The organism is Nostoc sp. FACHB-892 (assembly GCF_014698795.1).
Lineage (GTDB): Bacteria > Cyanobacteriota > Cyanobacteriia > Cyanobacteriales > Nostocaceae > Nostoc.
Window position 1 is genome coordinate 1 of the sequence record NZ_JACJTR010000010.1, and the last position, 115,343, is coordinate 115,343.

At 41.6% G+C, this 115,343-nt stretch carries 102 protein-coding genes, 2 tRNA genes and 2 pseudogenes (1 of these 106 running past the window's edge); 54 read left to right on the plus strand and 52 right to left on the minus strand.

What is annotated here, in order from left to right:
* A pseudogene (locus H6G96_RS15275) lies at positions 1-254 on the plus strand (photosystem II q(b) protein); the annotation flags it as partial.
* Between the two features lie 95 nt (positions 255-349).
* Here H6G96_RS15275 and H6G96_RS15280 read toward each other — a convergent pair.
* Positions 350-1,030 carry a RibD family protein gene (locus tag H6G96_RS15280; RefSeq protein WP_190912252.1) on the minus strand — a complete coding sequence of 227 codons (681 nt, stop codon included), beginning with the start codon at positions 1,028-1,030 and terminating at the stop codon, positions 350-352.
* 173 nt (positions 1,031-1,203) lie between these two features.
* On the opposite strand from H6G96_RS15280, the gene H6G96_RS15285 reads away from it, so the two are divergent.
* Positions 1,204-2,577, plus strand: a complete 1,374-nt coding sequence (locus tag H6G96_RS15285; RefSeq protein ID WP_190912253.1) for a DUF2252 domain-containing protein — start codon at positions 1,204-1,206, stop codon at positions 2,575-2,577.
* A gap of 149 nt (positions 2,578-2,726) precedes the next feature.
* The gene (locus tag H6G96_RS15290) at positions 2,727-3,218 is read left to right on the plus strand and encodes a DUF1499 domain-containing protein (RefSeq protein WP_190912254.1); all 492 of its coding nucleotides are present in this window, start codon (positions 2,727-2,729) and stop codon (positions 3,216-3,218) included.
* Positions 3,219-3,220: 2 nt separating this feature from the next.
* On the opposite strand, the gene H6G96_RS15295 is transcribed toward H6G96_RS15290, so the two are convergent.
* The 3 genes from H6G96_RS15295 to H6G96_RS15305 form a co-directional block, all read right to left on the minus strand.
* Positions 3,221-3,361 (minus strand): hypothetical protein, encoded by a 141-nt coding sequence (locus H6G96_RS15295; protein ID WP_190912255.1) that lies wholly within the window; start codon positions 3,359-3,361, stop codon positions 3,221-3,223.
* A gap of 30 nt (positions 3,362-3,391) precedes the next feature.
* Positions 3,392-4,291: a CoA-binding protein gene (locus H6G96_RS15300; RefSeq protein ID WP_190912256.1), complete on the minus strand. Its 900-nt coding sequence runs from the start codon at positions 4,289-4,291 to the stop codon at positions 3,392-3,394.
* Positions 4,292-4,558: 267 nt separating this feature from the next.
* Positions 4,559-5,785: a succinate--CoA ligase subunit beta gene (locus H6G96_RS15305; RefSeq protein WP_190912257.1), complete on the minus strand. Its 1,227-nt coding sequence runs from the start codon at positions 5,783-5,785 to the stop codon at positions 4,559-4,561.
* 669 nt (positions 5,786-6,454) lie between these two features.
* Between H6G96_RS15305 and H6G96_RS15310 the strand changes: the two genes are divergently transcribed.
* Positions 6,455-8,218 (plus strand): hypothetical protein, encoded by a 1,764-nt coding sequence (locus H6G96_RS15310; RefSeq protein WP_190912258.1) that lies wholly within the window; start codon positions 6,455-6,457, stop codon positions 8,216-8,218.
* A gap of 160 nt (positions 8,219-8,378) precedes the next feature.
* On the opposite strand, the gene fetB is transcribed toward H6G96_RS15310, so the two are convergent.
* Positions 8,379-9,155: an iron export ABC transporter permease subunit FetB gene (gene fetB / locus H6G96_RS15315; RefSeq protein ID WP_190912259.1), complete on the minus strand. Its 777-nt coding sequence runs from the start codon at positions 9,153-9,155 to the stop codon at positions 8,379-8,381.
* Between the two features lie 328 nt (positions 9,156-9,483).
* On the opposite strand from fetB, the gene H6G96_RS15320 reads away from it, so the two are divergent.
* Positions 9,484-10,632: a DegT/DnrJ/EryC1/StrS family aminotransferase gene (locus tag H6G96_RS15320; RefSeq protein ID WP_190912260.1), complete on the plus strand. Its 1,149-nt coding sequence runs from the start codon at positions 9,484-9,486 to the stop codon at positions 10,630-10,632.
* A gap of 112 nt (positions 10,633-10,744) precedes the next feature.
* On the opposite strand, the gene H6G96_RS15325 is transcribed toward H6G96_RS15320, so the two are convergent.
* Complete coding sequence (locus H6G96_RS15325) at positions 10,745-11,488, minus strand: DUF561 domain-containing protein (protein WP_190912261.1); 744 nt, start codon at positions 11,486-11,488, stop codon at positions 10,745-10,747.
* A gap of 265 nt (positions 11,489-11,753) precedes the next feature.
* On the opposite strand from H6G96_RS15325, the gene queG reads away from it, so the two are divergent.
* Positions 11,754-12,728 carry a tRNA epoxyqueuosine(34) reductase QueG gene (gene queG / locus H6G96_RS15330; protein ID WP_190912262.1) on the plus strand — a complete coding sequence of 325 codons (975 nt, stop codon included), beginning with the start codon at positions 11,754-11,756 and terminating at the stop codon, positions 12,726-12,728.
* Entirely contained in the window at positions 12,703-13,338 is a 636-nt protein-coding gene (locus H6G96_RS15335; protein WP_190912263.1) for an HAD-IA family hydrolase, read from the plus strand. Before queG ends, H6G96_RS15335 begins: the two co-directional genes overlap by 26 nt.
* Before the next feature lie 118 nt (positions 13,339-13,456).
* Here the strand turns inward: H6G96_RS15335 and H6G96_RS15340 are convergent, their stop codons facing one another.
* A complete protein-coding gene (locus H6G96_RS15340; RefSeq protein WP_190912264.1) occupies positions 13,457-13,831 on the minus strand; it encodes a hypothetical protein in 375 nt (124 codons plus the stop codon).
* Between the two features lie 221 nt (positions 13,832-14,052).
* On the opposite strand from H6G96_RS15340, the gene H6G96_RS15345 reads away from it, so the two are divergent.
* The gene (locus H6G96_RS15345) at positions 14,053-14,583 is read left to right on the plus strand and encodes an orange carotenoid protein N-terminal domain-containing protein (RefSeq protein WP_190729789.1); all 531 of its coding nucleotides are present in this window, start codon (positions 14,053-14,055) and stop codon (positions 14,581-14,583) included.
* An 86-nt stretch (positions 14,584-14,669) separates the two neighbouring features.
* Here the strand turns inward: H6G96_RS15345 and H6G96_RS15350 are convergent, their stop codons facing one another.
* From H6G96_RS15350 to glcD, 9 genes are all read right to left on the minus strand, one after another.
* Entirely contained in the window at positions 14,670-15,434 is a 765-nt protein-coding gene (locus H6G96_RS15350; protein ID WP_199326860.1) for an ABC transporter ATP-binding protein, read from the minus strand.
* Positions 15,435-15,519: 85 nt separating this feature from the next.
* Positions 15,520-16,737: an ABC transporter permease gene (locus H6G96_RS15355; RefSeq protein ID WP_190912265.1), complete on the minus strand. Its 1,218-nt coding sequence runs from the start codon at positions 16,735-16,737 to the stop codon at positions 15,520-15,522.
* A 15-nt stretch (positions 16,738-16,752) separates the two neighbouring features.
* The gene (locus tag H6G96_RS15360) at positions 16,753-18,222 is read right to left on the minus strand and encodes an efflux RND transporter periplasmic adaptor subunit (RefSeq protein WP_190912266.1); all 1,470 of its coding nucleotides are present in this window, start codon (positions 18,220-18,222) and stop codon (positions 16,753-16,755) included.
* Between the two features lie 688 nt (positions 18,223-18,910).
* Complete coding sequence (locus H6G96_RS42390) at positions 18,911-19,039, minus strand: hypothetical protein (RefSeq protein WP_277932924.1); 129 nt, start codon at positions 19,037-19,039, stop codon at positions 18,911-18,913.
* A 170-nt stretch (positions 19,040-19,209) separates the two neighbouring features.
* Positions 19,210-19,281, minus strand: a tRNA-Lys gene (locus H6G96_RS15365).
* A 62-nt stretch (positions 19,282-19,343) separates the two neighbouring features.
* A complete protein-coding gene (locus tag H6G96_RS15370) occupies positions 19,344-21,587 on the minus strand; it encodes a GAF domain-containing protein (RefSeq protein ID WP_190912267.1) in 2,244 nt (747 codons plus the stop codon).
* A gap of 595 nt (positions 21,588-22,182) precedes the next feature.
* Positions 22,183-22,746 carry a hypothetical protein gene (locus tag H6G96_RS15375; protein WP_190912268.1) on the minus strand — a complete coding sequence of 188 codons (564 nt, stop codon included), beginning with the start codon at positions 22,744-22,746 and terminating at the stop codon, positions 22,183-22,185.
* The gene (locus H6G96_RS15380; protein WP_190912269.1) at positions 22,746-23,984 is read right to left on the minus strand and encodes a glycoside hydrolase family 10 protein; all 1,239 of its coding nucleotides are present in this window, start codon (positions 23,982-23,984) and stop codon (positions 22,746-22,748) included. The genes H6G96_RS15375 and H6G96_RS15380 overlap by 1 nt, the downstream gene beginning before the upstream one ends.
* A gap of 333 nt (positions 23,985-24,317) precedes the next feature.
* On the minus strand, positions 24,318-25,790 hold the full coding sequence (glcD, locus tag H6G96_RS15385; RefSeq protein ID WP_190912270.1) for a glycolate oxidase subunit GlcD: 1,473 nt from the start codon (positions 25,788-25,790) through the stop codon (positions 24,318-24,320).
* A 302-nt stretch (positions 25,791-26,092) separates the two neighbouring features.
* Between glcD and H6G96_RS41385 the strand changes: the two genes are divergently transcribed.
* The 3 genes from H6G96_RS41385 (at position 26,093) to H6G96_RS15400 (ending at position 27,803) form a co-directional block, all read left to right on the plus strand.
* The gene (locus H6G96_RS41385; RefSeq protein ID WP_347242237.1) at positions 26,093-26,251 is read left to right on the plus strand and encodes a DUF2281 domain-containing protein; all 159 of its coding nucleotides are present in this window, start codon (positions 26,093-26,095) and stop codon (positions 26,249-26,251) included.
* A gap of 25 nt (positions 26,252-26,276) precedes the next feature.
* Positions 26,277-26,984 carry a class I SAM-dependent methyltransferase gene (locus H6G96_RS15395; RefSeq protein ID WP_190912271.1) on the plus strand — a complete coding sequence of 236 codons (708 nt, stop codon included), beginning with the start codon at positions 26,277-26,279 and terminating at the stop codon, positions 26,982-26,984.
* A gap of 90 nt (positions 26,985-27,074) precedes the next feature.
* A complete protein-coding gene (locus tag H6G96_RS15400; protein ID WP_190912272.1) occupies positions 27,075-27,803 on the plus strand; it encodes a Uma2 family endonuclease in 729 nt (242 codons plus the stop codon).
* Positions 27,804-27,858: 55 nt separating this feature from the next.
* Here the strand turns inward: H6G96_RS15400 and miaA are convergent, their stop codons facing one another.
* Positions 27,859-28,764: a tRNA (adenosine(37)-N6)-dimethylallyltransferase MiaA gene (gene miaA, locus H6G96_RS15405; protein WP_190912273.1), complete on the minus strand. Its 906-nt coding sequence runs from the start codon at positions 28,762-28,764 to the stop codon at positions 27,859-27,861.
* 240 nt (positions 28,765-29,004) lie between these two features.
* Between miaA and gyrB the strand changes: the two genes are divergently transcribed.
* The 3 genes from gyrB to rpoD all read left to right on the plus strand — a co-directional run bounded on the left by gyrB (position 29,005) and on the right by rpoD (position 34,474).
* Positions 29,005-30,942 carry a DNA topoisomerase (ATP-hydrolyzing) subunit B gene (gene gyrB / locus H6G96_RS15410; RefSeq protein ID WP_190912274.1) on the plus strand — a complete coding sequence of 646 codons (1,938 nt, stop codon included), beginning with the start codon at positions 29,005-29,007 and terminating at the stop codon, positions 30,940-30,942.
* Positions 30,943-31,193: 251 nt separating this feature from the next.
* A complete protein-coding gene (locus H6G96_RS15415; RefSeq protein WP_190912275.1) occupies positions 31,194-31,805 on the plus strand; it encodes a fasciclin domain-containing protein in 612 nt (203 codons plus the stop codon).
* A gap of 1,499 nt (positions 31,806-33,304) precedes the next feature.
* Positions 33,305-34,474: an RNA polymerase sigma factor RpoD gene (rpoD, locus tag H6G96_RS15420; RefSeq protein ID WP_100898539.1), complete on the plus strand. Its 1,170-nt coding sequence runs from the start codon at positions 33,305-33,307 to the stop codon at positions 34,472-34,474.
* Positions 34,475-34,618: 144 nt separating this feature from the next.
* On the opposite strand, the gene H6G96_RS15425 is transcribed toward rpoD, so the two are convergent.
* Positions 34,619-34,804 carry a chlorophyll a/b-binding protein gene (locus H6G96_RS15425; protein WP_100898540.1) on the minus strand — a complete coding sequence of 62 codons (186 nt, stop codon included), beginning with the start codon at positions 34,802-34,804 and terminating at the stop codon, positions 34,619-34,621.
* A 647-nt stretch (positions 34,805-35,451) separates the two neighbouring features.
* On the opposite strand from H6G96_RS15425, the gene H6G96_RS15430 reads away from it, so the two are divergent.
* Positions 35,452-36,330, plus strand: a complete 879-nt coding sequence (locus H6G96_RS15430; protein ID WP_190912276.1) for a class I SAM-dependent methyltransferase — start codon at positions 35,452-35,454, stop codon at positions 36,328-36,330.
* A 174-nt stretch (positions 36,331-36,504) separates the two neighbouring features.
* Here H6G96_RS15430 and gyrA read toward each other — a convergent pair whose 3' ends face one another.
* Positions 36,505-39,000, minus strand: coding sequence for a DNA gyrase subunit A (gyrA, locus tag H6G96_RS15435; protein ID WP_190912277.1), 2,496 nt, complete (start codon positions 38,998-39,000; stop codon positions 36,505-36,507).
* 325 nt (positions 39,001-39,325) lie between these two features.
* Here gyrA and H6G96_RS15440 point away from each other — a divergent pair, with 325 nt between their 5' ends.
* Positions 39,326-39,730, plus strand: a complete 405-nt coding sequence (locus H6G96_RS15440; RefSeq protein ID WP_190912278.1) for a response regulator — start codon at positions 39,326-39,328, stop codon at positions 39,728-39,730.
* A gap of 182 nt (positions 39,731-39,912) precedes the next feature.
* Here H6G96_RS15440 and H6G96_RS15445 read toward each other — a convergent pair whose 3' ends face one another.
* Positions 39,913-40,821, minus strand: coding sequence for a tetratricopeptide repeat protein (locus tag H6G96_RS15445; RefSeq protein WP_190912279.1), 909 nt, complete (start codon positions 40,819-40,821; stop codon positions 39,913-39,915).
* Positions 40,822-41,340: 519 nt separating this feature from the next.
* Between H6G96_RS15445 and H6G96_RS15450 the strand changes: the two genes are divergently transcribed.
* From H6G96_RS15450 to H6G96_RS15475, 6 genes and pseudogenes are all read left to right on the plus strand, one after another.
* The gene (locus H6G96_RS15450; RefSeq protein WP_190912280.1) at positions 41,341-42,918 is read left to right on the plus strand and encodes an efflux RND transporter periplasmic adaptor subunit; all 1,578 of its coding nucleotides are present in this window, start codon (positions 41,341-41,343) and stop codon (positions 42,916-42,918) included.
* A 37-nt stretch (positions 42,919-42,955) separates the two neighbouring features.
* Positions 42,956-44,227, plus strand: coding sequence for an ABC transporter permease (locus H6G96_RS15455; protein ID WP_190912418.1), 1,272 nt, complete (start codon positions 42,956-42,958; stop codon positions 44,225-44,227).
* A gap of 57 nt (positions 44,228-44,284) precedes the next feature.
* The gene (locus tag H6G96_RS15460) at positions 44,285-44,956 is read left to right on the plus strand and encodes an ABC transporter ATP-binding protein (RefSeq protein WP_277932925.1); all 672 of its coding nucleotides are present in this window, start codon (positions 44,285-44,287) and stop codon (positions 44,954-44,956) included.
* Positions 44,957-45,072: 116 nt separating this feature from the next.
* Positions 45,073-46,482, plus strand: a complete 1,410-nt coding sequence (locus H6G96_RS15465; RefSeq protein ID WP_190912281.1) for a TolC family protein — start codon at positions 45,073-45,075, stop codon at positions 46,480-46,482.
* A 133-nt stretch (positions 46,483-46,615) separates the two neighbouring features.
* Positions 46,616-47,383, plus strand: coding sequence for a class I SAM-dependent methyltransferase (locus tag H6G96_RS15470; RefSeq protein WP_190912282.1), 768 nt, complete (start codon positions 46,616-46,618; stop codon positions 47,381-47,383).
* Positions 47,384-47,577: 194 nt separating this feature from the next.
* A pseudogene (locus H6G96_RS15475) lies at positions 47,578-47,661 on the plus strand (Uma2 family endonuclease); the annotation flags it as partial.
* Positions 47,662-47,704: 43 nt separating this feature from the next.
* On the opposite strand, the gene H6G96_RS15480 reads toward H6G96_RS15475, so the two are convergent.
* A complete protein-coding gene (locus tag H6G96_RS15480) occupies positions 47,705-48,001 on the minus strand; it encodes a hypothetical protein (RefSeq protein WP_190912283.1) in 297 nt (98 codons plus the stop codon).
* 28 nt (positions 48,002-48,029) lie between these two features.
* Positions 48,030-48,497: a VOC family protein gene (locus H6G96_RS15485; RefSeq protein WP_190912284.1), complete on the minus strand. Its 468-nt coding sequence runs from the start codon at positions 48,495-48,497 to the stop codon at positions 48,030-48,032.
* 77 nt (positions 48,498-48,574) lie between these two features.
* On the opposite strand from H6G96_RS15485, the gene H6G96_RS15490 reads away from it, so the two are divergent.
* Positions 48,575-49,078: a DUF4385 domain-containing protein gene (locus tag H6G96_RS15490; protein WP_190912285.1), complete on the plus strand. Its 504-nt coding sequence runs from the start codon at positions 48,575-48,577 to the stop codon at positions 49,076-49,078.
* A 241-nt stretch (positions 49,079-49,319) separates the two neighbouring features.
* On the opposite strand, the gene H6G96_RS15495 is transcribed toward H6G96_RS15490, so the two are convergent.
* The 4 genes from H6G96_RS15495 to H6G96_RS15510 all read right to left on the minus strand — a co-directional run bounded on the left by H6G96_RS15495 (position 49,320) and on the right by H6G96_RS15510 (position 51,410).
* Positions 49,320-49,463, minus strand: coding sequence for a hypothetical protein (locus tag H6G96_RS15495; protein WP_190912286.1), 144 nt, complete (start codon positions 49,461-49,463; stop codon positions 49,320-49,322).
* A 104-nt stretch (positions 49,464-49,567) separates the two neighbouring features.
* Entirely contained in the window at positions 49,568-50,587 is a 1,020-nt protein-coding gene (locus tag H6G96_RS15500) for an aldo/keto reductase (protein WP_190912287.1), read from the minus strand.
* A gap of 210 nt (positions 50,588-50,797) precedes the next feature.
* Entirely contained in the window at positions 50,798-51,133 is a 336-nt protein-coding gene (gene petJ, locus H6G96_RS15505) for a cytochrome c6 PetJ (protein WP_190912288.1), read from the minus strand.
* 52 nt (positions 51,134-51,185) lie between these two features.
* On the minus strand, positions 51,186-51,410 hold the full coding sequence (locus tag H6G96_RS15510; RefSeq protein WP_190912289.1) for a hypothetical protein: 225 nt from the start codon (positions 51,408-51,410) through the stop codon (positions 51,186-51,188).
* Between the two features lie 191 nt (positions 51,411-51,601).
* Here H6G96_RS15510 and H6G96_RS15515 point away from each other — a divergent pair, with 191 nt between their 5' ends.
* Positions 51,602-52,402 (plus strand): histidine kinase, encoded by an 801-nt coding sequence (locus H6G96_RS15515; protein WP_190912290.1) that lies wholly within the window; start codon positions 51,602-51,604, stop codon positions 52,400-52,402.
* A 510-nt stretch (positions 52,403-52,912) separates the two neighbouring features.
* On the opposite strand, the gene H6G96_RS15520 is transcribed toward H6G96_RS15515, so the two are convergent.
* From H6G96_RS15520 to H6G96_RS15535, 4 genes are all read right to left on the minus strand, one after another.
* Positions 52,913-53,104: a YqaE/Pmp3 family membrane protein gene (locus H6G96_RS15520; protein ID WP_094353212.1), complete on the minus strand. Its 192-nt coding sequence runs from the start codon at positions 53,102-53,104 to the stop codon at positions 52,913-52,915.
* Positions 53,105-53,250: 146 nt separating this feature from the next.
* Positions 53,251-53,649, minus strand: coding sequence for a phage holin family protein (locus H6G96_RS15525; RefSeq protein WP_190729821.1), 399 nt, complete (start codon positions 53,647-53,649; stop codon positions 53,251-53,253).
* 415 nt (positions 53,650-54,064) lie between these two features.
* Positions 54,065-54,406: a 2Fe-2S iron-sulfur cluster-binding protein gene (locus tag H6G96_RS15530; protein ID WP_190912291.1), complete on the minus strand. Its 342-nt coding sequence runs from the start codon at positions 54,404-54,406 to the stop codon at positions 54,065-54,067.
* Between the two features lie 13 nt (positions 54,407-54,419).
* Positions 54,420-56,582: a Tex family protein gene (locus tag H6G96_RS15535; RefSeq protein ID WP_190912292.1), complete on the minus strand. Its 2,163-nt coding sequence runs from the start codon at positions 56,580-56,582 to the stop codon at positions 54,420-54,422.
* A 475-nt stretch (positions 56,583-57,057) separates the two neighbouring features.
* Here H6G96_RS15535 and H6G96_RS15540 point away from each other — a divergent pair, with 475 nt between their 5' ends.
* The 7 genes from H6G96_RS15540 to H6G96_RS15570 all read left to right on the plus strand — a co-directional run bounded on the left by H6G96_RS15540 (position 57,058) and on the right by H6G96_RS15570 (position 65,553).
* On the plus strand, positions 57,058-57,420 hold the full coding sequence (locus H6G96_RS15540) for a hypothetical protein (protein ID WP_347242238.1): 363 nt from the start codon (positions 57,058-57,060) through the stop codon (positions 57,418-57,420).
* 1,583 nt (positions 57,421-59,003) lie between these two features.
* The gene (locus H6G96_RS15545; RefSeq protein ID WP_190912293.1) at positions 59,004-59,387 is read left to right on the plus strand and encodes an EamA family transporter; all 384 of its coding nucleotides are present in this window, start codon (positions 59,004-59,006) and stop codon (positions 59,385-59,387) included.
* Between the two features lie 37 nt (positions 59,388-59,424).
* Entirely contained in the window at positions 59,425-59,781 is a 357-nt protein-coding gene (locus tag H6G96_RS15550; RefSeq protein ID WP_190912294.1) for an EamA family transporter, read from the plus strand.
* Between the two features lie 89 nt (positions 59,782-59,870).
* Positions 59,871-61,175, plus strand: a complete 1,305-nt coding sequence (locus tag H6G96_RS15555) for an NAD(P)/FAD-dependent oxidoreductase (RefSeq protein WP_190912295.1) — start codon at positions 59,871-59,873, stop codon at positions 61,173-61,175.
* Between the two features lie 39 nt (positions 61,176-61,214).
* Complete coding sequence (locus H6G96_RS15560; RefSeq protein WP_190912296.1) at positions 61,215-62,039, plus strand: glycosyltransferase family 2 protein; 825 nt, start codon at positions 61,215-61,217, stop codon at positions 62,037-62,039.
* Positions 62,040-62,566: 527 nt separating this feature from the next.
* Entirely contained in the window at positions 62,567-64,039 is a 1,473-nt protein-coding gene (locus H6G96_RS15565) for a TldD/PmbA family protein (protein WP_190912297.1), read from the plus strand.
* Positions 64,040-64,212: 173 nt separating this feature from the next.
* Complete coding sequence (locus H6G96_RS15570) at positions 64,213-65,553, plus strand: TldD/PmbA family protein (RefSeq protein ID WP_190912298.1); 1,341 nt, start codon at positions 64,213-64,215, stop codon at positions 65,551-65,553.
* Positions 65,554-65,623: 70 nt separating this feature from the next.
* Here the strand turns inward: H6G96_RS15570 and H6G96_RS15575 are convergent, their stop codons facing one another.
* From H6G96_RS15575 to H6G96_RS40920, 6 genes are all read right to left on the minus strand, one after another.
* Positions 65,624-66,064 carry a pentapeptide repeat-containing protein gene (locus H6G96_RS15575; RefSeq protein ID WP_190912299.1) on the minus strand — a complete coding sequence of 147 codons (441 nt, stop codon included), beginning with the start codon at positions 66,062-66,064 and terminating at the stop codon, positions 65,624-65,626.
* Between the two features lie 536 nt (positions 66,065-66,600).
* Positions 66,601-67,653 carry an aspartate carbamoyltransferase catalytic subunit gene (locus tag H6G96_RS15580; RefSeq protein ID WP_190912300.1) on the minus strand — a complete coding sequence of 351 codons (1,053 nt, stop codon included), beginning with the start codon at positions 67,651-67,653 and terminating at the stop codon, positions 66,601-66,603.
* 108 nt (positions 67,654-67,761) lie between these two features.
* Positions 67,762-69,114 carry a magnesium transporter gene (mgtE, locus tag H6G96_RS15585; RefSeq protein ID WP_190912301.1) on the minus strand — a complete coding sequence of 451 codons (1,353 nt, stop codon included), beginning with the start codon at positions 69,112-69,114 and terminating at the stop codon, positions 67,762-67,764.
* 378 nt (positions 69,115-69,492) lie between these two features.
* Entirely contained in the window at positions 69,493-69,675 is a 183-nt protein-coding gene (locus tag H6G96_RS15590) for a hypothetical protein (RefSeq protein WP_190912302.1), read from the minus strand.
* 54 nt (positions 69,676-69,729) lie between these two features.
* A complete protein-coding gene (locus H6G96_RS15595; protein WP_190912303.1) occupies positions 69,730-70,791 on the minus strand; it encodes a hypothetical protein in 1,062 nt (353 codons plus the stop codon).
* Positions 70,792-70,971: 180 nt separating this feature from the next.
* Positions 70,972-71,145 (minus strand): hypothetical protein, encoded by a 174-nt coding sequence (locus H6G96_RS40920; RefSeq protein ID WP_206757671.1) that lies wholly within the window; start codon positions 71,143-71,145, stop codon positions 70,972-70,974.
* A gap of 497 nt (positions 71,146-71,642) precedes the next feature.
* Between H6G96_RS40920 and H6G96_RS15600 the strand changes: the two genes are divergently transcribed.
* Entirely contained in the window at positions 71,643-74,849 is a 3,207-nt protein-coding gene (locus H6G96_RS15600; RefSeq protein ID WP_190912304.1) for a glycoside hydrolase family 15 protein, read from the plus strand.
* A gap of 41 nt (positions 74,850-74,890) precedes the next feature.
* Positions 74,891-75,268, plus strand: coding sequence for a GxxExxY protein (locus H6G96_RS15605; RefSeq protein ID WP_190912305.1), 378 nt, complete (start codon positions 74,891-74,893; stop codon positions 75,266-75,268).
* A gap of 96 nt (positions 75,269-75,364) precedes the next feature.
* Here H6G96_RS15605 and H6G96_RS15610 read toward each other — a convergent pair whose 3' ends face one another.
* On the minus strand, positions 75,365-75,679 hold the full coding sequence (locus H6G96_RS15610; protein WP_190912306.1) for a YkvA family protein: 315 nt from the start codon (positions 75,677-75,679) through the stop codon (positions 75,365-75,367).
* A 368-nt stretch (positions 75,680-76,047) separates the two neighbouring features.
* Between H6G96_RS15610 and H6G96_RS15615 the strand changes: the two genes are divergently transcribed.
* From H6G96_RS15615 to H6G96_RS15625, 3 genes are all read left to right on the plus strand, one after another.
* Entirely contained in the window at positions 76,048-76,776 is a 729-nt protein-coding gene (locus tag H6G96_RS15615; RefSeq protein WP_190912307.1) for a MotA/TolQ/ExbB proton channel family protein, read from the plus strand.
* 41 nt (positions 76,777-76,817) lie between these two features.
* Positions 76,818-77,516 carry a biopolymer transporter ExbD gene (locus H6G96_RS15620; protein WP_190912308.1) on the plus strand — a complete coding sequence of 233 codons (699 nt, stop codon included), beginning with the start codon at positions 76,818-76,820 and terminating at the stop codon, positions 77,514-77,516.
* Between the two features lie 258 nt (positions 77,517-77,774).
* Positions 77,775-78,137, plus strand: coding sequence for a phage holin family protein (locus tag H6G96_RS15625; RefSeq protein WP_190912309.1), 363 nt, complete (start codon positions 77,775-77,777; stop codon positions 78,135-78,137).
* A 119-nt stretch (positions 78,138-78,256) separates the two neighbouring features.
* Here the strand turns inward: H6G96_RS15625 and psb29 are convergent, their stop codons facing one another.
* On the minus strand, positions 78,257-78,964 hold the full coding sequence (gene psb29, locus H6G96_RS15630) for a photosystem II biogenesis protein Psp29 (RefSeq protein WP_190912310.1): 708 nt from the start codon (positions 78,962-78,964) through the stop codon (positions 78,257-78,259).
* A 204-nt stretch (positions 78,965-79,168) separates the two neighbouring features.
* Here psb29 and H6G96_RS15635 point away from each other — a divergent pair, with 204 nt between their 5' ends.
* Positions 79,169-79,774, plus strand: coding sequence for a chromophore lyase CpcT/CpeT (locus H6G96_RS15635; RefSeq protein WP_190912311.1), 606 nt, complete (start codon positions 79,169-79,171; stop codon positions 79,772-79,774).
* Between the two features lie 77 nt (positions 79,775-79,851).
* Here the strand turns inward: H6G96_RS15635 and H6G96_RS15640 are convergent, their stop codons facing one another.
* On the minus strand, positions 79,852-80,220 hold the full coding sequence (locus H6G96_RS15640; protein WP_190912312.1) for an anti-sigma factor antagonist: 369 nt from the start codon (positions 80,218-80,220) through the stop codon (positions 79,852-79,854).
* A 275-nt stretch (positions 80,221-80,495) separates the two neighbouring features.
* Positions 80,496-81,539, minus strand: coding sequence for an oxygen-dependent coproporphyrinogen oxidase (gene hemF / locus H6G96_RS15645; protein WP_190912313.1), 1,044 nt, complete (start codon positions 81,537-81,539; stop codon positions 80,496-80,498).
* A gap of 427 nt (positions 81,540-81,966) precedes the next feature.
* On the opposite strand from hemF, the gene H6G96_RS15650 reads away from it, so the two are divergent.
* From H6G96_RS15650 to H6G96_RS15685, 8 genes are all read left to right on the plus strand, one after another.
* Positions 81,967-82,491 (plus strand): SRPBCC family protein, encoded by a 525-nt coding sequence (locus H6G96_RS15650; protein WP_190912314.1) that lies wholly within the window; start codon positions 81,967-81,969, stop codon positions 82,489-82,491.
* Positions 82,492-82,744: 253 nt separating this feature from the next.
* Positions 82,745-83,815, plus strand: a complete 1,071-nt coding sequence (locus H6G96_RS15655; protein ID WP_190912315.1) for an Mrp/NBP35 family ATP-binding protein — start codon at positions 82,745-82,747, stop codon at positions 83,813-83,815.
* Between the two features lie 273 nt (positions 83,816-84,088).
* Complete coding sequence (gene rodA, locus H6G96_RS15660) at positions 84,089-85,402, plus strand: rod shape-determining protein RodA (RefSeq protein WP_190912316.1); 1,314 nt, start codon at positions 84,089-84,091, stop codon at positions 85,400-85,402.
* A 204-nt stretch (positions 85,403-85,606) separates the two neighbouring features.
* Positions 85,607-85,804, plus strand: a complete 198-nt coding sequence (locus tag H6G96_RS15665; protein WP_190729846.1) for an NAD(P)H dehydrogenase subunit NdhS — start codon at positions 85,607-85,609, stop codon at positions 85,802-85,804.
* 139 nt (positions 85,805-85,943) lie between these two features.
* Positions 85,944-86,600 (plus strand): HAS-barrel domain-containing protein, encoded by a 657-nt coding sequence (locus H6G96_RS15670; RefSeq protein ID WP_190912317.1) that lies wholly within the window; start codon positions 85,944-85,946, stop codon positions 86,598-86,600.
* Between the two features lie 145 nt (positions 86,601-86,745).
* Positions 86,746-88,884, plus strand: a complete 2,139-nt coding sequence (locus H6G96_RS15675) for a cation:proton antiporter (protein ID WP_190912318.1) — start codon at positions 86,746-86,748, stop codon at positions 88,882-88,884.
* Positions 88,885-89,459: 575 nt separating this feature from the next.
* Complete coding sequence (locus H6G96_RS15680) at positions 89,460-90,410, plus strand: UDP-glucuronic acid decarboxylase family protein (RefSeq protein WP_190912319.1); 951 nt, start codon at positions 89,460-89,462, stop codon at positions 90,408-90,410.
* Between the two features lie 147 nt (positions 90,411-90,557).
* Positions 90,558-91,949: a UDP-glucose/GDP-mannose dehydrogenase family protein gene (locus tag H6G96_RS15685; RefSeq protein WP_190912320.1), complete on the plus strand. Its 1,392-nt coding sequence runs from the start codon at positions 90,558-90,560 to the stop codon at positions 91,947-91,949.
* Positions 91,950-92,135: 186 nt separating this feature from the next.
* Here the strand turns inward: H6G96_RS15685 and H6G96_RS15690 are convergent, their stop codons facing one another.
* Positions 92,136-92,930: a DUF2993 domain-containing protein gene (locus H6G96_RS15690; protein WP_190912321.1), complete on the minus strand. Its 795-nt coding sequence runs from the start codon at positions 92,928-92,930 to the stop codon at positions 92,136-92,138.
* A 384-nt stretch (positions 92,931-93,314) separates the two neighbouring features.
* Between H6G96_RS15690 and H6G96_RS15695 the strand changes: the two genes are divergently transcribed.
* Complete coding sequence (locus H6G96_RS15695; RefSeq protein ID WP_190912322.1) at positions 93,315-95,297, plus strand: cytochrome c peroxidase; 1,983 nt, start codon at positions 93,315-93,317, stop codon at positions 95,295-95,297.
* An 83-nt stretch (positions 95,298-95,380) separates the two neighbouring features.
* On the opposite strand, the gene H6G96_RS15700 is transcribed toward H6G96_RS15695, so the two are convergent.
* From H6G96_RS15700 to glyA, 4 genes are all read right to left on the minus strand, one after another.
* Positions 95,381-95,518 (minus strand): type II toxin-antitoxin system HicB family antitoxin, encoded by a 138-nt coding sequence (locus tag H6G96_RS15700; RefSeq protein ID WP_242063291.1) that lies wholly within the window; start codon positions 95,516-95,518, stop codon positions 95,381-95,383.
* Positions 95,519-95,520: 2 nt separating this feature from the next.
* Positions 95,521-96,132, minus strand: coding sequence for a hypothetical protein (locus H6G96_RS15705; RefSeq protein ID WP_190912323.1), 612 nt, complete (start codon positions 96,130-96,132; stop codon positions 95,521-95,523).
* Positions 96,133-96,234: 102 nt separating this feature from the next.
* Positions 96,235-97,485, minus strand: a complete 1,251-nt coding sequence (locus H6G96_RS15710; RefSeq protein ID WP_190912324.1) for a competence/damage-inducible protein A — start codon at positions 97,483-97,485, stop codon at positions 96,235-96,237.
* A gap of 110 nt (positions 97,486-97,595) precedes the next feature.
* Positions 97,596-98,879 (minus strand): serine hydroxymethyltransferase, encoded by a 1,284-nt coding sequence (glyA, locus tag H6G96_RS15715; RefSeq protein ID WP_190912325.1) that lies wholly within the window; start codon positions 98,877-98,879, stop codon positions 97,596-97,598.
* A gap of 383 nt (positions 98,880-99,262) precedes the next feature.
* Between glyA and H6G96_RS15720 the strand changes: the two genes are divergently transcribed.
* The 3 genes from H6G96_RS15720 (at position 99,263) to H6G96_RS15730 (ending at position 101,922) form a co-directional block, all read left to right on the plus strand.
* A complete protein-coding gene (locus H6G96_RS15720; RefSeq protein ID WP_190912326.1) occupies positions 99,263-100,009 on the plus strand; it encodes a hypothetical protein in 747 nt (248 codons plus the stop codon).
* A 9-nt stretch (positions 100,010-100,018) separates the two neighbouring features.
* Positions 100,019-100,633, plus strand: a complete 615-nt coding sequence (locus tag H6G96_RS15725) for a DUF4231 domain-containing protein (protein ID WP_190912327.1) — start codon at positions 100,019-100,021, stop codon at positions 100,631-100,633.
* A 197-nt stretch (positions 100,634-100,830) separates the two neighbouring features.
* On the plus strand, positions 100,831-101,922 hold the full coding sequence (locus H6G96_RS15730; RefSeq protein WP_190912328.1) for an exostosin family protein: 1,092 nt from the start codon (positions 100,831-100,833) through the stop codon (positions 101,920-101,922).
* 236 nt (positions 101,923-102,158) lie between these two features.
* Here the strand turns inward: H6G96_RS15730 and H6G96_RS15735 are convergent, their stop codons facing one another.
* From H6G96_RS15735 to H6G96_RS15760, 6 genes are all read right to left on the minus strand, one after another.
* Positions 102,159-104,936: a pitrilysin family protein gene (locus H6G96_RS15735; RefSeq protein WP_190912329.1), complete on the minus strand. Its 2,778-nt coding sequence runs from the start codon at positions 104,934-104,936 to the stop codon at positions 102,159-102,161.
* Between the two features lie 413 nt (positions 104,937-105,349).
* On the minus strand, positions 105,350-106,453 hold the full coding sequence (gene ccsB / locus H6G96_RS15740; RefSeq protein WP_190912330.1) for a c-type cytochrome biogenesis protein CcsB: 1,104 nt from the start codon (positions 106,451-106,453) through the stop codon (positions 105,350-105,352).
* 207 nt (positions 106,454-106,660) lie between these two features.
* Positions 106,661-108,409, minus strand: a complete 1,749-nt coding sequence (locus H6G96_RS15745; RefSeq protein WP_190912331.1) for a DUF3352 domain-containing protein — start codon at positions 108,407-108,409, stop codon at positions 106,661-106,663.
* 451 nt (positions 108,410-108,860) lie between these two features.
* Positions 108,861-109,424, minus strand: coding sequence for a Uma2 family endonuclease (locus tag H6G96_RS15750; RefSeq protein ID WP_190912332.1), 564 nt, complete (start codon positions 109,422-109,424; stop codon positions 108,861-108,863).
* Between the two features lie 272 nt (positions 109,425-109,696).
* The gene (locus H6G96_RS15755) at positions 109,697-110,320 is read right to left on the minus strand and encodes a chorismate lyase (RefSeq protein ID WP_190912333.1); all 624 of its coding nucleotides are present in this window, start codon (positions 110,318-110,320) and stop codon (positions 109,697-109,699) included.
* A gap of 127 nt (positions 110,321-110,447) precedes the next feature.
* A tRNA-Leu gene (locus H6G96_RS15760) sits at positions 110,448-110,528 on the minus strand.
* Positions 110,529-110,963: 435 nt separating this feature from the next.
* On the opposite strand from H6G96_RS15760, the gene accC reads away from it, so the two are divergent.
* The gene (gene accC / locus H6G96_RS15765) at positions 110,964-112,307 is read left to right on the plus strand and encodes an acetyl-CoA carboxylase biotin carboxylase subunit (RefSeq protein ID WP_190912334.1); all 1,344 of its coding nucleotides are present in this window, start codon (positions 110,964-110,966) and stop codon (positions 112,305-112,307) included.
* A gap of 177 nt (positions 112,308-112,484) precedes the next feature.
* On the opposite strand, the gene H6G96_RS15770 is transcribed toward accC, so the two are convergent.
* The gene (locus tag H6G96_RS15770; RefSeq protein WP_190729864.1) at positions 112,485-112,778 is read right to left on the minus strand and encodes a YggT family protein; all 294 of its coding nucleotides are present in this window, start codon (positions 112,776-112,778) and stop codon (positions 112,485-112,487) included.
* A gap of 252 nt (positions 112,779-113,030) precedes the next feature.
* On the opposite strand from H6G96_RS15770, the gene H6G96_RS15775 reads away from it, so the two are divergent.
* The 4 genes from H6G96_RS15775 to H6G96_RS15790 all read left to right on the plus strand — a co-directional run.
* Complete coding sequence (locus H6G96_RS15775) at positions 113,031-113,150, plus strand: photosystem II reaction center X protein (RefSeq protein WP_174709687.1); 120 nt, start codon at positions 113,031-113,033, stop codon at positions 113,148-113,150.
* A 245-nt stretch (positions 113,151-113,395) separates the two neighbouring features.
* Positions 113,396-114,310 (plus strand): Ycf66 family protein, encoded by a 915-nt coding sequence (locus H6G96_RS15780; protein ID WP_190912335.1) that lies wholly within the window; start codon positions 113,396-113,398, stop codon positions 114,308-114,310.
* Between the two features lie 47 nt (positions 114,311-114,357).
* Positions 114,358-114,918: a PD40 domain-containing protein gene (locus tag H6G96_RS15785; RefSeq protein WP_190912336.1), complete on the plus strand. Its 561-nt coding sequence runs from the start codon at positions 114,358-114,360 to the stop codon at positions 114,916-114,918.
* A gap of 72 nt (positions 114,919-114,990) precedes the next feature.
* Positions 114,991-115,343 carry the 5' portion of a PD40 domain-containing protein gene (locus tag H6G96_RS15790; RefSeq protein WP_190912337.1) on the plus strand. The gene runs 172 nt beyond the window's last position, so the window shows 353 of its 525 coding nt (coding positions 1-353); its start codon is at positions 114,991-114,993; the stop codon falls past the right edge of the window.

Below are 115,343 nucleotides of genomic sequence, written 5' to 3' on the forward strand. Positions count from 1 at the left end.
CATGGCCTGTAATCGGAATCTGGTTCACCGCCTTGGGTGTAAGCACAATGGCGTTCAACTTGAACGGTTTCAACTTCAACCAATCAATTATTGATTCAAGCGGTCGCGTGATCAGCACTTGGGCTGACGTAATCAACCGGGCTAACCTGGGTATGGAAGTAATGCACGAGCGTAATGCTCACAACTTCCCCTTAGATTTAGCTGCTGGTGATGTTGCTCCTGTCGCTCTGAGCGCTCCTGCTATCAACGGTTAATTCTGAAGTTTCGCTCTTATTAAAAAGCGCTCTCCCCAAAAGGAGGGCGCTTTTTATTATTAATGATAATAGCGCGTAATTCTGACAGCGCCTTCTTACTTGATCGTGCGGTAGTGTAAAAACAACTGACTTCCAACCTGACGAGTTTCTACGAGTTGGAGATGAGGAGCAGCATTGGGAAGAAAACCCTCTCCCTCAACTGGGCTAGGGGCCTGCTTTCCTCCATAAATGACGGGCCAAATTGTCAACCACCAATCATCAATTCGCCCTGCTTTTACTAAAGCAGCTGTTAAAGAGCCGCCTCCCAAAACAATGACCTTGTGAATACCCCGCTCTGCCATTAAGCTATAGGCCCGATCCCAGTCCAGGTTTGTCTCTCCCAAATCGATTAATTCAGCCAGCTTTTCCAACGTTGTTGCATCAGGATTGCGCTCCACACCAGTCCGTGTCGTAAATATCCATCGCTCAATGTCTTGGCTCAAAAAAGCCAAGTCCAGGGATAGGTCAAGGGAACCTGAGACAACGCAGGTAATGGGCTGGGGAGACTGACCCCGAACCTTACGTGCTGCCAACAGTTCGGGATTGCGAATTGTATAGGTTATCCCCTCAGCCCGAATCGTCCCTGCTCCTACCAGGATTAAATCGGCAAAAGAGGCTTGATACTCTAGGTGTGCTTGATCAACTGGATCGGAATCACGAGGCGCTTTAGGATCTACGGCGCTAATTTTTCCATCGGCCGTCATCGCAAGAACCACAGTTGTTTGAATAGCTGACATGATTACATTCTGACGGTTCTTTATAATTTTACCTTTTTGAATTCTTTGCCATGAATAGTTGTTGTATTGTGCTTTAATTTACTTTCTAAGCTATGGTTCAAGGTGGTAAGAGAATTGTTGTTGGATCATTGCCTCTACACAAAAGTCTATTTTTTTAGACCTAAGCAACTGCCATGCTCAGAAACATATCTGCAATCGTACTTGTCTTAATTTTTATTTTGGGGTTTGCATCTCCAGTTCAAGCTGCAACTCCCCGTTCAACTTGGGTGGAGAATGAAATTTACCAATACAATCATCCCTTTGCTTCTCAATTGCCTCAAGAATTGGCAATAAAAATGCAAAAGATGAAGGCTAGCCCTTTTGCTTTTTATCGGGGAACAGATCACATTTTTTATCGTGATATGCAGACTTTGCCAAGTTCAGGATTTGTGAATTCTTCAACCTCAGCCATATGGTTAGAAGGAGATATGCATCTGCAAAATCTTGGAGCGATGAGAGATAGCAACGACAACAACGTCTTTGACACCACCGATTTTGATGAAGGCTATCTTGGCCCTTACGTTTGGGACTTACGACGGATGGCAGTGTCCATTTTGTTGGCAGCCAAAGAGAACGATCTTAGCTCAAGTGACGCTCAAGATATTGTCCGTAATTTTTTGGATACTTATCTAAACAAGATGAGCGACTTTAAGGGAACCAATAATGAACTCTCATACCGTTTGGAATCTAGCAATACGAATGGTGTGGTCAAAGATTTGATTCAAAAAACATCAAACAAGAACCGTTCTAGCTTGCTAAGTAAGTACACGCAGTTAAATAACAGTAAAAATCGAGTATTCAAGACGACCTCAAAACTTCAGCCTGTATCCAGCAGCACCTATTCTGACATTGCTGGGGCTATGAGCAGCTACATTGCCTCAATTCCTAGCAGTAAACGCTACAACAATAGTTATTATGCTCTTAAAGACATTCGGCTAAAATTAGGTTCAGGCATTGGTAGTCTTGGTAAGTACCGATATTACTTACTGATTGAGGGGCCAAGTTCAAGAACCGACGACGATCGCATTTTGGAGATGAAGCAGGAAGGTAATAGCGCAGTTGCTATCGCAGTTCCAGGTCTGCTGCCAACTTCAGTTTACGGGAACCAAGAAGGTGCGAGAGTTGCGATCGCTACTAAAGCAATGCTCTTCAATACTAACCCCTTGGTTGGCTACACTACCGTTAATGTTATCCCCTTTATGGTGCATGAAAAATCACCCTACCAAGTTGACTTTAACTATACATTGCTAACCACTAAGTCAAAATTCATGGATGCGATGGGGTATGCGGGGAAGGTCGTTGCCAAGAACCATGCAATCTCTGATAAAGACTATGATGCTGCGATTATTCCCGTAAGCGTTGACAAAGAAGTGACTGATATTGTTAGCGGTAACAAGGCTGTATTCAAAGACGAAATTATTAACTTTGCGATGGACTATGCAACTCAAGTTGAGTATGACTACACGAGTTTTGTAAATGCTTATAACCAAGGGGTGATACTCTACTAAAACACCGATTCAGGATTCAGAGATAACTCAGAATCTGGCTAGATGAATGATACTGTATAGGGCGAGGGCGAACTGGCAACTTGCAGCGCTCCCCCCGAAATGACCGAAAATAATTGAGTGCTATTCAAACCTTGAGGAGTGAATTTATAATGTCTCGTCTGCTAACAGCCTTCGCAAAGCGACTCCTGCGGAGTATCACTTTTGTAATCTTGCTAACTTTGATTAATACTTTAATACTTCCTGCCGCCACTTGGGCTGCCTCTTCTAGTTTGGGAGTTGATAATGGTCATCTTAGTTCTTGTCCGGCTTCAGACAATTGTGTTGTGAGTCAAGATGGTGATCCCAAACACGCCATTGACCCAATTCCCTATCATATAGATCGTGATGCAGCACGAAAAACCTTACTAAAAGTTCTCACCGTCGTTCCACGCACAGAAGTTATAGAACAGACAGATAATTACATCCATGCTCTTTCTAAAAGCCGCATCTTCAAATTTATTGATGATGTTGAGTTTTATTTCCCTGCCAATGAGCCAGTAATTCATCTGCGATCGGCAGCCCGCTTGGGAGAGTCGGATCTTGGTGTTAATCGCAGGCGTTTGGAGCAAATTCGTCTAGCTCTGCGTGATCTAAATATTTGATTTTAGCTTGAGCAGCAATATGAACAGCCGGATAAAAATGCTTCGTCCCCTGACAATTGTTTTGATAATACATTACGTCTAGGTGTGGCGATCGCTTCCTTTCCTCTAAGAAAATTTGCCCCTAAGCGATCGCTATTACTCATACATTAAAACTGGCAGAGGAAGCTCGATTATTACTTCGCTTTTTGTAATAAGCGAATCTCCTTTCTCAATAATTCTGGAATCTGAGAAGGGCGTTCAGCTACTGGAACCTCCGCTTCTTTTAAAGCAGCTAATTTACTTTGAGCTGTGCCAAAGTTAGGATCGCGTCCGATAATCGTTGCTAAAGTCCCAGTTTGACGCCAAGTTTTTCCTGGTGGTGCAAGTCTTCCTGCAATGTAGGCAATTACTGGTTTATCAATCGCCTCAGTAATGTACCGAGCTGCTGCTTCTTCACTACCACCACCAGGTTGACCAACTAAAACGATCGCCTCTGTGGTTTCATCTTCATCGAGAATTTGCAACCATTGGAGAAATGAGGAACCGACGATCGCATCGCTACCAATACTGACACTAATGGATTGCCCTAAACCCGCTTTTGTTAACTCGTAAGCAACTTCGTAGGTGAGGGTGCTACTACGACTAACGATCCCCACTGGACCAGGGGTATAAAATTCGTTAGGCTGAGTACCTAAGAGAATTTTCCCCGGCACAATGATCCCCGGACTATTTGGCCCGACTACCAAAGTTTCACAGGCTTCGGCTTTGCGGAGTAATTGCACCATATCCAAAGGCGGCACGCCAGCAGTGATAATAATGATTTGGCGAATATTAGATGCGATCGCTTCTAATGCCGCATCTAGCACGTCGTAAGGATCTACACAGATAATAGTCGTGTCAATTACCCCAAATTGTTCTATTACCTCTTCTACTAAATCAAATACTGGCAGTTCATGCATTTCCTCCCCACCACATCCAGGATTGACACCGGCTACCAAGTTCGTACCATAAGCTTTCATTTGAGCAACATGAGTGCCTGATATGAATTCACAAAAGCCTTGAATTAACACTTTGCTGTCTGGCGTTAGGTTCATAAAAAATTACCGTAAGTTTGACAACCCAGTGGTCTAAGACACTAGGCATAAAAACGACATATTTACATTGCCGTTTCAATTTTTACATTTCAAAAACTAGCCTTGAGGCTGAGTGTCCCAAAAGTAGGTCAACCCACATCTAGATAGAAATATTAGTTAGTCCCAAAAACTGGTAGTTCCTTATTTTGGGTGTTTAATTCAAAAATTTACGCTTTGCGGTAAAAGTTAATAATTTTTGATTTTTTAATTGGAACGAAGTCACAGTTACTACTTCTTTCTAACCATTGGTTTAGAAAGACGAATTGCTGCCGCTACTGCCTCATCTAAATTTTCTACCACAAGGAGCGCATCGCTGGGGGTCTTTAGTGTTGCTAAATACTTTCTAGCAGCATCAAATTCAGAACCAGCAAGACGGATAACTAAGGGTGAAAAATTCTGCTCTCGCCGACTTTTATTACCATTAGAATGTACAACCTGTGATTGAAGTTCACTGTTGTCTTGCTGCACAGTTCTGGCTATAACTTCAACCACTTCCTCAGTTTGAGGAATGTTACCCAGAAGATTAATTAATATTACTTGAATGCTGTTATCAGCCTCTAGGATTTTTAGACCTGTCTCTAGGCGATCGCAGAAAGTAGTTGGTGTAGTATCTGTAATAAAAGCATGACGTAGATTCAAACAAACACCTGGATTGCCACCAGCATTAGCGACTAAATCCAAAGTTGCCAACACTGAACCAGTACCATTACCTAAAATCCCGATTTTGCCGTGCATTTTCAGACTATCCCAGTTGCCTAACATACCATTGGCTTCAGTATTGGTATTACGGCTGATAATTTTTGCCGCCATTTCGGCGAGGTCAGGATGACGCTTGATTGCGCGTTGATTGACCCTGACTTTACCATTAAGAGCCATAACTTGACCAGTAGCACTGACTGCCAAGGGATTTATTTCGACTAAATCTAGGTCTTTTTGCACAAATAACTGGTACATCTTTTGGACAACGCTGCTTACCGACTGCATAAGCGTCCCCTGCAAACCCATTTTTAAAGCCAATCGTCGGGCATAAAATGGGGAGAATTCCTGTTCCACGACAACATAGTGCATTTTTTCCCCAGCAGATTCCCAATCGATGTTTGCTTCCTTGCAACCTAAAAGTACTGGTCGGCAAACAGCAGTATCTAAAACCACCGCTAGATAAAATTCCTGGTTAGCGTCATATTGCGATTCTGCCAGCACAACTTCTGGCAATTCGCCCCATATTGGTAAACTAAAGATATTTTGAGCAGCTGCGATCGCATCAATTGTCGTTTCCGCAAACCTGACTCCACCTGCTTTTGCCCGTTCCGCTCCATGTACTTGAGATTTCAGTACAATTGGAAAGCGAATTTTTAAACGTTTCAAATCTGTAGGATGGTCAATTCGTTGGGAAGGCAATACAGGAATGCCTATCTTCCCAAACCATTCTTTAACTTGATACTCTAATAGATCCATTGATACACCTTATATTTACACTTTCCTAGCCTTTGCTTAGTGCTGTCTTAATATTTTGCAGCACTTTTCTTTCAGAATTAAGCTTTTGGCAGCTATAAAAATTTATTTTTCACGGTTAATTTTATCTTATTCAGCAAATGAGGCACATTAATTTCGATATCTAATCTGTTGGTGCTAGAGCCACAACACATAATTAATCTCTTCAGTAAGTTTCCTAGCATAGAAGATAAGTACCATTTCTGTCAAAACCCTCTGACTTAGCATAGTTTCTTTAATTTTTGGATAAATTAGGCACAACTTCTTTGCAACTAGAATTTTGCAGCACATGAACTCATGTGTATTTTATTGTCCCCAAATAATCCAGTGAAAATACTCAATAAATCTATTATTCCCATTTTAAAGACTCTATTATTCCCATTTTTTATTTGTAATTTACATCTGAAGACAGATTATTTAATTTTGCATCTCCTACTGTAAAAATGTAGCAGTGCGAACATAATTGCTTTTTTATTTTTGGTGAAAAGTCAGAATATGTGTTAGAAAGTTGGTCGTTCAGATTTTCAGGCTGTGATTAGTTAAACTGTGTATTTGCATTCAACAAACTTAAAAAGTTCATTTCATCCTCTTAAGGATAATCAAAACAATATAGAAATTGAGCGGGAAAGCTCTATGAAAGTAGCAGTCCAGCAGGAAGATTTACAGCTTTTAGCCAAAACTTTGCAGGAACAATTACTTGTAGAAGTCTCATCGGCTGGAGTCTTCGAGGTTAAGTGTGCCGTCAATAAAGACGAGCTAATGATTTTAACGCAACACGAATCAGATGTAATAGTTGATGCTCAGATCATCTTTGCAGTAATTGAGGAGGTACTTCAGTCTTTAGCGCCCCACAGAGAGCAGCGAGTGCAATGTTTCCTTAGAGTTTTTGGTGAACAAGTTCCTTATGGCAAATGTTTCTTAGTTCTGAAACAGAGGGGAGGCTGGGGAAATGAGGAAGCAGGGGAAGCAAGAGGAGCAGAGGGGCAATACTTTTCTCCCATTTCTTCATCTGCTCTGACCTATTCTCCATCACTTGATAAGGCTGAAGAGGAGGAACTATTTGACCCATTTGCATATGCGCCGAATTTGCCGACTTCAAAGCCAGCATCTCAAATCAAACTCATCTTATTGGGTGCAGCTTTGGTGGGAATTATAATCTTGGGCGGCGGTGCTTACTTCTTGGCTCCCCCTTGTGTGATGTCTGAGTGTAAAGAAATACAAAACGCCGAGCAATTAAAAACAAAATCTCCGCAACTGATGCGCCGCGCCAAGTCTGAAAAAGAATTAGTAGCTCTACAACAGCAACTTGCAGCAGCCAGCGCAGCCCTGAATGTAATTCCTAGTTGGTCGCCCCGTTCTCAGTTATCAGAAGAGCTAAAAGCAAGTTTGTCTGGACGGTCAGAAAAAATCAACCAGGTGGTCAAGGCTTTGCAGACGGCATCCTTGGCGACACAAAAAACTCAAACTCCTGCATATAGCCTAGAGGAATTACAAGCTAGGCAACACTTATGGCGACAGGCTATAGCACCACTAGAAATTATAAGTCCTGATAGTGAACTCTATGGGCTAGTACAAGGGAAATTACTTAATTATCGTGTCCGTTTGCACGCTCTGAATCAGCAAATATTTGCTGAGGAAAAATGGCTGAAGAAATTAACAGCAGCAAAAGCTGTAGCTAATGCAGCCGAGAACCGACAAGCTACTGCTAAATCCTTGAATGACTGGCAAAAGGTGCAGTCTACTTGGCTGGTGGCGATTAATGCCTTGAATAGCATTCCCCGGACTAGCCCTGGATACCAAGAAGCCGAAAAGCTTTTGTCAGATTATAAACCTAAGTTCGTAGCAGCACGCGATCGCGCTACTAAAGAACGATTAGCTATTAAAGCCTACCAACAAACCATTAGCACTGCCAAGCAAGCCAAAGTATATGAGCAACAAAACCAATGGCTTGCAGCCGCGACATACTGGGATCAGGCTTTGCAAACAGCTAAACAGATTTCCCAAGATAGCCTGTACTACACTCAGGCTCAGTCCCTCATTAAACCTTATTCAGTAGCCCTCAAACAAGCACAAGAAAAAGTACAAGTTGTTAGTAGTTTGCAACAAACCCGTACCGACCTAGATAAAACCTGTATTAATGAAATTCGGATTTGCACATTTAGCATAGACAATGCAGGAATCATTGTCCGGTTAACCCCTGAATATGACCAAATCAGGCAAAATAACTTGGCTAATCCTTATTCTGAGAACTCAGGTTCAGATACTACTGTTGATGTTACCAATCACTTGCAAATCTTACGAGAAGCCTTAGCTGTAATTGGTGACAATGCTAACTTGTCCCTTTTTCTCTACGATTCTCAAGGTCAAGTAATTTATACACGAACTTTAGGCGGGTAAGTAGAAAGGTAAAAAGTTTTAAATCCATACGGGTTTTCATTGATACCGATCATCTGTGAGGGCATAGAACAATTTGCTCAAGTTGCTTATCTCCTCAAAGTTAATTTTGTACAACTTCAGAAAAAATTGGGATTACGATATCAATTTAGTCTATGAATATTTACCTAACTAACTGTGCTGCGGAATTGAAAAATTGACGACACAACCCTTTTGTTACTAACAGTGTTGTCAACAAGTTAGCGAAAGCAACCATAAATATAATCAAAATTTCATAAGATACAGCATCCAAGGGGTGGACACCAGCGAGTAACTGTCCGGTGGTAATTCCTGGTATTGCGACCATACCTATAAGTATCATTTGATTGAGAGTCGGAATCAATCCGGCTCTGATGGCATCTTTGCGATACTGGCTAACTGCTTGCTGGGGAGTTGCGCCTAAACTCAAATGGGTTTCTATTTCAATATGGCTGGAATTAATAGTACTGACAAGACGTTCGCCTGCGATCGCAGCCGCATTGGTAGCATTACCTAGAACTATCCCTGCTAAGGGAATTATATACTGTGGCTCATACCATCTGTCTGGTTGAACGATCAAAAAGTTGGTATAGAACACTGTCAGGACGGTACTAATTAAAATTGCACCCCACACCAAAGGCAACACATGAGGAATTTTTTGGCTGATGCGATTTCGTGCGACAATCGCCGTAATTGTCAGCATGACTGCTAATAACGCCAAAACTGCCCAAGCATTGTCTAAAGCCAAGATGAAATCTAAAATGTATCCCAATACAAGTAGTTGTAAGATGGTTCTCCCAGTACCAAGGGCTAAGTTTAACTCTAGCCCTAATTTTTCCCAGGCTGATAAACCAATGGCGATCGCCATCAATCCCACAGCAATAACTAAATCTACCAAATCCAGCTTGATCAGCTCCTGCATGGGTTCTCTATCTCCTGGTATTTTCCTCTCAAAGCAGCCCACATAAGAGGAACTTTGCTCCGATGTGTTGGATCTTGGTTGATATATATCACCTTTATCAATTCAAAATTCAGAAATGGTACAAATTTAACATGGGAAACACCTAGTATGCCTACTATCTGTAAATTAAATATGCGGTAGTTTCTCGCGCCACAATTTAAGTAAAAACCCTAATAGATGCGTATTTTGGGCGATAGTCTTTTAATAGCTCCTATTTGATTAATAATTCAATTAGCAAAAATTGACTCTCGAAGTGTATCCTTTGTATCTTCCAATAAAATAAGAACTCATGATCCAAAGTGTAAATCCTATCCCTGCCTTTGATATCAAACAGCAATACACCACCATTGAAGCAGAAGTAAGTGCAGCCGTCTTAGAGGTTCTGGCTTCTGGTCGTTATATTGGTGGCCCCTTAGTCCAAGGTTTTGAGCAACAGTTTGCTGCTTATAATACTGTTACTGAATGTGTAGCTTGTAATTCTGGTACTGATGCGCTCTACTTAGCTTTACGAGTCTTGGAAATTGGTGCAGGCGATGAAGTGATTACAACGCCTTTCACCTTTATTGCTACATCTGAAGTGATTAGCGCCGTCGGCGCAAAGCCTGTTTTCGTTGACATTGATACTACTACATTTAATTTGGATGTGGAGCAAGTAGCGGCGGCGATTACACCCAAAACCAAAGCGATTATCCCGGTTCACCTATTTGGACTACCTGTGGATATGACATCATTGATGGCGATCGCTCAATCTCACAATTTGTCAATAATTGAAGATTGCGCTCAGTCTACAGGCGCAAGTTGGGCTGATGAAAAAGTAGGAAGTATTGGACATATTGGTTGCTTTAGTTTCTACCCTACCAAAAATCTTGGTGGTTGCGGTGATGGCGGGGCAATAACGACTAACGACCCTGCGATCGCCACTAAACTGCGAATATTACGGGATCATGGTAGTAAAATTCGATATTTACACGAGGAAATCGGTGTAAATAGCCGCTTGGATGCTCTCCAAGCGGCTATTTTGCAGATTAAGCTACGTTATTTAGATATTTGGAATAATCGCCGACGAGATATCGCCAATTATTACTACCAGTTCCTATGTCAAATTCCGGGGATTGTCCCGCCCCAAGAATTACCTGAGGGTGTTGGGGTATGGAATCAATACACTATTCGCATATCAGGCGAAGGGCGAAATGGTTCTAGCGCCAAATATCGAGATTGGGTGCGTAGTCAATTGCAAGAGCAGGGTGTGAGTTCGATGATTTACTACCCCTACCCTTTACATTTGCAGCCAGTTTATCAAAATCTGGGTTATCAAATTGGGGATTTACCAATAGCAGAGCAAGCTTGCCATGAAGTTATATCTTTGCCTATGTACCCAGAATTGACACAACAGCAGCAAGACCAGGTGATTTATGCGTTGAAAGAAGTTATGAGTTAGGAGTTTGAAGTTAGGAGTTTGAAGTTAGGAGTTAGGAGTTTGAAGTTAGGAGTTAGGAATGAATAAGTTCATTTAACTCATCACTCCTAACTCATCACTCCTAACTCCTAACTCATTTCATTACTGCATTTGCAGTCGCTAAGGCTTCTACCAAGCCACGAACAGCCGCAATCATTGCTACTTCGCTATTGAGTTGGTTGATGGCGGAACCAACACCAACACCAGCAGCACCAGCAGCGATCGCTAATGGTGCGGTAACGTTAGAAATGCCAGAAGCACACAATACTGGTACTGAAACTACACGAGAAATTTCAAAAGCTGCTGCCAAAGTGGGAGCAGCTTTTTCAATTAATCCTAAAGTTCCAGGGTGAACTGGATTACTACTAGTACCGCCTTCGGTTTGGATAATATCTGCTCCAGCTTTCACCAGTTCTTCTGCTAACTGTACCTGTTGATCTAGTTCCAAAATGTGGGGAACGGTAACAGATAAAGTGATTTCGGGTAGAAGAGCGCGGGTTTGCTTAGTCAGCTTTAGCACTTCTGGAGCCTCAAAGCGTTGTCCTTGAGCATAAAAGGAATCGAAATTTCCGATTTCAATTAAATCAGCACCAGCTGCCACAGCTTGTACAAATTTCTCTGGCTCTACTGCTGACACGCAAATCGGTAAATTTGTCAAACTTTTAGCTAATTGTACCAAAGCGCGATCGGCGGCAATATCGACAAAAGTAGCACCACCAAATTCAGCAGCTTTAACGGTAGCGGCGACGCTAGCGACATCGAAGTTATTCAAACCGCTAATCACTTTTAGAACGCGGCGGTTATTAAATGCACGTTGGAGTGTGGAATGCATCGTCATGGTTAGGCTTTTGAAGCTATGAAGATTAGAAATTAGGTATATTCTACCGTCACTCAGTTAATGAGTAACTAAATCACTACGGCAATGCTGAATTTATTCAGCTATTCGCTTATATGCCCCGGCTGAAGTGCGGGGATATTACATATAAAGTCTCAATAAGTTGTCAATATACCAAAAAAGCTGATAAGCAACAAATATTTATAAAGTATTGACTACCTAATGTAAAATAAAAATGCCTTTATGTAGGCAAAATCCAGATAAAAAAATGAATCAGTATTCCGTAATAAGCAGCAATGTCGTAAAAGAAAAAGCCAGCGAGTTGGGCTTTCACAAAGTTAAAATTGCTGGTGTAGATAGGGTAGATGCCACAGAAGCACAGAGGTTAAAAGCATGGATTGAACTGGGTTATCACGCTGATATGGAATGGATGGCTAACCCAAAACGCCAGGATATTCGCTTAGTTATGCCAGAGGCGCGATCGCTAATATGTGTGGCGCTAAATTACTACACTCCACATCAACGTCCAGAAGGCGAGGAATACGCCAAAATTTCTCGTTATGGCTGGGGAAGGGATTACCACAAGGTGATGCATAAAAAACTCAAGCAGCTAGCCATATGGCTAGAATCACTTGATAAAGGTGTATTAGCTCGTTATTATGCAGACACTGGCCCGGTACAAGATAAGGTGTTGGCTCAACTTGCCGGAATTGGTTGGATTGCCAAAAATGGTAATGTGATTACACGAGAATATGGCTCTTGGGTATTTTTGGGAGAAGTGTTGACTAATTTGGAATTAGAGAGCGATCGCCCGCACACAGAACACTGCGGTAGCTGTACTCGTTGTCTTCAAGCTTGTCCTACAGGTGCAATTACTCAACCTTTTGTTGTGGACGCTAATCGCTGCATCGCTTATCATACAATTGAAAATCGGGCAGAGCAATTGCCACAGACAGTTACACCTCATTTACAAGGCTGGGTTGCTGGTTGTGATATTTGCCAAGATGTTTGTCCTTGGAATCAACGTTTTTCCCAAACAACCGATATTGAAGAGTTTCAGCCTTATTCTGGGAATATTGCTCCCAAACTGCTAGAATTAGCCCAAATCTCAGATCAGGAGTGGGACAAACGATTTCCAGCATCTGCCTTGCGGCGGATTAAGCCAGAAATGTTACGACGCAACGCCCTAGCTAATCTTGACGCATCCAGGCGAAATAATGACCCCGAAAGTAATTATTTTTGATTTTGATGGGACTATTGCTGATACAGTAGATGCCCTTGTAAGTATTGCCAATCGTCTAGCTGTAGACTTTGGTTATAGACAAATAAGCCCAGAGCAATTATCCTTTCTTAAAAACTTAACATCTAGGGAAATTATTAAGTACTCAGGAGTTTCTCTATTTAAGATACCTTTTTTAGTTAAAAAAGTTAAAGGAGAATTAAAAAACAAAATCCCAGAATTAAAACCAATTCCGGGAATTAAAGAAGCATTAACGGAACTCCAAAATGAAGGATATAAACTGGGAATTATCACTTCTAATTCTAAAGACAATGTGACACAATTTTTAACAATCAATGATTTAAATCACCTATTTGATTTTATTTACTCAGGAATTACGATTTTTGGTAAAACAACCATAATCAATAATGTATTAAGGCAAAATCAACTCCAACCTCAAGAAGTTATTTATGTTGGAGATGAAACCAGAGATATTGAAGCATCAAAGAAAGCAAATATTCAAGTAATTGCAGTAACTTGGGGCTTTAATTCACCGGAAGTACTAGCCAAGCAAAATCCAGATTATTTAATTCAGCGACCTAGTGAACTACTAGAAGTGATGAATAGTCATTAATTAATCAATAGTTAAAAGTTAATAGTGAAAATCTTAACTATTGGCGATTTGGCAAAACAGTAGGGTGGGCCATGTATATCAATCCCCACCCTACAAAATAGCAAGATATTAGGAAAACTTAATTCTTCCGTTCACCTTTTTCCAAAGCTTGTTTGACTAAATCATCACTGACATTAGTTACACCCTGAGTCTTAGAATTCCCAACTTCCTTTGCTAACTCAGCAAAATCATCAGGGTTACCAGTTGACTGCGCTTGAGTTGTTGTCTCTTCTGGTTGAGAGATTTTATATTTAGGTGCAGTAGCTGCTTCTGCTGCTGCTGCGCCTTCACCTGTGCGATCAACTTCACTAACGCTGAATTGTTGTGCAGTTGCATAATCAGCATCAAAATCGACCTTTGGTGCTTTTTCTTCACCACTAGCTATGTTTTCGGCAGCTAATTGAGCATCATGAGTGGGAGCTTCATTAACATTGGGCTTTACTTCATCAGGCATAATTAAAATCCTTAGGTTAAATTTTTATTGCTTACTTGAAAGAGCATAGCAAAGTAATTAAATCTTTCCATGCTCCTTTAGGAGAGACTTTACCTCTATTAAAAGATAGATTAAAGCTGTAATTTGCAATTAATATAACTCATTCTCTTGATAGTAGAATCTGATGCTCAAACTTTGGTAAGCCTTAGTTTGGCGTGTAAAATTCCCTTGGAAATAAAATTATGACTGCAAGTTACGATAAAAGTATTTCTCAAGCCCAGAGCAATGAATCCCAAAATTTGGTAGATGCATTTAACAATTTAGATACCGATGCAAAATTAGCCTGGTTCTATTTAGTTTATAAAAAAATGGGCGATTCTATCACACCAGCTGCTCCTGCTGCGGCCGAACCTGAGTTAGCACCACTTCTGCTAAAAGATTATTTTGAGTTATCAGATGAGCAACAACTAGATATTATGCGGGATATTGTTAACCGCAAAGACACAGAATATTCCCGTGCTTATGGGGCGATAAAAGAAAATAACCAGCTTTTAGTTTGGTATGCTTGGGCGGTAGCTATGGGCGATACGGTAGTTGACTTACCAGCTAGCTACGAGCCAACTAAGGCAATTAATGATCTGATTTCCCAAATTGAAGGACTAGATTTTGACGAGCAAATTTCGGTATTCCGAACAATAGCTGGTGAAGTGGGTTACACCGATGTTAAGCCGATTGAGACGCAAGCAGAAACTGGAAAAACGCCAAGTTTGTAATCCGCCGTGGCTTGGTTACATACACAACACAAAAAAAGTCCGCCTACCTTGCGGGAACGCTAAGGGTAATGCGGACTTTAAATAATTTATGAGACAGCCAGCTGACTCAAGTCAGATGCTGTCAGATTCGAGTGTACTACTTGGCCATCACGGAACCAAACAATGCGCTGGGTTTGACGAGCAACTTCTGGTTCATGAGTTACCATGACTACAGTAATTCCACTAGTATTGAGTTCGCCAAAAATATCCAATACTTCTTGGGTTGTGCGTGAATCAAGTGCGCCGGTGGGTTCATCGGCTAAGAGTACCACGGGACGATTGACAATGGCTCGTGCGATCGCTACTCTTTGTTGTTGTCCACCAGATAGTTGAGTTGGTTTGTTGTTGAGGCGATTTGCTAAACCCACTCGTGTCAATGCTTCGGTGGCGCGATCGCTTCTTTCTTTTGAATTCACACCAGCATACAACATTGGCAGCATCACATTTTCTAATGCTGTTAGTTGGGGCAATAAATGAAATTGTTGGAATACAAACCCCAGTTTTTTGTTGCGGATGTGTGCCAAGGATTTATCATCCATTTGCGCTACATCAATATTATCTAAATAATAATGTCCGCCTGTGGGTCTGTCTAGACAGCCGATAATATTCATAGCTGTAGATTTGCCTGAACCAGAAGGCCCCATAATTGAACAATATTCGCCCTTATGGATAGTCAAATTCACATCATCGAGTGCTTTAACTTCAGTTTCACCACTGCCATAAATTTTAAAAATATTCTCTAAACGAATAATTGTTGATTTAGGGATGGGATTGGGAACTAGAGAATCGGTAATTGAAATAGTGTTTGTCATAAGAATTTAGTTATTAGTGAATTATTTACCAAATATCTCTTTACCTCAACCTAATCAAGAAGATTGAGTTTCGCCATCCCCATTACTAAGCACTTCTTAAAGCCACAATGGGGTCGAGTTTAGCAGCGCGACGTGCGGGAACAACGCCAAAAAATAAACCAATCCCACCAGAGACACCAACTGCCATACTAATCGCTACAGGAGAAAGACTTGCTTCTAAAGGAGTCAACGCTCCCACTAATAGAATGCCACTGATACCAACCGCAGTCCCAACTAAACCGCCAGCTGCGGAAACTATCACTGCCTCAATAATGAACTGGAGCAAAATATCTTGTTCAGTTGCTCCGATCGCTTTTCTTAATCCAATTTCTTGGGTGCGTTCGGTGACGGAGACAAGCATAATATTCATAATGCCAATACCGCCAACAAACAGCGATATACCAGCGATCGCAGCTAACATAATTGTCAATGCACCTGTAATTTGACCGACAGTTTGCAAAGCATCCTTTTGAGAACGAATAGTAAAGTCATCTTCACCATTAATTTTGTGCCGTAGACGCAACAAATTAGTGATTTGGAATTCTGCTGCATCTACGCTCTCTGAATCACGAGCGGCTGCAACGAGGTAATCTAAGGCGATACCATAGGGAGAATTCTTTCCCACAAGTCGGTTTGCTGAAGTTGTAATTGGTATTAAAGCAGCATCATCATAATCTGCTCCCACACTGGAACCTTTGGCTATTAACGTCCCAATCACTTGAAAACTGGTATTTCCAACTCGCAATTGCTCACCTATTGGGTTACTACTACCGAATAGTTTTTCTGCCAAGTCTCCACCTAACACCACCACTTGGTTACTTCGCTTGATGTCTACATCGCTGAAAAACCTGCCTTTATCAGTTTCAAAATCCCGCACAGATATGAAACTGGGAGTTGTGCCAATGATGTTAACATCGGTGTTTCTATTACGATATGTAACTACCTGTCTTCTATTTAATTCTGGCGCAACTCCTACTACTGTTGGCACTTGAGAAGCGATCGCTTCCGCATCTTGTAACACCAAAGTTTTTGGCACTTCAAAGGAGATACGCTGAGTTTCTCGATTACCTGGTAGTACAAATAGCACATTTGGACCTAATGACTCCAGCTGCTTATTAACGTACTTTTGCCCACCTTCACCAATGCCAATCATGGCAATTACTGAAGCGTTGCCAATAACTATACCCAGCATTGTTAGGGCACTACGCAGTTTATTTGATAGCAGGGTTTTCCCCGCCATTTGGACACTTTCTAAAAAATTCATGTTTTAAATTATGAATTACGAATTATTCTGTTCTTTTGCCTTTTCAATTTTGTAATCTTTGGGTGGGTTCACAAAAACGCGATCGCCTTCTTTAACTCCCCCTAAAATCTGAGTTTGGTCTTGGATTTGTGCGCCAACTGTAACTTCGCGGAACTGGGGTTTATTGTTTGCATCTAGTACAAGTACGCCAGTTTGACCCTTTTCGGTGACGATTGAGACTGTTGGTAATACTAAGGCATTATTAACGCGATCGCCCAAAAAAGTCAGATCCACATTTAAGCCAGAACGCAGTTTATCTGTGCCAGTATCGAGAGCAACCCGCACCTGGAAGGATGTCACGCCTTGTTCCACCACTGCTTCGGGAGCAATCAGGCGCACATTACCTTTAAAAACTTGATCCGGATAGGCATCAGCAACAATTTCCACCTGCTGTCCCTGCTTAATTCTGCCAATATCGGCTTCAGGAACTTGAGCTAATACTTCTAAACCGCGTGCTACAGCGACAATTGAACTGGAAGTTGCCGATGCGCTAGTAGAAGCCGAGGTTGTGGGTGTCACAAAAGCGCCCACGTTAGCATACTTTTGCGTCACAATTCCCGAAAAAGGAGCGCGAATAATAGTCTCGTCCAACTGCACTTGCACGCCCTTTAATTGAGCTTCAGCGGCTGCAACTGCTGCTTGACGCTGGACAATTTCTTCAGAACGGGTGCCATCTTCTAGCAGGATCAATGCGGCTCGTGCTTCATTCACAGCGGCTTGGCGTTGGTCGATTTCCTCAGTTCGAGTCCCACTTTCGACTAACGAAAATCGTTTTCTAGCTTCTTCTAAATTGGCTTTAGCACTCTTGTCTTCGCTGATGGCTTGATCGAGTAATTGTTTTTTCTCTGCTCCCTCTTTATATAGATATTGATAACGCTTTACCTGTTCACTGGTGTAATTCACCTTTGCTTGAGCCGCATCCACTTGGGATTGAGCTTGAGCAATCTCTTGGGGACGATTACCAACCTTAGCTGCGGTGAGTTGGGCTTGAGCTTGTGCCAATCGCGCTCTAGCTTGAGCAATTTCTTGAGGACGGCTACCAGCAAGGGCTTCGGCTAACTGTGCTTGACTTTGGGCTAAGTTGGCACGATACTGGCTCCTTTGGGCCTCAATGCCGGCGCTATCCATACGACCGAGAATTTGCCCTTGTTGAATGCGATCGCCTTGTTCCACATATAATTGCGACAGCACTCCGGGGTTCTTCGGACTAATATTTACACTCTGAACTGGCACAACTTTGCCACTAGCTGTAATCCGCAAAGTGACATTTTGGGCTGCCACTGGCACAGTTAATTGAGCAATGTCTTCTTTGTTTGTTCCTTGATTTACCAGGGTGTAGGTTGTGAATGTACCAGCAACCAAGACACCCCCTGCTATCAGCCCCATCAGCCAGCGTGATGGATACTTAACTTTGCCAATAACAGGAATTTCTATGTGTGTAGCCATGTCTAAAAGCCTATGAATCTTGCTTTATTGGAGTAGCCTGTAGTTATACGATGATGTCCGTCGAATTGCCCATAGCAAAAGTACCCCAAAAAGCCAAAGCAGCCCCTTTGTCCCTTAAGAGCAAGGGAGGAGGCGTGAGGGTGCATTTTCGGGGAATTATGCTTAATTGAGCAAACATAAATACTAGAGGGCAATTGCAGGAATCGAGAGTTGTTAAAATTTTTAAATTAAATCTTTATTAATAAACTAACAACTAGACGCATAATTAGCTTCATAGTTGCTTAATCTTTCTTGATAATAGGTATTTAATGTCTGCATGCCTTCACCTGAAAGGGTGACTTTACCCACTAGTACTCCAACCCAAAAATGAGGTGTGATATCATGTCCGCCAAATTACCCATAAAAGAACTCCTCCCCGCCTGCGGGGAACTTGGGGTTCCCTCTGGGGATTAGGGGCAGGGAGATAAAGCACAGCTTTGGCGGGGTGGGGTTCTCAGGTTTAATAAGCAATCAAGCGGACATGATATCAGTTTGAAGAATCAGAGCTGGTAGGGGCATGGCATTGCCATGCCCCTACGAGAAATGTGTATATATCAGGATTTTTGTGAATTGGTATCAGTATGTAGATAGATTGCTAGCGAAAGATATTATTGCAACCGCCCAAACATAGCCTGCTGGAAGTATTGTTCTACCTAAAGTTGAACAATATGCGAACTTCTTGTTGCGTTTCCCGTTGACGACGTTTTTTCTCTATACCTAAATTTTCTGGTTCTCTTGTCCAGACCTGCTGTTCAATAATTCCTAATGGGAGTGCCATTAATTTCTCAAAGAGGGAATTAATCTGTAGACATCTCCAGAAATTAATTATGCGTTACCTGAAACCCTTGTAGAGACGTTGCTTTGCAACGTTTCTACATTCATTTTCGGAGATGTCTTGTTAACAGTGACAGCTAATTAGTTAACCTATATGTGAAAATACTTTAAAAGTGGGTGACGAGGGAATCGAACCCGCAACCAATAGATTAAGAGTCTACTGCTCTACCGTTGAGCTAGTCACCCACACGAATAACCATCATAGCAAACTTATAACCAATTAGCTAGTGCCACGCCCAAAAAACAAGTTAAAGGGGGAATTTGATGGTGAAGGTGGTTTGATCGGCTGCACTCTCTACATTAATTGAGCCACCTAAATGTCTGACCATTTTCTGCACTAATGCCAATTCCAGTCCAGTGCCGCTATGTTTCCAAGGATCATGTTTAGAAAGGTGATAGAAAGGCTCAAATATCCGTGATAGTTCTTTGCTGGTAAGCTCTAGCCCAGAATTGCTAATATTAAGCTCTATTGCATCCCCTGTCAGGTGAGCAGAGACTGTGACGGACTCACCTGCTGGGGTATATTTGCAGACGTGGTTGAGTAGTTCGGTGATAATCCTCTCTAAATCGGTGATATCTGTCTCTAAAAGCGGGAGTGCATGATCAATACTCAGATTTAACAGCTGTCGTTGGCAGTTGGTGAGTTCTCGAAAAGACTCGACAATGGGGTAAAGCCAGCTTTGTAAGTCAATGGCAATCAAAGTTGGGGGATCGGGTTCGGCTTCGAGATATGTGAGTGTGAGTAGATCGTTAATTAACTTGCTTTCTCGCGCACACTCATTATGCAGAATCTGCAAGAGTTGTGGAACTATTTCTATCTCTAATATTTCTGCTGGTGTGAGGACGCTTTCGAGGGTTTGGACTGCAAGGCTGATGCTAGTTATTGGTGTCCGTAGTTCTTGTGAGAGGTTTCTGAGAAATTGATTTTTGAGGCGATCGCGTTTTTCTAATTCTTTAAACTGTGCTTGGGTTTGTTGGTAAAGTTGAGCTTGACGAATAGCGATCGCACATTCATTTGCTACCTGCTGCACTAGCTCGATTTCAAATTCATCAAAGGCCTCTTGTGTCGGTCTTGTCAACCAAATATTTCCCAAAATCCCTTGAGTATCAAAAATCGGACAAGCCATCTGGGACATAACCAACAAGTTTGGTTGCCATCCAGGCACAATTTCCAAAAACTGCAAAGGTTGTTTTTGCAACAACGACTCATAAACTTCAAGACGGTCTGCAATCTGCCTAGTCAATCCTTTACACTGGGGTAGGTTCTTGCTGTACTCGTAAGTAATAGTAACCTTGGTTTGACAGGCGCTATAGAGTTCAATTTGGCAACGATCAAGGTTTAGTAACTCTGCTAATTCCTGGGTGAGTGTCTGCAACACCTGACTTTCATCGAAACTATCGCGGATTTGTTCTGTTATCCGTCGCACCAAGGCTTCAAACTTTCGCACCTGCTGCAACTGATTTTTATGCTTCTGTTTTTGCAATTCTAACTTTGCTTTGAGATCCTTGAACTGCTGACGAAGTTCTGCCTGTCCGGTAGCAATGCCGATTTGAGTTGCCAATTGAAGAGTCAAGTCAGTTTCTGTTTGCTGCCATTGACGCGATTGGCGGCAATGCTGGGCAATCAATAGCCCCCACATATCTTGCTCTTTGAAAATCGGCACCACTAGATTGGCTCTCACCTGCAAAGATGCAAGAAAATCTATATGGCAAGGATGCAAGTCGGCTGTATAAATATCTTCGACAACTTGAATGCAACCTCGCTTATAGTGTTCTCGATGTTTGCTACCCAAGCAGGGATCGGTGATGTTTTTTCCCAACAGTGGATCAGTCACAGTTGATTCGGCAATTATTACTCCACTGCCATCAGTCTCAAAGCGATAAATGAGGACGCGATCGCAATTCAAAAACTGTCGCAGTTCAATTGTTGTCTGATGCAGAATTGTCTCTAATTCTACAGATTGGTGAATCCGTCTGGCGATCGCTTCTAGCAGTTGCCCCCGTTGAAGTTGGAGTTCGACTGCTTCTTGGGCTTGCTTCACAAGAGTGATATTGCTACTAGTACCAATCAGTCGATAAATCCGGGAGTTAGCATCCCTAAGTGGCGTGAGAGTCGTACTCCACCAAGTAGGAATTCCCTGGAATTGCAAACATTGTTCATAAGAAATAGTTTTGCCGAACAGCACACATTCAGCATAGTGTTGACGCACCTTAGCAGCATCGATGGGAGAGAGAATATCTTCTGGTTTTTTGCCCCGAAGATCATCTGAGCGAATGCCTATCCACCGTTCATGAGTGGGATTAAGTGCCACATAGCGAAAATCTCCGTCCTCCAGAACATCAACTACAAATATCGATGCCTGCACAGAATCGTATATGCTCAGTAGAAACTGCTCACTACTGCTTTGATCATCTACTTCTGTGCCGAAGATAATCTGAGGAGGCGATAATTTTCTCAACTCCATAGTTGATTCTGCTGGATTTTTATTCATGCGAGAGTCCCTGTCTGGTATTACTGACTGTTTTAGGCGCTCTCTTGTCGCTATGCTTGTAGTAGATGCACTTTAGCGCCTATAGCAAAGTATTGTCAGCTGTTGCTCATCGAAATTTGAATCTTTCTCTACTTCTTGTCAGAAATCTAGGAAAGCTAATAGGAGTCAGCTTAACAAATCCTGCTTTTTGAAGGCGAAAATACATTTGCAGGTTAGGGCAAATTTAATGATTTTTGAACGGTTTTTCAAGATTTTTGCATATATCTAGGTGCAATCACCAAGTTATACCAATTAAATTTACAATTCTTAATAAACTTGTTGGCGAGGGTGGGGAATGGAAAGATACAATAAAAGATCCAAAGGATCTTCTATTTCATCCTCAGTTCAACCAAGAGGCAGGGGGATAAAGGACATCCAAAAATTAAATTACTCAATTCGTGCGTCCAATACGACTGTCCGATTTCTTCTCCCCCTGCTCCCCCTGCTCACCAAAGCGATTGATTATTTTTTTATTTGGAAGTCCCTAATATCAGATGGGGATTCGACTGTTCGACAAAGCTCAGTATCATATCGGTGTGAACAAGGGAATGGAAACTCACGCTCGCAATTTATGAGCATTCATTCCGGTGAGGATACCAACCAGCAGCCAAGTGATAGCTAATCCCATAACCTCACCGAAGAATAACTGCGTCAGATGGCGTAAGATCATCCCGAAAACAGAACCCACGGGGAGAGCAACAGCCCAACTTGCCGAAGAGACAAATATCCATCGCCACGCCACAGGCTGGGGAATTGCTAACCATTGTGCCAATCCGATCCCCAAGCCGCCAAGTGCCCCATAAATCGCCCCAGAAAGGATTCTCAAGGGAAGAATCTGAGTGCTAGGTACAATCCAACCCACCGCACCAATACCGATAAAGGTGATGATACTCCAACCTAAAAGACTTGACAAAATCCACCTGATACAAAATATAGGTTCTTTGAGAAGACAACCTTGAGGAAGTGCGATCGCAATTGAGCCAATAGCCACTTCTACTACCCCAATATCTGGCTTCTCGCCAACTTCAATAAAGAGTAAACTTAATAAAAACCCGCCAAAAGTAGCAAAAGTCCACAGCGATGTAAAGGTAAATATAATATTTCCAGGCGCGAATGGCATCAAAGTTTCTTTGGTTTTAATAGTTTGACAGTTTTATCATTAAACATCTCAAGAAAAGCTTTGCGTCGCTGTTGGGGTGATTCCGGTACAATGTAACCCCAGAGACTCTCCCAGTAGAAAAAGGAGATACCGTCAAAATTGCGATCGCGCACTACTTGAACTTGTTCTCTAATTTGTGCGATTTTCACAGGATTATGCGCCGTTCCCGTTGATATGCCAATACCTACAGGAATTAGACTTCGAGTCAATTTTATAGATGGAAGTTCTAGTTGAGCGATAAAAGAGTTTTTGTCATTCCGATATACTTGCAAAATTAACTCATCAACTAAACCTTTTTTTACCCAATTTTCCCAATCTTGCAAATAGTATTTGTAGGCAAAAGCTTGATAATTAGGAGACAGAGATATTTTAACTTTGGGTTTAACTGCCTTTACAGCTTGATAGATTTCTGCCATGAAATCAGTAATTTTATCTGCCCGCCAACGCATCCATTCTGAGTTAAAAGGATCAGTTGGGGGACTTTTGCCTTGATGCTCTTGCTGGTAAAGTTCTATAGTGAAGCGATCGTAGCCAAACTGTACAGGCATCCCAAAATGATCATCAAGCTGAATCCCATCCACATTGTAATCTCTGACTACTTCTAAAATTAGCTCTTGCATAAACTCTTGCACTTGTGGATGTAAGGGATTCAGCCAGGCTAACTTACTTAGTAAAATATTATCAAATTCTTCTGGTGGGGCATCTTGGGTAGACTTTATACCTTCTTGCCCAATTGTCAGCCAGTCGGGATAACGCATTGCTAATTGTGAATAATGCGGCGTCATAAACCCGTATTCAAACCAAGGTATCACTCTCAAATCTTTATTTTTAGCAAGTGTTACTATCTTTGTTAAAACATCCTGTCCACCGTGCATGAAATTTAGCAAAGGTTGAGTATCTGAGCCTGTAGTCATTTTAGCTACAGCACTCTTATAAAAAGTATGTCCTCGGTTCCAAACTACAGGATAAATTGTATTAAAGTTGAGAGCCGATAATTGGCTTATAGCACGGTTAATACCCCAAGGTACAAATAGTACACCACTAGCAACATTAGTGATCCAAACGCCGCGAATTTCTGTAGTTAAAGCACGTGTTTTTTGGGAATAAACTGGTGGTGAAGAGGGTGAAAAAACTGTTAAAGCGACTACTAATCCCAAACACAGCAAGTAAGAAACACAACGGCGAGCAACCCGATTCATTTGTAAGCGTGACCTAGTGCGATCGGAATATATATAATTACAAAATAAAGTTGTAATCCTCCGGAGGATGTAAAATAATGATGATTTTATGCTAAAATACAAATTAATAAGTGTGGCTAAGTAAACAATTTTAGTTATTTTTAATTCCGTGAAATACAAGAGGTCATAGTGTGCGTGGTTTCCTCAAGTTAGACGCATCCCTCGAATTTTCGTTCCCCGTCAGAGGCTGAAAATACAGGCAATGATACTCCGCCTCTATATTAACTTGAAGCAGAGTTTCTTACTAATGCATTCCCTGGCATAGCCAGGGAACGAAAGGAACTTTGTGGAAAATTAAAATCTTTCCACCCCTTCAAATTGCTTAACAGCCGATGCATTTGCTGCTTCACCACAAGTCCGTGGTGTAGGGAATATCTTTTCAGGATTTGCTAACCCTTTAGGATTAAAAACTTCCCGTACCCATTGCATAGTTTCTAAATCAACTTCGCTAAACATCTGTGGCATATAGCACTTTTTCTCTGCACCGATGCCATGTTCACCCGAAATACTACCACCAACTTGGACACAAAGTTTAAGAATTTTCCCACCCATTTCTTCTACTTGCTCTAATGCTCCAGGCACAGAATTATCATAAAGAATTAACGGATGAAGATTGCCATCGCCAGCATGAAATACATTCGCAACCCGATAACCGTATTGTTCACTTAAAGTCTTAATCTCGTGCAGAACATAAGGCAACTGAGTCCGAGGAATTACACCATCTTGTACATAATAATCTGGGCTTAAATGCCCAGCCGCAGCAAAAGCGGCTTTGCGTCCTTTCCATAATTTTAATCTGGTTTCTGGGTCAGTAGCAGAAGTGACATTTCGTGCCCCATTCTTTTTACAAATTTCAATAACTCGCTGCTTATTTCCTGCAACTTCCACTTCTAAACCGTCAATTTCTATTAGCAAAATAGCAGTAGCATCGCGGGGATAACAATTAGTTGCTACAACATCTTCAACAGCATTGATGCTGAAGTTATCCATCATTTCCATACCACCAGGAATAATCCCAGCGCTGATGATGTCAGAAACAGTTGCTCCCGCAGCTTCAATGCTAGTAAAATCTGCCAACAGCACGCAAATTGATTCTGCACTTTTGAGAATTCGCAAAGTAATTTCTGTGGCAATTCCTAATGTACCTTCGGAACCAACAAAAACACCTGTTAAATCATAACCAGGCATTTCTGGGATTTGTCCGCCTATATCGATAATTTCCCCTTCCGGCGTGACAATTTTTAATCCTAAAACGTGGTTAGTAGTAACACCGTATTTGAGACAATGTACGCCACCAGAATTTTCTGCAATATTGCCCCCAATAGAGCAGATAATTTGACTAGAAGGGTCAGGAGCGTAGTAAAAACCAGCACCACTAACAGCCTGCGTTACCCAACTATTAATCACCCCTGGTTGGACAACTGTTCGTTGATTTTCTAAATCAATGCTGAGGATTTGCCGCATTAAGGAAGTGACAATTAAAACAGAATCTTCTAATGGCAAAGCGCCGCCAGATAGACCAGTGCCAGAGCCACGTGCTATGAAAGGGATAGAGTATTGATTGCATATCTTCACAACTTCTGCAACTTGTTCTGTAGTTCTGGGTAACACCACCACAGCCGGACGTTGGCGATAACCAGTTAAACCATCGCATTCATAGGTAATGAGTTCTTCGCGGCGTTGCACGACACCATTTTTGCCAAGGATAGCCTCGAATGCTTTGAGAATGGGTTTCCAGTTGCGTTGTTTTTTGTCTTGGGTAAGCATAGTTTTTTAAAGTTCAAGGTAGATGTTGCAGGCTGGCTAGTATAGCTGTAATTACTATTGTTGCAAGAATAGTAGTCAAAAGTGAGTAAAAGCGATCGCCTGATTTAAATACGGAAGCTGCGATGTCTCTTAAGGAGTACGTTGAATAATGGTAAAATTCAGATATTCTGTTAATTGTGGGGCTAGAGTAACATAGAGTCAGACATTTAACAGGAAAGTGTGAAATGACTTACCAAGTATTAAATTCCACCTCAAAATTAATTGCAAAGCTGCAAACCCTAGCACCCGAATAGCAACAACAGGTGTTAGATTTTGTTGAATTTTTAGCACAAAAATATGCTCAACCCCAACAACCACCACAGAAACGGGTACTAGGTTTAAACCAAGGTAAGATTCGGATAAGTGATGATTTCAATAACCCTTTACCTGATAAATTTTGGTTAGGTGAAAGTGAGGGATGAGACTGTTATTAGACAATAAAGCAATATGAATCAAAACCTGACTCAAAAAATTCAAAATGATTTTGATCGCATTGCTCTGTATGACCAACAGGGATGGGATCATAATAATCACTATCACCATTTTTTACTCAAACAGTTACCAAAGCCATGCAAAACTATCCTGGATATCGGTTGTGGAACAGGTGAATTTTCACGTCTTCTCGCTAAACGTACTGACAGAGTTGTTGCAATTGACTTATCCCCAAATATGATAGAAGTTGCCAAGCAACGTTCAAGACAGTATACAAATATTGATTTTCAACTTGCTGATATTTTGCAGTGGGAGTTTCCTGTTGAGCAATTTGATGCGATCGTTTCTATAGCTACAGTTCATCATCTACCAGTAGAAAATTTGCTGCCCAGTCTGAAAACTGCTTTAAAACCTGGTGGCAGTTTAGTAATTTTGGATTTATTAGAGCATGAGAATGTGCAAGAAATGTTAAGCGATTTTGTTGCTGTTCCTCTAAACTGGTTGCTTCAAACGCTCAGAAATAGGCATATTCAGCCGTCATCAGAAGCAGAAGAAGCAATGATAGAGCATCTTCGTACAGACAAGTACTTTACCTTATCGCAAGCACGACGAACTTATACAAGATTCTTGAGGAAAGCGAAGGTTAGAAAGCACTTATTCTGGCGTTATTCCGTAGTTTGGAAGAAAGGTAATATCCGTCAGGTAAGTTCAGCCATTATGTAGTTTTTGGATAGGGGATACAAAGTTAGTTACTGTTTTACTATATGCAATCAATTAACCTAGAAATAACGCTCTTAAATACTGGATACAATCATGGTTCAGCAAGTTCTAATCAATGATGATGATTACTATGTGCCAGATGCCAACCAGCTAGTCACTGAAGATGATACACCTGTGGACAATTTTGCTTCTGAAAAACAACAACGTCTCTTGGTTGGCTCTCTTTACAGTACTCTACAGCAGCAGACTTTTTTAGCAGCAGCTAATGTCGGTATTTACCATACAGACGGTCAACCCGCAATTGTACCCGACGTTTTTCTTAGCTTGGATGTGCAAGTACCTCAAAATTGGTGGGAAAAACAAAATCGTTGTTATATGGTTTGGCGTTTTGGCAAACCTCCAGAAGTTGTCCTAGAAATTGTTTCTAATAAAGAAGGCGATGAACTTGGCAAAAAGCTGAAAATTTATGAACAAATGCGGGCTAGTTACTACATCGTATATGACCAGAATCAGCAATTAGGAGAAAAACTACTACGTGTTTATGAACTTAGAGGAAGGCGTTACTTTGAAACTTCAGAAAATTGGTTAGAACAAGTTGGTTTAGGTGTAACTTTGTGGGAAGGTAAATTTGAAGATAGACAAGATACTTGGTTACGCTGGTGCTACCAAGATGGTAATGTTTTATCGACTGGAGATGAACGTGCCGAACAGGAACGACAACGCGCTGAACAGGAACGACAACGTGCCGAACAAGCAGAACAACGTACCCAATTACTAGCAGATAGGCTACGGGCTATGGGTGTAGATCCCGACAATCTCTAGAACACTCACTGTAAAGGCGCAAAGTTTTTTGCGTCTTTGCATGAGTTTATAATTATCATGAACTTGTGCAACTTATAAACTCATTTATCCGATGCCAAACCTTCTCTAATAAATTAGAATCATCTGCATCAAACCATTCAATTTGTGGATAGGCTCGAAACCAAGTACGTTGTCGCTTGGCAAATTGTCGCGTATGCAAAATTGTTAATTCTTTCGCTTCATCTAAGGAAAGATCCCCAGCCAAATATTGCTTGATTTCTTGATAGCCCAAAGTATTCAACAAAGACAAATCAACGCCATATTTTTGACAAAGATACTCTACTTCAGCAACCAAACCATTTGCTATCATTTGCTCAGTACGCTGTTGAATACGAGCAAGCAACTTTTCAACATCGCAATCTAAACCAATTTGCAAAATCGGATAATTGGGCGGATTCTCCCCTTGCTGTTCTGAAATCGGATATCCAGTAACATAATATACTTCTAATGCTCTTAAAGTTCGCACTAAATCATTGGTATGAATCTTTTGTGCTGCAACTGGGTCAACTTGTTGTAACATTGCGTAGAGTTGTGGTTGACCGAGAGATTCAAGTTGCGATCGCAATTCAATTTGTGGTGCAACTCTCGGAATTTTCATCCCTTGGACAATGGAACGTATATATAAACCAGTGCCACCAACTAGAAACAGTGGTGTAACACCAACAGAAGCAATTAAGGCTTGTGTTTGCTCCTGATAGTCTGCTACTGTCATCATACCTGCTGGATCGCAGATATCTATTAAATAGTGCGACACCAATTTTTGTTCAGCTACAGTTGGTTTTGCCGTCCCAATATCAAACTCACGATAAACTTGACGAGAATCAGCACTGAGAATTACAGAACCCAACCGCATCGCCAGAGCCAAAGCCAAACCCGATTTACCCGTTGCCGTCGCCCCACAAATCACAATTAATTTAGTCATTAGTCATCAGTCATTTGTCATTAGTTATTAAGCTATTCTCCCCCTGCTTCCCCTGCTTCCCCTGCTCCCCCTGCTCCCCCGACTCTCCGTGCGCCTCTTCCACGGTAGTGCAACCCCAGTATAAACTTCTCTAGAAAATGCCCTACAGACGCCAGCAAGGCTTTTGTGTTACAATTTTGGAGTGTTTTTACTTTTATTTGTCTTTAGGCGATTTCAACCCCACGCATCAGGAGAGTTTACATGACGAGCAGTTACAGTGCCGATCAGATTCAAGTTCTGGAAGGTCTGGAAGCCGTCCGCAAAAGACCAGGAATGTACATCGGTACCACTGGGCCGCGAGGACTCCACCATTTAGTTTACGAGGTGGTGGACAATTCAATTGATGAGGCTTTGGCGGGTCATTGCACTCATATAGAGGTGGATATCAACGCTGATGGTTCAGTGACTGTAACAGATGATGGTCGCGGTATTCCCGTCGATACTCACTCGCGCACCGGAAAATCGGCTTTGGAAACCGTAATGACGGTACTACACGCCGGTGGTAAGTTTGGCGGCGGTGGTTACAAAGTTTCTGGAGGATTGCACGGGGTTGGTATTTCTGTTGTTAATGCCCTATCTGAGGTTGTAGAAGTTACGGTTTGGCGAGATAAAAAGGTTCATATTCAACGCTATGAACGGGGTATTCCAGTTACTGAACTGCAAGCAAAGCCTTACAAAGAAGCTAGAACTGGAACTTCTATCACCTTCAAGCCAGATATCCAAATCTTTACAACTAGTATTGAGTTTGATTACATCACTTTATCAGGTCGCCTACGGGAATTGGCGTATCTGAATGCAGGTGTCAAAATTACCTTTACTGACCACCGTTTAGAACTACTAAAAAGCGATACACCCAAGGTAGAAACCTACGAATACAAGGGTGGGATCAAAGAGTATATCGCTTACATGAACCGCGAGAAGCAGCCGCTGCATGAAGAAATTATCTATGTGCAGGGGGAACGGAACAATGTACAAGTAGAAGTTTCTTTGCAGTGGTGTACTGATGCTTATACGGATAATGTGCTGGGTTTTGCCAACAATATTCGTACTGTGGATGGTGGTACGCACTTAGAAGGGTTGAAAGCAGTTCTGACTCGGACATTAAATGCGATCGCTCGCAAGCGCAATAAAATTAAAGAGAATGAACCTAACCTCAGTGGCGAACACGTCCGTGAAGGTTTGACTGCCGTAATTTCTGTTAAAGTTCCAGATCCAGAATTTGAAGGACAAACCAAAACCAAACTCGGTAACACTGAAGTTCGAGGGATTGTTGATTCTTTGGTAGGAGAAGTCCTCACCGAGTACCTAGAATTTCACCCTGCAATCGCAGACTCAATTTTAGATAAAGCTATCCAAGCTTTCAAAGCTGCAGAAGCAGCGCGTCATGCGCGGGAATTAGTTCGGCGCAAATCCGTACTAGAATCTTCGCCATTACCTGGTAAATTGGCAGATTGTAGTTCTCGCGATCCCAACGAATCGGAAATATTCATCGTGGAAGGGGACTCAGCCGGTGGGAGTGCCAAACAAGGACGCGATCGCCGTACTCAAGCTATCTTGCCTCTACGTGGTAAAATTCTCAACATTGAAAAAACCGACGATGCCAAAATTTATAAAAATAACGAAGTTCAATCGTTAATTACAGCACTCGGTTTAGGTGTCAAAGGTGATGAATTCGATTCCACCCAATTGCGTTATCACCGGATAGTCATTATGACCGATGCTGACGTAGATGGGGCGCACATTCGGACTTTGTTGTTAACATTCTTTTATCGATATCAACGAGCGCTGATCGAACAAGGCTTTATTTATATTGCTTGTCCCCCACTGTTTAAAGTAGAACGGGGACGTAATCATGAGTACTGCTATAGCGATCGCGAAAAAGATCAAGCAATTGCTAAATTCCCTGCTAATGCTAACTACACCATCCAACGCTTCAAAGGTTTGGGTGAAATGATGCCACAACAACTCTGGGACACCACAATGAACCCAGAAACCCGCAAAATGAAGCAAGTCGAAATTGAGGACGCTGCTGAAGCCGATCGCATCTTCACAATTTTAATGGGCGATCGCGTTGCTCCCAGACGGGAATTCATCGAAACCTATGGTTCTAAACTCAACTTCACCGATTTAGATATCTAATATCAATTCTTTGGCACGACTCCAATAATTTGTGAAATTGGTAATGGGTGATACGTTTTCACCCATTACCTTTTTTATATTCAAAATTACTATAAAAAGTACTTATTTTGGCTGATTACAAATCAGGTAATATATCAGTACCTTATATTGACATTTTTAATACTACAAACTATGTCATTAGATGAGTGACTATATCCATAAATTCATTAAGTATTATTAATACCCTATTTAACTGGATTCTACACAAAGCGATGAAACCGAGCAAAGGCATAGTAAAAAAAGCATTATTCAATATTATTGGCATAAGTAGCTTGGTTGCTCTGTCTGCCTGCGCCCAGCGTGTTGAAACTCCTACCGCAACTGTCCCTCCCGTCACGCCAACTCCTACTGCTACCATTGCAACCCAAAATTTAGCAGAACTGGCAAAGTCCGCAGCTAGTCAAGGACAGTTTAAAACTCTCATCCAAGCAGTGCAAGCTGCCGGCTTAAGTGAACAATTGGCTGCACCTGGCCCTTACACAGTATTTGCTCCTACTGACGCCGCTTTCTCTGCTTTACCGAAAGGTACTTTAGACCAACTCTTACAGCCAGCAAACAAACAACAATTAGTCAGTCTTCTACCCTACCACACTATACCTGGGGGAATTACCTCCCAGGAATTGACATCTGGACAAGTTAAAACAGTTGAGGGTAGTCCTGTTCAAATCACGGTTGATCGTGCCAACAACTCAATCACAGTCAACAACGTTAAAGTGACTCAGCCAGACATTCCAGCTAGCAACGGCATCGTTCATATAGTTGATCAGGTACTTCTGCCACCTAATTTTTCCGCAAATGTAAACAATACTCCAACGCCACGTTAGTTCAGCAAGGCTTATAAGGGGTACTCGAAACTATGCGCTAACAATCAATAAAAAAATTAAGTTGGCTTACAACACAAGTGTAGTTTAGTACTACATAAACACAAAATTTCTCAAATTTTCAGTTGGTGAATATCCATATAATTTGCTTATTGTCAATATTTTACAAAAATTCAATCTTCGAGTGTTAGCTAAACTACCAACTTTATTGGAAATTTAGTTAAGATAATAATTTTTGCACTGGCTGGCTGATTCATTTCAACAGCCAGCTAGAAACACATTTGTTATGCTTTAAGGAAATAACTGAATCTCATCTATCAAGCAGCAACTAATAAGTATTTTAAGGATTTCTCATAATAAGATGACTGAAGATTACCGAAACAAAAGTATTGTTTTTGACAAAAAAGTTACGCAAATCAGACTTGTAACCAAATCATCAGGCAACCTTTTGGGTTCTCTTGGTTCGAGCTAATCCTTACTGGAAGCAGGCACTATCTGGCAGTAAACTTGTTAATATCTTCATGTACTGCCGTCGCGATCGCTATTGTATCGGATGTATCTAATGAACTTTTGCCTTAAATAGGACTTTATTTGCGAGTTTACAGGACAAATCATATTTGAATTGATTAAAATATCCTTGTATACAATAAGAAAAGTTTGTCAAGTTTCATAGGGCTGAAATCGCCACAGTGCGCTAACGTGTGAATAAGACCAAATTAGTTAAACTCAAATTGATCTGCTATAAGGTCGATTCTGCTACAGCCTCAACTCCTCAGTTAAGCTAATTAGTACGCAGAAGGTTAACTGCTTTAAGGCAAGCACCATCACCCTTGTTGTATTTACCCAAGGTCAAAACCAGCTTTAGTTTAAGGAATGCGTAATTTGTGAAGGAAATGTAAAATGGGTAGATTGAGACTTATCATCTGAGTTAGCATATAATTCACTCTTTCTAAGTAATTAATGTTGTGTAAAATACATGAAATTCGGCAAAAGCAAAGGTACTTACTTTGTAATGTAATAAGAGGGTCACTGCAATTCCGAAAAGTAGAGAAAAATTTAAGGGTATAACTCCCGTTTTTAATGTCTTTTTGGTAATAGTGACTAATAATTGCTTTAGGAGTTCATGATTAATACACAAAAAGAGTGCAATTTCTGTGAAACAGGCTACAATCGGAAGAGTCTTTATAGGAAAATCTGCCAACAGTCTGAATTCATTAATATAGAGTGGCAAATTTTTTGATAAAGGCGAGTCTTTTTTTTGACCAGTTAGTTGAAAGCAGTGTGTGATAGCAACACACATAACATTTACTAAGATGAAGCAAGTCACTTTTAGTAATCGCTTAAACTAAAGTAAAAAACCTCCAACCGGAGGCGTAAAACGTCCGAGAATATCTCTGGCAAATCTGCCAAAAAGCTTATTTTCGGTTGACAAATAGCTCGTTTAAAAGAGCAGTAAACACATCTTGAGTAATTGATTCTGCAAGGAGCATGAGGAACGCGGCATGAACCAGGCTAACAACGTACTCGAAAGCATATATCAGCCTGACCTAGAAATAATAAATCAGCCTGAGCTCGAGTTAGAAGAACTCTTAATAGACGATGAAGAGGACTTGCTGATCATCGATGAAGGTGACGAGGAATTTTTAGAGCCTCAGTCTGATGAGGACGACGCAAAGTCTGGAAAAGCCGCTAAATCGCGTCGTCGGACACAAAGCAAGAAAAAGCACTATACCGAAGATTCAATTCGGCTTTACTTGCAAGAAATCGGTAGAATTCGGCTGTTGCGGGCAGACGAAGAAATTGAATTGGCGCGGAAAATCGCCGATTTGCTGGAATTAGAGAGAGTCCGGGAAAGACTCTCAGAACAGTTAGATCGCGATCCTCGAGATAGTGAATGGGCAGAAGCAGTACAACTGCCACTACCAGCCTTTCGTTATCGCCTCCATGTTGGTCGCAGGGCGAAAGACAAGATGGTGCAATCTAACCTCCGTCTTGTAGTTTCAATTGCTAAGAAATACATGAATCGTGGTTTGTCGTTCCAAGACTTAATTCAGGAAGGCAGTCTCGGTTTAATTCGTGCCGCTGAAAAGTTTGACCACGAAAAAGGTTATAAGTTTTCTACATACGCTACATGGTGGATTCGTCAAGCAATTACCCGCGCGATCGCAGATCAATCCCGCACAATTCGTCTTCCAGTTCATCTTTACGAAACCATATCTCGGATTAAGAAAACTACCAAGTTACTGTCTCAAGAAATGGGTCGCAAACCCACTGAAGAAGAAATCGCTACTCGCATGGAAATGACCATTGAGAAGTTGCGGTTCATTGCTAAATCTGCCCAGTTGCCAATTTCATTAGAAACGCCTATTGGTAAAGAAGAAGATTCTCGATTAGGCGATTTTATTGAATCCGATGGTGAGACACCAGAAGACCAAGTTTCCAAAAATCTTCTGCGCGAAGACCTTGAAAAAGTCCTCGACAGTCTTAGTCCTCGTGAACGCGATGTCCTCAGACTACGTTACGGCTTGGATGATGGTCGGATGAAGACCCTTGAGGAAATCGGACAGATTTTCAACGTCACCCGCGAACGGATTCGTCAAATTGAAGCGAAAGCGCTCCGCAAATTACGCCATCCAAATCGCAACAGCGTTCTCAAAGAGTATATTCGGTAGTCAACTAGTCATTAGTCATTAGTCATTGGTCATTAATAAATAAACAAATGACAACTGACAAATGACAAAAAAATAAAAAACCTGGTAGTGAATTAGCACTCCAGGTTTTTTTATTTATAGGTCATCTTAGATATTAAAACTTACTTATAGGATGCCCCAAAAATGTAGGAAGCCTTGACCAGAAAAAAGCTCAACCAAAACGGCTGCTGAAAAGCCGATCATTGCCAAGCGACCGTTCCAAATTTCTGCTTGTGGAGTAAAGCCCCAGCGCCAAGCGTTGCGATCTTCAATTACAGGAGTGGTTACTTTTGTTGTAGTTGCATTTGTCATGGTTTTGACTCCAAACTTAATTTTTAAGGTTTATTGCCTTATGTAAACTAATATAACAAATATTTTTATAAAAGCAACATTTTTTATACTTTTGTTTCTATAGCTTGACATAAACGATAGGAATTAATATGAGCAAAACATCTATCTTTGGATACAACTATAGGACTTACACAAAAACCTCTTAAACTCTTATTCCTCCGTGTCTAATTTTTCGTTGCTTGTGCGTAAGTCCTGAACTACTCAACACTTTTGATAGAGTTTCTTAATTTATTGAGAGTATTTTGCAATTATTTTACTATATAAATAGTTTTTTCTGGCTACACTCGTTGAATAGCAAAAATTTAAATTACAGATAGATGTGTATTAATGATGGTTTAAGTAGTATTTTTTAGCATTAATTTAGGAATCTAGAGTACAAAATGCTTACAGTTGAACGTTGACAATATCTTGTTTACCAGTCTTGTGGCTGAAGAGTTAGGTGATTAAGACTGCTTTATATCTACGCAGTCACTAAAATTATTAATTTAGCTTTGTCATCCAAATAGTTAAGTTAGAGTTATTACAAATAAAAAATAATTTATAAGCTTAGGTAATTTTCATTTGATAAATTTATATTTAAACTGTTTGATAGTAAATCGAAAAAATTTATGAACAAACAGCAAACTAATGACTTTGACAAAATTATCCTTACTGCCTTCATGGTTAGCCTAGCTAGACAGTTCACAGATATTCCTTATGCTAAAGAGTTGGCACAATTAATAGAGATGCAAGGGTTGGTAAAGCTATCTCAACCACAAAATCAAGATAAAAGTATTTTACTTACCGCACGTATAGAAGCTCGTTATAAAGCCATCAACCAGGTAATAGCTCAATATCAAATAACACAAATTCTAGAACTAGCATCTGGTTTGTTACCGCGTGGGCTTTTCATGTCTAGCAATCCGAATATCGTCTTTATTGAGAGTGACTTGCCTAAGATGATTAGTTGTAAACAGCAACTAGTTCAGCAACTTGTCGGGGAACGTCCTAACCTGCATTTTCTAGAAATTGATGCTACTAACCATCCCAGTGAGTTTTGGAAGAGTACTCCTCTACTCAAAGCTGGACAACCAGTGATGATTTTGTGTGAAGGATTGCTGACACATCTGACTTTGGTAGAAAAACAACTTGTGTGTGCCAATGTCCGCGAGATTCTTCACTCTTATGGTGGTGTTTGGATTACTCCTGATTTCATTGACACAGCGAGTTTAGTGCGATCGCAACAAGATGACTCAGGTTTAGAAAAGCTATTACAAACAGGTACTAAACTTACAGGCAGGTCTTTAATAAATAATAATTTTGGCACACTCGATCAAGCACGGCAGTTCGTTTATGAACAAGGTTTTCGTGTGACAGAACATAGTATGTTGAACGTAATAGACGAGTTAAGTTGCTTAGAAATTTTGGGCACTGATGCAGAAGTGGTAAGAAGAATGCTTGCTACTCAATCTGTCTTGGCACTTACTCTCGATAGCCACCCAAGCTAAGAACTCACCCGGCGACATTTTTTCGCCAAGATATTTTCGAGTTGCTTCTGTTAGGTTTGCGGTGTCAAAATCACCTTTAATATCGCCAGCCTCCCGCAGGAGTTCGAGACGCAGTTGAATTAGCGCCTCTAAATCCTGTAAGTTGGCTTGTCGCAAGTTAAACATCACCCTAATTTACGATCGCACTTCGGCAACGGTGATAATTTTTTCATCGCGGTTGAGTTGGATGATACTCTCACCTTTAACATCTCTGCCCAATATTGGCACTGTTTCCACAGATATCCGCACTACCCGCTCTTTATTCGTCACTAAAGCTACCTCGCTAGATGCGATCGTCGCTATAACCATACCAGCTAAGTTGTCAGTTTTGCTGGCGAATTTCAGCGCTTGCGTGCCTAAATCGCCGCGATTAGCCGCTCTTAGCTGACTCGCAAGCATTCGTTTCGCATATCCTTCTTGAGTAACTAGCAGTAACTGGTCATCTTTACCGACAGTGGTACAGCCAACCATTTGCTGATTTTTTAATAAGCGAAATGCTTGTAAACCCATCGCTGTGCGGCCCATGATCGGTAGTTGTTCATCATTGACTGCAAAGCGCAACAGTCGCCCACCGGAACTAGCTAAAATCAGATGATCCCCTGGTTTGGTGAACTCGGTAAATGACAATTCATCATCGTCTTTGAGCTTCAAAATCGTGATTCCGCGTCGAGTCAAGTTAGTAAATTCTCCTAGAGAGAGCCGCTTAATTCGTCCCTGTTTTGTTAAGAGAATCATCTGCTTAGTTTCAAGATTTTCCGGCAGCAAAAAGCGGCTAACCACAGCTTCTTGAGCGCCTTGAGCAGTATTACTGAGCATAGTAATCAAAGGTTTCCCTCGTGGAGAACGCCCAGTAGTTAGGGGAATTTCTCCCACATTCACAGGATAGACTTTGCCGCTAGCGCTTAGTATTAGCAAGTCTTTTTGGGTGTCAGTCAACACAGTTTGGATAATGAAGTCATTATCATGCAAACCATTTTCAACTTTTGACTTTTTCCCAGATGGTTGGGTGCGGCGCACATAACCCCGTTGGCTAAACTCTAAAATCGCTTCCTCTGCCGGTTCAGAAGATTTAAATTCTTCTTCCTCTACTCCTCTTGTTCCTTTGTCCTCTTGTATTCTTGTGTCGCTGCCGTTAGGTGCTAACTTAGTACGCCGGGGATCGCTGTACTTGCGCTTGAGCGATCGCAAATCTTTTTTCAGCACCTTTAATAATTCCCGGCGATCGTTGAGTAATCGCTCTAATAAACTAATTTGTTCACTTATCTGCTCAAATTCCTGCTGCAAATTTTGCTGTTCTAAACTAGTGAGGCGGCGCAACGGCATAGCCAAAATTGCATCCCCTTGTACCTCACTCAAGTCTAGTTGGCTACAAAGATTGATTTTTGCCGTACTCCCATCAGGAGCTTGTCGCAAAATTTCAATTACCTGATCCAAATTAGATAGTGCTTTGAGTAAACCTTCCACTAAATGCACACGACTTTGGGCTTTCCCCAACTCGTAATTGTAGCGACGGTTTAGCGTTTCTTCTCGGAAACTCAAAAACTCCTGCAACAGTTGACGCAAACTTAACTGGCGGGGTTGTCCATTGACTATTGCTAGGAGAATTGCCCCAAAAGTCATTTGCAAAGCAGTTTGATGATACAAATGCTGGAGAACTTCTTGGGGATTGGTATCGCGTTTGAGTTCAATTACTACCCGCATCCCTTCGCGATCGCTCTCATCCCGGAGATCAGAAATTCCTTGCAAGCGTCCTTGATTTACTAAGTCCGCTACCTTTTCAATCCAGGCAGCCTTATTTACTTGATATGGCAACTCTGTAATGATAATTGCCGTCCGTCGCTTGCTTCCTCTTGTGGCTGTAATTTCCTCCAGAGTCGCAACTCCCCGCAGCAGAATCCCACCTTTACCTGTGGTATATGCTTCTCGAATTCCAGTCTCACCAATTATTTCTCCACCAGTGGGAAAGTCTGGTCCTGGAATTAGCTCAAATAATTTTTCATCTGGCAAATCTGGGTTGTCGATTAAGGCAATTAACCCATCGACAACTTCCCCCAAGTTGTGGGGTGGAACATTTGTCGCCATTCCCACAGCAATACCAGAACAGCCATTGAGCAACAGAAACGGCAACTGAGCAGGTAACACCGTTGGTTCCTGCTGAGAATTATCGAAGTTCCCGACAAATTCCACAGTTTCTTCGCCAATTTCTGTCAGCATTCCCTCATGACTGATGGGTGCGAGGCGCGTTTCTGTGTAACGCATCGCTGCCGGCGGGTCATTATCAACGCTGCCAAAGTTACCGTGTCCTGCTAGTAAAGGATAGCGGCTAGAAAAATCCTGTACCAATCTCACTAAAGCATCGTAAACTGATTGGTCGCCGTGGGGATGGTATTTACCCAACACATCACCCACTACACGGGCACATTTTCGATAGGGTCTATCTGGTACTAAACCGAGTTCGTGCATGGCATATAGAATGCGGCGATGCACTGGTTTTAAGCCATCACGCACGTCTGGTAGCGCTCGCCCGACAATCACGCTCATGGCATATTCTAGATAAGACCGTTGCATCTCGGTATGCAGGGCTGTTGTAATTACCTGTCCCGTTGAGAGAAGGTTTAACTGTTTTGCCATGAGTTTTTTCCCTGAAATTTAACTATACAAAAGCCGACGGAACTCAATATTGCAGCAACCACAGCATAACGGATGAAATGGGATTCCTAACAAAATATTGATAGTCATAAAAGAAAAAGCAGTAGTATCATCCTTGATGACAGGATGTACATTGACTATTAAAAAGGAAACAGATAGCAGGTAGCTGTTTTAATCGAATGATAATTTACCGCACACTTAATTTGTATCGACTCCATAGCCAGGATACTTGCCATGACTGCATTTTCTCATTTTTAATTTTGAATTGCCTAATCCCCTTACCTCTACCTCTATAACTAAAATTCTCATGAAAACTGTTTTAATTGTCGAAGACGATCTAATTAATGCTCGCGTTTTTTCCAAGATTTTGTCAAAACGTGGCGGCTTGGGAGTGAAACACACTGAAAATGTCGAAGAAGTAATAAAAATTGCCCAATCAGGAGAAGCCGACCTGATTTTGATGGATGTTTCTCTGTCTAGAAGTGTTTACCAAGGTAAGTCTGTTGATGGAATCAAAATTACACAAATGTTAAAATCTGATCCAAAAACAGCAAACTTACCTGTTATTTTGGTGACAGCACATGCTATGGAAGGCGATCGCGAAAACTTTCTCAAACAAAGCGGTGCTGATGGCTACATTTCTAAGCCAGTTGTTGACCATCAGCAGTTTGTTGACCAAATCATCGCACTTCTACCCACAGACGACTGTTGAGAATTGACGACTTATTTCAGGAATACTCGCCCGCAAACGCTTTTGGGCGACTAGCTCCTGTTTTTATTTAGTATAGATGTACTACGAAAAGGTACTGTTAGGCAAGTGGTAATAGGAAAGTTATGAGTTATGAGTTGAAATATTTACTTTTAACTCTTAACTCCTAACTCCTAACTCCTATATTATTGGGTAGGTTGTTGTTCAGGGGCTGATGATGAGTTTTCTCGTTGCTGTAAGGCTGCTTGAATACGAGGTAATTCTAGGAATTTTTTCGTATCAGACAGTAGCCGATCGCCCCAGAGATTTTCTTTGAGGAAATCCAAATTAGCATAGCGCGAATCGATGCGGAGTGCGGCTTCTCCGAAGGTTAGTCCTTGTTGGCGTAAGCGTAGCTCGCCGGAGGCATCGCCTTTAGTATACAGTGCCACTGCCAAAGCCAATAAAGGTTCTGCGGCTTGTTTATCAAGGGTTACAGCAGATTGCCACCGCTTAATCGCTTCGGGAATATTACCCTGTTCGTAGTTGATTAAGCCAATATTGTTGATGGCTGGCCAGAATTTTTTATCTTGAGAGACTGCTGTGTTGTACTGCGTAATTGCATCTGGCAATCGACCCAGCATAAAGTAAGCATTACCCAAATTAAACAACCCTTCTGGATCGTTGGGTTTTAACTTTAAACCATCTTGGTAATTGACAGCAGCTGCTTGGTAATTTTTTTGCTGAAAATTAGCTGAACCTATAGCAAACAAAATATCACCATTTTTAGGGTTGATAGATTGCGCTTTTTTCAAGCTTGCGATCGCCGCGTCAAACTCTTTGGTTTGCAGTTGCAATCCACCTAAGAGCAACCACACCTTATCATTCTTCGGAGCCAGTTGACTAGCCAACCGCGCTCGTGGCAAAGCTAATTCAACCTGTTGAAACTGAGCTAGTTGAGCCGCCTCTTGTGCCAAGCTCAACCCCTGCTTCTCTAACTTTGTTGCATCTAATTGCAGTGTATGGGGTATTAATGCCTGCGCGTTAGCGGCTTTTGGCATACTCCACAAACTACAGGCTATTAGAAAAGAAATCAAACGAACATATTTAGGCACACTACCGCCTTTAAGCCACTAATCAAAGAATCTTTCAGCTAGCTTAAACGATCTCCGCTATTGACGGCAGTAAAATCTTACAAAGAAAGGCAGGAGGCAGGAAGAAAGAAGTATTAACAGAAACCTTAATTCCCCTTGTCCTCTCAGTCACTATTAAAAGATGACTTTGGTCATACATCAGTCTGGAATTACTAGTGACTTTGGTCATACATAGACCGGGACTTTTTGATCAATAATTATAATGTATGAATTTATACGATGAGGTAGATATTATCAAAACAAAAGCAACTGTCTAAGATTGCTGAATCCAGACCTCAGCAGAATAGAACTTTAATGCGAATAAGGAGTTAATTCCGTATTGAAACCAAGCCGTGTATTTCAGACTTGCTAGTGGATTGATACTGCAAATAAACCTTTAAAACACTAAAAACTCCAAATAATTGTCAGTATAAGGCTACCAGGCTATAGTTTTAGCCTTGAAAAATTAGCTTGGTAACATTCTTTTTAAATAAAATAGATATGAAAATTGATACATCCAAGACCGTAGATTCATCAGTTTTGGTTCCAGAGGTAAAGAAAAAAAAGGGCAGACGTAATTGGCTGTCTTGGTTAATTGCTTTTTGCCTCTTGGGTGGAATTGGCTATGCAGTTTACTATCAAGTAGCTGTTGTTTCCCGGCAAGAAGCCAGCCGTCGAGTGCTGACAAGACCTGTACAAAGGCAGAGTTTAACAATCACAGTTTCAGCCAACGGAACAGTCAAGCCTGAGCGATCAATTAACCTCAGCCCTAAAAATTCAGGCATCTTGAAAACACTGCTAGCCAAGGAAGGGGATATTGTCAAACAAGGACAGATTGTCGCTTATATGGATGATTCCAACCTGCGGGGGCAACTCACCTCTGCTCAAGGACAATTGGCACAAGCCGAGGCGAATTTGCAAAAAGCGATCGCAGGTAATCGCCCTCAAGATATTGCTCAAGCACAAGGAGCATTAGACGAAGCCCAAGCGAATTTGCAAAAGGTACAAGCAGGCAATCGCTCTCAAGAGATTGCCCAAGCACAGGCACGCTTGCAAAGCGCTCAAGCCGCCCTTCGCCAAGCAGAAGATGATTTTGTTCGTAATCAACAACTTTACAATGCAGGCGGTATTTCCCTTCAGACTCTTAACCAAATCCGTGCCACTCGTGACAGCGCCCAAGCTAGTGTAAATGAAGCACAGCAAGCACTGGGGTTGCAAAAAGCCGGGTCGCGTCCAGAAGACATCGAGCAAGCACAAGCTGTGGTGAAGCAGAGACAACAAGCTTTGGCACTTGTGAAAGCCGGAACGCGCCAAGAAGATATTGACGCAGCCCGCGCCCAGGTAACATCTGCTCGTGGTTCGCTGCAAAACATCCAAGCCCAAATCAATGACACGGTAATTCGCGCCCCTTTTGATGGTGTGGTGACAAAGAAGTTTGCTGATCCCGGCGCTTTCGTGACACCCACAACTGCTAGTAGTGAAGTAGCTTCCTCTTCTTCTTCTTCAATCTTGTCTTTAGCTTCAACAAATGAAGTTGTCGCAAGTTTAGCGGAAACAAATATTTCCAAAATCCGCCTTGGTCAAAAAGTCTCAATTAAAGCAGATGCCTACCCAGGAAAAACCTTTGAAGGTAAAGTTAGTCAAATTGCTGCCCAAGCAATAGTAGAGCAAAATGTTACCAGTTTTGAAGTGAGAGTATCACTTTCAGATCCTCAAAGGCTACTGCGATCTGGAATGAATGTAGAAGTAGATTTTCAAGTCGGTCAAGTTGAAAATGTTCTAGTAGTGCCAACTGCCTCAGTAGTGCGCCAAGACAATGCTACAGGTGTGTTTGTGGCTGGAGCAAGTAATAAACCTGTGTTTACTCGCATCGAGACTGGCGTTACCGTGAATAACTTCACCGAAGTTAAGTCTGGATTGACAGGAAACGAGCGAGTATTACTGAGTTTCCCACCAGGATCACGTCCGCAATCAACACCACGAGGAGGAGTTTTTCCTGGTCTAGGAGGAGGAGGAAGATCTGGCGGCGGAAGAGGAACTGGTGGTGGCGGAAATCGTTCAGGCGGTGGTTCCCCTTAAGGAAGAAATGAGTTTTAAATGAAACCTTATGTTTAAGATATTTAAGGGCTTTTACAAAGCTAAGAAGACCCGCACAGTACCGTTGCTGGAAATCTTGGCAATGGCGGCAGAGACTCTGTGGAGTAACAAATTACGCACAGGTTTAACTATGTTGGGCGTGATTATTGGAATTTCTTCAGTTATTGCCATTACTTCTGTCGGTCAGGGAGTGCAAAAGGGGGTTGAGCAACAGATACAAGCCTTGGGTACAGATGTGATCCAAATCTTCGCGGGTGCTGCAAGAAGCGGGAATGTCAGACAAGGAGTAGGTTCTAGCAGTACCTTGACTTGGGAAGATGCAAAGGCGATCGCTACACAAGCACCATCAGCACACATGGTTTCTGCTTATCTCCAACGGACTGCCCAGGTTGTATATGCAGGACAGAATACCTCAACAACCATTTATGGCACAGATTTGAACTACCCAGAAGTGAGAAATACCCACCCTCAGCAAGGGAGGTATTTTACTCAGGAAGAATTAGATACTGCCGCACAGATGGCCATTCTTGGCCCTACAGTTCAAAGCACACTCTTCGGACAAGGTGTAAATCCTATCGGCGAGAGAATTCGTATTCAGGGAGAAGCTTACGAAGTGATTGGGGTGATGGAACCTAAAGGTTCTCAGGGACCGATGGATCGAGATGACCAGATTTTCATTCCTCTAACTAGTATGTCCAAAAGGCTAGTTGGTAACAATGCCCTGGTAGGCGTTTCTGTAAATGGAATTTTAGTCAAAGGTGCTAATCAGGAGGAGTTAGAAGCCGCTCAGTTTCAAGTCACCAATCTCTTACGGCTACGTCACAACATTTATCCGCCACAACCTGATGATTTTCGTTTGACCAATCAAGCCGATATTATTAGTACCTTCACTAATGTTGTGGGTTTATTTACAGTTATGGTAGTAGCGATCGCTGGCATTTCGTTAGTGGTTGGCGGAATTGGTATTGCCAACATTATGCTGGTTTCTGTAGTCGAGCGGACGCGAGAAATTGGGATTCGCAAAGCCGTAGGAGCCACCAATTCTGCAATACTTAATCAATTTTTAGCTGAAGCGATCGTGATTTCCATTGCTGGTGGAGGTATTGGGATGGCGACTGGCGTTTTATTAGCCTTTATAGCTGCAAACATTTTCAAATTTCCCTTTGTCATTTCTTTCTTGTCGATCATTGCTGGCTTTGGACTTTCGTTAACCGTTGGCTTAATCGCTGGGGTGATTCCAGCACGGAATGCCGCCAAATTAGATCCAATCACCGCTTTGAGAAGCGACTAAATAATTCGTAATGACGCTCGAAGACTCGCTAACGTAATTTGTAATTCGTAATTTACTATGACAACGATGATTTGGATGGAATCTATTACCAAAACCTATTACTTGGGAGAGGTTAGTGTTCCAATCCTTAAGGGAATTGAACTTTCCATCGAGGAAGGGGAATATGTGTCGATTATGGGTGCGTCAGGTTCGGGTAAATCCACGCTCATGAATATTTTGGGATGTCTGGATCGTCCTACAACTGGAGACTATATTTTTGAAGGCAGAAACCTGACAACTTTTGATGATGATGAATTAGCCTATATCCGCAACCAAAGAATAGGTTTTGTTTTCCAACAATTTAACCTATTGGCACGGGCAACAGCGCTGGAAAACGTTATGTTGCCAATGGTTTACGCTAACTTACCGAAACCAAAACGCCGTGAAAGGGCATTAGAAGCTCTAGAAAAAGTAGGGCTAGAGGCACGCATATCTAACCGTCCTAGTCAACTTTCTGGGGGACAACAACAACGAGTAGCGATCGCTCGTGCTTTGGTCAACCGACCTGCATTAGTCTTGGCAGATGAGCCAACAGGAGCTTTAGATACTGAAACTTCCCATGAGGTGATGAATTTGCTGACAGAACTTAATGACCAGGGTATCACAATTGTGATTGTCACTCATGAGCCAGATATTGCTGCTCAAACCAAAAGGATTATTCGAGTTCAGGATGGTTTGATTGTCGGCTAATTTGTTAATATCAACCTTTAGAGGGAGAATTTAAGACTTAAATCTCTGTAGTCAATCAGGATGAAAACTTTTGATTGTATCCTCAAAGAAACCTAATTAATGACTACATCTAGATTATGAATTTCAGCTTATTCTTCGTACATTTTACCTGGGTTAGCGTAGTGAGCGCTATTCTGTTTCCAATAGCAAGTGCAGCGAATCCCCCAGCACCGCAGAATTCCTCAAGCAGTGTAAAGGTTCCCGATAACCTCAACCCCAATCCCAATCCTCTCCAATTGCCTACCAAACCAGAGGAAGTAAAGGTTCAGGGAACTGTGCCAATCAGTTTGGCACAAGCTTTGGAACTAGCAAAACGCAACAATCAAGACTTACAAGTAGCCATATTAGAGCTAGAACGCAGTCGCTCGGCGCTACGTGAGTCTCAAGCCGCCTTGCTTCCTAATGTTAATATTGACAGTAGTTTGACTAATCGTGGTAATGGTTTTACTAACAGTTCATCTCAAGGTAGTACCTCTTTTAATGGTTCAGCACAACTGAATTATGACCTTTATACTTCCGGGAACCGACAAGCTAATATCCGAGCGGCCGAGGAACAGCTACGGATAGATCAATTAGATGTTGAGAATGCATCTCAGGAAATCGAGCTGAATGTCACGACTGAATATTACGATTTGCAACAAGCAGATGAACAAGCACGAATTAATCGGTCTGCTGTGGAGAATGCTCAGGCTAGTTTGCGAGATACTCAAGCCAGAGAACAGGCTGGAGTGGGTACGCGGTTCGATGTGTTACAAGCTCAGGTGAATTTAGCAAACGCCCAACAACAACTTACTGATTCTCTTTCGGAGCAACAAATTGCCCGTCGTCGGTTAGCAACTCGGTTAAGTTTGGCACAGTCGGTTAATATCACTGCGGCAGATCCGGTACGATTAGCAGGTCTTTGGCAGCCAACGCTAGAAGAAACTATTGTCCGAGCCTTTCAAAATCGTCCAGAACTGCAACAGCAATTAGCACAACGTAACATTGATGAGCAACGGCGGCGACAAGCACTTTCACAGCTAGGGCCGCAAATTAGTTTGGCAGGGAACTACAATCTGCAAGATCAGTTCGATGATGGCATTAGCATTAATGATAGCTATTCATTGGGACTCGACGGAAATTTAACTTTGTTTGATGGAGGAGCGGCAAGAGCAAGGGCGGCTCAGTCGAGAGCTAATATTGCGATCGCAGAGACTCAATTTGGTAGCCAGCGCGACCTAATTCGCTTTGATGTAGAACAGTACTACTCTCAATTGCAATCCAATTTAAATAATGTGCAGACTTCTAGTGTGGCTTTAAATCAAGCCAGCGAAGCTCTGAAGTTAGCAAGGCTGAGGTTTCAAGCTGGTGTGGGTACTCAAACAGAGGTGATTGATGCTGAAAATGACCTGACAAGAGCAGAAGGTAATCGAGTCACAGCTATTTTGGATTACAATCGCGCTCTAGCTAATTTGCAAAGAGCAGCCACTTCTAGGCCTTCGCGCTGACGTCAAATCATTAAATAAATTCAAGCTGCTAGTCGTTTTTGGGTAGAAGCTGGTTGGCATCCGCCGCAATTTCATCCCTATCAAGAATAAGATGAATGGGTAAAACTTAGATTTGATTAAACTACAAAAAAGGATGAGTTATAACTACAAGCTTAAAATCTTACCTTTTATAGTAATTTTCTTGTTAATAGTAGAATGCTTGCTAGTTTACCCAACTTCCATAGTAAGAGCAGATTCTTTATCGACCCCATACGAACAGCGGATTATCCATAGTCCAGATGGTATCGGCAAATATTACATGGGGCGAGAAATTGCCAAAGTTATGGGATACATAGGCGCTGGCTGGCTAGAACGTCCAAGTCGAGAGGGAGAGGAACAGCCAAGTAAAATAGTCAGCCTCCTCAACCTAAAACCTAACGATGTAGTAGCCGATATTGGCGCTGGTACAGGTTACTTAAGCTTTCGCATTGCACCTCTATTAACAGCAGGTAAAGTATTGGCTGTAGATGTTCAGCCAGAAATGTTGGAAATAATTGAGTTATTCAAAAAAGAGAAAAATATCACCAATGTTGAGCCTATTTTGGCAACCCTTAGCGACCCAAACTTACCATCTGAAAGTATCGATTTGGCGTTGATGGTAGATGCTTATCATGAACTTGAGTATCCCCAAGAAGTGATGCAAGGGATTGTGAAAGCGCTTAAACCAAGTGGTCGGGTGGTGCTGGTTGAATATCGGGGCGAAAATCCCTTTATTATGATTAAAGGTCTGCACAAGATGACTCAAAAGCAAGTCCGTAAAGAAATGCAAGCCGTTGGTTTGGTTTGGCGTGAAACTAAAAACTTGTTACCTCAACAGCATTTAATGGTGTTTGAGAAACACGATTCTAGTGATTTTAGTTGATTTTGAACTTACTTCCATCCCTCTCTCTTAAAAGGAGAAAAGCTTTGATACTTACTCCCATTACCTTGTAGGGAAGGGGCTGGGGGTTAGGTCTGTATTAAACTCAACCAGAAGCGCTATATAGTAATTTAGTAAATCTGTAGGAAATGCACCAAGCGATAATAAAGTAAGACTCTTTGCCAGAGCAGAAAATCATGGTCAACATATCACTCAAGCAACGAATTCCTCCCTTAGAGAATGGCGATCGCCTCACTCGCTACGAATTTGAGCGCCGCTATTAAGCAATGCCACGAATTATTTGGTTACAGCAATTTTCTGGTATCACTCTATTTTTTTGGGGATGAGACTGGCGCTTTTGGTTGCACTATCCCAAACAATCCAGCTAATAGAATTATCTAAATCATCGGGGCTATTTGAAACTTTGAAATATAGCTTTTCTTCGCCTTTAGTTTCAACGGCAAAGTCGGCATTTTGAGCATAAACTACGATAAAACCTTTGTCTCGCAAACAATACATCGCCCAGGCTTTCAATGATTGCTTGTATGGTTCGTGTGGAATTGGCGGTTTTTTGATTGTGTCTTCAATTAGTTTAAATATTTGCGTGATTTTCGCGGTCATAGTAGATACTTTTTTTATTACCTTTAAGTTAACTAGCTTCTGGATCGCAACGAATTTCAATCATAAAGCCATCTGGATCGTAAAAATACACTCCTCTACCAGTAGGACGATTGACTGGGCCATGTGCGATCGCTATTTTATTTTCTCTGATCACTGTCACCGCTTGCTCAAATAACTGCGGATCGATATCAAAAGCCAGATGGTATGCTCTGGTGAATGTTTTCTCTGGATTGGGATCTGGTGGTGATAATTCTGGTTCCCCAAATAAATCGAGTATCGTTCCATCCGGGGTGATGAAGTTGGCTACTTTCCCAGATGCGACAAGTTCCGTTAGGGTTGCGGGTACTTCGTCGCCTGTGAGTTCGTGCAAACCCAGGATTGTGCCATAAAAATAGCGGGAAGCTTGCACATCCTGGACGTTGAGGGCTATGTGATGCACTTTACGCAGATTTCCTGGCGCAAGGACACTGTTCGCGGATTGGGTGCTAGATAGCATAATAAAACAAAATTTCCCTACAGAGATAGAAGCTCGGCTTTTTTCTTAAAGTTTATTATGAATAATAAACACTTAGCATGGCTTTTGATTATTCTTTAGACTTTAAAAATCTTGATTTTCGCCAACATCCTGAACTCTATCGTGTTGGCAAGGGTGAGCAAGGTGTCCTTTTGGTAGAACCATACAAATCAGAAATTCTTCCCTACTGGCGGTTCAAAACTCCTGAGATTGCTAGAGAGTCGAGTGAAAAAATCTATGAGATGTTTCTTGATTATTTAGATAAAGATGATTTTGTCGGCGCAGATATGGCACGAAAGTTTATCCAAATGGGTTATACTCGCTCTCGCCGTTATGCTAATCATAAAAGCGGCAGGAAGTATAAACAAAATTCCGAAACTTCAGGTGATAAAAAAGAGATTCTTCCATACGAAGTAGACTCAATGAAAGCGGAATCAGCAGCTATATTTAAAGCTAAGTGGGTAGAAGCAAAGACAAATGATAAATATCAAGAGCTTTTAGCCAAGCATAAACAGATGTATGAGAGCATCTCACCTTTGCAAGTAAATATAGCTGGCGATTAGAAATCGCGGCTACACAAACGTTCGCGTAGCGTCTCGCAGAGAAGTCCGCCTGCGCGGACTCAGGAATTTGAAACCTACACAGGTGGGTTTTGTCTGTATAGCTGCAAATGACTTTTGCCAGGGCGAGTCTTTGATACTCGTGAACGAGTCTAGAGGACTGATTGCAGAAACTTTTTACATTGTCGCCGATTAATTTAAGAGTAACGCGATCGCATTTTCCTACTCAGCAATCCAACAATAATCATAGTTGAGCGATCGCATCTCCCTTATCTTCATCGAATTTCCTCTCTGGGAAGCCGACAAAAATCATACTGTGTAACAATAGCTGTAGCTTAGAAGCATGGCTGACAGCACTAATACACCACGGCGTAAATAGAGCAACCACTTAAAATCTCTAAATTTATTCCATAACACTTTTGACTTTTGACTTTTGCCCTAAGGTACTAGTTTCCACAGTAACCTTCACCGTATTATCCCGAATTACTGAAATTATCGCCGATATTCGTCGCCGCAATCGCCGATTAGCTGATACAAATCTCGTGACTGGCGAGATACTGCACTGATGCGATCGCGATCGTCTGCATCTAAACTAAAACTAAATACTTTGGCATTATCTTCTATATGTTCAGATACGCTAAGTCTGGCACCAACTATCACACCTCCCACAGTTGGCTGATCTAAAATGTAACGCACTGCTACGTTAGAAATGCTGACCCCATGCTTATTAGCAATTTCCTTTAAAATAGCCAGCAACTCTTGAAATAATTGCCAACCACCCCAAGCATCGATCATATTTTTATATTTTTTCAAACTAGCAGTGGACAAATCAAATCCTCGTGGTTCAGGTTTGCCCAAATAGTTTTCTGATAACAAACCGCCGCACAATGTACCGTAAGTAAAAAGCTTTATATCATGCTGTTGACAAAACTCCATCATATTAACTTCGGGGCGGCGGTCAACCAGGGAAAATTGCACTTGGTTAGAAACAATTTTGATGCCTGCTTCGGTAATAATCTTCAGGTTTTCTGTGTCAAAATTAGTTAAACCTAGATGCTTAATTTTTCCCTCGGTCTGAAGCTCTGCCATATATTTGAGGGCATCCAGGTAATTTTTATCTTGATATTCCCACCAATGGAATTGCATCAAATCTAACGATTCCACATTCATCCTTCTCAGGGAAATATCAATATTTTCCTCAACCAGCTTTTTCGTCATTTTCCCTGGACGAGGAACCCATTTTGTAAAAGCTTGTACCTGAGATAAAGCATCTTTCCCACGAGTATCAATTAGTTGGCAGCGAAACTCACCAATAAAGTCTTCAGCCGGGCCATAGTGGTCTGCTAAATCCCAAGTGGTAAAGCCTGCATCTAAATATTTGAACATAGTCTCGATGGCAGCTTGGGGATTTATCCGTCCGTGTGCGCCAGAGACTTGCCACATCCCATTTAATATGCGGCAGATGTTCAAATCGGGAGTAAATTGGAGACGGCTAGCTGTGGGTAAGTTCATTTTCAAATTTAGGAGGAGTGATAAGTGAGGAGTTAGGAGTTAGTAGTTATGAGTGAGAGGAATGAAGAATTAGTTAGTCCGTAAGTAAGCATCTTATTACAAGATTATTAGCCTTTATACTTTCTTAAGAACCATTTATAACAGCGATAATCAATAACTCTTAAATCTTAACTCCTAACTCCTAACTTTGAACTCCTAACTCCTAACTTTTTAACGCCAGTCTTTTCCAGCTTCTTCAAGAACGTAAGCAGCAACATCTTGGATTTGCTGTTCAGTGAGGCGTTCTTTGTAGGCTGACATATTATTTTTACCATTGGTAACTATAAATGTAACTGCCTCTATTGAATCCATACCATACTTTTTCAGCGCTGGCTTTTTAAGATTTTTACCTCGCCTGATTATGTTGCTGCCGTTGATATGACAACCAGCACAATGAATACTAAATATTTGTTCACCGTTAACTGTGTCTGCTGCACTAGCAGGTAAATTAAAACTGCTTATCAATAACAAAAACGTTACTAATACTAATGTGAGTAGTTTTTTCAATTAAATTCTCCGGTTGACATACTTGTTGTAGGTATTAGTGTCAGAACTAATACTACAGGGATTCAAAGTAAGTTGTAAATCCAGCAAAACTTGCACAATCTTCTTGAAAAGCTTCTGCATCATTAACATCTTCAATTTTGTAGGACATGATACGTGTGCCATCTGGCTTTTTTTTGGAACTAATCAATTCACCTTGATATTTCTCTGCGATCGCTTTAAATTCAGTACCATGCTGCTTCCAAGCATCATCTGAACAAGTAATATTTACTTGCCACATATTTTTATCTCAATTACTACCAACAAATATTAATCATCTCACGAATGGGCATAATGCTACACATCACCTCCTTAGGGTTATTATTTTCTATCTAAAGAAAGTGCCGAGCATTATCAGACTACGCCATAATATGGATGTGGGAACATATTTAGAAAATTTTATCCAAATTAGTTAAATCCCAAGAGTTGAAAATGCCTAACAATATCAAACAACAAATTCAAGCAGACCTGCAACAAGCTAAAGAAACTGGACAATTAAGAACTGAACGGATTCGAGAAATTGTGAAATCGGCAGTTTCTCAAGTAGCTTCTGAGTTTAAACAAGGTTCAGGTGAAGTTCGTAGTCTTGTTAAAGATGCTGTTTATGCTGTAATTGAAAACTTCCAAGAAAAAGGTAGCGAACTCAAAGATGAAGTGACAGCTTCTATTGAAGGCGCACTAGAAGGGATTAATAGCAAAAGACACGAAAGCATTGCTCAAACTCAAACAGATATAAAGAGGCTACAGGCTCAACTGGATGGTGAAGAGGAACAACTCCAACAAGAGGTTGATGTAATTTTGGCAGAGATTGAAGAGACCGGTAAGGAAAAACCTGCTAGTACCAAAACTGCAATTGATTCTGCTGTTAATGCTCTTAAAGATAGTGAAGAAGCAGGATTGTTAAAGAAACGTTACGCCCAACTGCAAGCGCAGCTAGCCATTGTTCGAGCTAACTTAGCTGCACGCTATGGCGGACGTAATATGGAGGTTCAAGATTATCTAGACGAGGCTAAACACTGGTATGATAAAGCTCGTCCCCAAGCAGAATCTATGGCTGTACAGGTAGAGGAAAAGCGATCGCAGCTAGAAGATAAACTAGGGGAAGCTGGTACATCTCTAGCAAGAAAAGAGCGCCAAATCAAACAAACGTTAAGGGAGTTACTCTTAACGGCGGCTGACTTGTTCAAAGATAAGGAAACTGCTAATAAAGAGCGGGATACTATTCATAAATAGACTGGACTCTCTTTTGACAAAACACTGATACATATAGCTAGATTGTTGTAGGGGCGCGGATATTACCAGCGCCCCTACAAACGTATTTACATCATTATTAAATAATCAGTTTCTGTAGAGTGTGTTATGCCAAAGGTTAAAGCACTGCTTGATAAGCTGAAAAAATCTAAATTTCATAATCTAATTAAATCAAAATCTTTCTTGGGGACATTCAAAAATTAAATTACTCAATTCTTGCGTCCAATACGACTGTCCGATTTCTGCTCCCCTTGCTTACCAAAGCGATTGATTATTTTTTATTTGGAAGTCGCTTGTGGGATGGGCAGCATTTGACTGGCTTAGACTGAGCTTTGTCGAAGTAGCGCTCACGCCGAATTTTTGCCCGCCCTAATTATATAAATTAAATGTGGAATAGCTTATCAATCATAGTAATACTAAAAACTGAAAGGGTACGTTAGGCTAAAGCCTAACGCACCTTACTTAAGATTTACTAAAATTTATCTTGCGTATTTAGTAAATATTGCCTTCTCTATTGAGTTGTTCATCATGCTTGGCAATGACCCAAATTGCATGAATACTACCGGGTAGCCAACCTAGAACTGTGAGCAAGATGTTAATAAACAGAGTTGGGCCAACTCCAACTGTTAGGAAAACGCCTAAAGGAGGCACTAACAAACCTAGAAGAAAACGAACTAATTTCATGATTTTGCTGTATTTTTGTGATTTTCTTTAATTACATTCTGGTAGAGATACCGAATTAGGAAATCTACCTAATGAATTATCTTAATTCGGAGATTTTATATGGAGTAGAAACAGAATATAACTAATATCTCTACTCCTACTGATACTTATCTAGAGGGTAACTGATCTTGGCTTTTAATATCACCACTACCAGTTAAAAGATTTTTTTCAACAAAGTAGTTGTTAATTAAGGTGTTAGCGAAGGTAAGAATTACTGGACCAAGAAGGAAACCAATAATTCCGCGAACTGCGAACCCAGGAACTAATACTGCTGCTAACCAGAAACACAAACCGTTAACGACGAGCGAAAATGCTCCAAACGATAGAAAGTTAAGTGGTAAAGAAAGAGTAGACAGAATTGGTTTAACTGAACCGTTAATTAGACCAATTACTAAAGCAGCAATCATAGCTGCGGGAAAATTAGCAATATTAACGCCTGGAACAACTAAATCAACAATCAACAGGCTCAAAGCTGTAGCTAGGGCGGTTAATAATGGTGTTAACATTTTTTCTTACCTAATCACTAAAGATTTTTTGTAACTTCTTATCTCATCTTTAACTATGTGCTAGGTTTTAACCTCTCTTGCAAGATAGAATTTCCTTCTACCGTTAGGCCGATCATTGAGAAAACAATAACAGGTTTTGTATGAACACAATATATTGTATGGGCGCATAGTTATGCGCCCATACTCTATTTTACTAATTGCAAAACTTACAAGTGCCGTGAACCCTTCTTTTTAAAGGTGCATTAAACAAATTTAACGCACCACTACGAATTAAAATTAATATCATGTTCGCCAAATTACCTATAAAAAAAGAACCCCACCCCAATTCCTCTCGAAAAGTGGGGCAGGGAGACAAAGCACAGCTTTGACAGGGTGAGGTTCTTCGGGTTTAATAAGCAATCAAGCAAATATGAGATCACTCAGATTTCCCAGACTCAGGCTGATAGTAAAGAGCCGATTTATACAAGATTTGTTCTTGATGAGTTTCTAAAGTGCAATTAGACAAGGGGTAAGTTACACAAGTAACAATATAACCAGCCTGTACTTCATTTGGGCGTAAAAATTTTTGCTCACTTTGGTCAACTTCACCGCTAATGAGTTTGGCGACACAAGCAGAACATTCGCCTTGTTTGCACCCAGATGGTAGACGGATACGAGCATCTTCCGCTATATCCAGAATATATTGATCATCTGGTACTGGAATGGTACGATCTAATCCCAGTGTAGGATTGATGAATCGAACTTGATAAACTGCCATTTCCTGTTTCTAATTATTGTTTAACTGCTTTCATCGACAAACTAATCCGCTTGAGTTGCTCGTTGATTTCTAGCACCTGCACTTTGACTACTTGTCCGACTTTAACCACTTTTTTAGGATCGTCTACAAATCTATCAGCCAGTTGGGATATATGTACCAAGCCATCTTGATGTACGCCGATATCCACAAACGCGCCGAAGTTTGCGACATTTGTGATCATTCCCTCTAGTTCCATTCCCACCTTCAAGTCCCTGATTTCCTTAATTCCTTCTTTGAAGGTGGCATACTTAAATTCTGCACGGGGATCTCTACCTGGTTTTTCTAATTCGCTAAGGATGTCGCGCAGTGTGGGTTCGCCGACACTATCGGTAACATATTTCTTCAGGTTGGTCTTTTTAAGTTTTTCGGCAATTTCTGTCACCTGATTTAATGGCACATTCAGATCGGATGCGATCGCTTCTACTAAAGAATAACTTTCTGGATGCACTGCTGTATTATCCAATGGGTTATCACCGCCGCGAATCCGCAGAAAACCCGCCGCTTGTTCAAAAGCCTTTGGCCCCAGCTTCGGAACCTTCAAGAGTTGTCGGCGGTTTTTAAAGGCTCCATTCTGGTTACGATAGGCGACAATATTATTGGCAACTGTTGCCGTAATCCCAGAGACGGAAGTCAGAAGTTCTTTTGAGGCCATATTCAAGTCTACGCCGACGTAGTTAACGCAGCTTTCTACAGTCTCATCCAATTTCTTTTTTAATAACTTTTGATCGACATCGTGCTGATATTGTCCCACACCAATAGATTTAGGATCGATTTTCACCAGTTCTGCTAAGGGGTCTTGCAAACGGCGGCCGATGCTAATTGCACCGCGCACGGTAATATCTAAATCGGGAAACTCTTCTAGCGCTACAGTACTGGCAGAATATATAGATGCACCAGATTCATTTACCATCACCTTAACTGGTTTGCGTTCTATGGTTTGTAATACTTGCGTGACAAACTCCTCTGTCTCGCGGGACGCTGTACCGTTACCAATGGCGATTAACTCAATCTTGTACTTTTCAATCAGATTTTTGACAGTTTGTGCAGCTTTAGCGCGTTGTTCAGCCGCTTGGTGAGGAAAAACCGCTTGGTATTCCAAAAATTTTCCCGTTTGGTCGAGGACAGCAACTTTACACCCAGTTCTAAATCCAGGGTCTATCGCCAGCGTTGGTTTCATTCCTGCTGGTGCAGACAGCAGCAACTCTCGCAGATTAGTTTCAAATGTTTTGATTGATTCCATGTCTGCATAGACTTTAATCTCAGAAATTACCTCTCCCATTAGAGAGACTTTCATCAAACGATTGAATGCATCCTTCAACATCGCTTGATAAAAATCCCGAATTGTCCGAACTTTGGTTTTAATTTCTTTCGACTCAAGATAGTAAAGTATCGTATCTTCATCAAAAGCAATTTCAAAGCTTAATACTTTCTCCGTTTCACCCCGACACAACGCCAACATATTGTGAGGTGCAATATTTTTTACCTTAATTTGATAGTTACGGTACATCTCAAACTTGGTTGTACCTTCGGGATAATCATCTTTGATGCGGGAGACAAATACCCCTTCTTCGAGAAGATAATCACGAATATATGCGCGTAACTCCGCTTTTTCAGCCACTTCTTCCGCTAAAATATCAGCAGCGCCTTTGAGTGCTTCTTCTGCTGTTTTTACTCCCTTAGCTTCAGAAATATACTTAGCCGCTTCTGCTTCTAAAGAAATTGTTGTAGTAGTATTTTTTACATTTAATGATTTGATTAATTCCGCCAGTGGTTCGAGTCCTTTTTCTCTGGCGATAGTGGCGCGGGTGCGTCGTTTTGGGCGATAGGGTAGATATAAATCCTCAAGTTCGGTTTTTTGTAAGCAGGATGAGATTTTGGCTTTAAGTTCATCTGTGAGTTTACCTTGTTCTGCGATCGCATTTAAAATTACAGATTTTCGTTCTTCCAGTTCTGTTAAATAAGTATATCGATCAGCCAGTTCACGTAGCTGCACTTCATTCATCTCATCAGTGCGCTCTTTACGGTAACGTGCAATAAAGGGAATCGTTGCACCCTCCGCCAAAAGTTCCAGCGCATTTTGCACCTGATGGGGTTTGAGATTTATTTCAGTTGCCAGTAGTTGAGGAATGTTCAGCATTGAGTGTCTAAAATGAAAAAATGAAAATGCTACTTTTAAAGGTAATATGCTAGATGCTTATCCTGGCGCAAGGCCAAAGTTTTAAGCTAATTTACCAGATGATTGCTCACAAGAGCGCAATTGGTAAAATAGACAAAATCCACTCAATCCGCGTGAGTAAACAAGAGTTTATATAGCATAGCGCAGCTATACTGAGTTAGGACGGCAGAACGAGCATCACTAAAAAGTGCGTATCCTACTCTTAAAGCTTGCTACGTGCAACATCAATCACAGAAAAAGAAATTATTTGCCAAGCTTTTGAGTGCTTTTTCTCTCGTAATCATTACAGCGTTTCTACATCAGATGAGGTACATCCTCAAAGTTGAAATGCTTCATATTTCGGGTATAGCCATACCTAACTAGTATAAAAGCGCAATATCAATAGGTATAAATTACAGCGTTTCGTAATCTTGACTTTCTATAATATTTATTTCGCTTGACTGTTGTCGCTAAAACCTTATTGGATGTAAAATTAACCACACTTCCAAAAACAATTTCAATTTGTTTTATAAACATAACAACTTTTAGTTCAGAAATTTGTACGATGCCTTTGTTTTTTTTGATACCACTGTGTACTGCTTTAGCCATTGGCTACTTCTTTAAAAAGAGTAGTGATGAAATTGCATATATTGCAAGTGTATTTGCAGTTATTAGCTTTATTTTCAGTTTAGTATTAGCACCTTGGCAGATTCAGTTTGGATTGCTAATCGTTGTCTTAATGATTACCAATAGACTTTTGCAGGAAAATGAGTCCAAAGAAACTGAAGCTAATAGAAAAAAAACTAGAGAAATTAAATAATTTCAACTACCACGAACTAGTTTTTCTCAATTTTAAACTGCTGAAAATGATATAGGAATCTATTTTGATTTCTAAAGTTATTTGCTTAGGCAGGGAGTAGGGAGTGGGGGGTAGGGAATAGGAAATCAACCTTTTCTAGTTGTATGGGGTTTTTTGGAAAATCAAATATGAGTTTTATATAAAATAGCTAATCTATAGGAACCCTAAATCATTCATGAGATTTGTGAACTATATTTTTCTTCTCTTCTCCTTGGTGTACTTGGCGTACTTGGCGGTTCGTCATCATTTAAATTTCTCACAACTCAGATAGGATTGCTATAACAGAGAATTCCAAAATAGAACCTTCTGGTTTACTTAGACCTAGCCTAATTTTAAACTAGGTTTTGTTTGACATATCTGAATTTAAAGATTTTCGTAGGTAAATAGAAAACAATTCAGACTCTCGATTAACATTTAGAAATTCCTGTAATTGGTGCTTCTTTATACTAATACATAAACTGTTTACGCTGTTGTTAAAGTTTCAAATTTACTCTCTCAACTCTTAGCTTTGCACCTTTAGAGTTTGATCCTAAATTGCTACATCTGCAAGGTTATTAGCTATAAAGTAGTAGATAAACATACAAATTCTTAAAAATAAAGATTCATCGAGAGTAAAATGTAGATTTTATAAAGTTTTTGTTTAAGTATATTTCCTTAAAATGAATTTTTGATGAAGTATAGCGATAAATTTGCAACACTGTTTTCTCGTGGTATTCTAGTAAGTGATTATATGTAAAAATAAATTATGAGATAAAGCTCTAGTTAATATTACATATAGTTAAGAAAAATCAAACCAAAGTGACGCTAAAGATAATGTAAAAAAAAACTCAAACCCCCTTCACTCAATGTAAGCAGCAAGTTGATTGATCGCCAAAAGCTAGTTTACATTAGCCCTTAATCCCGTCAAAAATTCCATTTTGACATTCAGTAAAATCACCCAAAAATCTGTAAAGTACATTACTGTAGAGTTATCTATTGATAGTTGCTCTTCTCAGGCAGACTTCTGTTAATTATTGTGTTGCGGTGTTTAAAAATAACACCTAGTACACACTCGGTTAGAGTACAAATTTTTATTATTTGTCCACAAATTTGTGGCAAACTACTCAATCTTCCTGATGTCTGCATCTACTTAGATATTGCGATCGCCTACAGCGAGCTGATACGCAATCACACTAAAACTAGTCTCGAAGCATAACTAGCTGATACGTAATATATCTGTAATTTGCAATTGAGCAAAGCCTAAATTGATTGTGCCAATTGCCAAGTCGGGAACAAATTTAGCATAATCTACTGCGATAATATCGGACGTTGGCATAATACAACAACCGTCTACAAGCTATATAGTATTTAGTTGCTAACTCTTGGATATAAGCTTCGATGATTATTTTGATGTCAGCCACTTCAACATAGCCTTACTAATTTGTTTGTTTACTGAAGTGAAAGTTGAATTGCACAGAAGGTGTGACCGAAATCCGAAACGTTCAAAACAATGGGCTGTTTACTGTCCGGTTCATACCTACTATATCGATTGAGGCAAATGTACTATGAAATCTATCTCGCAAGCTTCAAACTTTAAAATAATTCCTTATATTATCTTATTTGTCAGTATTTTATTTAGTATTTCTGGGCAGTTGCTAATGAAGCATACCATGAGTCACACAGATGAGGGGCTATTTACTTGGGAATTTCTTCAAAAATTAGCATTAGCTATTACTGTTTATTGCTTAGGAATAGTAAATTGGATATTAGCTTTGCGCTCTGTAAAATTGAGTATTGCTTATCCACTGACTAGCTTAAATTATGTCGGGATACTTTTCGGCTCATACTACTTTTTTAATGAAGTAATTACATTAACTCGAATAGCAGGAGTAATTACTATTTTTTTGGGTGTTCTTTTAGTGGTTATTCCACTGAAAAAAGCTACATAAATTTATTTATAGTAAATTGCATAACAAGGATTGACAAATGAACATCATTACTTGGTCAGTTTTAATGCTTGTAGTTTTATTCGGAACCACAGCTAACGTATCACTAAAATATGGACTTCACATTTCTAGTCCTACTAAAGGAGAAAACGCATCTATTCAAAATCTATTATTGTCTCGTTATTTTTGGATTTGGTTTATCTGCTATACATTTATGACTATTTTGTGGCTTTATGTATTGCGGATAATTCCTCTAAGCCAAGCATTTCCAGTTTTAGGATTAATGTATGCATTTATACCAATTGCTTCTCACTATCTTCTAAAAGAGCAGGTTGTATTTAGCCAATGGTTAGGAATTTCTATTATCATAACTGGTGTAATTCTTGTCGTAAATTAATGGCTCAAAAAGCAGAAAACAAGGCTATTAATATTAATTTTTTTGAAAACAAATCTCACAAATATCTTTACACAAATTAAATTTAATTTATGAACATAGGCATCATTGGTGGCGGTATAACTGGACTAGTATTAGCCCAACGTCTTTCAAATCAAGGACATAAAGTAACTGTATTCGATAGTAATAAGCAGCTTGGTGGACTTACCACTTATCATGATTATGGCTTATTTACCTGGGATCGTTTTTATCACGTTATCCTCCCTTCTGATACTCATTTAATAAATTTTATTAGAGATATTGGTCTTGGGGATAAACTGCGTTGGCATCGTAGTTTAACAGGCTTCTACGACAATCAAAAATTTTATTCTATCAGTAATTCTATAGAATTTCTCCGTTTCCCTCTGTTTGGACTTATAGGTAAAATCAGATTAGCTTTTACTCTCTTATATGGTTCACGCCTGAATAACTGGCGGCGTTTAGAAAAGATATTAGTTGAAGATTGGCTATTGAAACTCGGTGGTAAAAGTACATACGAAAAGCTTTGGAAACCCTTGCTTTTATCCAAGTTGGGAGAGAACTATAAGCGAATATCAGCAGTTTTTATCTGGGCTTATATCAAACGACTATTTTCAGCGCGGGATTCTTCATTAAATAAAGAACAACTAGGTTATGTCTCAGGCGGTTACAAAACTGTTTTTGACCATATAGAAAAATTAATTTATGCGGCTGGAGGCCATATCCATACAGGTGTTGCGGTGGAATATATCGCACCTCATCCAGAAGGTGGAATGTGGGTAGAATATCAAGGCAAAAAGGAGCATTTTGATAAAGTCATCTTTACTGGCCCAGTTAATATTTTGCAACAGGTTGCTGCTAAAGAACTGGTGAAAGTTTCAGACACAGGTGAAACAGTAGAATACCTGGGCGTAATCTGCATGGTACTTATTACTCGTAAGGCTTTAGTTCCTTATTACGTAGTAAATATTGCCGACAGAAATGTTCCCTTTACTGGAGTCATCGGTATGAGTAACTTAGTTTCTTTGCAAGAAACAGAAGGATATCACATGACATTCCTACCAAAATATATACTTTCCACTGACCCGTTATTAAAACAGCCCGATGAGGAATTGCGCCAAGTATTCTTCCAAGGTATACGTTTGATGTTCCCAGAACTCAAAGCAGATGATATTGTCGCAGCTCACATTAATCGAGCTATTAAAGTACAGCCACTACAAGTTTTAAATTATTCAAGTCTTGTTCCAAAAGTGAGTACTGAAAACGATGATTTTTTCGTCGTCAATACCTCACAGTTGGTCAATGATAGCGTTAATAACAACGCAGTCGTCCGACAGGTAGATGAATTTCTCAAGAAATCAACATTACTGAATTCTTGAAAATTGAAAATGAGATTTTGAAAATCACACGAGGTACTTATGAGTCTTTTTGTTCTTTTACCCGCATACAACGAGCAAGAATCAATTCGCCCCTTGTTTAAAAAGTTCCAGGTATTGCAGCAAATCTCTAATATGGAGATAAAACTGATTCTTGTAGATGATGGTAGCAAGGATACAACTGCTCAGACTGCAATAGATGAAGCTCAATCACTGGGGATATCACTAAAATTAGTTCAACATACCAAAAATGGTGGTTTAGGTCAAGCAATTAAAACAGGTTTCACGACTTTTTTAGAAATTTCTAAAGAAGGCGATTTTTTAGCCGCGATGGATTGCGATAACACTCAACCACCAGAACTGTTGATCAAGATGTATGACACCATGATAGCTGGTAGCTATGATATTGCGATCGCATCGAGATATCGAAAAGGCTCTAAAGTCATAGGCTTATCAAAATTTAGAGAGATAATGAGTTACGGCGCAAGCTGGCTTTTTAGAATTGCAGCTCGTGTTCCAGGTGTAAGAGATTACACTTGTGGTTACAGACTATATAACCGTAATTTAGTTAGTAAACTGGATATGTATTATGGGGACAGTTTATTCACTGAAACTGGTTTTGCTTGTATGATAGATTTACTATTGAAGACCAAAGTATTCAAACCAAAAATTGTAGAAATTCCAATGGTTTTGAGATACGATGAGAAGCCGACTGCCAGTAAGATGAAAATTCTTAAAACTATTACTCGAACCCTAAACGTCTTGTTTAAGAATTTATCATCGACAGGGCAAAGTTCTAATTTAGGTGATGCTTTCAATCAGCAAGAAACAGCAAGAATTCCACTGAAAATGACAAACAGAAAATAAACCTGAGAAGGATAGTCTGGATTAAATTAAGCTAATCAGCAAACAATATTGCATATTTAGTAGGAGTAAGTAATCAAGAAGTTTCTGTATTGTGACCAGAGTGAGAGCATCTCCTAGCTCGTGACTACCTTCGTTGAAAAGAGTGTTAGTTAAGTACATAATATAGGTGCATTTCATTTTAACCGACACCCTCAATCAAAAATGCGAACTTTCAAAATCTCAGCCCGCAAAGGCGGGCTTTGTTTATATATAAAACTTACGCAGTACTCTCTGAAACTCTTATTTCTCCATGTCCTCTGCGGTAGTCTGCGGCAAGCCGCTTTGCATCTACAATGATTTTCCGTTAACTGTGCGTAAGTCCTGATATAACCACAAACTTCTAGCTAAGACAAAGTGCAAAATTCCTTTGTTAGGAGGGAAATCCACACTGCCTTTTTACCAACTGTAGCTTTCACTGATTTGTTAGACTGAACAGACCAGGATTTATCAGTCAAATCTCTGAATTACGCCAGCAGACGAGGCTACCCATGCTTACAAGTACGCTACTTCTCTCGAATCAACTTCCCACCCTCCAATATTCCTCCACACCAGAGCGTTTCGATGAAACCTGGGAAGCCCCCCTGGCTACCCTCCTGGGACTAGGACGCGCCGCTGGCGCTGACTTCATCGAATTATTTTTAGAACGTCGTAACTATATTAGTTCTCTTGCAGAAGACGACTCCATAACTAGTATTTCACCCAGCCTGTCTACAGGCGCGGGAGTCAGAGTATTTCGCGGCAAAGCCGATTGCTACGTCAGCACTAATGACCTTTCTTTTTCTGGTTTGAAAGCAGCTTTAGAAAAAGGTCTTTCTATCCTGGGACTGCAACTACCTACCCCTAAAGCTTTCATCCCAGAAATCAACCTGGAATTATTGAGAGATTACGCCACTAAAAGAGGCAAAGATGCCTGGCTACCAGTGTGTAGCTCCATCCGAGAAATGGGAGAAGTCCTCCTTGATGGTACTGCCCACCTGAAGCAAAAAGCTAGCCACGTCCAATCGCGCCGTGCTAGCTATTTCCGGGATTGGCAAGAAGTTTTAATCGCCGCCAGTGATGGTACTTTTGCTCGTGACATTCGCCTCACCCAGTCAGTAGGATTTAACCTCCTGTGTGCTGATGGTGCTAATCGTGCTTCTATCGGTGAACGCGCTGGTAACACCAGTGATGCCAACTTCTTAAGAACTTGGGATTCTCAACAAGCCGCCGAAAAAATAGCAGAATCTGCTGGCAAAATGCTTTACGCAGATTATGTAGAATCGGGTACTTACCCGATTATTATGGCTAATCATTTTGGCGGCGTAATTTTCCACGAAGCTTGCGGACACCTGCTAGAAACTACTCAAATTGAACGCAATACCACTCCCTTTGCTGACAAAAAAGGCGAAAAGATTGCCCACGAGAGTCTGACAGCCTGGGATGAAGGGCGGTCTGAAAATGCCTTCGGGACAATTGACATGGATGACGAAGGTATGCCTGCTCAAAGAACCCTATTGATTGAAAAAGGCGTTCTCAAAAACTTTTTAGCAGATAGAACAGGTTCTGCACGCACTGGACATCCCAGAACGGGAAGTGGACGCCGCCAAAATTATACCTTTGCTGCTGCAAGCCGGATGCGTAATACTTATATTGATTCCGGCGAATATAGCAATGAAGATTTATTTGCCTCTGTTGATAAAGGTATTTACTGTAAAAAGATGGGTGGTGGTAGCGTTGGTGCTACAGGTCAATTTAACTTTGGTGTCGATGAAGCTTATTTAATTGAAAATGGCAAAATCACCAAGCCGTTAAAGGGAGCAATTCTTATTGGTGAAGCTAAGGAAATTATGAACAAAATTTCTATGTGTTCCCAAGATTTGGAAATTGCACCAGGTTTTTGTGGCTCTGTAAGTGGCAGTATTTACACCACAGTAGGACAACCCCACATCAAGGTTGATTCTATTACCGTCGGTGGACGATAAAAATTTAGAATTTGGATTTTGGATTTTGGATTGCAATATTCAAAATCCAAAATGCTCAAGCTCCCTAATTTTTGCGTGAGTTCAATCTAAAATCTCAAATCCCAAAGTGTTGAACTGTTACCTCAGCCATAACTCTACGAGATAAATACAAGCCGTAACATCCAAAATCGACTATGCCAAATATCAATGAAATTGCAAATTCTGCCAAGGACAATGCTGAGAAACTTGGCATTAAGAAATTCGACATCTATGGCTCAACAGTAGATGATACTAGCGTGCAAGTAGACCAAGGTGAGCCAAAACAAGTCAAAGCCTCAAATCGTTCTGGTGTTACTGTTCGTGTCTGGAATGAAGATAATACAATGGGTGTCACCAGCACCACAGATGTAGACCCCAAAGGACTGGAATTAGCTTTGAAAACTGCCTACGAAGCCAGTTTTTTTGGTGTTAAGGAAAATGTTCCTGATTTTAGTCCAGAAGCTACTGTTCCTATTGCAAACAAACCTCAAGATAAGACACCACAAGCACCTGTTGCTGAACTCATAGAAAGATTGTTGGTAGCTGAAAAAGAATTACTGGCAGCTCATCCAGCCATTAAAGGTGTGCCTTATAATGGGTTATCGCAAAGAGATATTGACAGGTTTTATCTTAATAGTGACGGTGCAGTGAGAACTGAATCTCACTCCTTAGCATCTGTTTATCTTTATAGCAAAACAGAGGAAGAAGGAAAAAAACCTCGCAGTGCAGGCGCTTTTAGAATCAACCAAAGTTTAGACAATCTAGACATTAATGGTTGCATCAAAGAAACCGCAGATAAAACTATCAGTCACCTGAACTATGAAAAAATCAAAACTGGTAAATATCGGGTTGTTTTCTCACCGGAAGCTTTCTTAAGCCTATTGGGTGGTTTTTCTAACTTGTTCAACGCTCAAAGTATTTTGGACAACCAAAGCTTATCTACTGCTGATGATTTAGGTAAGCAAATTGCTTCCCCTCTGCTTTCAGTTTTTGATGATGCACTTCACCCAGCTAACATTGGTGCAGAGAGTTTTGATGGTGAAGGAACTCCTACTCGTAAAATCTCACTGATTGAAAATGGTGTTTTAAAAAGCTTTCTCCACAGTGCAGGTACTGCCAAAAGGTTCAATACCCAGCCAACAGGTAATGCCAGTATTGGTGCAAAAGTTAGCGTTAGTCCCAATTTTTATCATGTTTTTACAACAGCAACTCCTGAAGAAGAGTTAAGTTTAGAAACTGCTGAAAATGTGATTTTTATTGATGATTTACAAGCTCTCCATGCTGGAGTTAAATCCTTACAAGGTTCCTTTTCTTTGCCGTTTGATGGTTGGCTAGTTAACAAGGGTGTCAGGACGAGTATTGAGTCAGCAACTGTTGCTGGCGATTTCTTGGAACTCTTAAAGTCGATTATTTATGTAGAGAAAGAAGCTGAGTTAACGCCAGGGGGAGTTTGCCCGAAAATCTGGGTTAATGAACTGTCAATTACTGGTGAGTAAAAGTTAAAAAGTAGAGAGTTAGGAGTTAAATTAAACTCTTAACTCATTACTTTTGCATAATGAGTGATCATTAATATTCACCACCTACGCTAATGGCAGTATTAAAGACATCAGCACCAGTTAAATCAATATTAGCCAAAACTGCGCCATTTACGTCAGTATTATATAAATGAGCATTACTCAAATCAACATTAGTGAGATTAGCATTATTTAGGCTAGTACCACTGACAAAAGCATCTGTAAGATTAGCAGATTTCAAATTGGCACCAGTTAAATCAGCACCTTCTAAGTTAGCACTTTCAAGGTTAGCTCCTTTTAAGTTGGCATTTCTCAGGTCAGCACCTATTAGATGAGCGCCTTTCAGGTTTGCTCCCGCTAAATTACATCCGAAACATTCTCTAGTTTCCAGCAAGCGCCGGACAGAGGCGGAGTTTTCTGCTTTGACGGAAAGGGGAGCAGCTAAAGATAGCGTACTGAGTAAGGCTGCTGCCGTCAAAAAAATTGCTTTCATATTTACCTCTGACACTTCTAAAAGTCATTAAAATCTTGACTTCTACGTTCCTAGTGTCCCAAAATTTCAGAATACTGCCCTCATGCGATCGGAGGAATATATAGTATCTATGAGAGTAAGTATTCTTCCGTAAGGTAGTCCTATGGGACTAATATTAAAAGGTTGTTAGCAATAAGTCCGCAGGCTATTGCGAGGGAATAAGAGTTCCAGAGAGTTTTTGCATAAGTGCTATCTGACACCACTAAGCTGCTGTTATCGAATACACAGAAGGTGGAAGTACGAAACTTGCCTACACGATTATCGAGTAAAAATGTATTGCCAAGGTTTAGCTTGAGTCTATCCTGTTATATCATCTCTGCTTGATTAGTTATCAAACCCGAAGAACCCCACCCCGCCAAAGCTACGCTATCTCGCCTGTTCGCAAGCGAAGAGGGGATTAAGGGGGATTCAGTGCGGTCTTCTCCCCAAGTGGAGCATCTCTTGCGTGTGGGATGCAATGACTGTGGGAATCGTAACTAATGCGGACATGATATTTATTAAGTTTTACCGCTACCTAACAAATACAGCAGTGCCATGCGAACGGCGACACCGCTGGTAACTTGCGATTGAATCAGACTAAATTCTGGGTCATCCATCAATTCAGAACTAATTTCAACACCACGATTGACTGGGCCTGGATGCAAAACTTTGACGCTAGGTTTACAAAGTTGCAACTTTGTGCGTGTAATGCCGAATAGCTGATGATATTCTCGCAAACTTGGCAGCAAATGAGCTGTCATGCGTTCCTTTTGCAGGCGCAAAGTCATGACAAAATCGGCATCTTGTAAAGCTGGTTCTAGCTGCCAATGTAAAAAAAGTTGGGGAGTGGGGAGTGGGGAGTGGGGAGTGGGGGATGAAGAGATAATAAACTCCTGATTCCTGGCTCCTGCTTCCTCTAAGATATACTCGGCAAATAACTTGGGTAAGAGAGTTGGTGGTGCTGCCAGATGCACTTGGGCACCACTGGCAATTAAACTCCAAATATTCGATCGCGCCACGCGAGAATGGAGAATATCCCCAACAATGGCAATTTTTTTACCCTTTAAAAGTTCCAGTCGGGGACTAGCTGGGTCAATTAGAGTACAAAGGGTAAATAAATCTAGCAGTCCTTGGGAAGGATGTTCATGTTGACCATCACCAGCATTGAGGACACTAACTCGTACACCAAGACGATCCATTTCAGCCGCGATCGCATTTGGTACTCCTGCTTCTCGATGGCGGACTACCATAATATCAGTTCCCATTGCCAAATAGGTCTTCGCCGTGTCGAGAATTGTTTCTCCCTTAGTCATAGAGGAAGTGGCTGCGGCGAAGTTCAACGTATCTGCACTTAAGCGTTTTGCTGCGAGTTCAAAACTACTGCGAGTCCGGGTAGAAGATTCAAAAAATAAATTCGCCACCACCTGTCCCTGCAAGGTTGGCACTTTCTTCGTCCGCCGCGATAGCACCTCTTGAAAACTAGCAGCAGTTTGCAAAACTGTATCGTATTCAGTGGTAGTAAAGTCAGCCAGGGAAAGAATGTGATGACGATTCCAGGTAGTAGTAGGCATAGAATTTGGGGAGTGGGGACAAGGGGACAAGGGGACAAGGGGACAAGGGGACAAGGGTAATAACCCAATGCCCAATCCCCCATGCTCAATGCCTAATGCCTATTTCTTTCAAGTTGGTAAATGGAAAATGTTTAAAGCTAGAGAAATTAGGCTGAGGAATGTTAAAAACCCAATTGTATCTAGCATTGTAGTCACTAATGGGCCACTAACCAAAGCAGGGTCAAGTTTCAAGCGTTTCAAACCCATTGGCAGTAAAGTGCCGAGTGTAACAGCCACTATTGTATTAGTTGCCATTACCATTCCGGCAATTAAAGCCACCCATCGCTCTTGGGGCCGCGCCCAAATTAAGGAAAGTAGGATCATTGTTGTAGCTAAAACTACGGCTGTGCCTAAACCTGCTAGAAGTTCTTTGCGAAGAATTTTCATTGTATCTTTGGGTGTTACCTCGCCCACTCCCAAGCCGCGGATTGTTACCGTTAATGATTGAATCCCAACAGTACCACCAGTGTTAGAAAAAATCGGCATAATGACTGCTAAAACTGGCACTGCGGCAATTACAGATTGAAAAGGCGCGATCGCACTGGCTGCACCAATATATAGTGCCATAATGCCCAACAGCCACGGCAAGCGGTTGCGGATGGTAAGCAGGGGAGAGGATAAAGCTGCTTCATCACCACTCACACCCGCCAGTTTTTGAATATCTTCTGTGGCTTCCTCTTCTAAAATATCCATAACATCATCAATGGTGACGATGCCAACCAACCGATCTTCCCGATCAACTACGGGGATAGCGATTAAGTCATAGCGCTGCATGATTCGCGCCACTTCTTCTTGGGGGGTTTCAGTTCTAACTTTGATGACGCGATCGCTAGCAATATCCTTGATGAAAACATCGGGAAAGGTAAACAACAACTGGCGCAGTGAAACTACTCTTACTAATGTCCGGTTGTCGTCTGTGACGTAGGCGTAGTAAATCGACTCTTTGTCTTCGTCCTGACGACGGATTTTACTTAAGGCTTCACCTACAGTCAATCCTTGCCGCAACCGGACATATTCGGTTGTCATCACCCGCCCAGCAGTACCTTCTGGATAGCCGAGAATCGTTGCTGTTGCTTGCCTTTGTTCTGGACTCAGTTCTTGTAATAACCGTTTGATTACCCCAGCAGGTAGTTCATCAAATAATTCTGCCCGTTCGTCAGGACTCATTGCTTCTACAAGTTGCACTACCTGGACATCATGCAGAGAATTAATTAATTCTTCCTGCACCTCTGTTGGCAGATATTCAAATACATCAATTGCCTGAGCTTTGTTGAGTAAACGGAATGCGATCGCGCGTTCTTTCTCAGGCAGTTGTGTAATGTAATCTCCCACATCCACAGGTTGCAAGCGATTTAAATCCCATTTCAACTGGTTTAAATCGGTAGTTTCTGTTAGCAAATCACGAATATCTTCTGTGAGCATGAGATATATCTCCTAAGTCTCCCCCGCGCTGGAAGACTTCCTCGCCAGCTCAGAGGAGGTTGATACTGCCATCTGGTGGACTATTGCCCATAAAATTTCAACAAATCAATATCGATATCTAAATTAAGGCATCGCTAGTCATCATCCTAACCCGGAATAGCGCTCTCCGGTAAATACTGAATCTTAGCATTGAGTATTTATAATATTTACCACTAATAGCTAACTTAATTACCCTGGAGTTTAGGTAATTTCCGTCTAGCTTAAAGTAGATTTTACTATTGCTAAAAGCTATGTGTCTTGCGAATCAACAAATTTTATCGCAAACTTTATAGAGTTAAAATATTTACAACACTATTAAGTGATTTGCATCAAGCAACTTCATGCATAGTCACCTGGACGACGGAGAATCAGAAATGGGCTGACAGGTTTCACTTCGTAGTCGTAGTAAGGTGTTTGAGCTTTAGCGTAGGCGTAGCCCGCCGTAGGCATCGCTTTCCACTCAGGATCCTGTAAAATCAGGATTGTCTGATGTTTCTGAGTATCATGAGTATGCGATCGCATTGCTACAATCTCTCCTTAGTTGGATAAAGTTGAGCTTAGTGCTATTTAATTTTATTAGTTAGAAGAAGTAGGGTTGGCGCAATACAAGGAGTAAGGGTCGTTGTAATTGTGATGAGTTGGTTTGGTTCGTTCTGTTTGTTCTTTTCGCGCCTTGCTTTCACAATATTCCTCTAAATTAAGACCTATTGTGTATTCTTCTGTTGTTCTACCATACTTTGATCTGTTTTCTTGAAGTCTTTTAATAGAGTAAGAACATACCCAACGAAATACTGGATAAACGTCTTTTCTAGTATCTAATAAAATTGGTTTCCCTGGTACAATCTCATCCTTAGCAGCTTTATCATAAGTTCTTTTTGTTATAGCTTCTTGCTCCATTTGACTTCTAATTTTATCATCTTTGCATACTCCTTTCATGTTAATTTTTTCTTCATCATATGATTCAGTAATAAAGTCAGTAAACAAGGGATTCATCTCTACACTAATACTATTAGAATTTGATAGATTATTATCTTTCTTTATTTCATAATTACAATTAAAGGGTAGCTGCCGTTTATCTTTATTATCTTCATCTTTTACAGCTGATATATTCCCTATAGATTCATTTTCCTCTTTTTCTAGCTCTAACCTTTCTTTTATTTTATCGTTAAATAAATTACAAATTTGAGTTGAGTTTATTACTTCTTCTTCTTTAGAAGAAATTCGAGGTATTATTAAAAGTTCTCGAGGAGTGGAAGAGATAGTATTGTCTCCTCCTTTTATTTTATAGTTGCAAGTAAATGATGGCTCTTCGTTAGTTTCACTTTTTTCGTTAGTTTTCCAAGAAGTGGAGCCTACTATTAATTCATTAATTCCTAAATTAACTTTTGTAGTGTATCCTTCACAGACTCTTGTCAAAAAGTTAGAATCAGTATTTATATTTGGGGAATTTTGAGGATTTATAAACTGAAAAACACTAAGCCCAGACAAGGATAATAAGAAGGCAGTGAGCAAGTTACCTATTATGGGATGCCTAGATGCATATTGGAAAATGACAGGATTAGTTAGTGATCTTATAACTAAATCTGGGAGTTGTTCAAAAGGATTGGGATTATTGGGTGGAGTAGGAGTATTAGACATAGATTTACATTGGTTGTTGGAATTATCTAAGTTATTAGAGAAGCAACGCAAACAAGTTTATTGTGATGGTAGGCAAAAGATTACCATCTCTAAATAAATAATTAGCAATTTTTAAATTAGCAATAAATCTATCAAATTCGTCATTATATAATAGGAAATAAAATTTGATTTTTAAGCAAATTAAAAATTGTATAAATTCTTTAATTGTGACATCCTCCATACATTAATTTGGAGTACTAAATGAGGATGTAGGCTGCCCAAATTCACAGATGGGCATCCTACTTCATTTGTCACATCTACGATGCCCAGTCGCTCGATAAGGATACCTCTAGAGTCAATTTGACTGCGAGTCATATATAAAAATGAGAAGATTAGAAATTTCACCTGTTAAAACATTGGAAAAGTGATATATCAATGCAATTAACTGAGAAAATTCTAGAGATAACTACAGTAGCTCAATATGGATTCCAGAAATTTAAATGAGAAGGCATTCCAAACAGGCTAAAATCAGTAATAATTTTAAATAAAGTTATAATAAGCACTTATGTTTCAGATCGGCAATAGTTCCAATGGTAAGCTAATGAGCATTTAAGTTGTATAAAAGCAGGGCTGAAGCCTTTACTACAAGCGAATCGATCTGGAAAAATGAATGACGATTAGCTTACTAGCACAATTTTGCCGTTAACTTAACTTGGAATGTACTCAGAGGGGTATTAACAGGAGATAATAATAAACTCACACTACCCTCAGCTGTTGTCCCATCAACCATTACATAACTTGTTCTGGCTTGGTTTAGGTAATTCACTTCACAGTTACAGGGTCGAATTTTGCAAGTAGTTCTGAACCAAATCATGAAAACATCTACCAATTTGCGAGCTAGTCTGGACTATTACTACCAGCAAATCAAAACGATCATTCTGACTCGGCAGAATCCGATTACTGGTTTGTTACCTGCTAGTACAGCGATTACAGCCCACGGCGATTATACCGATGCCTGGGTGCGAGACAACGTTTACAGCATTTTGGCAGTTTGGGGTTTAGGACTTGCATACCGCAAGATTGACGACGATGAAGGACGCACCTATGAACTAGAACACAGTGTCATCAAACTGATGCGCGGGTTGCTTTTTGCAATGATGCGACAGGCTCATAAAGTAGAGACATTTAAACATACTCAGTCGCTACTGGATGGACTGCACGCCAAATATAATACTGCAACTGGTGACATTGTTGTTGGTGATGACGAATGGGGACATTTGCAACTTGATGCCACATCTATATTTTTGCTGATATTGGGGCAAATGACTGCTGCGGGATTGCAAATAATTTATACGATTGATGAAGTGAATTTTGTCCAAAATTTAGTTTATTACATTGGACGAGCTTACCGCACACCAGATTACGGCATTTGGGAACGTGGTAATAAAATTAATCGTGGTAATGCTGAGTTAAATGCCAGTTCCGTAGGTATGGCAAAAGCTGCTTTAGAAGCTATCAATGGACTGGATTTGTTTGGTGTGCATGGTAGCCAAGCATCAGTGATTCATGTGCTACCAGATGAAATTGCCCGCGCCCGGATTACCCTGGAATCCTTATTACCGAGAGAATCTGGTTCCAAAGAAATTGATGCGGCGCTGTTAAGTATTATTAGTTATCCTGCCTTTGCAGTGGAAGATTTGCAATTACGCGATCGCACCTTAAACGATATTATCAATAAACTCGCAGGTAAATACGGCTGCAAACGCTTTCTACGCGATGGACACCAAACCGTTTTAGAAGATAATCATCGTTTGCACTATGAACCGTGGGAACTGAAGCAATTTGAGCATATTGAATGCGAATGGCCGTTATTTTTTACTTATTTAGTTCTTGATGGATTATTTCGCGGTGAACAAGAACAAGTTAAAAAATACCAAGAACTTTTAGAATCATTACTCATAGAACAAGGTGGTTTACGTTTGCTGCCAGAACTTTATTATGTTCCAGCCGAAAACATAGAAGCAGAAAAGTTAGCACCCCAAACGCAACCACGTTTGCCTAATGAAAATGTTCCCTTGGTGTGGGCGCAGAGTTTATATTTTCTCGGTCAAATGTTGAGTGAAGGGTTACTGGCAATTGGTGATATTGACCCTTTAGGAAGACATTTATGTGTGGGAAAACAGCGCGAATCTTTAGTACAAATTGCTTTATTGGCAGAAGATGAAGATTTACAGAAGAAACTAGAAGTTCACGGAATTGAAGCACAAACGCCTACCCAAGTAGAACCGATTCAGGTGAGAAAAGCTGAAGAATTTTCAGCTATTTATACCCAAATTGGACGTAACGATAAACTTGGTTTAACTGGGCGGCCAGTGCGACGACTGCGGAGTTTAACAACATCTAGAATATTTCGGATTAGCGGTGAAACAATTGTATTTTTGCCTTCTTTCTCAGACTCTCAACAGTTTTACTTAACTCTTGATTACCATTTTCTGCTAGATCAAATTAGAAGCGAACTAGCTTATATTCAAAAATACTGGAGTGATTTAGGTCGTCCTACCTTGACTTTAATGTTGACGCACACCATGTTAGAAATCGGTTCTGAAGCATTACTAGAACTGATGCAAGAACTGAAAGATGGTATTTGTAACGGTGTGCGGGTGAAATTAGGGCGGCTAAATCAGCTAATGCTAACAGCCGGAATCCAAAGAATTGATTTTCTCCCAAATGCAGAATTTTCGCGATCGCCAGTGAAAAATGCTAGCCCACGTTGCTATTATTTGGCTTATCATCCTGAGAAAAATTGGCGCTTAGGACATACTCAAGAGTTTCAGATGGAGTGTGAAACCAACTTCGGATTATTACTTTCTTATTTACGCTCATCAGAAAATATCTACGAGCAGATCGAGTTATTGCAAACTTTAACTCGCTTGCAAGGAATGGAATTTGATACAGGGTATGGCGGCCCAGGATATCCTGTCACCGTAGCCGATTTACTTGATGAAGTTTACACCAAAGCTGGAGATTTAGGTATTTGGGCAGTAGTGCGCCGGGCTGCGGGGTTACGGCAAATGGTTGATATTAGCCTATCAGATGCAGTAACGAGTATTTTGGTGCGGGGTAAGCAAATTGCTGTGGGTAAAGCTTACAGCGAAGCTTCCTTGATTAGCGTACCTATGTCTCACGATGAAATTGCCGATAAAATTAATCATTTTTGTCGTGAAGATATACGCGATCGCGTCCTCACTCAAGAGATTTTAATTTATGTTGGCATCTTAATTCGCTCAGAACCCGAACTATTTCAGGGACTACTAACGGTGAGAATCGGCTATCTCATCTTATTGATAACCAGCGAACTAGCGCAGGAATTACACGTCACTCAAGATGAAGCATACGATTACTTAATGCAACTTTCACCCTTTGAAGTTAAAGTGCGCTTGCGTCAGGTATTAACTGGATATACTGGCATGAGTAACCTATTGCGCCAGCAAGAATCACTGCACGTCAAACAAAAAGAAAGTGATATTGCTTGGGTGGTGTTACCAGGAATAGGAGAAGGGATAGAAGTTCCGCCGGGTGGTTGGCGACGGTTCCGCCAAGCCGAGGGTGCGACGGGGCGCGTACCAAAAGAATTTTTTAAGCAAGTTTGGCTATTAATGCAACATTGCAAGGGTCTAGTAATTGGGGATAAACTAGAGCGGCGCAATCGTTTAGATAGTGAGATAATGTTGTCGGAAATGACAGCCGGTGAAAGAAATTTTGCTCTGTTAGTCGAGCATTTGCTGAATAAAATTGAAGCTCCAGAATACCGCCAAGTTAATATTGAAGCATTAATCGAATTAAGTGCGATCGCAGCTAATAATCCCAAGCTGCAAATCGAAGAATATATTGTATTGGATGTGTTAATTGGACATGCAGTGCGATTGGCGTGGCTAGAAAATCATAATCATCGCAGTGATCGCTATGACGAGGATAAGGCGAGTGCGTGGCGATCGTTTTACAACACCTCTCCTAGAGATTGCGCTAGTTATATATTGAAGGCGTTCAGGTTCTTGACGGAATTTGTGAAAGATTTTTAAACGCAGAGGGGCACAGAGGGAAACGCAGAGGAGCGCAAAGGATGAGAGAGAATGATTTGAGTGGGGTGATTATTGGTTGTGCGATGAAGGTGCATACTGCTTTGGGGCCTGGTTTATTGGAGTCGGCTTATGAGGAGTGTTTGAATTATGAGTTGAACAAAGCCGGGTTGAATGTTGGCAAACAAATTCCATTGCCTTTGGTTTACCAAGAAGTGAAATTGGAATGCGTTTATCGATTAGATTTGATTGTCGAAAACCAAATAATTGTAGAGATTAAATCTGTAGAATCCTTCCACCCCATTCACTCCGTCCAACTCCTAACCTATCTCAAACTCGCAAACTGCAAACTAGGACTACTCCTCAACTTTAACGTCCTCCACCTCAAAGAAGGTATAAAACGCGTAGCCAACAACCTCTAACTCCCTCTCTGCGAACCTCTGCGCTTCCCTTTGCGTTCCTCTGCGTTAAAAAAATATCCCCTACCTCAGATTCCAAAAGCAGGGGTTTTATTAAATCTACTTAACCGAAACTGCATCAACATCAACAGTGCTTGCAGTAGAACTAGAACCCTCAGTAGTATTAGGCACTTCAGTACCCACCTCACCCTTACGAGCTTTCCAGCCCTCAATTACTAGCCCAGACACTTCAGAAACTAGCAGAGTCAAAAGGAAAACATCATCAATCTGTCCCGCAACGGGTATAAAATCTGGGAGAATATCAAATGGGCTGACCAAATAGGCTAGTGTTCCTAAAATTACCCACCAACGGTACTTCGGGTTACGAAGCACATTGCGATACCAGGTGTAAAGTGATTCGATTGAAAATTTCATATTTTGAACCTCCAGTTATCTTTAATTTTGACAAACTATTCTAAAAACTTCCGGTGCGAATAACCGCCCTAGTTAGTCTGGAAGACGCTACTCGTAATTTGTCAGCAAATACCTATTCTGTAATTCTCCATAAGAGTTTAATACCGCAAGGGTTTGACAATTAAAACGTCTAGTAATTGTAGTAATTCGGATTATGGCAATCCAGCAGCAAGTTTGTCTAACAATCTAAGTCAAATACGCCATGCTTACACTGTCTTTTTAAGTTTTCGAGAAATTTATATTTTGGAAGTCCCTCATTTTGCATTAATCTCTAGAATTAAAATGCTTCAGCACATTTGCTCTAGTCATGGAGGGAGGAAACTTAAACAGTGGATATTTTAGATTTATTTTATAAGGGCGGGCCAGCGATGTGGCCTCTGCTTGTTCTATCAATTCTGTCTTTGAGTGTGATTTTTGAGCGTCTATGGTTCTGGTTGCGAATTTTGACTCAGGAAAAGCAAATAGTCAATCGCATCTTGGATGCTGCCCAGGATAATTGGCAAGTAGCTGCGGACATTGCAAGACAAGCAAGCCATCAGCCTGTCGGGCGTTTTCTCTACGCCCCTTTACGTTTAGCCAAAAGCAATGCAGAAACCTTTCGACTAGCACTTGAGGCTACAGCCGAAGATGAATTGGCTGGGATGCGGCGGGGCGAAAAACTTTTAGAAGCCGTGATTGCCCTCGCGCCGTTGCTGGGATTGTTAGGTACTGTTTTGGGCCTAATCCAGTCTTTGCGCTCAATTCGGATTGGCGACTTGGGAACTGAATCAACCGCCGGAGTAACTACTGGTATTGGTGAATCCTTAATTAGTACGGCAGCAGGGCTAATAGTTGCCATCATTAGTTTGGTATTTTATCGCCTATTTCAAAGTTTTGTAGTCAACCAAGTCAAAGTTTTTCGGAAGGCAGGGAATGAGATGGAATTGCTCTACCACCAGTCCCCGCCTGACTTTAGTAATATTACATCACCAATTGTGCGGGAAAATTTCACTCCACCCCGCAAGCCAGGAAAGACTAGATTGCCTGAACCACCTGAACCCCCGAATTTACCTAATTAATCAAGAATTCAACCCTCAAATTAGGCATTTAAATTGAGAAAATGAAAGTTAATCTACATACCCCAATTGAAGAAGTCCAAATTCAAATCATTCCTTTAATTGATGTTGTTTTTTGTATTCTGACGTTTTTTTTGTTAGCGGCATTACAATTTACCCGACAACAGGCAATAAATGTTGATTTGCCCAAAGCCAGCGCCAGTTCAGTATCTGGAGTAACATCACAGAGTGGAAGTCTGATTGTAACTATCGATGCTGTTGGCAATACTTACATAGAAAAACAGCCTGTAAAACGGGGCGATTTAGGAGTGGCGTTAAAACAGTATCTCCAAGCAAATCCTAATGGGGTTGTGGTGCTGAATGCTTCACGGACAGCAATTTACAATGATGTTATTGAAACATTAGACTTGCTACGGCAAGTAGGAGGCGATCGCGTTTCTTTAGGAATTATTCCTGGCCCATCTCAACCACCCACAAACTTACTCAACCAGCCTAATATCCCCTCTTTCCCAATCGATCCTGGTGCTGCACCAATACCCACAACCGCACCATTTCCAGGGATCAATCCCGAAGGAAATCTTGCCCCTAAATTTCCCTTAGCACCTGATTCTGTACCTCTTCCTGGTGTAAGTCAGCCTCCAACTGGGCAAGGCATTAGCCCTATCAACCCTGGTATTTCCAACCCGCCAGCATCCCAAGCGCCTGTAGCACCTAAACAAACTCAACCTAATCCCAAAAGATGAGATAGGAGCATGGGGAAGAGGCTGAGGGGCAGGAAGCAGAGGGGAAAGAGGTAACTTATTCTCCCTCTTGCACTCTGCCCCCTGCCTCCCCTACTCCCCTTCAAACTTTTCCCAAACCTAAAGATATCTGAAATAAAATTCCGTTAGAGAAAAATTTACTGCTAATTTATAGATAATTGGTTGAGCTTTAAAGATTTTTTCACCGAGAAACTGAAGTAATTTATCACCAATTGCCATTCACGTTTCAGGGGTTGTGGCATGAATATTGTGACGCTTTTAATTGTTTGGTTAGTAACAGCTATCAGCTTGTTAATAATTAGTAAATTACCTTTAGGAGTTGAAATTGATACTCCTGGTAAAGCCTTTCTTTCTGCCGCAGTGCTTGGTATCGTGACGGCAATAGTCAGACCGATTTTAAGTATCGTTTTTGCAGTACCAAATTTACTCACACTCGACTTACTATCCGGCATTTTTACATTTATGATTGCCGTAGTTTGTTTTAGTATTGCTGCTTGGTTAGTAGAGGGCTTTCGCTTGCGTTACGGTATTTGGAGTGCTGTTCTTGGGGCATTTACGCTGACTATAATTAACAGCTTAATCTACAAGTTATTGGGCGTCTAAAAATTAGAAGTTAAGAGTGATGAGTAATGAGTTTGTTAATAACTCCTAACTCCTAACTCCTAACTTCTAACTTCTAAATCCTAACTTCTAACTCCTAACTCCCATCTACCATCTCCTAACTATTCGTTAGAACTTGGCGGAGCAACTGTGATAGTTGATTGTTGTTTACGTTGTTCGCGTTTTTTGCGATCGGCTGAGAGCATATCTGCCATCACCACCAGTGCTTGCGCCATCTTCTCTAAATTAGAACGGTATAGCTCCAAATCCTTGTTGAGTTTGTCATCAGAAAGGTGCAAGCCCGCAGCGATCGCTTTTAGCGCCTCCGTGAGTTGCTTTTCATCTTTGACTAATTCGGGATCTGACTGTTCCAATAACGAAAATACACCAATTGCGAACAAACGGTTGTATTTAAAGTTAGGATTATTGGCGATCGCTTGCAGTTGTGCTTGCAAGTCAGCATCTCGATCTAAGTAAGTAGTCTGGCCTAGCCACGCAATTAAATCTTTAACTGGCAAACCTTTAGCTACAGCTTGCAATCTTTCAGCATCCTGTCGATAATGTTGCGGATCTTGTTCTATAGCGCGACATAGGGCGTTAAAAATTGATTCTTGATCCCGTTCTGGTTCATAGCCTTGCATGAAGCGGTCAAAAGTAGTGACGACGCCCAAGGCATAAATTGGATTGTAGCTAAAATCGATATTTACTGACAGCAGATGCATTTCTACCATCAATTCTTCTACTACCCGACGATAAATAGTGTTAATCGGACGAGTGTGAAGATTGTAAAAAGTTCGTTTTGTATCAGAGACAGTACGGACGTTATTCACAAAGAAAATGTTAAGGGCGACGTATCTCTATTTTCTCGCTTAAAGGCTACTTTGCCAAGTTTAGCTTTTGACTGGTGACGGTTTCATTTACAATATAGACAAATCAAAAGTATTTTATAAGCTCGTAGCCACAGGGAATAAGACGGTTTATCCCAAAAAAACTAGCCAAAGATTTTTATCCTTAATGATTCGTTTATTGCATTTATGAACTTCTCGCCACAGTTAATTGCTTTAGGTGAGTACCTAGCTGGTGAATTTGATAATCGGGAACAAGCCATAGCAGAATCAGCTTGGTATGTCCACCTGTGCCTGTGGCAAAGACCAGTTAATCTGTTTACAGAAGATAGCATCACACTGTTTGCCGAACAGGCTAACGTTATTAACCGAGATCAACCTTACCGTCAGCGAATTATGCGGTTGCGCCAGTGCGGCAACTCTGATGCATCTCTGGAAGTACAATACTATATGCCTCAAGATCCGGGTGCATTAAGAGGCGCAGGCAATAACCCTGCTCTACTGAACACATTAACACCCGAACAATTAGATTTACTACCAGGTTGCATCCTAACAGTTACGCACGAAAGACAAGCAGGCGATCGCTATAAGTTTACCGCTACCCCACTACCAGAAAATCGTTGCAGCTTTACTTATCTTGGGAATAGCATCTCTGTTTCTTTGGGATTTGAAGCCACTGCAATAGAATTTCACAGCTACGACAAAGGAATTGATCCAGAAACTGGAAAAGCAACTTGGGGAGCGATTATGGGGCCTTATCGCTACACCAAACGAAATCAGTATTTTATAACATAAAGTTATAAGTCATGAGTTATAAGTTATGAATTTTTGAATTAACTCCTAACTCCTAACTCCTAACTCCTAACTCTTTTTTAGCTAGCGATGCTACGAGGTACACCTTCTAAAGCTTCCTCTTCTGTTTCAAAGATTTCAAAGACAGTATCCATCATCGTTACTTCAAACACGAGTTTGGCTTCTGGGTGTACATTGCAGATGCGGAAACTGCCCTTAACTTTATCAGCATCACGCATTCCAGCCACCAAAGATGTGAGGCCAGAACTATCAATAAAATTTACCTGAGCCAGATTTACCACTACATGGCGGCTGAGTTTGGAAATACACTCCTGTAATTTCAGGCGAAATTGCCAAGCAGTGGTAATGTCTAGGCGACCTGCTGGCGTTAGGACAATAACGGTATTTCCGTCTTGGGTCGTATAACTTTTTTGCTCTATATGAATCACTAAAGCCCTCCCCGTGGCATTTCTCTTAAGATTAGCTACTTACAGAATTGTCTAATGCTGTCACTTGAGATTAACAAGCTATAGCTAAAATTGTCACCTTTTTCTGCTAAGTGCTTACCTTTGGTAGTTTAACTCACCAAACTTGTACTGCGTAGTAATTTTAAATGGGGAGTGGGGAGCAGGCAGCAAGGGAGAAGAGTTTTCCCCTCTGCCCCCCGCACCCCGCTCCTCTGCCTGTTTTCTATGCCCAATCCCCAATCCCTAATCCCCAGTTCCTATTGAGGTGATGTCCAGTTGATCCAATCTTGAGGCTTAAGGAAAGTTTCATACAACTCGGCTTCGGGGGAATTGGGTTCCGGTTGATAGCCGTATTCCCAGCGCACTAAGGGTGGTAGGGACATGAGAATTGATTCAGTGCGTCCGTTGGTTTGCAGACCAAAAATAGTGCCTCGGTCATAAACCAAGTTAAATTCTACATACCGTCCCCGGCGGTAGAGTTGAAAATTCCGTTGGCGATCGCCATACTCCATCCCATGTCGCCGTTCTACAATTGGTACGTAGGCTGGTAAAAATGCTTTACCACAGTCTTGTACAAAGGCAAACAAATCTTCCCAATTGCGTGTTTCTGGTGTTCCCACCTGGTTGCTATAAGTAGCCGCTTCACCATTGGGATTTGGCCCACGATATAAAGCACCCTCGCCATCTTGGTAATCAAAAAACAGACCACCTACACCCCGTGTCTCATCACGATGCTTGAGGTAAAAATATTCGTCACACCACCTCTTAAACACTGGGTAATACTCTGGGTGGTGTTGGTCACAAGCTTGTTTTAATGTTTTGTGTAAATGTGCTGCATCTTCAGCAAACGGGTAATAAGGCGTTAAGTCAAGACCGCCACCAAACCACCACACTGGCCCCGCTTCAAAGTAGCGATAATTTAGATGAACTGTGGGAACATAAGGATTGTGAGGATGTAACACCATTGAAGTCCCCGTAGCATAGAAGCCATGCCCTGCGGCTTCCGGGCGTTGGGCTAAAATTGAGGCTGGCAAGTGGGAACCCCAAACTTCAGAAAAATTTACACCAGCTTGTTCAAATATTGCACCTTCTCGCAGCACGCGCGATCGCCCTCCACCTCCTTCTGGGCGTTCCCAACTATCTTCGTGAAACTTACCCACACCATCTAGTTTTGCCAATGATTCGGAAATTTCGTCTTGCAGCTGTTTCATAAACTGACTGACTCTAGTCTGAGCGTCAGGTGCTGGTAAAGACTTGAATGATTCTGCTGGTACAGTTGGTGTTTGCGAGTTGGTCAACATAGATTCCCGAACCTAAATTACAATTTCCAGAAAGCCACAAATTTCTTATCTTAAAATTTGGGGGAAACACGCGCCAACAATCAAGCTTTATTTGCCCAACCCGCTTTTTCTTACTGGTTAAGCATTTATACGATTGATGGGCATCACTAGAGTTATTTTCCCTCAAATACGTATAGGCTTGTATATTGACTGAGTTTTTTTTGAAATTCTTATTGGAACATTCTGATATAAACACCAGACTTTAGTCGTAACCTTGAAGTATTCAGGGTTTTAGTGGTCTGCTCAAAACTCCTTTGCCATATTATGCCGAATCAAGGCTTGATATATTTAGGACATTTTTGAGAAAGTTTTAATTTAGAAGTTGAGCGTAGTTGCTCACAATACCAGAGTTACCAGAAAGTGTCTAGCGAGGAGGAGGATTAGGAAAATGCAAGATTGGTTATCCAAATTCATCCACCGCAAACGTCGTCGGTTTTGCGCTTCTCTGGTGCGGACGTATCGAGAGATTAGTTCTGCCTCTGTAGATGAACTGTGGCAAAAAGTCGCTGACTTAACGGATGTTTCCTGGCATCCACTACTTAAGAGTACTAACGTACCCTACGGATTAGTACCCAAACCAGGATTGATTTTTCATGCTGTAACACGCTTTTCACCGATTCCCATCCGTATTTTTGTGGAACGCGTCAATCATAAAGAGATGCTGAGTATCCGAGTGCTGGCGATTCCTGGGATAGAGGAACGGGTAACTTATCAAGTAGAGTCAACGGTTTGTGGTACTTGCCTGTCTTATTCTGTAACGCTACGCGGGTGGTTATCGCCCCTAATTTGGTCTTTATCCCGTCCTTATGCAGACCGCGTAGCACGGTCTTTAGTAGAGGCTGTAGAAAAGACGGCATTGCCAACGGTATCTGGTAAGAAAAAATCTCTTAATGACAGTTGTTTTGATTTTTAGGTAAGGGGGAGCATGGGAAGCAGGGGCAGGGTGCGGGGGAGAATGTTTCCCCTTTTCCTCCTGCTCCCTGCCCCTCTGCCTCTTGCCAATGCCCAAAGAAAGTTAAGATTCTATTAGGTAATAATGCCATTTACTAAGTTTTATTACGGCAGTAACAGTGAAAACACTCAGCTGACCTTGCTTAAGAAAGCGTCTAGTTAATAGCTAAGATGTTCTCCGCAACTGTATTTATTCATTTTGAATTTGAATTTTTATGTACGATGTCCTCGATTCTCGCTCTGTCTTAGAAGTATTGCGACCAGTGGAAGACCCAGAACTCCGCAAAAGTCTGGTAGAACTGAATATGATTCGTAACGTGAAAACTGACGGTGGCAAGGTTAGTTTTACATTGGTGTTGACTACTCCCGCCTGTCCTTTACGTGAATTTATTGTTGAAGACTGTAAGAAAGCTGTCAAAAAGCTACCAGGCGTTATAGATGTCAGTATAGAAGTGACAGCAGAAACACCGCAACAGAAAAGTTTGCCTGATCGCACTGGTATTTCTGGGGTGAAAAATATCATTGCTGTTTCCAGTGGCAAAGGTGGCGTTGGTAAAAGTACGGTAGCGGTGAATGTAGCAGTGGCTCTAGCTCAAACTGGGGCGAAAGTCGGCTTGCTAGATGCTGATATTTATGGCCCCAATGACCCCACCATGCTAGGTTTAGCCGATGCCCAAATTGCAGTGCGTTCCACTGAAACAGGCGACATCCTAGAACCTGCTTTTAATCATGGCGTCAAATTAGTTTCAATGGGCTTTTTGATTGACCGAGATCAGCCAGTAATTTGGCGGGGACCCATGCTCAATGGTGTAATTCGCCAGTTTCTCTATCAAGTGCAATGGGGAGAACTTGATTATTTGATTGTAGATATGCCACCGGGAACCGGCGATGCTCAGTTAACTTTAACCCAAGCAGTGCCGATGGCAGGGGCGGTAATTGTCACCACACCGCAAAACGTAGCTCTGTTAGATTCTCGCAAGGGATTGCGGATGTTCCAGCAGATGAATGTCCCGGTATTGGGAATCGTAGAAAATATGAGCTATTTTATACCCCCCGATCAACCAGATAAGCAGTATGACATCTTTGGTTCCGGTGGTGGCTCTAAAACAGCTACTGAATTGGGAGTGCCATTATTGGGATGCGTACCTCTAGAGATTTCCACACGAGTTGGCGGTGACAGTGGTGTGCCGATAGTTGCCGGTGATCCAGATTCAGCTTCAGCAAAAGCATTAACAGCGATCGCTCTTACCATTGCTGGTAAAGTATCAGTTGCTGCCTTGACATAATTAATTTTAATTTCAATCTTCTTCCTGGGCTAGAGCTTGGGAATAATAGGGACTGGGGATTAGGGATAAGGGAGATGAGGGAGCAGGGGGAGCAGGGGAAGCAGGGGAGGCAGGGGGGGACTTGGGGACAAGAGGTGAGAACTTGAAACAAGTCTTTCCCCTTGTCTCCAATTCTCCTTGTCTCCAAGTCCTCTTGCCCCATGCCCCATGCCCAATGCCCCATGCCCCAATTCCCAACACTTAAATCTAAAAGTTAAAGTCTAAACTTACACAATGTTATTAAAACGATCGCTCCCCAAAATTCGCTGGAAGTCTTGGGTTAAGCCCTGGCAGAATGTAGATTGGCTACTATTTTGTTTACCAATTGCTGTCAGTATCTTTGGTGGACTCATGATTCTCAGTACGGAACTGAAGCAGCCAGTAACTGACTGGTGGTGGCACTGGATGGTAGCGGGTATCGGCGTGCTTATAGCCCTGTTTTTATCTCGTATCCGTTATGAAGTTTTGATGCAGTGGCACTGGGTAACTTACGCACTAACGAACTTCAGCTTAATTGCTGTAATGATTGCTGGCACTAGCGCCAAAGGGGCACAGAGGTGGATTCCTATTGCTGGTTTCAATGTCCAACCCTCTGAATTTGCCAAAGTCGGTATGATTATCACCTTAGCAGCTTTGCTACATAGGCGTACAGCTTCTAACCTCGAAGGTGTTTTCCGCGTTCTGGCATTTACTGCTATACCTTGGGGATTAATATTTTTACAGCCAGATTTAGCAACATCACTGGTATTTGGTGCGATCGTTTTAGGAATGCTGTACTGGGCGAATGCTAACCCAGGCTGGTTAATTCTGATGATTTCTCCTGTGGTTGCCGCAATTTTATTTAGTATTTCTTGGCCTTTAGCAGAGCCGATAGTTTTATTCAAAGAACTATCTTTTGGCCCATTAGGGATAGTTTGGTCAGTGGCGATGGCTATTGTGGGTTGGCAAACTCTTCCCTGGCGTCGATTTGGTTTAGGTGCTATCGGTGCATGGACTCTTAATATACTGGGTGGCGAATTAGGAGTCTTCGCTTGGAACCATGTTTTGAAAGAATATCAAAAAGATCGGCTAACTGTATTCATGAACCCCGATCACGATCCACTCGGTGCTGGATATCACCTAATTCAATCTCGCATTGCTATTGGTGCTGGTGAAATTTGGGGATGGGGTCTGTTCAAAGGGCCAATGACGCAACTGAATTTCGTACCTGAACAGCATACAGACTTTATTTTCTCCGCAGTGGGAGAAGAATTCGGTTTTGTTGGTTGTTTAATAGTGCTGTTTGTCTTCTGCTTAATTTGCTTCCGTCTACTGCATATTGCCCAAACCGCCAAAGATAATTTTGGTTCCTTGTTGGCTATTGGGGTTTTATCCATGATTGTGTTTCAGCTAATTGTGAACGTTGGCATGACAGTTGGTTTAGCGCCCGTGGCAGGCATTCCCCTACCTTGGATGAGTTATGGGCGTTCTGCTATGCTGACCAACTTTATTTCCTTGGGAATAGTAGAATCGGTAGCAAATTTTCGACAAAAGCAGAAGTATTATTGATTCGTCATTAGTCATTAGTCATTTGTCCTTTGCTAATGACCCTTTGGGTGACGCTCGTACCTCTCTACGAGACGCTGCGCGAACGCTACCGCTACGCTAGCCTCTCACGAGTGGGAGAAGACCACACTGGCTCACCAATGACAAATAACAAATGACTATTAACAAGTATTAAGCTATTAAAAGGAAACAAGCGAGGCTAAAAACATGATTCTGCCTGGAGCAACTGTTCGCGTCAAGAATCCCGCAGATACCTATTATCGCTCCGAAGGACTCGTGCAACGGGTGAGTGATGGCAAGGTAGCCGTATTATTTGAAGGTGGTAACTGGGATAAATTAATTACCTTCCGCCTGAGCGAATTGGAACTCGTAGAGACCACAGCCGGACGTAAAAAAGCCAAATAAAATTAGTTAGGAGTTAGGAGTGAGATTAGTTAGGAGTGAGAAGTTAGGAGTTAGAAATTATGATTCTTCAACTCATCACTCCTCACTCTTAACTTTTAACTCATCACTCCTAACTGTTAACTCCTAACTCAGCACTCCCATGCGCCTCCCTTTACCACAATTTGCCACAGGCGATCGCCATCCCAACCACATTGCGGAGGTGATTGAAACTACTAGTACTGAATTTTTAGCTCAGTGTCTAGAACCAGAAGATTTGAGCTTTCCTTCTATGCCGCCCTTTGGTAGTTGGGTATGTTCTGTAGACGAAGAATCGGGCAATCAAGTTTATGCTGTGGTATATTATGCCACTACTATGCCAATAGATTCCGTACATCGGGCCAGAGCTTTGGGGTTGTCATTACAAGACTTACGCGAAGAACAACCCCAGATATTTGCCATGTTGAGAACAGAATTTAGAGCTGCGATCGTCGGATTTAAACTATCTTCGCAAAATCAAAGTTATAACCAAAGAGTATATCAATATCTACCACCCCGTCCCCCGCAAATTCATCAAGCTGTTTATCGATGTGAACCAGAAGCTATCATTAAATTTACTGAAGAACTAGATTTTTTGCGAACATTGCTTTGTATTAACGGTGCGCCAGTAGAGTCTTTAACCGCAGCAGCCATTCGAGATATATACCAGTTACGCAAAGCTGACCGAGAATGGCTAATTAAAGCTGGACGTAGCCTGAGCGTGCTACTCAAAGATGACTATGATCGCTTGCGGTTCATTTTGAGCCAAATCCATCCGTAGGTAGTTAGTTCTTAAACAATTACCTAGTTAGTGTAAGTTAAGATTTTTAATTTTTCCTCAGGTGGCTTCTCCATCCATTTATATCGATTAAGCGATCGCCCCTAAGCTAATCGCTGTTTTACCATAGCCCCTTCAATTCCTACCTATGGAACTCATATCACAAGTTCTTGTTCTGGAACCAACTTCCCAAGTTCTTGGCAAAGAACCAATTGTTCCCTTTGCTATTTTGCTGGTGGTCATCTTAGTTATACCCATCATGTTTGAGCGACTAAGATTACCAGGATTAGTGGGTTTGGTTTTGTCAGGGCTGGTACTTGGCCCTTCAGGCTGGAATCTATTTCAGCCTGACTCGCCGATGATTAACCTACTATCAGAAATCGGGTTAATTTACTTGCTGTTTGTCGCAGGGCTAGAAGTTGATCTAAAACAGTTTCGCCAGCAAAAAATTCGCGCCTTTGGGTTTGCCAGCTTGACTTTCACTATACCCCTGGTGATGGGAACCTTAGTAGGGCTGATTTTAGGCTATGGCTGGAATACTTCAATCTTAATTGGCTCTTTATTCGCTTCCTACAACCTTTTAGCATATCCCATAATCACTCGTTTGGGAGTGGTAAACAACGAAGCTGTTACTGTCACCATTGGAGCTAAGATTTTTACAGATATTAGCGCACTACTGATCTTAGCTGTTTGTGTAGCTATGGCTGATGATAGGGCATTTAGCTTTGCTGAACTACTCACCTTGTCCGGTCGGTTAACTATTTACTCTGTTGCCGTTGTCATAGGCTTTGATTGGGCAGGCAAAGAATTTTTCAAACGGTCTGGAGACGATGAAGGAAACAAGTTTTTGTTTGTGTTGCTTTCTGTGTTTCTGGCGGCTGTGGGCGCTCGATTGATTGGGATAGAAAAAATTGTTGGTGCTTTTTTAGCGGGTTTGGCGGTGAATGAAGCTGTAGGGGAAGGACTAGTCAAAGAAAAGGTGGTATTTATTGGCAGTGTGCTATTTATTCCCATTTTCTTTGTTGACCTGGGTTTACTGATTAATCTACCCGCTTTTGTGAACAACCTGGACACGCTCAAGTTAACGCTGTTGATGATAATCGGTTTGATTGGCAGTAAATTGATTGCAGCTTTGTTCACAAAACTGATTTACCGCTATAACTGGCAAGAAATGCTAACCATGTGGTCGCTATCGCTTCCTCAAGTTGGTACAACGTTAGCAGCAACGTTAGTGGGATACCGGGCTGGGTTGCTGCCACTAGAAGTATTACACAGCGTCATTATCTTAATGGTTGTCACATCAACCTTGGGGCCGTTGATGACTAGTAGAATAGCTGTTGGTTTGAATTCATCACCAGCCGAAGAGCCAGCACCATCCTTACCTGACCAAAACGCACCAAGGACAAACAGTGCTTTTACTATAATCGTACCTGTGTATAATCCTCACACCGAGCAGTATTTGATTGAAATGGCGGCATTATTAGCGCGTCAATCTAAGGGGAAAATTATACCGCTTGCGATCGCTAATGCTGCTGCTCAGATGGATGCACCTCAGTTAGAAGCTTCTCTAAAACGAAGTGAGCAGTTATTAACTAAAGCCACAGTACACAGTCGAGTATTGGGTGTGGCCGCAGAACCAGTGCTGCGAATTGATGATGCTTTTGCTCAAGGAATTAGCAGAGCTGCTCGTGAACAAAAGGCTAATTTAATTGTTATGGGTTGGGGTAAACGCACTGGGTTGCGAGCGCGTTTATTTGGGAATGTGATTGATGGTGTGCTTTGGGCATCCCATTGTCCAGTAGCGGTGACACGTTTAGTAGAATCACCAAAAAAAATTCAGCGCATCTTAGTACCAGTAGAAAACTTAACAGCACCTACATTACAGCCTGTACAATTTGCCCAGATGCTGGCAGAGGCAAATCAGAGCCACATTACTGTACTGAATGTGTGCGATCGCCGCACTAGTTCGAGTAAAATTGCTTGGAGGCGATCGCATCTCTCACTATTAGTATCTAATTTAGCTTTGGCCAATACCCCAGAAATTCAAATTATTGCTCATGAAAATGTTGCCCAAGCAATTTTACAGGCAGCACGATTATATGATTTAGTCGTTTTACCTTTTATACGTAATCGTACTAGCCCTGGAGGGTTAGCCATTAGTGATGTCACAACTCAGTTAGCCAGACAACTTACCTGCTCCATTGTTATGCTTGGAGAACCGCAACGCACTCAAACTACAAATGTAGTTATGCCTAACACGGTTACCAGCATTACGTCTGCTGTATGATATGAAGCATAGTTAAGTTCACTCACGTGGACTTAAGCTACTCGTTGGTATATTCTGCAAAAAGCATTGCATTGACAAAAATCTTTGCAACAAATGAATTGGCTATAGGAATATACAGATGTATGCTCCTAAAAACTTATGTATTTATAGCAAGAATTTCATTTCGTGAAATGATATAAACCTCTGCAATTAAATACAAAGTGAGATGTTGCTAAATGCGACAACTTGACTATTACAAAAATATCGGTAATGGTAAGACCTTCAAGTGCAAAGAGTCAACCTATTTTTGCATCCAAATAAAAATAGTAATAACTGCAAAGATACTTTATATTGTTGAAGATTTGATGAATTTCAGGTGGAAGACCGACACTTTTTAGACAATGTTTGTTATTTTTTTACTAGTGAAATTGTTAAGTAACCAAGTAAAAATATAACTGTAGGGAAATAAGTAAGTTCAACAACACTTTTTGATTAAACTTTAGTTCTTTTTTGAGTTTTGTATTTTGCCCCCAAGCTGGGTAATCTAAAAGTCAGTGCAATAGCTACTGAAAAGATTTGTAAGTAACTAGGAAACTATGAGAATTTTGGTGACGGGCGGTGCTGGGTTTATTGGTTCCCATCTTATCGACCGATTAATGGCTGATGGGCATGAATTAATATGCTTGGATAATTTTTACACTGGTCACAAACGGAACATTCTGAAATGGTTAGGTCATCCGTACTTTGAACTGATCCGCCATGATATTACCGAACCAATTCGGTTAGAAGTGGATCAAATTTATCATTTAGCTTGTCCTGCTTCACCAGTACATTACCAGTACAACCCAGTGAAAACCGTTAAAACTAACGTGATGGGAACACTCAATATGTTGGGGCTGGCTAAACGTGTGAAAGCTAGGTTTTTCTTGGCTTCAACCAGTGAAGTATATGGTGATCCTGAAGTTCATCCCCAAACTGAAGAGTATCGGGGTAGCGTCAATCCCATTGGGATACGTTCATGCTACGACGAAGGTAAAAGAATTGCTGAGACACTAGCATTTGATTATTATAGGCAAAATAAAGTTGATATTCGGGTTGTTCGGATATTCAACACCTATGGGCCGAGAATGTTAGAAAATGATGGTCGGGTAGTGAGCAACTTCATAGTTCAAGCCTTGCGAGGTAATCCTTTAACCGTGTACGGTGATGGTTCGCAAACTCGCAGTTTCTGCTATGTTTCCGATTTAGTAGAAGGGTTCATCCGCCTAATGAATAGCGACTACGTTGGCCCAGTAAACCTGGGCAATCCTGGTGAATATACAATTTTACAATTGGCACAAGCTGTGCAAAATATGATTAACCCGGACGCGCAGATTAAATTTGAAGCGCTACCTTCGGACGATCCCCGGCGTCGCCAGCCTGATATCACAAAGGCAAAAACTTTGTTAAATTGGGAACCCACTATTCCTTTGCAAGAAGGATTAAAACTAACAATAGAAGATTTTCGCGATCGCATTGAAAGCGACGTAAATAATTCAGCTACCTAAGCAGCAGCTAGCGTTGCTCTAATTTTCATGCAGGCTCACCCTATCGGTAGCTAGTATGCTTATTGGCTGAGTTTACTGCCAGTGTCCAAGTGTCATCTTGATACTTCTTTTTGAAGACTAACCCCAAAAAAAGTGAGGAGTTAAAAAATGCGTGTTTGCGTGATTGGTACTGGTTATGTTGGTTTAGTTACAGGTGCCTGCTTGGCTTATATTGGACATGATGTAATTTGCGTAGACAACAACGAAGAAAAAGTTAAGTTAATGAAGTCTGGGCAATCTCCAATTTTTGAGCCGGGACTCTCAGAAATTATCCAGTCTGCCATTCAAACAGAAAAGATTCATTTTACTAGTGATCTCGCTGCTGGAGTCTCCCACGGAGAAGTTCTGTTTATTGCTGTGGGAACGCCACCTTTACCCACTGGTGAAAGTGATACTCGTTATGTTGAAGCTGTAGCCCGTGGGATTGGGGAAAATCTCAACGGTGGTTATAAAGTCATAGTGAATAAATCTACAGTACCAATTGGCTCAGGTGACTGGGTGCGGATGCTGGTTCTAGATGGTGTTGCAGAGCGGCAGAAAACACTAGTACCCGCAGGTGGAGTGCCGAGTAACGATAAATTACCTGAGGTTGTAGCCGAGTTTGATGTAGTGAGCAATCCAGAGTTTTTGCGTGAAGGTTCGGCAGTTTACGACACCTTTAACCCCGATCGCATTGTACTAGGAGGCAATAGTCAAAGAGCAGTAGCCTTAATGCGGCAACTTTATGCGCCAATTGTGGAACGCAAGTACGCTGATGATCAATCTTTACCCCCAGTCCCCATTCTGGCAACAGACCTGAGTTCGGCGGAGATGATTAAATACGCCGCTAATGCTTTTTTAGCCACTAAAATTAGTTTTATTAACGAAGTTGCTAATATTTGCGATCGCGTCGGTGCTGATGTAACTCAAGTAGCCAAAGGTATCGGTCTAGACTCCCGCATTGGTAACAAATTTTTACAAGCTGGGATTGGTTGGGGTGGTTCTTGCTTTCCTAAAGATGTCTCCGCGCTGATTCACACTGCTGATGACTATGGTTATGAAGCCCAGCTACTAAAATCTGCTGTCAGTGTCAACGAGCGCCAGCGATTGATTGCTTTGGAGAAACTTCAACAAGTTCTTAAAATTCTCAAAGGCAAAACTGTTGGACTACTCGGTTTAACCTTTAAGCCTGATACTGATGATATGCGCGATGCTCCAGCACTGAACCTAATTGAGCAGCTAAACCGACTGGGAGCCAAGGTCAAAGCCTACGACCCCATTGTTTCCCAAACAGGTATGCGTCATGGGCTTTCTGGTGTACTAGTAGAAACCGATGCCGAAAGACTAGCTGACGGCTGCGATGCTTTAGTACTCGTCACAGAATGGCAGCAGTTCAGCACTCTCGACTATGTGAAAATGGCAAAATTGATGGCCCACCCCGTTATTATCGATGGTCGTAACTTCCTTGACCCCGAAGCAATGATCCGGGCTGGATTCCAATATGTAGGGGTGGGACGATAGAGTCAGCAGTTAGGAGTGATAAATCAAAATTAATTACAACCTATATTAATAACTCCTAACTCCCTTCAAAACCTCAACACTTAAAATACCGCCTAGATGATTCTAGGCGGTATTTAATTTGTTTAAAGCTTTATGTAAAGCTGCTCATAAAAACTTTACTTTGCTTTTTTGCGTAAGAATTTATTATCAGGCGCTATTTGGAATACGTTCAATTTCAGCATATCCACTGAAAATAAGTTTTTGACCTTCAGTTTCTAATCGGTTGAGGCGCATTTTCACTCCATCAAGGTCAAAACGATCCAAATCGACCATATTATCTAAAATTTCTACCAGCGCCACGCTCAAGGTTTGCGAGATTTCCCGTTGTGCTTCTGGCACTTGATCAAGTTGAATTTTTGGATCTTTAAAAGAAACTCGCCGCCGCCTTTCAATGCTTATACTTAAAATCATGCTCAGGGGTACGAGTTCGCCATTGTTTAAATCTGCTTTTGCTGCAAGCTGTAAGCGATTCTCTGGCAATAGCTGTACCTGAACTTCGGTAAAAGATACTGGTTCACCGCCAGATAATTCTGTCAGGGATGGTACGGTGAGGTTAAGCAGGCGCTTTTTCACCAGTTCTGCATTAAAGGCTTGGTTTATGCCTGCTTCTGATAATATTACTTGCGCGACCGCTTGAGTAGGTTGCTTGAGACTGAGTTTGCCACTTAAAACCGAGCCGAAGTCAATGGCAACCGCATCGGTTTCAAAAGACATCTCCTCCACCGCAAAATCTCTCCGAATCACCAAGCCACGACCGCTCATTTTGAAGCTATCAATGCTGCCTTGCAACAGTTTGCTGGAGGGATAGCAGCGCACAAAGACTTCTACTGACTCGCTTTGGGTAAACAGGTGGCGAATCGTTTGACTGGCGACCGTGTTGAGCATCCGCTCTCCCCAATCTGTGCCTTTAGGATTTTGTAAACCAGTAAGTCCGCCGAACATGTGGTTTTTAGTCTCTAGAAGTTCTTTGTACTTTTGTAACAAACTGTGAAGAATACAGCAAGCGATCCCGTGATTAATTGTGCTGATAGGTAGACATAAAATGACTGATGGTTAATATCTGTATGTATTAAAAACTACAGCTAATTTATGTAGGAGAACGTCACAGCATTTATGGCATTAGCAATCATATTTTGTATATTGTTACAATGCATCATTTATTATGCGATTAAAAAGCATTATTTATATGGTTGCAATGTATTGTTAGTAATATAATACTACAAAGAGGGCGGCTGAGTCTTTCTAAGTCAGCCTCAACCTTATGGTTTCCATACGTATAGCGAGGTCTTAATGATACGCTCAAATACTGCATTAGCAATATTATTCATGCTAATTTTGATATTATTCTGGATTTATTTAAGGTATAAAACCACAATAATATCAAGATATTTACGCCCTCTAGCAATTTTCATCATAGTTTCTGTGGCGATCGCTGGTGGAGGTATTGTATCCGCACAAGTAACACCGAACCCAGCACCCCTAAATAACATAACGAGTTTACCACTGCCTACACCTGGAGACCCTACCCCGGCGAACCCACCACTCTTGACAGCAGTGCCTCAACCAAGCAATCTCGCAGACTTTGTTGACGACCAGACAGCTCTACTCAAGCTAGGAAAAGCCCTATTCTGGGATATGCAACTTGGTAGTGATGGCGTTCAGTCTTGTGCTAGTTGTCACTTTCATGCCGGAGCTGATAACAGATCAAAGAATCAAATAAATCCTGGTAGTGGTCTTTTAGAATCACTGAAAGATATAACTTTCCAGGTAGGTGGTGGTGCAAACTATCAACTCACGGCGGCAGATTTTCCATTTCACAAACTGGCAGATCCTAATGATCGAACCAGTACAGTTATTTCTGACACTAACGATATCGCCTCATCCCAAGGTGTGTTTAACAGTGTTCTTAAGAACACTGTTCCGGGTCAAGCAGTGGATTCGACTACATCTGAGCCTGATCCAGACGGTTTTCAAGTCAATGGAATTAATGTGCGTCGAGTTGCGCCACGTAATAGCCCAACGGTAATTAATGCAATCTTCAACAAACTCCAGTTTTGGGATGGTCGCGCCAAGGAAACCTTCAATGGGGTGAATCCAAAAGGAGCAGCAGACCTTAGTGCGAAAGTTTACAAAGCTACAAAACCAAAGGAACTAACTGCTGTTTCCGTTTCGCTCAACAATTCCTCTATAGCTTCTTTAGTAACCGGACCACTATTGAGTGAATTTGAGACATCTGCTAATGGTCGTACCTTACCTCAAATCGGTGCTAAGTTTCTGCGAAAAAAAGGTCAGAAGATCAAAAGCCTTAGACCCTTAGCTAAACAACTTGTAGATCCGCAAGACAGTGTTTTAGGATCTGACAGTCGATCCCGTCAGCCCGGTCTGAAAATCGCATCTTATGATCAGCTAATTCGGAAAGCTTTTAAGAAGCAATGGTGGAAATCAAAGTCAATCATTCAAGTTGACAGTAAAGGAACACCAACAATCCTCGCTAAAAATGATGATGGTAATGAGAGTGAGGAAGGACAGACTTTACCTGCTAATCAGTTTTCACTCAGAGATTGGAATTTCTCTTTATTCTCTGGGTTAGCAATGCAAAAGTATATATCTACTCTTGTGTCTGACAAGACACCTTTTGATCAATTCCAAGCGGGAAATACCAATGCTCTCACCGATCAGGAAAAAAGCGGTCTGAGTGTCTTTGTCAATAATGGGGTTAATGGTGGTGGTAGTTGTAACGTCTGCCATGCGATTCCAGAATTCACTACCGCTTCGGTGAGAAGAACCGCAGGAGTAGCTTCAACTGATTCAACTGATCCGCTAATTAATAATCCAACTAACGGCTTCTTTCCTAACTTCGGTGTCACACCTGCTTCAGATGACCCAGGAGCCGGAAACATTACCACATCAAGGTTCAAAGCACCTGCCCTTCGTAACATCGGCTTGACAGCTCCATATATGCATAACGGTGGGATGGCAACTCTAGAGCAAGTAGTAGACTTTTACAATCGTGGCCGAGGTGACGACGGTGGACGTAACGCACCAGTATTAAACTTAACCGATACTCAAAAAGCCGATTTGGTCGCTTTCTTAAAAAACGGACTTACTGATCAGCGAGTCCTCCTTGAAAAAGCACCCTTTGACCATCCGCAATTGTTCATCCCCAATGGACATCCCGGCAATCAAAGTTCAGTGACTGCCAGTGGCAATACTAATGGAACTCCTACTGCTACAGATCAGCTAGTGGAAATACCCGCAGTTGGTCGTAATGGTGTCACTAATCCTAAGCCAAATTTCTTAGGACTTTGAATTTGAAACTATAAGTATCACTGTCAAACAAGTTATTTTGGACTAAACACAGAGCCAGCGATCGCACTTATTTTACTTACCTTTTAAATAAGTGCGATCGCTTCATGAAGTGCTTCTTCTTCAGTTGAACCAAATGCTGAACAGTATTTCAAATCAGGAATATCAACAATGTAACCATCATCTTCTTCACTATAGAAAATATTAATATGATAGCGTTTCATCCTTAGCTCAGTATCGCCACCAAAATCCGAAGCAAGTCGTCTATGTCAGCAGGAACACGATATAAATTCAGGTCTTGAGTTATTTGTTTACTTTCTCGATTCAATAGAGCAAATTGCCAAATATCCCCTGTAGAAACAGCTCCCTGTAAATTTGGTTCTTGAGAGCCAGTCCACACATCAATAGCAATCAATTCTACAGCAAGCTGGGTAAAACCTCTTGCCAAATCAGCATTTTTAGCTTCTGCAACTAAGAGTTTATGGTCTGCGTGCAAATAATAATCAAGGGAACCTTTTAATTGTTCTGTAACTATAAGAGGATATTCGATCCTAAGTTGGGCGTGAGTGTAATGAACAACATCCAATAAAATTGGCGCAATTAGTAACTCTCTACGGGCTGCTTCACTAGTCAAACTAATATATGGCAAACTCTCCTCAATTCTAGATTTTAGATTTGCAAGTCTGTCTAATTCAATGCTGGACTTTAGTTGATTGAGAGAGGAACGTTTTAAAGAATAGCCAAATTCAGCCAGTATATCTTCTGGCTCAAATGACATCTCAAAATAGCTTCTGAAAGTGTATGAGTGATTTGGTTGAAGAATGGGAATTTTGCTCATACTTGGATAATTCGTAATTCGTAATTGAGTTTTTTAAAATAACATCAGGTTTTCAATAGGTTCGCTTGTCATACAACTTGTATGACAAACGTAATAGACCTCCTACCTCGTCAACAATTTCCGCCGCAGATTGTCCAATGCTGCATTAGCGCTGACATGACGAATTAAAGCGCGTCCTCGCACTGTACCAAACTGATACTCAAAACTTGTCACTTCATCCTTTGGCCCAGCTAAACCAATGTAAACTAAACCCACTGGCTTCCTATCTGTCCCTCCAGTTGGGCCAGCAATACCAGTAATACTCAATCCCCAAGTTGTTGCCAGGCGAGTTTTTACCCCAACAGCCATTTGCTCTGCAACGATCGCACTTACCGCCCCAAATTTATCTAAATCTTCCTGGTTAACCCCCAGCAGCCTAACCTTCACGGAATTGTCATAAGAAATTACTCCACCCCAAAAGTAATCAGAACTCCCAGAAATCTCAGTCAACATTTGCCCTAAACCGCCGCCAGTGCAAGATTCAGCCACTGAAAGCGTTTCTTTTGATGCCCGCAATAACTCACCAACCACAGAAGCGAGAGTATCATTATCAACGCCGTAAAAATCCAGTCCGGCAATTTCTTTAATTTGTTTCTCAATAGGCGCAATTAGGGCTTCTGCTGCTGCTTCTGAAGTTGCTTTAGCAGAAACTCGCAATCTTGTTTCTCCCTTACCTGCATAAGGGGCTACTGTGGGATTTGGTAACTTTAAATAGGAAGAAACTTTTTCGGCCAAAGCAGATTCACTAATTCCCCAAAACTTTAAACTCCGGCTGTAAATAATTTCTTTACCCCAACCTTGATTTTTGAGAAATGGCACGGCTGTTTCTTCCCACATCAGATGCATTTCACTGGGAACACCGGGAAAGGTAAAAATCGTAATTTCAGGACGGGCTTGCCAAATGATACCGGGCGCTGTTCCAGTGCGGTTGGGGAGGATTTCTGCACCATGAGGAATTAAAGCTTGCTTGCGATTACTTGGTGACATAACCCGACCCCGTTGGGCGAATTTTTGGGTTATGTCTTCAATGATGTCAGAACGTTCTACCAACGGGGCTTTAAAAAAATCGGCGATCGTTTCGCAAGTGAGGTCATCTGGTGTCGGGCCGAGTCCACCAGTGAAGATGAGAATTTGCGCTCTGGAAATAGCAATTTCTATAACTTGCTTCAACCGTTCTGGATTATCCCCAACCACTGTTTGATAGTAGTGGGGAATTCCGAGTTGCGCTAATTGTTGCGCTAAAAATTGAGCATTGCCGTTGAGGATATCTCCTAGCAGCAGTTCAGTACCAACACAAATAATTTCTGCACTCATTGGATTGGGGAAGGGGAGTGGGGATGGGGGAGCAGGGGGCTGGGGGCTGGGAGCAGGGAGCAAGGGAGAAGATTTTTCCCTTCTGCCTCTTTTCCATGCCCCATGCCCAATTATGCTAGTGCTGGTACAGGAATTTCCAGGTGAGGATATAAGGGGAAGCGATCACACAATGCTGCTACCCGTTGCCGACAATCTTGGGTTACTACGTCGGAATCTGGAGAAAGCAGGCGATCGCTAATAATATTTGCAATCTCGGTAAATTCTGCTACTCCCAAGCCCCGTGTGGTCATTGCTGGCGAACCTAACCTCAGTCCGCTGGTAACAAATGGCGATTGCGGATCAAAGGGAACAGTATTTTTGTTAGCAGTAATATTTACAGTACTAACTAACTGATCCGCCTGCTTACCAGTTAAACCGACAGAACGTAAATCCACGAGGATTAAATGATTATCAGTGCCATTTGACACTAGTTTTAAACCTCGGTTTTGTAGTTGTTCTGCCAAAGCACGAGCATTTTCAATCACTTGGGCAGAATAGGTTTTAAATTCAGGCTTTAGGGCTTCTCCAAAGGCTACTGCTTTACCAGCAATGACGTGTTCCAATGGTCCGCCTTGAGTGCCAGGAAAAACAGATTTATCTAGCTTTTTACCTAGTTCTGCGTCACTAGTCAAAATTAAACCACCTCTAGGACCGCGTAGAGTTTTATGGGTAGTTGTTGTTACTACGTGACAATGAGGAATGGGATCGGGATGAAGACCACTAGCAACTAAACCAGCGATATGGGCAATATCGGCAAGTAAGTAAGCACCGACTTCATCAGCAATACTACGGAACTTTTCAAAGTCAATTATACGGGGATAAGCCGAATAACCACAAATCAGCAGCTTAGGACGCTCCCTCAGCGCCAGCTCCCGAATTTGATCGTAGTCAAGTTGTTCTGTTTGTTCGTTAACGCCGTAGTGGCTAACTTGGAACCACTTACCTGAGACATTTACAGGTGAACCGTGAGTGAGATGTCCACCATGAGACAAATCCATCCCCATAATTTTGTCTCCTGGTTCCAACAGCGACAAGAACACTGCAAAATTGGCTTGTGCGCCAGAATGAGGTTGCACATTCGCATGAGCAGCACCAAATATTTGTTTAGCCCTGTTAATCGCCAGTTGTTCGATTTTATCGATATACTCACAACCGCCATAATAGCGTTTACCAGGTAATCCCTCGGCATATTTATTTGTCAGTACCGAACCTTGAGCCGCCAGTACCGCAGCAGAGGTAAAGTTTTCGCTAGCAATCAACTCCAAGTGATCTCGCTGACGCTGTAATTCGTCGTTGATTAACTCCGCGATCGCTGGATCGGTGGAGGTAAGAAAGTCTGAGTTAGTCTTAGTCACTTCAATTATCCTTGTGGAAATTTGTACAACGGCTGATTTTGGTTGGGCGCAGCACCTAACAGTCTACTCTCAAGAGTCCATAGCCCAAAGTCTATAGTTCAATGATTTTTGACTGCTCTACGGAGGCGATTAATCGTCTCCGTACTATTGAGGTTTAGTTGTGCCAACTTATTTATTATTAGACAGATTAATTATCATAACGTTGCTTTTTGAAGCTGCGCTAAACAAAGCTTGTTGCGTAGGCGTAGCCCGTCGGAGACATCGCTCCTCTGTAAAACAAAAAGCTCAACGCTTCAGCAATTGGCTGTGCGTAATACAGCACTTGCAGAATATGGCTGCGAAGTTCTACCCTGGAAAACTTAAGCAGTCAATATTTTTGACAAATGAAAAATTGTTTGAAACTTAACTTTGAGAGTGGCCAAACAGCATTAGCTATTCGAGTTGATCAACAAGTTGAATTACCAGATGCTCTTAAGCGAATAGGACTTGGCGGTTCACGTTCTGTTTTAGTAATAGTGGGGGGTGCAAGTAACATCAGTGAAGCCGACTTTCTCCGCATTAAACGGTTATTTACAGAAGTTTTAGCCCCCATAGCCGAAAGTTTAGGGGCTTATGTTGTGGATGGAGGTACGGATGCGGGAGTCATGCAATTGATGGGTGAGGCTCGCACCCATATAAATGCTAAGTTTGCTTTGATTGGTGTAACACCCGAAAACAAAGTGGCTTTACCTAATCAACAAAAACCTGCTATTGATTTGACATTACTAGAGCCAAATCATACTCATTTTGTACTGGTTCCTGGCAATAATTGGGGCGACGAGTCTCCTTGGATATCTCACGTTGCAACTGTGTTAGCCAATAATGCACCTTCGGTAACAGTACTTTTGAATGGTGGTGAGATTACCTTTGAAGATGCCTTTTCTAGCGTTAATACTGGAAGATTAGTTGTTGTGATTGCTGGTAGTGGTAGAACCGCAGATATACTTGCAGATGCCTTGCGCGGACAGGCTACTGATGAGCGAGCTAAAAAGTTAGCGAAATCTGGTAGATTACAATACATCGACTTGAACGATATAGAGAAGGGAATTGAGAATTTAGGCAAAATTATTAAAGATTTGATTTCTAATTAGGGGTGAATAATGGGAAAAAAAGATAGTTATCAAAAAAACATAAAGGAAGATTTTGACAAGTTATTTGAAGGTATGAAGTTAGGCGATGTGCAAAAACATTTTTTGCGATCGCGCTGGTTAGATCAAGTAATCTGGATGGAAGGTAAGGCGAATTTTTCACGCGATCGCCATTATTTGTTGCGGATAACAACTATTGTTGGTGGTATAATTCTGCCAGCATTGGTGAGTTTAAATATTAACTCTACTCTACAAGTTAACGATAGAGTTAAGAATGTCATTATTTGGTCAACTTTTAGCTTGAGCCAAATAGTTGCTATTAGTGCTGCCATTGAAGAGTTTTTTCATTATGGAGAACGTTGGCGACACTACCGCCGTACAGTCGAATCTTTGAAAAGCCAAGGGTGGCAATTCTCACAATTAACAGGCCCTTATTATAATTATACAAGCCACGAAGAGGCGTTTAATCTTTTTGCAGGTCATGTAGAAGATATTATTCAACGAGATGTTGAAATATACTCTACTCAAGTTGTACAAGAAAAGAAAGAACAACAACAGAGTCAGGACAACTCTATCCTGATGCTAAATACAAAGATAAATAATTTGCAAGATAAGAAAGAAGAATAAAGCCTCTTAAGCAATATCACCAATTTAGATGCGTTTACGCTAATTAATCCATTGATTTTAAAGTTAATTTAAACTCAGTGATTTAAGTATGATTTTATTTTATGGTATAAAAAGTACATAAATAAGCATTGTTTTAAATAAATTAAATTTATTGTATAATCCCTCAGTTATTCAACTAATCTAACTCACGTTAAAATATGCAATTAAATATCTATTCTGATAGAAATTACCTTCCTGAAGGGATGGAACCAGTTATAATACTTTATCCTTTTTGGAAAGAATTTATCCCTAGTGAAAAATACCCTTGGTCTAGAGCGTATGGCAAGTATATAGAAATAAGTAATTCCCTTTTTAAAATGACTTCGTTAGAAGAAGCTGACATAGTTGTTATGCCTACAAACTGGAGATTAATCAGAGGAGATAGTTGGAGAAGTAAAGTTAATAAAGAAGCAGAAAATCTATCTATTGAATTTGCAAATAAAGTAGCTAATAGCGGCAAAGAAATAGTTGTTTTTTTTGCAGGTGATTGTTGTGCCGAAGAAATTCCTGTCAAGAATGCAACAGTATTCAGAATGGCAGTATATCGGTCTAAAAAGAGGCAAAAGGATATTATTATGCCTTCTTTTACTGAAGATTTTGTTGAAGAATATTTAGGGGGTGAAATATCCCTCAGGCAGAAATCTGATAAACCTGTTGTTGGATTTTGTGGTTTAGCAGTACCGGATTCATGGGAAAAGAAACTGAAAGCGTTTTTATATCACAGTTTGATGTTAACCAAATCATTAGAGCTTGGAGTTTCGCCTTACAAGGGACAAATTCTGCGTAGTCAGGCTCTGAAAATACTTGCAGAAAGCCCCTCTTTAGTAAAGACAAACTTTATCATCAAAGGCGAAACAGTATTTCTAAATACACAAGATATAGAGCAAAGACAGAAAGCTCGTGCTGAATATGTGAAAAATATGGTTGAGAGCGATTACATTTTGTGCTGTCGTGGTTCTGCAAACTATTCCATTCGATTATATGAAATTCTCAGTTGTGGTCGTATTCCAATTTTTATTGATACAGAATGCGTTTTACCTGAAGATTCTATAATTGACTGGAAAAAATATTGTGTCTGGGTAGATGAAAAGGAAATACCATATATTGCAGAGAAAGTGGCTGAATTTCATAGCAATCTTTCAAACCAAGAATTTTTAAATTTGCAGCATGAGTGCCGAAAACTCTGGAAGAATAGGCTTTCGGCTGAAGGATTTTATAGTAATTTTCATCTTCATTTTCAGGCAAAATAATTCATTCAAAAAACTATGTATAATCCTTTGTTTACGTAGTCTAAATTTGTCATTTAAATTGTGAAATAGGTTCACTTACAACACGGTTCGGTTAAGTTTCCTCCGCCTGCGGCGACCTGCTTAAAAAGAGGGTAAAAGAGGGTTATTAGCAAGCCTTTTTAAGTCTCGCTAGCGATATCGCTAAGTGTAAGGGCACGATAGTGCCCCTACATACCTCACAAACGAAAAACCTATAATTAGCTGCCTTTGGGTACAGTATCTCCAGGACCAGCAGTGACAATTATTAAATTTTCCGGCTTAATTAAATCTTGAATTGCCTGTTGCATCTGAGCCATAGTTACTGTTTCAATCCTTTGGGGAAAGTCCCGGATTTCTGAGCGTGAAAGTCCCAAGACAGCATTATCCAAAATGATACTTGATACATTACTAGGATTAGCTAAATCCACAGGGTAGCTATTGGTAATTGAGCGTTTTGCCGTGTTGAATTCAGCCTCAGTTACTCCTTGTTCGCGCAACTGTTTGAGTAAAGCGAGAGTACTAGCGATCGCTTTTTGGGCATCACCAGGAGCGGTCTGCATCTGAATCAAGAACGGGCCGGGATTGATTCCGGCGGCAAAACCACTATAAATACCATAGGTTAGACCTTGGCGATCACGCACTTCTGTACCCAAGCGGCTCGATAAGGTATCACCACCCAAAATTTGATTCATTACCAATGCTGCATAAAAACGGGGGTCTTTCCGAGAGATACCGTTGTAGCCTATGTAGGTAACAGCTTCGGATTTACCAGGTATCACTTTGTTCAAGCGTGTCAAAGTTTCTGGTAATGGCACAGATGGTATTTTGAGAACAGGTGGCTTATCTGTAGCTGACCATTTGCCAAACGCCTGATTTAGCAAAGCTTTTACTTTAACTGGCTCAAAGTCTCCAACTATTGCGATCGTTGTGCTATCTGGTCGGTAGTGTGTTTGGTAGAACCCAAGCAAATCATCACGAGTAATGCTCTTTAAACTCTCGGCTGTGGGAAAGCTATGGAACGGATGATTTTCTGGGTAAATTGCCTGCTGAAATACTTGCCTTCCTAAACCTCTGGGGTCATCTAGCTGGACTTTGAGGCTTATTAACGCCCGTTGGCGGCTCAGTTCTAACTGTTCAGCTGGGAAAGTAGCATTTTCTAACACATCTGCCAGAGTTTGAATCAATATCGGCAGGTTTGCTGAAAGTCCCTCACCGCTAACGCTAACTCCTTCGCGGCTGGCACTGAAGCTCAAATCTGCTCCCCGGTCTTCTAAAGTTTTTGCTAGGGTAAGAGCATTTTTAGTCTGCGTCCCATTCATTAAGTTGGTCGCAGTTAGATTCGCTAATCCAGCTTTTTGATTGCCGTCAAATTCAGTACCAGCGTCAATTTGTCCGCTTAGGTTAATGGTGGGAAGGCTGCGATCGCGCAAGAGCAAAACCCGCAAACCGTTATTTAAGGTAAACTCTTCTGGTAGTGATTGTTTGCCCGAATCTGTAGCTGATGTGGCAGGTGGAAGATATTTAGCCAGTTCTGCTGGATCTACAGGTTTACCGGGGCTGAAATTTTCCACCGTGCGCCCAGAACCAGCGCTAGAAGTCCCTGGTTTACCATCTGGTTGAGTTGGCTCAAAGAAGCCGATAGTTTGTTTAGCCGGATTGAGGTAAGTTTTTGCTGCTTGCTGCACCTGATCTGGGGTAACTTTAGCGATCGCAGCCAGATACTGTTCAATAAAATGATAATCGCCGGCCACAATTTGGTTATATCCCAGTTGGGTTGCCTGACTAGTGATGTCTTGGTTACCCAAAACAAAGGAGGCTTGCAGTTGTGTCTTCGCCCGGTTCAATTCTTCAGTAGTAACTGGCTGTTCTTGCAATTTTGCTAAAGATTCTTTGAGTACTTGGGCAATTTTCCCCAACTCTTGACCCTGAGCCGCCGTAGCATTAATTTCATACCAACCTGGTTCGATGAGTTCGGCAGCACCACCACTAACTGAACTAGCGAGTCCAGATTCTACCAAAGCCTGGTAAAGTCTAGAGCTACGCCCACCTGTGAGGATGGCATCCATCACATCAATTGCCGGGACATCTGGATGCTTGATATCTGGTAGAGGATACACAGCTTGCAGTAGTGCCGCGCTCCCAGGTTGCTTCAAAATAATCGGTTCTTTTTTAGTAGCAGGAGCAACTGGAGAAGACGCGGCGACATTTTCCCTCACCGTGTCCTGTTTTGATCGTTTTGCCAGCTTTCCATAAGTTTCTTTAACAATTTTGAGTACAGGTTCTGTGGCAAAATCGCCTGTAATCACCAAGGTGGCATTTTCTGGGCTGTAGTAGGTTTGGTAATAATTCCGCACCTGCTCCACCGTGAATTTCTCTACATCAGCTTTTGTGCCTCCCACAGGTAAGCCGTATGCTCTGTTAGGAAAAGCATCTCGCATCACTGCTCGACTCAGACGATAGCCTGGTGAATTTTCGTACCCCTGTAACTCGGAGATTACCACCCGCTTTTCACTTGTGAGTTGTTCCGGCCCAATTAAAGAGTTTTCCATGCGATCAGCTTCCAGTGTCAGCAGTGCTTCAAGTTTGTCTCGTTGTACTGTGCCAAAGTAAGCTGTTTCGTCATAACTAGTAAAAGCATTGAACTGGCTACCCAAGGCACTAAATAACCTTCCAAACTGTACTGGACGGGCAGTTGTACCCTTGAACATCAAATGTTCTAGCTGGTGAGAAATACCATTTTCTCCCTTAACCTCGTTACGTGAACCAACTTTATACCAAACTTGTACACTCACTACTGGAGCAGTATGGACTTCCTTTGTTAGCACCGTTAAGCCGTTATCCAACACCATTTTTTGCACCCCTTGGGTGAATGAGACAGCAGATACAGGCGCGACTGCTGTTGGTGTTGCAGCAATAGTGAAATTGCCCGAAAACGATACGATACTTAGGATAAGACTGAGTAAAAACCCGATAATCATATATGAGCGTAACTTCATAAATAAGCGATCGCTTTTTATAAACTGGTAATTATTTAACAAACTTTGCGTAATTCCCCTCCCTCTGCGTTAGCAGCTACGGTGTACATACAAGTCTAGATAATTGCACCTGAGAGCAGGTTTCATTGCCCTAAGCTCTAAATTTTGGGAATAAACTGAGTTTCAATTCCACCTAAATTTGGGTATTTATGGGGGCCAGAAGCGATGAAACCTATATGGGCAATACTTGTCTGTACACCGCAGCTTAAGAAGAGGATTGGGGGGATCAAAAACCTATAGGGGAACCTTAGAAGACTTGTGTGTAAACCATAGCTTACTAAGGACAGGGTGAGGTTTTCTTTAGTTTTGGGTAATTCGATGACTTGTGTGTAAAGGGTAACTCCGCCAGCAGAGAGGGGTTGGGGGTAAAGTTTTTAAAAGAACCAACCGTAAGAATGCAAACCTTTACCCAAAAGATTCACACCGAGATAGCAAATCCAAACAACAACAAAGCCAGTGGCGGCTAAAATGGCGGGACGCCGACCTTGCCAACCACGAGTGATTCGGGCGTGTAGATAAGCGGCGAACACCAACCAGGTGATTAATGCCCAAGTTTCTTTGGGGTCCCAACTCCAGTAGGAACCCCAAGCTTCGTTAGCCCAAACGCCACCAGCAATAATGCCAATTGTCAATAAGGGAAATCCGAGTCCGATGATGCGATAGCTGATGTTGTCGAGGGTTTCGGCAAGGCTAAGGCGCTGAGGTGAAAGAGGTTCAGAATTTTGGATTTCGGATAGCGAAGCGTTAGCGAGTCCTCGAGCGTCTTGTGGATTTTGGATTGGGGCTGTTGTGACTAAACCCAAAACAGCAGTGCTACCGTTCCCGTTGCCGTTGCTACTAGTTTCAAAACGGGTAAAACCGTTATTTTCGGCAGAAGGGGCTGGTGGTTGAGAAATTAGTTCATTTGCTTTGTGCAAGCGGTAGCCATTGCTGCGATAGCCACCAGTACCTACAGAACTACCTTGTAGTTGGATGTTTTGACCGCGAGTGACAATCAGAAAAGCGATCGCTAACAATGCACCCACCATTAAAGCAGAATAACTCAACATCATGACGCTGACATGCATCATCAACCAATTTGACTTTAAGGCAGGTACTAGAGGTTCTGACGCTTGCATCTGGGATGGTAATGTCATGGTAGCGAAAGCAGCGATCAACATTGCCACTGGAGCTGTAACAACTCCTACTAAGCGGCTACGGCTACTACTTTCAGCAATTAGATGAACGGTGGTAATTCCCCAAGTTAAGAAAAACAGGGATTCATAGAGATTACTTAAGGGAAAGTAACCAGCTTCTATCCATCTTGCTCCTAGTAGAGTCGCCATGCACAAATTTGCGATCGCCATCCCAGCTGTCCCCAAAGCGGCTAGATAAGGCAGATTCGGAAAAGCCGCTCCTCCCCAATACACAAGCATTGTTAGGAATAGTATGGCAAAGGACGCATTGTCCAGCCAGTTCTGGAGTACAACCAGATTCATAAAGTCTTCTCTCCGTGGATGATTTAAAATATGGATTCTGACTGTTCTGATCCTATATGCTTACAAAGTTATGGGATAGGGGAATTGGGAATTGGGCATTGGGGACAAGGGGAAAGACTTGTTTCAAGTTCTCACCTCTTGTCCCCTCATCTCCCTCATCTCCCGCTGCTCCCCCTGCCTCCTCTCCTCCCTCTGCTCCCCATTCCCCTATCTAACAGAGTTGCTTTTATTGCTTTCTGGACTAGGCAAGGCAGTCGAGTTTCTAACTTTTTTAAGTGCTATAAAAATGTCATAACGGTTACTGCGATTGTCGCTGACAGCAGATGTCATCCCAATTGAGCGCGTTGCAGCTAACAAAGTTTGTTGATTAGGAATTAGAGTTGGTAAAGGGAAATTTTTCACAGTTCGTTCCACATCCAGGAAAAATTGACCATTTGTCGGATTTGGTTCTGTAGGAACTGTTTGTTGGAAGGAAAGAGTGCTAGCTAATAGGTTGTTGGGTTTGGGAACAATTTTATCAGTGATGGGAGCGCCCACTACTAAAAAGGCAACATCTCCATCTAACCAGCCGTGGGTGGCAGTTAACGTACCATAGGGTGAAACCCAGTTAACAACAGGTTGCCCTGCGACTTTCGCCGGTTGGACTTGGAACTGGAATTGATTTCTCATCACTTCATCAAGCTGTTTTATGGATGCTTCAGCTGATTGGCGATTGCTTGCCTGTACCATGAACAGCAAACCCACACGAAAATCATCTGGTGAACCTTGTTTTACAGTAGTAGGAATAAGTGATAAAGAAAACTCGCCTTTCATCCAACTGAGCAAGTCCTTATCTAAATCAAGGTTGGTAAGCGATTTTATGCCACCTCTGATCTGTTCTGGTGCGATCGGCGAGAGGGGATTTCTCTGAGATGTTAAAATGTAATCTCCCCATAATCTCTGTAAGTTACCACCAGATAACATCATTAAGGTTTCTGCTGGTACTCGGCTTTGCATTTTCCCAGCTTTGTTTTCTACCGCCAGCATACGTTGACTATTAGGGTTTAACCAAGAAACGCCCTTAAAGCGAATTCCTTCTGGCTCTAAAGTCATTGTCCCCGCTAAACCTTGATTATTTTGCAGTTGAGCCAGAACTTGAGCAGGTAAAGGGCGATTTGGAGAAGCCGCAGCTATTTTGGCTGCTGTAGGTACATTTACGTAAAACTGGCCAAAGCGTTGGTAGTTAGCAATTTTTGGAAAATTCTCAGCAAAGCCGCCTGTTGTGGCTAGGGATGTTTGATTTTTGTAAGCGTCAATTGCTCTTTCTGTGGCTTTAGGACTATCAGTTATAACTAAAAAACGCCTATCTAGTAAGGCTGCTGATAAGTTCTCGCCTGCTTGTCCTTCAATTTCTTTAATGGTGATCCCTTGATAAGTACGATCAATCCATTTGCCTTGTTTAAGGGTTTTGGGTTGTGCCAAAATATTTTTGGCAATTTCTGCGTTTTTGACTGGCAATACCATTACCATCGACTGCTGATCACTTGCTGCATCTTGATTAGTGGTAACTGGTTTGGGTACAGCTTTATTCGCTGTTGCTGGGGCAAGAATTGCGATCGTAACGTCATTGCCTACCCAAGGAGCGATGTCTTTCTGGAAGTCATAACCATTATTAGTTAGAAAGCGATCGCGCAATTCTATTAAATTTTTGTCCAGTTCTGCTTGGGTTTCTTTTGTGCCAAACTCCCGCAATTTCTGCCACTGCTGGGGATCTGTTGTCAGAGAAACCGCAAATAGGGCATCACCAGGAATAATATTTGCACCTACTAGCAAATCGCTAGAAGATATTTGTCTCTGGCTTAACAACCAGTATGCTACACTCCCGGCACCAATCAATAGCCCAGCAGCCGAGAGCGTCAGCACCAGAGAGGGTTTTTTAGTTTTCTTCATTGGAACAGACACAAGAGGCGGTGCCATTGAAATCTATACCTTATACTTGCAAACTTATTACTTGCTTGATTAGTCAAGTACACTAACAGGTTTACCCATCCCTTAGGGCAGCTAATTATATTAAATTTTTCCACCCTAGATGTTGATGGTACTTCGGTAATCAAGTTTTCCTAGTCTTTTAAAGGGATGTTTTTGGCTCAGTTACCATTTTTAACACGCTTTGTTGAATTTCGTAGGACGTTTCCCTGAGATTAATTCCTCTGTCGGGAAGTTTCCGCAAGTAAATCTATTATTCTAAGCAATTTGAGAATATAACTAACTGGACAAAGCTGCAAGTCAATTTCAGCGGCTTGGCTCTGCTCAGTTGCAATACGCGATCACCTACGGCGGGCGGGTACGCCATCGCGCCACATCAAAAGAGCAGTATTTTTTGGGAGAATGCGGTAAGCAAAGCTATACCGTTAGGCTTATCATTTACCTATATTTGCAACTCAAATCCAGGTAATATATCTTCTCCAGAAACAATCGTTGGCATTTGCACAACTTCTACAGCTTTCAAAAGTCGGTAAATTTCAACTTGGCGATCTTGAAGATTAATTAGCCAACCCAAGCGCAGACCATTTTTAATGTATTCCTGCATTTTCTCTTGAATCGGTGCAAGGCGATCTGTCTCCGAGCGCAGTTCAATCAAAAAGTCGGGTACAAGTGGCGGAAATTTTTTTCGTTGTTCTGGTGTTAAAGCTTCCCAGCGTTCCAATTTTACCCAAGCAGCATCAGGGGAACGTTTTGCACCGTTGGGAAGTATAAAAATAGTTGAAGAACTAAAAACTTTCCCTAATTTAGCTTGACGATTCCAAATTTCTAAATCAGCGATCAGTCCAGCTTCTTGATTTCCACTTTCTCCTCCTACTGGTGGCACAATTATTAATTCTCCAGCTGCATTCATTTCCAGGCTTACATCACGATTGGCAATACACAATTGATAAAATTGCTCATCGGTTAAATGAGCAATCGGTTCTAGATTTAGCACAACAGTATTCATTAAACTTTTCCTCGTGTTTTTCTTGCTAACATCAGTAGGAAATTCTTGCTTGTTGGAAAATTTCTTGAGGTGTAATTTGCTGACTCTATTTTAAAGAGGATGCGATCGCCTAACAACGGCAAACAATCACCGAAAACTCATTAATTTAACGGCACTAATACCAGAAGCGATCGCTGCCACAATAGTTCAACATTCCTTTGATTATTTCATTGTGTTGCTCAGTAGCGATCGCCACGGCAAGCAGGTACGCCATCACACTACATCATGGATTTTTACTGATTTTGGGAATTTAATTGCATAACACCCAAATATTTAGTTAAATAAGGCGAAAAAACTTCATAAATTAACGTTAGTGGTTGTCCATGATGCCAAAACAAATAGTGGCGACCCCAAAAAGGCCCGATTACATCAAAACCAGACTCTAGCGCCGATGAGTCACCATAGTAAATTCCTCGAACATCCCGATACAACTCTGTGCGAAGACGAGCTAAACTTGCCCAAATTGGTAATGAACGATTTTGCAAATACTCATCTACATGACTAGCCTCCCACCACGAGGTAGCATAGGCTAATCGTTGACCAGAAGCAGTTCGTAGCCACACTTGCCGCCGTAATCGCGGCCCTGGTACAGCTTGGATCAAGTCAGGTGCAGCATCTAAGTCCATACCAATCAATGACATATCAATGACATCTACTTCTACAGGCTCACCTGTAAGCAATTCTAGGTGACGTGTTGGAGAGCCGTCGCCCAAAAGCATTAGCTGCCAAGCAGGTGCTAGCTGAGTATGAGGTAAACTTTTTTGAATTACTTCCTCCCCTCCTTGCCAAATCGGAGTGAGGCGATGCCAAGCTGCTGGCAGTGTTAAGTTGTTTGTCGGCGTAAAAGTAATACTCAATGCTTTTTACAAAACTTCACGTATCTCTATAAAAGCATAAAAAACCTGAGCTATACCAAGATTTAAGGGTCAACAGTCTAAGGTCTATTGACCTATGACTATTGACCCTTTATTAACAAACAAAATATGCGGATGGCGAGACTCGAACTCGCAAGGCAAAGCCACACGCACCTCAAGCGTGCGCGTATACCAATTCCGCCACATCCGCACGGCTTGTCTAAGCATAAACTATAGCATAAGAAAATAATTATAGTAAGGTGATATCTAAGTTATATTTCTCAAAAATATAAATTTCTTCAAGGCGGTATCAGACTGACAGAAATTTAGCAGATGCACAAGTGATATTAAAAAGGGTAGAGCGACTGTGGGAGGTGCGGTGCGATGGCGTACCCGCCCGTCGTAGGCGATGTCTACAACAGGTTACGCCTACGCAAAAGCCCAGTTTAGTAAGCTAGGCAAGATTTACAGCAGCAATGTTGTTAGTCTAGTAAGACTAGTAGAGGCAGTAAGCCTGCAATATGCGAGTTTGCTTAGTAATCAGGGTGGCGAATCTCCTGTGATAATTTGAAATAATGCGAAAGCATCGTTTCAAGTTGGATCGGAGAAAATGTCAATCTACTGGTAATGATATCGAAACTAAAAAATGAAGTTTGACAAAATATTAATTGCCAATCGGGGAGAAATCGCCCTTCGCATTCTCCGCGCCTGTGAAGAAATGGGAATTGCGACAGTCGCGGTTCATTCCACCGTTGACCGGAATGCTCTCCACGTCCAGCTTGCTGATGAAGCGGTTTGCATTGGGGAACCTGCTAGCGGTAAAAGTTATTTGAATATTCCCAATATTATTGCTGCTGCACTGACGCGCAATGCAACTGCTATTCATCCAGGTTATGGCTTTTTGGCAGAAAATGCCCGGTTTGCGGAAATCTGTGCCGACCATCATATTGCTTTTATCGGCCCAACTCCAGAAGCTATAAAGCTGATGGGGGATAAATCCACTGCCAAAGAAACCATGCAAAAAGCTGGAGTCCCGACAGTACCAGGTAGTGAGGGGTTAGTAGAATCCGAGGAAGAAGGATTAAAATTCGCCAAGGAAATCGGCTATCCGGTAATGATCAAAGCCACAGCAGGTGGCGGTGGGCGGGGTATGCGCCTAGTGCGTTCTGAAGATGAATTTGTCAAACTTTTCTTAGCAGCCCAAGGCGAAGCAGGAGCCGCTTTTGGTAATTCTGGCGTTTACATAGAAAAATTTATTGAACGTCCCCGCCACATCGAATTTCAAATTTTGGCGGATAACTACGGTAATGTTATCCACTTAGGCGAACGGGATTGCTCAATTCAGCGCCGGAATCAAAAGCTACTAGAAGAAGCACCAAGTCCCGCTCTCGACGAAGAGCTACGTGAGAAAATGGGACAAGCTGCTGTCAAAGCTGCCCAATTCATTAATTACAGTGGGGCAGGTACTATCGAGTTTCTCTTGGATAGATCCGGTAAATTCTACTTTATGGAAATGAACACCCGGATTCAAGTAGAACATCCTGTAACAGAGATGATTACTGGAATAGACTTGGTTGCCGAACAAATTCGGATTGCTCAAGGAGAAAGACTCAAGCTTACCCAAGAACAAGTAGTCTTGCGGGGTCATTCGATTGAGTGCCGGATCAACGCTGAAGACCCAGATCATGACTTTCGTCCTTCTCCTGGACGGATAAGTGGCTATCTGCCCCCTGGAGGCCCTGGTGTTCGCATTGATTCCCACGTTTACACAGATTACCAAATCCCGCCTTACTACGATTCTTTGATCGGGAAGTTAATTGTTTGGGCCCCAGACCGAGCCACTGCTATTAACCGTATGAAACGCGCACTCCGGGAATGTGCCATCACTGGACTACCCACAACAATCGGGTTTCATCAAAGAATTATGGAAACTCCACAATTTTTGCAGGGTAATGTCTATACAAGTTTTGTCCAGGAGATGAACGGTTAGGGGAGTGGGGAGAGCTGGGGAAGCAGGGGGAGCAGGGGGAGCAGGGGAGGCAGGGGGGACAAGGGGACAAGAGGTGAGAACTTGAAACAAGTCTTTCCCCTTGTCCCCAATTCTCCTTGTCTCCAAACCCTCTGCCCAATGCTCAATGCCCAATTCCCCATTCTCAATGCCCCATGCCTAATTTACACGAGCCAGCATGGTCAGCAATCCTTGCTGACCTAGTAATATTTCTCGCACCAGACTGAAGATACCAACCCAAATAATAGGTGTAATATCCACTCCGCCTATAGGTTGTACTAGTTTTCGCAATGGCACTAAAAATGGTTCGGTAGGCCAAGCTATTAAATTAAAGGGCAAACGATTCAGATTCACTTGCGGATACCAAGTGAGAATGATCCGAAATATAAATAAAAATGTCATCAGCCCTAACACAGGGCCAAGAATCCAAGCAGTCAGGTCAACACCAGTCATCGGTTTAAGGTACTATCTGTAAAGAAAGAAAAACTTAGGCGGCAAGCCGCGCTTCGCTCACGCCACAAAATTTGAAGCTTTGTAAAGCACTCTCATCATCATTTTAACCAAATGCTGCCACTTCCTTTTGGAATACAAAAGCAAACTTACTCACAGCAGTTAACAAGTTTGGCAGTTCAGATTTAGAGGCTTCTCAAGAAAGTAATACACTATTAAAATTAAGATGAAGTGTGTAAAAAAAGGTTTAGAAGTATGACGCCTTCTTTAGCAAATTTTCTTTGGAGTCTGCTATGGGGTACTGCAATTGTTGTAATCCCCGCTACAGTTGGTCTAATTTTCATTAGCCAAAAAGATAAAATCCAGCGTTCATAATGCTTGTGAGAGTTGAATTAACTCTCATAACCTATTGTCTGTCAGCTATTTATGATTGCACTAAAAGCAGCAGTGTTTGCCGCTAGTGGTAGTTGTAGATTACAGACATAAGTGTTTTTATTTTTCGGTGAACAGCTTCAGAGCTTCTTTGCCAGAGGCTTTGAAGCTTAAATATATCGTGACTAATTACAGTAGTGATTTTAATTGTGACTCGCTAACATAGATTTGATATTGGGAAAACAGCAATGATAAATTTTGGGCTGAACTCAGCCAGTTTTCTGGCTCAGGTAAATTTTGGGGCAAACTCAGCCAGTATTCTAGGAATTTTCCTGGCTGTGGCTGGGGCAGCACTGTATTTTCTCCGCACTGTGCGTCCTGAATTGTCACGGGATCAAGATATCTTTTTTGCAGCAGTCGGTTTGCTCTGCGGCTTTATTCTCGTGTTTCAAGGATGGCGCTTAGACCCGATTTTGCAATTTGGTCAACTGCTTTTAGTTGGCACAACTGTATTTTTTGCAGTTGAAAGTATTCGTCTGCGGAGTATAGCTACCCAACAAGCAAAGCGCAACACTCCGATTGTGGACGATGAGCGAGAGGTAAGCAGAAACTATTCCTATAATGATCGCAGAAAGTATGAAGCTCAAATGGATGCAGACTTAGATCCATTGCCTTATGAAGAGGAGGAGGAACGCCCCGTGCGTGCCCGGATTCGCGGTAGCAGGGATGAGATTTCAACTCGTGATGACTATTACGAGGAGCAACCCCCTCGTCGTTCAGAACGCCGCAACAGCAGCAGTGAAAGACAGGCTCCAGTAGATAGAACGCGGCGGCGGACTTCTGGGCGTCCTGTAAATCGCCCTTCTGAAACCTCTGAAGAAGAAAATTGGGGTTCTTCATCTAGGCAAGTTGATGATTGGGAAAGTTCGGGAGGGGAAGTCAGAAAACCTTCTCGTCGTAGTAATAACGGGCCCCAGCGTTCAGAAAGTCGTGAAGATGATGTTGCTCCCAGACCAAGAAGACGTCGTCCACCGACTGACTCAACTCCTCGAAGACCGCGTGAAGATGATGAAGCTATCCCAACGGATTACGTACCATACAACCCGATTGAAAAGCCAAATGAGGGACTAGATAATTCGACCGATTTTGATGATGATGTTTAAAACAGTTGGCGTGGAAGTAGGTTTAAAGGCAACGGAAAACAGTTGAGGTGGAAAAATTTACGCCTACATTTTGGCTCCAAAGACCAATTCATTGGAGCCTGGTTTTTGGTTTAACCAGTTTGCTTGCATCTTGTGGTTCTAACAATATTCCCATAGGGCCTACTTCCCTCAACAGTCGCTACACCGAGGAGCAACCTGCTTTGAGTGGAAATGGGCGCTTTTTAGCGTTTGTATCTAATCGGAATGGTAATCAGCAGCTACTGGTTTTCGATTTGGAGAGGCAACTGTTTATTGCTACACCTGGCATAAACCGAGTGGAGACAATTGCTGAAAGTCCTAGCTTGAGCTATACCGGTCGTTATATTGCTTATCTTACTAGTGACCAAGGTAGACCAGTGGTAGCGCTTTACGATCGCGCTACACAGCAGTCGCAAATCGTCACACCAACCTATCGCGGCTGGGTGAGAAAACCAAATATCAGCCCAGATGGACGTTATGTTGTCTTTGAAACCGCCAGCCGTGGCCAGTGGGATATTGAAGTCTTAGACCGGGGGCCAAATATTGAGTTAGATATTCCTAATGGTGCAACTGTAGGTTCACCTCCGTAGAAGAGAGGGAGCAGGGGAGCAGATAGCAGGGAGATGAGAGAGAATAATTAATGCCCGCCCCATGCCCAATATATGAAACGTATTTTTTTTATACCTGCATTTTTAGGCTTAAGTTTATTAACTGGGTGTTTTGGCTACCCCCGCCTTTTGAGTTATCCCTTTGATCCGGGGGGTCGGAGTCTCAATAGTTTAGCGTCGGAATTAAATCCTCAAATTTCTGGGAGATACATTGTTTTTATTACTGACCGACGCGGTAGCCAAGATGTTTATATGTTTGATACAGTGACTCGTGATTTAGTTGATTTGCCGGGTTTAAACTCCTTGGATGCGATCGCAACTCATCCTAGCGTTTCACAAGATGGCCGTTATGTAGTGTTTGGTGCTAGCCGTCAGGGGCGATCGGCTATTTTTCTCTACGACAGGGA

What these genes read in the sequence shown, in the direction of transcription:
- H6G96_RS15280 (WP_190912252.1), bottom strand. Translation starts at nt 1,030, where the DNA reads ATGTCAGCTATTCAAACAACTGTGGTTCTTGCGATGACGGCCGATGGA.
- H6G96_RS15285 (WP_190912253.1), top strand. Translation starts at nt 1,204, where the DNA reads ATGCTCAGAAACATATCTGCAATCGTACTTGTCTTAATTTTTATTTTG.
- H6G96_RS15290 (WP_190912254.1), top strand. Translation starts at nt 2,727, where the DNA reads ATGTCTCGTCTGCTAACAGCCTTCGCAAAGCGACTCCTGCGGAGTATC.
- H6G96_RS15295 (WP_190912255.1), bottom strand. Translation starts at nt 3,361, where the DNA reads ATGAGTAATAGCGATCGCTTAGGGGCAAATTTTCTTAGAGGAAAGGAA.
- H6G96_RS15300 (WP_190912256.1), bottom strand. Translation starts at nt 4,291, where the DNA reads ATGAACCTAACGCCAGACAGCAAAGTGTTAATTCAAGGCTTTTGTGAA.
- H6G96_RS15305 (WP_190912257.1), bottom strand. Translation starts at nt 5,785, where the DNA reads ATGGATCTATTAGAGTATCAAGTTAAAGAATGGTTTGGGAAGATAGGC.
- H6G96_RS15310 (WP_190912258.1), top strand. Translation starts at nt 6,455, where the DNA reads ATGAAAGTAGCAGTCCAGCAGGAAGATTTACAGCTTTTAGCCAAAACT.
- fetB (WP_190912259.1), bottom strand. Translation starts at nt 9,155, where the DNA reads ATGCAGGAGCTGATCAAGCTGGATTTGGTAGATTTAGTTATTGCTGTG.
- H6G96_RS15320 (WP_190912260.1), top strand. Translation starts at nt 9,484, where the DNA reads ATGATCCAAAGTGTAAATCCTATCCCTGCCTTTGATATCAAACAGCAA.
- H6G96_RS15325 (WP_190912261.1), bottom strand. Translation starts at nt 11,488, where the DNA reads ATGACGATGCATTCCACACTCCAACGTGCATTTAATAACCGCCGCGTT.
- queG (WP_190912262.1), top strand. Translation starts at nt 11,754, where the DNA reads ATGAATCAGTATTCCGTAATAAGCAGCAATGTCGTAAAAGAAAAAGCC.
- H6G96_RS15335 (WP_190912263.1), top strand. Translation starts at nt 12,703, where the DNA reads ATGACCCCGAAAGTAATTATTTTTGATTTTGATGGGACTATTGCTGAT.
- H6G96_RS15340 (WP_190912264.1), bottom strand. Translation starts at nt 13,831, where the DNA reads ATGCCTGATGAAGTAAAGCCCAATGTTAATGAAGCTCCCACTCATGAT.
- H6G96_RS15345 (WP_190729789.1), top strand. Translation starts at nt 14,053, where the DNA reads ATGACTGCAAGTTACGATAAAAGTATTTCTCAAGCCCAGAGCAATGAA.
- H6G96_RS15350 (WP_199326860.1), bottom strand. Translation starts at nt 15,434, where the DNA reads ATGACAAACACTATTTCAATTACCGATTCTCTAGTTCCCAATCCCATC.
- H6G96_RS15355 (WP_190912265.1), bottom strand. Translation starts at nt 16,737, where the DNA reads ATGAATTTTTTAGAAAGTGTCCAAATGGCGGGGAAAACCCTGCTATCA.
- H6G96_RS15360 (WP_190912266.1), bottom strand. Translation starts at nt 18,222, where the DNA reads ATGGCTACACACATAGAAATTCCTGTTATTGGCAAAGTTAAGTATCCA.
- H6G96_RS42390 (WP_277932924.1), bottom strand. Translation starts at nt 19,039, where the DNA reads ATGGCACTCCCATTAGGAATTATTGAACAGCAGGTCTGGACAAGAGAA.
- H6G96_RS15370 (WP_190912267.1), bottom strand. Translation starts at nt 21,587, where the DNA reads ATGAATAAAAATCCAGCAGAATCAACTATGGAGTTGAGAAAATTATCG.
- H6G96_RS15375 (WP_190912268.1), bottom strand. Translation starts at nt 22,746, where the DNA reads ATGCCATTCGCGCCTGGAAATATTATATTTACCTTTACATCGCTGTGG.
- H6G96_RS15380 (WP_190912269.1), bottom strand. Translation starts at nt 23,984, where the DNA reads ATGAATCGGGTTGCTCGCCGTTGTGTTTCTTACTTGCTGTGTTTGGGA.
- glcD (WP_190912270.1), bottom strand. Translation starts at nt 25,790, where the DNA reads ATGCTTACCCAAGACAAAAAACAACGCAACTGGAAACCCATTCTCAAA.
- H6G96_RS15395 (WP_190912271.1), top strand. Translation starts at nt 26,277, where the DNA reads ATGAATCAAAACCTGACTCAAAAAATTCAAAATGATTTTGATCGCATT.
- H6G96_RS15400 (WP_190912272.1), top strand. Translation starts at nt 27,075, where the DNA reads ATGGTTCAGCAAGTTCTAATCAATGATGATGATTACTATGTGCCAGAT.
- miaA (WP_190912273.1), bottom strand. Translation starts at nt 28,764, where the DNA reads ATGACTAAATTAATTGTGATTTGTGGGGCGACGGCAACGGGTAAATCG.
- gyrB (WP_190912274.1), top strand. Translation starts at nt 29,005, where the DNA reads ATGACGAGCAGTTACAGTGCCGATCAGATTCAAGTTCTGGAAGGTCTG.
- H6G96_RS15415 (WP_190912275.1), top strand. Translation starts at nt 31,194, where the DNA reads ATGAAACCGAGCAAAGGCATAGTAAAAAAAGCATTATTCAATATTATT.
- rpoD (WP_100898539.1), top strand. Translation starts at nt 33,305, where the DNA reads ATGAACCAGGCTAACAACGTACTCGAAAGCATATATCAGCCTGACCTA.
- H6G96_RS15425 (WP_100898540.1), bottom strand. Translation starts at nt 34,804, where the DNA reads ATGACAAATGCAACTACAACAAAAGTAACCACTCCTGTAATTGAAGAT.
- H6G96_RS15430 (WP_190912276.1), top strand. Translation starts at nt 35,452, where the DNA reads ATGAACAAACAGCAAACTAATGACTTTGACAAAATTATCCTTACTGCC.
- gyrA (WP_190912277.1), bottom strand. Translation starts at nt 39,000, where the DNA reads ATGGCAAAACAGTTAAACCTTCTCTCAACGGGACAGGTAATTACAACA.
- H6G96_RS15440 (WP_190912278.1), top strand. Translation starts at nt 39,326, where the DNA reads ATGAAAACTGTTTTAATTGTCGAAGACGATCTAATTAATGCTCGCGTT.
- H6G96_RS15450 (WP_190912280.1), top strand. Translation starts at nt 41,341, where the DNA reads ATGAAAATTGATACATCCAAGACCGTAGATTCATCAGTTTTGGTTCCA.
- H6G96_RS15460 (WP_277932925.1), top strand. Translation starts at nt 44,285, where the DNA reads ATGACAACGATGATTTGGATGGAATCTATTACCAAAACCTATTACTTG.
- H6G96_RS15465 (WP_190912281.1), top strand. Translation starts at nt 45,073, where the DNA reads ATGAATTTCAGCTTATTCTTCGTACATTTTACCTGGGTTAGCGTAGTG.
- H6G96_RS15470 (WP_190912282.1), top strand. Translation starts at nt 46,616, where the DNA reads ATGAGTTATAACTACAAGCTTAAAATCTTACCTTTTATAGTAATTTTC.
- H6G96_RS15480 (WP_190912283.1), bottom strand. Translation starts at nt 48,001, where the DNA reads ATGACCGCGAAAATCACGCAAATATTTAAACTAATTGAAGACACAATC.
- H6G96_RS15485 (WP_190912284.1), bottom strand. Translation starts at nt 48,497, where the DNA reads ATGCTATCTAGCACCCAATCCGCGAACAGTGTCCTTGCGCCAGGAAAT.
- H6G96_RS15490 (WP_190912285.1), top strand. Translation starts at nt 48,575, where the DNA reads ATGGCTTTTGATTATTCTTTAGACTTTAAAAATCTTGATTTTCGCCAA.
- H6G96_RS15500 (WP_190912287.1), bottom strand. Translation starts at nt 50,587, where the DNA reads ATGAACTTACCCACAGCTAGCCGTCTCCAATTTACTCCCGATTTGAAC.
- H6G96_RS15510 (WP_190912289.1), bottom strand. Translation starts at nt 51,410, where the DNA reads ATGTGGCAAGTAAATATTACTTGTTCAGATGATGCTTGGAAGCAGCAT.
- H6G96_RS15515 (WP_190912290.1), top strand. Translation starts at nt 51,602, where the DNA reads ATGCCTAACAATATCAAACAACAAATTCAAGCAGACCTGCAACAAGCT.
- H6G96_RS15520 (WP_094353212.1), bottom strand. Translation starts at nt 53,104, where the DNA reads ATGAAATTAGTTCGTTTTCTTCTAGGTTTGTTAGTGCCTCCTTTAGGC.
- H6G96_RS15525 (WP_190729821.1), bottom strand. Translation starts at nt 53,649, where the DNA reads ATGTTAACACCATTATTAACCGCCCTAGCTACAGCTTTGAGCCTGTTG.
- H6G96_RS15530 (WP_190912291.1), bottom strand. Translation starts at nt 54,406, where the DNA reads ATGGCAGTTTATCAAGTTCGATTCATCAATCCTACACTGGGATTAGAT.
- H6G96_RS15535 (WP_190912292.1), bottom strand. Translation starts at nt 56,582, where the DNA reads ATGCTGAACATTCCTCAACTACTGGCAACTGAAATAAATCTCAAACCC.
- H6G96_RS15545 (WP_190912293.1), top strand. Translation starts at nt 59,004, where the DNA reads ATGAAATCTATCTCGCAAGCTTCAAACTTTAAAATAATTCCTTATATT.
- H6G96_RS15550 (WP_190912294.1), top strand. Translation starts at nt 59,425, where the DNA reads ATGAACATCATTACTTGGTCAGTTTTAATGCTTGTAGTTTTATTCGGA.
- H6G96_RS15555 (WP_190912295.1), top strand. Translation starts at nt 59,871, where the DNA reads ATGAACATAGGCATCATTGGTGGCGGTATAACTGGACTAGTATTAGCC.
- H6G96_RS15560 (WP_190912296.1), top strand. Translation starts at nt 61,215, where the DNA reads ATGAGTCTTTTTGTTCTTTTACCCGCATACAACGAGCAAGAATCAATT.
- H6G96_RS15565 (WP_190912297.1), top strand. Translation starts at nt 62,567, where the DNA reads ATGCTTACAAGTACGCTACTTCTCTCGAATCAACTTCCCACCCTCCAA.
- H6G96_RS15570 (WP_190912298.1), top strand. Translation starts at nt 64,213, where the DNA reads ATGCCAAATATCAATGAAATTGCAAATTCTGCCAAGGACAATGCTGAG.
- H6G96_RS15575 (WP_190912299.1), bottom strand. Translation starts at nt 66,064, where the DNA reads ATGAAAGCAATTTTTTTGACGGCAGCAGCCTTACTCAGTACGCTATCT.
- H6G96_RS15580 (WP_190912300.1), bottom strand. Translation starts at nt 67,653, where the DNA reads ATGCCTACTACTACCTGGAATCGTCATCACATTCTTTCCCTGGCTGAC.
- mgtE (WP_190912301.1), bottom strand. Translation starts at nt 69,114, where the DNA reads ATGCTCACAGAAGATATTCGTGATTTGCTAACAGAAACTACCGATTTA.
- H6G96_RS15590 (WP_190912302.1), bottom strand. Translation starts at nt 69,675, where the DNA reads ATGCGATCGCATACTCATGATACTCAGAAACATCAGACAATCCTGATT.
- H6G96_RS15595 (WP_190912303.1), bottom strand. Translation starts at nt 70,791, where the DNA reads ATGTCTAATACTCCTACTCCACCCAATAATCCCAATCCTTTTGAACAA.
- H6G96_RS40920 (WP_206757671.1), bottom strand. Translation starts at nt 71,145, where the DNA reads ATGACTCGCAGTCAAATTGACTCTAGAGGTATCCTTATCGAGCGACTG.
- H6G96_RS15600 (WP_190912304.1), top strand. Translation starts at nt 71,643, where the DNA reads ATGAAAACATCTACCAATTTGCGAGCTAGTCTGGACTATTACTACCAG.
- H6G96_RS15605 (WP_190912305.1), top strand. Translation starts at nt 74,891, where the DNA reads ATGAGAGAGAATGATTTGAGTGGGGTGATTATTGGTTGTGCGATGAAG.
- H6G96_RS15610 (WP_190912306.1), bottom strand. Translation starts at nt 75,679, where the DNA reads ATGAAATTTTCAATCGAATCACTTTACACCTGGTATCGCAATGTGCTT.
- H6G96_RS15620 (WP_190912308.1), top strand. Translation starts at nt 76,818, where the DNA reads ATGAAAGTTAATCTACATACCCCAATTGAAGAAGTCCAAATTCAAATC.
- H6G96_RS15625 (WP_190912309.1), top strand. Translation starts at nt 77,775, where the DNA reads ATGAATATTGTGACGCTTTTAATTGTTTGGTTAGTAACAGCTATCAGC.
- H6G96_RS15635 (WP_190912311.1), top strand. Translation starts at nt 79,169, where the DNA reads ATGAACTTCTCGCCACAGTTAATTGCTTTAGGTGAGTACCTAGCTGGT.
- hemF (WP_190912313.1), bottom strand. Translation starts at nt 81,539, where the DNA reads ATGTTGACCAACTCGCAAACACCAACTGTACCAGCAGAATCATTCAAG.
- H6G96_RS15650 (WP_190912314.1), top strand. Translation starts at nt 81,967, where the DNA reads ATGCAAGATTGGTTATCCAAATTCATCCACCGCAAACGTCGTCGGTTT.
- H6G96_RS15655 (WP_190912315.1), top strand. Translation starts at nt 82,745, where the DNA reads ATGTACGATGTCCTCGATTCTCGCTCTGTCTTAGAAGTATTGCGACCA.
- rodA (WP_190912316.1), top strand. Translation starts at nt 84,089, where the DNA reads ATGTTATTAAAACGATCGCTCCCCAAAATTCGCTGGAAGTCTTGGGTT.
- H6G96_RS15665 (WP_190729846.1), top strand. Translation starts at nt 85,607, where the DNA reads ATGATTCTGCCTGGAGCAACTGTTCGCGTCAAGAATCCCGCAGATACC.
- H6G96_RS15670 (WP_190912317.1), top strand. Translation starts at nt 85,944, where the DNA reads ATGCGCCTCCCTTTACCACAATTTGCCACAGGCGATCGCCATCCCAAC.
- H6G96_RS15675 (WP_190912318.1), top strand. Translation starts at nt 86,746, where the DNA reads ATGGAACTCATATCACAAGTTCTTGTTCTGGAACCAACTTCCCAAGTT.
- H6G96_RS15680 (WP_190912319.1), top strand. Translation starts at nt 89,460, where the DNA reads ATGAGAATTTTGGTGACGGGCGGTGCTGGGTTTATTGGTTCCCATCTT.
- H6G96_RS15685 (WP_190912320.1), top strand. Translation starts at nt 90,558, where the DNA reads ATGCGTGTTTGCGTGATTGGTACTGGTTATGTTGGTTTAGTTACAGGT.
- H6G96_RS15690 (WP_190912321.1), bottom strand. Translation starts at nt 92,930, where the DNA reads ATGTTCGGCGGACTTACTGGTTTACAAAATCCTAAAGGCACAGATTGG.
- H6G96_RS15695 (WP_190912322.1), top strand. Translation starts at nt 93,315, where the DNA reads ATGCTAATTTTGATATTATTCTGGATTTATTTAAGGTATAAAACCACA.
- H6G96_RS15700 (WP_242063291.1), bottom strand. Translation starts at nt 95,518, where the DNA reads ATGAAACGCTATCATATTAATATTTTCTATAGTGAAGAAGATGATGGT.
- H6G96_RS15705 (WP_190912323.1), bottom strand. Translation starts at nt 96,132, where the DNA reads ATGAGCAAAATTCCCATTCTTCAACCAAATCACTCATACACTTTCAGA.
- H6G96_RS15710 (WP_190912324.1), bottom strand. Translation starts at nt 97,485, where the DNA reads ATGAGTGCAGAAATTATTTGTGTTGGTACTGAACTGCTGCTAGGAGAT.
- H6G96_RS15720 (WP_190912326.1), top strand. Translation starts at nt 99,263, where the DNA reads ATGAAAAATTGTTTGAAACTTAACTTTGAGAGTGGCCAAACAGCATTA.
- H6G96_RS15725 (WP_190912327.1), top strand. Translation starts at nt 100,019, where the DNA reads ATGGGAAAAAAAGATAGTTATCAAAAAAACATAAAGGAAGATTTTGAC.
- H6G96_RS15730 (WP_190912328.1), top strand. Translation starts at nt 100,831, where the DNA reads ATGCAATTAAATATCTATTCTGATAGAAATTACCTTCCTGAAGGGATG.
- H6G96_RS15735 (WP_190912329.1), bottom strand. Translation starts at nt 104,936, where the DNA reads ATGAAGTTACGCTCATATATGATTATCGGGTTTTTACTCAGTCTTATC.
- ccsB (WP_190912330.1), bottom strand. Translation starts at nt 106,453, where the DNA reads ATGAATCTGGTTGTACTCCAGAACTGGCTGGACAATGCGTCCTTTGCC.
- H6G96_RS15745 (WP_190912331.1), bottom strand. Translation starts at nt 108,409, where the DNA reads ATGGCACCGCCTCTTGTGTCTGTTCCAATGAAGAAAACTAAAAAACCC.
- H6G96_RS15750 (WP_190912332.1), bottom strand. Translation starts at nt 109,424, where the DNA reads ATGAATACTGTTGTGCTAAATCTAGAACCGATTGCTCATTTAACCGAT.
- accC (WP_190912334.1), top strand. Translation starts at nt 110,964, where the DNA reads ATGAAGTTTGACAAAATATTAATTGCCAATCGGGGAGAAATCGCCCTT.
- H6G96_RS15770 (WP_190729864.1), bottom strand. Translation starts at nt 112,778, where the DNA reads ATGACTGGTGTTGACCTGACTGCTTGGATTCTTGGCCCTGTGTTAGGG.
- H6G96_RS15775 (WP_174709687.1), top strand. Translation starts at nt 113,031, where the DNA reads ATGACGCCTTCTTTAGCAAATTTTCTTTGGAGTCTGCTATGGGGTACT.
- H6G96_RS15780 (WP_190912335.1), top strand. Translation starts at nt 113,396, where the DNA reads ATGATAAATTTTGGGCTGAACTCAGCCAGTTTTCTGGCTCAGGTAAAT.